Origin of the sequence: Cupriavidus basilensis (genome assembly GCF_000876015.1) — a bacterium.
In the GTDB taxonomy this organism is placed as follows: domain Bacteria; phylum Pseudomonadota; class Gammaproteobacteria; order Burkholderiales; family Burkholderiaceae; genus Cupriavidus; species Cupriavidus basilensis_B.
Genome location: NZ_BBQM01000016.1, coordinates 340,770 through 439,855 on the forward strand (window position 1 = coordinate 340,770; position 99,086 = coordinate 439,855).

General features: G+C 67.6%; 86 protein-coding genes and 5 pseudogenes (1 of these 91 only partly in view). 30 read left to right on the top strand and 61 right to left on the bottom strand.

Going from position 1 to position 99,086, the window contains the following annotated elements:
* The 4 genes in view from KF708C_RS17790 to mads1 are tightly spaced (at most 58 nt apart) and all read right to left on the bottom strand, a layout consistent with a single transcriptional unit that may run on beyond the window.
* Positions 1-349 carry the beginning of a GIY-YIG nuclease family protein gene (locus tag KF708C_RS17790; RefSeq protein ID WP_059412801.1) on the bottom strand. The gene continues 839 nt to the left of window position 1, outside the view, so 349 of the gene's 1,188 nt are visible here — the first part of the coding sequence; the start codon lies at positions 347-349; the stop codon falls past the left edge of the window.
* Complete coding sequence (locus tag KF708C_RS17795) at positions 342-2,396, bottom strand: DEAD/DEAH box helicase (RefSeq protein WP_033945628.1); 2,055 nt, start codon at positions 2,394-2,396, stop codon at positions 342-344. Before KF708C_RS17795 ends, KF708C_RS17790 begins: the two co-directional genes overlap by 8 nt.
* Entirely contained in the window at positions 2,393-5,161 is a 2,769-nt protein-coding gene (locus KF708C_RS17800; protein ID WP_033945629.1) for a class I SAM-dependent DNA methyltransferase, read from the bottom strand. The genes KF708C_RS17795 and KF708C_RS17800 overlap by 4 nt, the downstream gene beginning before the upstream one ends.
* Before the next feature lie 58 nt (positions 5,162-5,219).
* Positions 5,220-5,420, bottom strand: a complete 201-nt coding sequence (gene mads1 / locus KF708C_RS17805) for a methylation-associated defense system helix-turn-helix domain-containing protein MAD1 (RefSeq protein WP_033945631.1) — start codon at positions 5,418-5,420, stop codon at positions 5,220-5,222.
* Between the two features lie 337 nt (positions 5,421-5,757).
* On the opposite strand from mads1, the pseudogene KF708C_RS37045 reads away from it, so the two are divergent.
* Positions 5,758-5,859: pseudogene (locus KF708C_RS37045) on the top strand (type II toxin-antitoxin system ParD family antitoxin); the annotation flags it as partial.
* Positions 5,860-6,283: 424 nt separating this feature from the next.
* On the opposite strand, the gene KF708C_RS17815 reads toward KF708C_RS37045, so the two are convergent.
* The 7 genes from KF708C_RS17815 to KF708C_RS17845 all read right to left on the bottom strand — a co-directional run bounded on the left by KF708C_RS17815 (position 6,284) and on the right by KF708C_RS17845 (position 10,687).
* A complete protein-coding gene (locus tag KF708C_RS17815; protein ID WP_033945642.1) occupies positions 6,284-6,514 on the bottom strand; it encodes a type I toxin-antitoxin system ptaRNA1 family toxin in 231 nt (76 codons plus the stop codon).
* A 66-nt stretch (positions 6,515-6,580) separates the two neighbouring features.
* Entirely contained in the window at positions 6,581-8,230 is a 1,650-nt protein-coding gene (gene trbL / locus KF708C_RS17820) for a P-type conjugative transfer protein TrbL (protein ID WP_033945643.1), read from the bottom strand.
* Positions 8,227-8,502 (bottom strand): entry exclusion lipoprotein TrbK, encoded by a 276-nt coding sequence (gene trbK, locus KF708C_RS17825; RefSeq protein ID WP_033945644.1) that lies wholly within the window; start codon positions 8,500-8,502, stop codon positions 8,227-8,229. Before trbK ends, trbL begins: the two co-directional genes overlap by 4 nt.
* A 15-nt stretch (positions 8,503-8,517) precedes the next feature.
* Positions 8,518-9,303 carry a P-type conjugative transfer protein TrbJ gene (gene trbJ, locus KF708C_RS17830; RefSeq protein WP_033945646.1) on the bottom strand — a complete coding sequence of 262 codons (786 nt, stop codon included), beginning with the start codon at positions 9,301-9,303 and terminating at the stop codon, positions 8,518-8,520.
* A gap of 170 nt (positions 9,304-9,473) precedes the next feature.
* Positions 9,474-9,893 carry a type II toxin-antitoxin system VapC family toxin gene (locus KF708C_RS17835; RefSeq protein WP_033945647.1) on the bottom strand — a complete coding sequence of 140 codons (420 nt, stop codon included), beginning with the start codon at positions 9,891-9,893 and terminating at the stop codon, positions 9,474-9,476.
* Positions 9,894-10,148 (bottom strand): FitA-like ribbon-helix-helix domain-containing protein, encoded by a 255-nt coding sequence (locus tag KF708C_RS17840; protein ID WP_033945649.1) that lies wholly within the window; start codon positions 10,146-10,148, stop codon positions 9,894-9,896. It abuts the gene before it with no gap.
* Positions 10,149-10,252: 104 nt separating this feature from the next.
* Positions 10,253-10,687, bottom strand: coding sequence for a mercury resistance transcriptional regulator MerR (locus KF708C_RS17845; RefSeq protein WP_003131969.1), 435 nt, complete (start codon positions 10,685-10,687; stop codon positions 10,253-10,255).
* 71 nt (positions 10,688-10,758) lie between these two features.
* Here KF708C_RS17845 and merT point away from each other — a divergent pair, with 71 nt between their 5' ends.
* From merT to KF708C_RS17875, 7 genes and pseudogenes are all read left to right on the top strand, one after another.
* A complete protein-coding gene (gene merT, locus KF708C_RS17850) occupies positions 10,759-11,109 on the top strand; it encodes a mercuric ion transporter MerT (protein ID WP_003131974.1) in 351 nt (116 codons plus the stop codon).
* Positions 11,110-11,121: 12 nt separating this feature from the next.
* Positions 11,122-11,397, top strand: a complete 276-nt coding sequence (merP, locus tag KF708C_RS17855; RefSeq protein WP_033945651.1) for a mercury resistance system periplasmic binding protein MerP — start codon at positions 11,122-11,124, stop codon at positions 11,395-11,397.
* Positions 11,398-11,468: 71 nt separating this feature from the next.
* Positions 11,469-13,154: a mercury(II) reductase gene (merA, locus tag KF708C_RS17860; protein ID WP_003158917.1), complete on the top strand. Its 1,686-nt coding sequence runs from the start codon at positions 11,469-11,471 to the stop codon at positions 13,152-13,154.
* Positions 13,155-13,171: 17 nt separating this feature from the next.
* Complete coding sequence (gene merD / locus KF708C_RS17865; RefSeq protein ID WP_000995360.1) at positions 13,172-13,537, top strand: mercury resistance co-regulator MerD; 366 nt, start codon at positions 13,172-13,174, stop codon at positions 13,535-13,537.
* A complete protein-coding gene (merE, locus tag KF708C_RS17870; protein WP_003132004.1) occupies positions 13,534-13,770 on the top strand; it encodes a broad-spectrum mercury transporter MerE in 237 nt (78 codons plus the stop codon). Before merD ends, merE begins: the two co-directional genes overlap by 4 nt.
* Positions 13,767-14,168, top strand: a pseudogene (locus KF708C_RS37120) (EAL domain-containing protein); the annotation flags it as partial. The gene merE and the pseudogene KF708C_RS37120, both read left to right, overlap by 4 nt.
* An 18-nt stretch (positions 14,169-14,186) precedes the next feature.
* Positions 14,187-15,533, top strand: a pseudogene (locus KF708C_RS17875) (Tn3 family transposase); the annotation flags it as partial.
* Positions 15,534-15,567: 34 nt separating this feature from the next.
* Here KF708C_RS17875 and KF708C_RS34690 read toward each other — a convergent pair.
* The 3 genes and pseudogenes from KF708C_RS34690 to KF708C_RS17890 form a co-directional block, all read right to left on the bottom strand.
* Positions 15,568-16,035, bottom strand: coding sequence for an LPD7 domain-containing protein (locus KF708C_RS34690; RefSeq protein ID WP_143218699.1), 468 nt, complete (start codon positions 16,033-16,035; stop codon positions 15,568-15,570).
* Between the two features lie 31 nt (positions 16,036-16,066).
* A pseudogene (locus tag KF708C_RS34695) lies at positions 16,067-16,459 on the bottom strand (relaxase/mobilization nuclease domain-containing protein); the annotation flags it as partial.
* 400 nt (positions 16,460-16,859) lie between these two features.
* Positions 16,860-17,159: a TraK family protein gene (locus KF708C_RS17890; protein WP_017760541.1), complete on the bottom strand. Its 300-nt coding sequence runs from the start codon at positions 17,157-17,159 to the stop codon at positions 16,860-16,862.
* A 281-nt stretch (positions 17,160-17,440) separates the two neighbouring features.
* Between KF708C_RS17890 and KF708C_RS35770 the strand changes: the two genes are divergently transcribed.
* Positions 17,441-17,785: a hypothetical protein gene (locus KF708C_RS35770; protein ID WP_153573963.1), complete on the top strand. Its 345-nt coding sequence runs from the start codon at positions 17,441-17,443 to the stop codon at positions 17,783-17,785.
* A 92-nt stretch (positions 17,786-17,877) separates the two neighbouring features.
* Here KF708C_RS35770 and repC read toward each other — a convergent pair whose 3' ends face one another.
* Genes repC through KF708C_RS17905 form a run of 3 tightly spaced genes read right to left on the bottom strand, consistent with a single transcriptional unit; the run spans position 17,878 to position 19,852 of the window.
* Entirely contained in the window at positions 17,878-18,747 is an 870-nt protein-coding gene (gene repC, locus KF708C_RS17895; RefSeq protein ID WP_033945669.1) for a replication protein C, IncQ-type, read from the bottom strand.
* Positions 18,737-19,615 carry a helicase RepA family protein gene (locus tag KF708C_RS17900; protein WP_033945652.1) on the bottom strand — a complete coding sequence of 293 codons (879 nt, stop codon included), beginning with the start codon at positions 19,613-19,615 and terminating at the stop codon, positions 18,737-18,739. The genes repC and KF708C_RS17900 overlap by 11 nt, the downstream gene beginning before the upstream one ends.
* Positions 19,616-19,630: 15 nt before the next feature.
* A complete protein-coding gene (locus KF708C_RS17905; RefSeq protein ID WP_017760538.1) occupies positions 19,631-19,852 on the bottom strand; it encodes a hypothetical protein in 222 nt (73 codons plus the stop codon).
* Positions 19,853-19,942: 90 nt separating this feature from the next.
* On the opposite strand from KF708C_RS17905, the gene KF708C_RS34700 reads away from it, so the two are divergent.
* Together KF708C_RS34700 and KF708C_RS17910 are read left to right on the top strand one after the other, a co-directional pair.
* Positions 19,943-20,980 (top strand): LuxR family transcriptional regulator, encoded by a 1,038-nt coding sequence (locus tag KF708C_RS34700; protein WP_202808375.1) that lies wholly within the window; start codon positions 19,943-19,945, stop codon positions 20,978-20,980.
* A 103-nt stretch (positions 20,981-21,083) separates the two neighbouring features.
* Complete coding sequence (locus KF708C_RS17910) at positions 21,084-21,329, top strand: helix-turn-helix transcriptional regulator (RefSeq protein WP_017760536.1); 246 nt, start codon at positions 21,084-21,086, stop codon at positions 21,327-21,329.
* A gap of 89 nt (positions 21,330-21,418) precedes the next feature.
* Here the strand turns inward: KF708C_RS17910 and KF708C_RS17915 are convergent, their stop codons facing one another.
* From KF708C_RS17915 to guaB, 4 genes are all read right to left on the bottom strand, one after another.
* Positions 21,419-22,621 carry a tyrosine-type recombinase/integrase gene (locus KF708C_RS17915; RefSeq protein ID WP_033945656.1) on the bottom strand — a complete coding sequence of 401 codons (1,203 nt, stop codon included), beginning with the start codon at positions 22,619-22,621 and terminating at the stop codon, positions 21,419-21,421.
* 307 nt (positions 22,622-22,928) lie between these two features.
* Positions 22,929-24,548 carry a glutamine-hydrolyzing GMP synthase gene (gene guaA, locus KF708C_RS17920; protein WP_020203918.1) on the bottom strand — a complete coding sequence of 540 codons (1,620 nt, stop codon included), beginning with the start codon at positions 24,546-24,548 and terminating at the stop codon, positions 22,929-22,931.
* On the bottom strand, positions 24,523-25,134 hold the full coding sequence (locus KF708C_RS17925) for a hypothetical protein (protein ID WP_059412802.1): 612 nt from the start codon (positions 25,132-25,134) through the stop codon (positions 24,523-24,525). Before KF708C_RS17925 ends, guaA begins: the two co-directional genes overlap by 26 nt.
* A gap of 125 nt (positions 25,135-25,259) precedes the next feature.
* Positions 25,260-26,723: an IMP dehydrogenase gene (gene guaB / locus KF708C_RS17930; RefSeq protein ID WP_020423833.1), complete on the bottom strand. Its 1,464-nt coding sequence runs from the start codon at positions 26,721-26,723 to the stop codon at positions 25,260-25,262.
* A gap of 122 nt (positions 26,724-26,845) precedes the next feature.
* Between guaB and KF708C_RS17935 the strand changes: the two genes are divergently transcribed.
* Complete coding sequence (locus KF708C_RS17935) at positions 26,846-27,805, top strand: DMT family transporter (protein WP_020203921.1); 960 nt, start codon at positions 26,846-26,848, stop codon at positions 27,803-27,805.
* A gap of 106 nt (positions 27,806-27,911) precedes the next feature.
* Positions 27,912-28,481 carry a DUF4124 domain-containing protein gene (locus KF708C_RS17940; RefSeq protein WP_231586528.1) on the top strand — a complete coding sequence of 190 codons (570 nt, stop codon included), beginning with the start codon at positions 27,912-27,914 and terminating at the stop codon, positions 28,479-28,481.
* A 42-nt stretch (positions 28,482-28,523) separates the two neighbouring features.
* On the opposite strand, the gene KF708C_RS17945 is transcribed toward KF708C_RS17940, so the two are convergent.
* Both KF708C_RS17945 and KF708C_RS17950 read right to left on the bottom strand, forming a co-directional pair.
* Positions 28,524-28,868 (bottom strand): RnfH family protein, encoded by a 345-nt coding sequence (locus KF708C_RS17945; RefSeq protein WP_156173869.1) that lies wholly within the window; start codon positions 28,866-28,868, stop codon positions 28,524-28,526.
* Entirely contained in the window at positions 28,855-29,292 is a 438-nt protein-coding gene (locus tag KF708C_RS17950; protein WP_029043806.1) for a type II toxin-antitoxin system RatA family toxin, read from the bottom strand. The genes KF708C_RS17945 and KF708C_RS17950 overlap by 14 nt, the downstream gene beginning before the upstream one ends.
* A gap of 268 nt (positions 29,293-29,560) precedes the next feature.
* Here KF708C_RS17950 and smpB point away from each other — a divergent pair, with 268 nt between their 5' ends.
* The gene (gene smpB, locus KF708C_RS17955; RefSeq protein WP_059412805.1) at positions 29,561-30,013 is read left to right on the top strand and encodes an SsrA-binding protein SmpB; all 453 of its coding nucleotides are present in this window, start codon (positions 29,561-29,563) and stop codon (positions 30,011-30,013) included.
* Positions 30,014-30,167: 154 nt separating this feature from the next.
* Here smpB and KF708C_RS17960 read toward each other — a convergent pair whose 3' ends face one another.
* The 3 genes from KF708C_RS17960 to ppsA all read right to left on the bottom strand — a co-directional run bounded on the left by KF708C_RS17960 (position 30,168) and on the right by ppsA (position 34,148).
* On the bottom strand, positions 30,168-31,094 hold the full coding sequence (locus KF708C_RS17960; RefSeq protein ID WP_059412806.1) for an SPFH domain-containing protein: 927 nt from the start codon (positions 31,092-31,094) through the stop codon (positions 30,168-30,170).
* Between the two features lie 105 nt (positions 31,095-31,199).
* Entirely contained in the window at positions 31,200-31,622 is a 423-nt protein-coding gene (locus KF708C_RS17965; protein WP_020203928.1) for an NfeD family protein, read from the bottom strand.
* Positions 31,623-31,763: 141 nt separating this feature from the next.
* Positions 31,764-34,148: a phosphoenolpyruvate synthase gene (gene ppsA / locus KF708C_RS17970; protein WP_059412807.1), complete on the bottom strand. Its 2,385-nt coding sequence runs from the start codon at positions 34,146-34,148 to the stop codon at positions 31,764-31,766.
* Positions 34,149-34,505: 357 nt separating this feature from the next.
* Between ppsA and ppsR the strand changes: the two genes are divergently transcribed.
* Entirely contained in the window at positions 34,506-35,321 is an 816-nt protein-coding gene (gene ppsR, locus KF708C_RS17975) for a posphoenolpyruvate synthetase regulatory kinase/phosphorylase PpsR (protein ID WP_020203930.1), read from the top strand.
* A 21-nt stretch (positions 35,322-35,342) separates the two neighbouring features.
* Here the strand turns inward: ppsR and KF708C_RS17980 are convergent, their stop codons facing one another.
* The 16 genes from KF708C_RS17980 to rpsB form a co-directional block, all read right to left on the bottom strand.
* On the bottom strand, positions 35,343-36,125 hold the full coding sequence (locus KF708C_RS17980) for a TrmH family RNA methyltransferase (RefSeq protein ID WP_059412808.1): 783 nt from the start codon (positions 36,123-36,125) through the stop codon (positions 35,343-35,345).
* On the bottom strand, positions 36,122-36,823 hold the full coding sequence (gene rnhB, locus KF708C_RS17985; RefSeq protein ID WP_020203932.1) for a ribonuclease HII: 702 nt from the start codon (positions 36,821-36,823) through the stop codon (positions 36,122-36,124). Before rnhB ends, KF708C_RS17980 begins: the two co-directional genes overlap by 4 nt.
* Positions 36,823-38,034, bottom strand: a complete 1,212-nt coding sequence (gene lpxB / locus KF708C_RS17990; RefSeq protein WP_059412809.1) for a lipid-A-disaccharide synthase — start codon at positions 38,032-38,034, stop codon at positions 36,823-36,825. Before lpxB ends, rnhB begins: the two co-directional genes overlap by 1 nt.
* Positions 38,035-38,048: 14 nt before the next feature.
* On the bottom strand, positions 38,049-38,852 hold the full coding sequence (lpxA, locus tag KF708C_RS17995; protein ID WP_059412810.1) for an acyl-ACP--UDP-N-acetylglucosamine O-acyltransferase: 804 nt from the start codon (positions 38,850-38,852) through the stop codon (positions 38,049-38,051).
* A gap of 117 nt (positions 38,853-38,969) precedes the next feature.
* Positions 38,970-39,419 (bottom strand): 3-hydroxyacyl-ACP dehydratase FabZ, encoded by a 450-nt coding sequence (fabZ, locus tag KF708C_RS18000; protein WP_020203935.1) that lies wholly within the window; start codon positions 39,417-39,419, stop codon positions 38,970-38,972.
* Positions 39,416-40,519: a UDP-3-O-(3-hydroxymyristoyl)glucosamine N-acyltransferase gene (lpxD, locus tag KF708C_RS18005; RefSeq protein ID WP_020203936.1), complete on the bottom strand. Its 1,104-nt coding sequence runs from the start codon at positions 40,517-40,519 to the stop codon at positions 39,416-39,418. Before lpxD ends, fabZ begins: the two co-directional genes overlap by 4 nt.
* A gap of 40 nt (positions 40,520-40,559) precedes the next feature.
* Entirely contained in the window at positions 40,560-41,093 is a 534-nt protein-coding gene (locus tag KF708C_RS18010) for an OmpH family outer membrane protein (RefSeq protein ID WP_059412811.1), read from the bottom strand.
* 155 nt (positions 41,094-41,248) lie between these two features.
* Positions 41,249-43,582, bottom strand: coding sequence for an outer membrane protein assembly factor BamA (gene bamA, locus KF708C_RS18015; protein ID WP_231401630.1), 2,334 nt, complete (start codon positions 43,580-43,582; stop codon positions 41,249-41,251).
* A 98-nt stretch (positions 43,583-43,680) separates the two neighbouring features.
* Positions 43,681-45,072 carry an RIP metalloprotease RseP gene (rseP, locus tag KF708C_RS18020; protein ID WP_059412812.1) on the bottom strand — a complete coding sequence of 464 codons (1,392 nt, stop codon included), beginning with the start codon at positions 45,070-45,072 and terminating at the stop codon, positions 43,681-43,683.
* 153 nt (positions 45,073-45,225) lie between these two features.
* Positions 45,226-46,404 (bottom strand): 1-deoxy-D-xylulose-5-phosphate reductoisomerase, encoded by a 1,179-nt coding sequence (locus KF708C_RS18025; protein ID WP_059412813.1) that lies wholly within the window; start codon positions 46,402-46,404, stop codon positions 45,226-45,228.
* 11 nt (positions 46,405-46,415) lie between these two features.
* Positions 46,416-47,237: a phosphatidate cytidylyltransferase gene (locus KF708C_RS18030; RefSeq protein ID WP_059412814.1), complete on the bottom strand. Its 822-nt coding sequence runs from the start codon at positions 47,235-47,237 to the stop codon at positions 46,416-46,418.
* A 48-nt stretch (positions 47,238-47,285) separates the two neighbouring features.
* Positions 47,286-48,059 (bottom strand): isoprenyl transferase, encoded by a 774-nt coding sequence (locus KF708C_RS18035; RefSeq protein ID WP_020203942.1) that lies wholly within the window; start codon positions 48,057-48,059, stop codon positions 47,286-47,288.
* Between the two features lie 53 nt (positions 48,060-48,112).
* Positions 48,113-48,673 carry a ribosome recycling factor gene (gene frr / locus KF708C_RS18040; RefSeq protein ID WP_020203943.1) on the bottom strand — a complete coding sequence of 187 codons (561 nt, stop codon included), beginning with the start codon at positions 48,671-48,673 and terminating at the stop codon, positions 48,113-48,115.
* Between the two features lie 128 nt (positions 48,674-48,801).
* The gene (gene pyrH, locus KF708C_RS18045; protein ID WP_029043808.1) at positions 48,802-49,512 is read right to left on the bottom strand and encodes a UMP kinase; all 711 of its coding nucleotides are present in this window, start codon (positions 49,510-49,512) and stop codon (positions 48,802-48,804) included.
* Between the two features lie 318 nt (positions 49,513-49,830).
* Complete coding sequence (tsf, locus tag KF708C_RS18050; protein WP_059412815.1) at positions 49,831-50,709, bottom strand: translation elongation factor Ts; 879 nt, start codon at positions 50,707-50,709, stop codon at positions 49,831-49,833.
* A gap of 251 nt (positions 50,710-50,960) precedes the next feature.
* The gene (gene rpsB, locus KF708C_RS18055) at positions 50,961-51,704 is read right to left on the bottom strand and encodes a 30S ribosomal protein S2 (RefSeq protein WP_020203946.1); all 744 of its coding nucleotides are present in this window, start codon (positions 51,702-51,704) and stop codon (positions 50,961-50,963) included.
* A gap of 457 nt (positions 51,705-52,161) precedes the next feature.
* On the opposite strand from rpsB, the pseudogene map reads away from it, so the two are divergent.
* The 3 genes and pseudogenes from map to KF708C_RS18070 form a co-directional block, all read left to right on the top strand.
* Positions 52,162-52,983, top strand: a pseudogene (gene map / locus KF708C_RS18060) (type I methionyl aminopeptidase); the annotation flags it as partial.
* 133 nt (positions 52,984-53,116) lie between these two features.
* The gene (locus KF708C_RS18065; RefSeq protein WP_020203949.1) at positions 53,117-55,702 is read left to right on the top strand and encodes a [protein-PII] uridylyltransferase; all 2,586 of its coding nucleotides are present in this window, start codon (positions 53,117-53,119) and stop codon (positions 55,700-55,702) included.
* A gap of 23 nt (positions 55,703-55,725) precedes the next feature.
* Positions 55,726-57,291 carry a pseudouridine synthase gene (locus tag KF708C_RS18070; RefSeq protein ID WP_059412817.1) on the top strand — a complete coding sequence of 522 codons (1,566 nt, stop codon included), beginning with the start codon at positions 55,726-55,728 and terminating at the stop codon, positions 57,289-57,291.
* Positions 57,292-57,336: 45 nt separating this feature from the next.
* On the opposite strand, the gene KF708C_RS18075 is transcribed toward KF708C_RS18070, so the two are convergent.
* The gene (locus KF708C_RS18075) at positions 57,337-58,410 is read right to left on the bottom strand and encodes a LysR family transcriptional regulator (protein ID WP_059412818.1); all 1,074 of its coding nucleotides are present in this window, start codon (positions 58,408-58,410) and stop codon (positions 57,337-57,339) included.
* Positions 58,411-58,850: 440 nt separating this feature from the next.
* Between KF708C_RS18075 and KF708C_RS18080 the strand changes: the two genes are divergently transcribed.
* The 3 genes from KF708C_RS18080 (at position 58,851) to KF708C_RS18090 (ending at position 62,292) form a co-directional block, all read left to right on the top strand.
* Positions 58,851-59,105 (top strand): DUF485 domain-containing protein, encoded by a 255-nt coding sequence (locus KF708C_RS18080; RefSeq protein ID WP_059412819.1) that lies wholly within the window; start codon positions 58,851-58,853, stop codon positions 59,103-59,105.
* Positions 59,102-60,688 carry a sodium:solute symporter family transporter gene (locus KF708C_RS18085; RefSeq protein WP_063923029.1) on the top strand — a complete coding sequence of 529 codons (1,587 nt, stop codon included), beginning with the start codon at positions 59,102-59,104 and terminating at the stop codon, positions 60,686-60,688. The genes KF708C_RS18080 and KF708C_RS18085 overlap by 4 nt, the downstream gene beginning before the upstream one ends.
* A 146-nt stretch (positions 60,689-60,834) precedes the next feature.
* Positions 60,835-62,292: a CoA transferase gene (locus KF708C_RS18090; RefSeq protein ID WP_020204554.1), complete on the top strand. Its 1,458-nt coding sequence runs from the start codon at positions 60,835-60,837 to the stop codon at positions 62,290-62,292.
* 216 nt (positions 62,293-62,508) lie between these two features.
* Here KF708C_RS18090 and KF708C_RS18095 read toward each other — a convergent pair whose 3' ends face one another.
* Positions 62,509-63,567: a Bug family tripartite tricarboxylate transporter substrate binding protein gene (locus KF708C_RS18095; RefSeq protein ID WP_020204555.1), complete on the bottom strand. Its 1,059-nt coding sequence runs from the start codon at positions 63,565-63,567 to the stop codon at positions 62,509-62,511.
* A 128-nt stretch (positions 63,568-63,695) separates the two neighbouring features.
* Positions 63,696-64,856: a hypothetical protein gene (locus tag KF708C_RS18100; protein ID WP_059412820.1), complete on the bottom strand. Its 1,161-nt coding sequence runs from the start codon at positions 64,854-64,856 to the stop codon at positions 63,696-63,698.
* Between the two features lie 204 nt (positions 64,857-65,060).
* Between KF708C_RS18100 and KF708C_RS18105 the strand changes: the two genes are divergently transcribed.
* Complete coding sequence (locus tag KF708C_RS18105; RefSeq protein ID WP_020204557.1) at positions 65,061-66,008, top strand: LysR family transcriptional regulator; 948 nt, start codon at positions 65,061-65,063, stop codon at positions 66,006-66,008.
* Positions 66,009-66,029: 21 nt separating this feature from the next.
* Here the strand turns inward: KF708C_RS18105 and KF708C_RS18110 are convergent, their stop codons facing one another.
* From KF708C_RS18110 to smc, 5 genes are all read right to left on the bottom strand, one after another.
* The gene (locus tag KF708C_RS18110; protein WP_059412821.1) at positions 66,030-68,723 is read right to left on the bottom strand and encodes a tannase/feruloyl esterase family alpha/beta hydrolase; all 2,694 of its coding nucleotides are present in this window, start codon (positions 68,721-68,723) and stop codon (positions 66,030-66,032) included.
* A gap of 328 nt (positions 68,724-69,051) precedes the next feature.
* Positions 69,052-69,585, bottom strand: a complete 534-nt coding sequence (def, locus tag KF708C_RS18115) for a peptide deformylase (protein ID WP_020204559.1) — start codon at positions 69,583-69,585, stop codon at positions 69,052-69,054.
* Positions 69,582-72,047, bottom strand: a complete 2,466-nt coding sequence (ligA, locus tag KF708C_RS18120) for an NAD-dependent DNA ligase LigA (protein ID WP_059412822.1) — start codon at positions 72,045-72,047, stop codon at positions 69,582-69,584. Before ligA ends, def begins: the two co-directional genes overlap by 4 nt.
* Before the next feature lie 39 nt (positions 72,048-72,086).
* Positions 72,087-73,499, bottom strand: coding sequence for a cell division protein ZipA C-terminal FtsZ-binding domain-containing protein (locus tag KF708C_RS18125; RefSeq protein ID WP_059412823.1), 1,413 nt, complete (start codon positions 73,497-73,499; stop codon positions 72,087-72,089).
* Positions 73,496-77,011, bottom strand: a complete 3,516-nt coding sequence (gene smc / locus KF708C_RS18130; RefSeq protein WP_020204562.1) for a chromosome segregation protein SMC — start codon at positions 77,009-77,011, stop codon at positions 73,496-73,498. Before smc ends, KF708C_RS18125 begins: the two co-directional genes overlap by 4 nt.
* A 592-nt stretch (positions 77,012-77,603) precedes the next feature.
* Between smc and KF708C_RS18135 the strand changes: the two genes are divergently transcribed.
* The 7 genes from KF708C_RS18135 (at position 77,604) to prmB (ending at position 83,863) form a co-directional block, all read left to right on the top strand.
* Positions 77,604-78,407 (top strand): ferritin-like domain-containing protein, encoded by an 804-nt coding sequence (locus KF708C_RS18135; RefSeq protein WP_020204563.1) that lies wholly within the window; start codon positions 77,604-77,606, stop codon positions 78,405-78,407.
* A 266-nt stretch (positions 78,408-78,673) separates the two neighbouring features.
* Positions 78,674-79,891 (top strand): succinyldiaminopimelate transaminase, encoded by a 1,218-nt coding sequence (dapC, locus tag KF708C_RS18140; protein ID WP_059412824.1) that lies wholly within the window; start codon positions 78,674-78,676, stop codon positions 79,889-79,891.
* Positions 79,892-79,946: 55 nt separating this feature from the next.
* Positions 79,947-80,774 (top strand): 2,3,4,5-tetrahydropyridine-2,6-dicarboxylate N-succinyltransferase, encoded by an 828-nt coding sequence (gene dapD / locus KF708C_RS18145; protein WP_059412825.1) that lies wholly within the window; start codon positions 79,947-79,949, stop codon positions 80,772-80,774.
* An 83-nt stretch (positions 80,775-80,857) separates the two neighbouring features.
* Positions 80,858-81,232, top strand: coding sequence for a hypothetical protein (locus KF708C_RS18150; protein ID WP_020204566.1), 375 nt, complete (start codon positions 80,858-80,860; stop codon positions 81,230-81,232).
* A 25-nt stretch (positions 81,233-81,257) separates the two neighbouring features.
* Entirely contained in the window at positions 81,258-81,605 is a 348-nt protein-coding gene (locus tag KF708C_RS18155; protein ID WP_020204567.1) for an arsenate reductase, read from the top strand.
* 163 nt (positions 81,606-81,768) lie between these two features.
* Positions 81,769-82,920: a succinyl-diaminopimelate desuccinylase gene (dapE, locus tag KF708C_RS18160; RefSeq protein WP_020204568.1), complete on the top strand. Its 1,152-nt coding sequence runs from the start codon at positions 81,769-81,771 to the stop codon at positions 82,918-82,920.
* Between the two features lie 49 nt (positions 82,921-82,969).
* The gene (prmB, locus tag KF708C_RS18165) at positions 82,970-83,863 is read left to right on the top strand and encodes a 50S ribosomal protein L3 N(5)-glutamine methyltransferase (RefSeq protein ID WP_020204569.1); all 894 of its coding nucleotides are present in this window, start codon (positions 82,970-82,972) and stop codon (positions 83,861-83,863) included.
* Between the two features lie 73 nt (positions 83,864-83,936).
* Here the strand turns inward: prmB and KF708C_RS18170 are convergent, their stop codons facing one another.
* The 11 genes from KF708C_RS18170 to KF708C_RS18220 all read right to left on the bottom strand — a co-directional run bounded on the left by KF708C_RS18170 (position 83,937) and on the right by KF708C_RS18220 (position 96,692).
* The gene (locus KF708C_RS18170) at positions 83,937-85,001 is read right to left on the bottom strand and encodes a phytoene/squalene synthase family protein (RefSeq protein WP_059412826.1); all 1,065 of its coding nucleotides are present in this window, start codon (positions 84,999-85,001) and stop codon (positions 83,937-83,939) included.
* 115 nt (positions 85,002-85,116) lie between these two features.
* Positions 85,117-86,196 (bottom strand): M14 family metallopeptidase, encoded by a 1,080-nt coding sequence (locus tag KF708C_RS18175; RefSeq protein WP_020204571.1) that lies wholly within the window; start codon positions 86,194-86,196, stop codon positions 85,117-85,119.
* A gap of 98 nt (positions 86,197-86,294) precedes the next feature.
* Entirely contained in the window at positions 86,295-87,092 is a 798-nt protein-coding gene (locus tag KF708C_RS18180; RefSeq protein ID WP_059412851.1) for a hypothetical protein, read from the bottom strand.
* A 124-nt stretch (positions 87,093-87,216) separates the two neighbouring features.
* Entirely contained in the window at positions 87,217-88,029 is an 813-nt protein-coding gene (locus KF708C_RS18185; protein ID WP_059412827.1) for a M55 family metallopeptidase, read from the bottom strand.
* A gap of 12 nt (positions 88,030-88,041) precedes the next feature.
* On the bottom strand, positions 88,042-89,124 hold the full coding sequence (locus tag KF708C_RS18190; protein ID WP_059412828.1) for a DmpA family aminopeptidase: 1,083 nt from the start codon (positions 89,122-89,124) through the stop codon (positions 88,042-88,044).
* Positions 89,125-89,137: 13 nt separating this feature from the next.
* The gene (gene gsiD, locus KF708C_RS18195) at positions 89,138-90,049 is read right to left on the bottom strand and encodes a glutathione ABC transporter permease GsiD (RefSeq protein WP_059412829.1); all 912 of its coding nucleotides are present in this window, start codon (positions 90,047-90,049) and stop codon (positions 89,138-89,140) included.
* Positions 90,050-90,061: 12 nt separating this feature from the next.
* A complete protein-coding gene (gene gsiC, locus KF708C_RS18200) occupies positions 90,062-90,982 on the bottom strand; it encodes a glutathione ABC transporter permease GsiC (protein WP_059412830.1) in 921 nt (306 codons plus the stop codon).
* A gap of 187 nt (positions 90,983-91,169) precedes the next feature.
* Positions 91,170-92,729 (bottom strand): glutathione ABC transporter substrate-binding protein GsiB, encoded by a 1,560-nt coding sequence (gene gsiB, locus KF708C_RS18205; protein WP_020204577.1) that lies wholly within the window; start codon positions 92,727-92,729, stop codon positions 91,170-91,172.
* A gap of 24 nt (positions 92,730-92,753) precedes the next feature.
* The gene (locus KF708C_RS18210; protein WP_029043937.1) at positions 92,754-94,658 is read right to left on the bottom strand and encodes a dipeptide ABC transporter ATP-binding protein; all 1,905 of its coding nucleotides are present in this window, start codon (positions 94,656-94,658) and stop codon (positions 92,754-92,756) included.
* 64 nt (positions 94,659-94,722) lie between these two features.
* Positions 94,723-95,616, bottom strand: a complete 894-nt coding sequence (locus KF708C_RS18215; protein WP_059412852.1) for an isoaspartyl peptidase/L-asparaginase family protein — start codon at positions 95,614-95,616, stop codon at positions 94,723-94,725.
* A 62-nt stretch (positions 95,617-95,678) separates the two neighbouring features.
* On the bottom strand, positions 95,679-96,692 hold the full coding sequence (locus KF708C_RS18220) for a MurR/RpiR family transcriptional regulator (protein ID WP_020204580.1): 1,014 nt from the start codon (positions 96,690-96,692) through the stop codon (positions 95,679-95,681).
* A gap of 372 nt (positions 96,693-97,064) precedes the next feature.
* Between KF708C_RS18220 and KF708C_RS18225 the strand changes: the two genes are divergently transcribed.
* Positions 97,065-99,005, top strand: a complete 1,941-nt coding sequence (locus KF708C_RS18225; protein ID WP_059412831.1) for an ATP-binding cassette domain-containing protein — start codon at positions 97,065-97,067, stop codon at positions 99,003-99,005.
* The last annotated feature ends 81 nt before the right edge of the window (positions 99,006-99,086 follow it).

Here is a 99,086-nt window from a genome sequence, read left to right on the forward strand (position 1 = left end):
CCGCTACGCCCGCCAGCTCTGCAGCCAGGTCGTCGATGTCGATGGCTTCATCTGCCGAAGCGGCAACGGCAGGCGCAGCGGCAAGCAAGCCCTGATGGTCCAGCGGCTCTAGCAGGGCGCGGCAGTCCGGGAGCGCGCGCAAACGGTCCAGACGCACGGCGTAAAGGCGCTCGAATATGTCGCGGTCCTCACCGTGCTGCGGCGCACGGCCGTGCTTTTCGGTGAAGCGTTGGATTTCCTCGAAGCCCGCGATGACGCGCTCCTCACTGGCCGGCCGTCCGCCCTTCTTCTCAGGAGGTGCGAACTCGGCAAGCTCCGCAGCGAGTTCGTCAAGATCAGAGTTACTCATAGCGTCCCTCCGCCTTGAAGCGCATGAAGGCGGCCGCGCCTTCGGCCATGCGTCGCTCCCAGGCATCCTGGGAATCGAGCGCCGGAATGCGACCGCGCTCCTTCTTGAACTGAACAGCCCGAACGGCCATCTCCTTCGCCTCGTCCGGCGTCAGGCTCGTGCGCTTGGCCGAGATGGCCGCCGCGACCTGCTTCAAGCTGTCCTCGCTCATGGTCTTGGCAAGGATGGCGTAGGCTTCCCCAAAGGGGTTGATGCGGTCGATCAAGTCGATGTCCAACTCGCGCACGTCCATCGCGAAGCGGCGCACGCCGTCGATCAGCGCGGTGTTGAGCGACCCATCTCTCTCGCCTTCGGTGACCAGCCGCTTGGCCTGCTGCGTGAGGTTGAGGGCAGCAATGGCGTGCTGACGCACGGCCTCCTGATCTTCGGCGTCAAGCTCGGGATATTTGTCCTTGATGATCTTGCCCATGCGAACCTGCGTCAGTTCCTCGGGCACCAGCTCCTCATCGAACAGGCCGCGCTCGATGGTGGGCTTGTCCTGCACGAAGGCCGCAATGACTTCGTTCAGGTCTTCCTGACAGATTCGCGCCGCCTCCTTGCTCTTGGGCTCGGCGAGGCCCTTGATCTCGATCTGGTAAGCCCCTGTCTGCTCATTGACACCGACATTGCAACGGTCCGCGTCGTAGCCACCCTCGCCGTAGTTAAATCCCGGCGTCGGGCCGCTGTCGGGGTTCTTGGGCTTGAACTCGAAGCGTGGAGCAAGAACCTGCTCCATCAGCAGACTTGCCGCGATGGCCTTCAACGTATCGTTGACGGCCTCGGTGACAGCTTCCTCGGCCGCATCCGGCTCGGCGATCAGGTTGGTGAACCTCGCGCGGGTCTTGCCGGGCGCGTCGCGGGTAGCTCGGCCGATGATCTGCACGATCTCGGTCAGGCTGGCGCGGTAGCCCACGGTCAGCGCGTGTTCGCACCAAATCCAGTCGAAGCCTTCCTTCGCCATGCCCAGCGCGATGATGATGTCCACATGGTCGCGGTTGTTCTTCTGCGCCGGGTCCTTGAGCGCGGCGGACACGCGGTCACGCTTGGCGGCATCGTCATCGACAAGATCAGCGATGCGCAGCACGCGGCCATCGGGACGCTTGACGCGCTGGAAGCCGGTCGCTGGGTCGATGCCTTGCCATTCGCCCAGCGCCTCGAGGATGTGCTCTACCTCGCGCATCTTGTCCTTCGTGCTTTCACGCGAATTGACGTTGGGGATGTGGATGATGGTCTTCTCGGCGGGATCGAGGACGTTGAGGATGTCATCGACGTAAGGCCCGCTGTAGAAGAAGTAGCCGATGTCGAGTTGCTTGAGGTACTCGTAGCCGTTCAGTTGCTCGTAATACGTGTAGGTGACGGTATCGAACTTCGACTCGTCCTGAGGCGCGAGCACGGCCTCGGCGTCGCCACGGAAGTAGGAGCCGGTCATGGCGACGATGTGGGTCTTGCCACGCGCGAAGAACTGCCCGAGGTGCAAGCCGAGCTTGTTGTCCGGATTCGCTGAGACGTGGTGGAACTCATCGACCGCGATCAGACGGTCGTCGAATGCCTCCACACCGTAGGCATCGACCGCGAAGCGGAAGGTCGCGTGGGTGCAGACCAGCACCTTGTCGTCGCCTTCGAGGAACGCGCCCAGCGACTTGACCTTGCCGCCGTTGTCGTTGCCCGGCGCGTTGCACAGATTCCACTTGGGTTCGACCTGCCAGTCGGACCAGAAGCCGTACTTCGACAGCGGTTCATCGTTGAAGCTGGCCCCGATGGACTTCTCCGGCACAACGATGATGGCCTGCTTGATGCCCTGGTTCGTGAGCTTGTCGAGTGCCACGAACATCAGCGCACGGCTCTTGCCCGATGCAGGCGGCGACTTGATGAGCAGGTATTGCTCGCCCCGTTTCTCGTAGGCGCGCTCCTGCATGGGCCGCATCCCAAGCGCATTGGCCTTGGTCGATGCGCCGTTTCGGGCGTAGGTGACCGAAACGGACGGTACGGACTTGATCTTGTCGCTCATGCGTTGGCTCCCGCTTTGCGCTTCTTACCCTTGGCCGGTGCAGCCGAAGCGGTCATCTTGGTATAGAGGTCAAACAGCTTTTCCAGCCGCTCGGTATCGTTCTTGAAGCGCCGACCGATGTAGATGCGCTCCAGTACTTCGTCGTTGCGATCATGGGCGGCGCGCAGGTCAGCGGGCATGTTCTCGGGGTCGTATAGGTCAGCGATGGTCGCCGGAAAGTGATGCTCCCGCGCCAGCAAGATATCCTCGGCACAGCGCGTGAGGTCAGCCTTGTTCTTGTCCGTCAGCTGCGGTATGGGGAAGGTGTTCCAGCCGAGCGAGTTTGAGTATCGGTAGTCTTCCTTGATCTTGCCGCAAACCGTTGCGATCCACACCAAGTGAAGCCGCGACGAATAGATGGCTACGTCAGGCATCGTGAAGCCGTACATTGCAATGGCGCTGTCGCCAATCACGGTGTCATCGTTGACAAGCACCGATGGAAGATAAGGTCGGCTCTCAGAACTGTGTCGAGGGATCAACAATGCCCGACCTTCCTGATGACGCCGCTCGCCGAATGCGTGAGGTATGGATGCAAGGGCGTTGGTTTCCGGGCGGTCACTGCCTTTTCGATGTGCGCGAACATCTTGAACACGTTTTGCTATCTCTGGATTGGCGCACGCGCTGGACACGTCCGCATCCGCGATCCAAAGACAATACCGCGTCTCACCTTGAATACTGTCGTGAGAACCAAGGAACTTTCGGCAAAAGGCGGCAGCAGCCGGACGCGCTCGAACGAGTTCTCGGTACTCGTCCGCATCCAACAGCAAGCCTCCACCATCATTGGGCATTGATCCATTGGTCATGGAACTCAGAGAGGAAAGCAGGCTCCGTGACGGGGAGACTACCGTGGCGTGGTCAGGTACGAGATAGGGGCCGATGTACGCTGCCTGTTGGACGGCGTTCTCGGTGAAGACCAATTTCGGCGTAGCCGATCTCCTCCCCAACCCAACGATAGAGACGGTGACAGCGGCCTTCTTGGATGCAAGGTTGCTCCACGGGAAGGATGGCCTTGCAAACCTGATCTCTAGGTCGGTCGAAAGGATTGCAGGCCACAAGAGAGAAACCTGTCGCCCTTGATTCAGGCTGTTGGTTGTCACGAAAGCTGACGTAGCCTCTGACCTAATGATGTAGTCGTGTGCGAGGATGAACCAGCCAGAAACGTAGTCCGCCGACTTGGTGGACTTGATGCGACCAGCGAAGGCAGCAGCAAGGTCGGCTTTCTGGCTTGGTGTCTGGTCTTGGCTCCCCTTGTATGGCGGATTGCCGCAGATGTAGGTCTCGCCTCCCTCGTTCACGAAGTCGATCTCGGCTTGGTCAAGTGGCGTCTGAAAGAGGTCGTCGGTCTGCACCTTCACGCCCGTCCCTGTCGGCGGGCAAATCGCCAGCCAGTCGAGTCGCAGCGCGTTGCCGCAGGTGATCCAGTTTTCGTTGCGCAGAGGCAGGAACTCGGCCAAGGCCAGCTTCTGCCCTCGGTACAGCACGTCGCACTGGTACTCGGCGATAACCAGTGCAAGACGGGCGATCTCCGCCGGGAAGTCGCGCAGCTCGATCCCGCGAAAGTTGGTGAGCGGGATTTCCGATGCGCGATCCGGTTCACCGCGCCGCCGGTTGATCTCGGCCTCGATGGCACGCATTTCCTTGTAGGCAATAACTAGGAAATTGCCCGAACCGCAGGCCGGGTCGAAGACCCTGATCTTCGCCATGCGCTTGCGCAGGTTCAGCAACATGCGAGGGTTGTCGCCCGCCTCTTCCAGCTTGGAGCGTAAGTCATCGAGGAACAGTGGATTCAGCACCTTCAGGATGTTGGGGACGCTGGTGTAGTGCATGCCCAACTCGCCGCGCTCCTCATCCTCGGCGACGGCCTGGATCATCGACCCGAAGATGTCAGGGTTGATCTTGGTCCAGTCCAATCCGCCGACATGCAGCAAATAGGACCGGGCGATCTTGCTGAATCGCGGCACCTCGTCGCCACCAGAGAACAACTGCCCGTTGACGTATGGGAAGTCTTCGGCCCATCGGGGAATCTTGGCGGCGGCCCGGTCCTCGCGCTTGGTGTTCATGGTGCGGAACAGCGTGGCGATGACGTCGTGCGTGTTGGACGAGTCTTTGGCGCTCATCTGAGCGATGGTTTCGGTGAAACGGCCCCTGCCAACGAAGATGTCGGTGTCCTCGGCGAAGAAGCAGAAGATCAGCCGCGCCATGAGCTTGTTCATGTCGTGCCGACGCTCCGCCGTGCCCCATTCCGGGTTGTCCTTCAGCAGTTCGACATACAGACGGTTCAGGCGGCTGGTGGCCCGGATGTCGAAGGCGTTCTCACTGATCTGGCGGACAGTGCTGATGCCCGCCAGCGGCAGGAAGAAGCCGAAATGGTCGGGAAAGTCCTTGAAGGCACAGGCGACGGTCTCGCCGCTGGTCAGGTCTTCGGCCTCGAAGTCCGCCCCGTCCGTGGCGAGGATGAACTTCGCCTTGGCCTTGGCCGTAGCCGGGCTGGCCTTGAGAGCGGCCAGCGTCTGCGTCACCCCCCCGGCGTCGCAGGTCAGAATGTGGATGTTGCTGGTCTGGAGAACACCACCGAGGTCGGACTTGTTCGACGCCCCCGCGCGCAGGCGCTTGATGGTCGTCGCCTTGTTGCCAAAGGCTTCGAGGAAGGCGTAGGGGAACTCTGCGGGGTCAAAGGGCTGCTCCGCAAGGTCTGTGATGGCCTGTTCGATTTCTACGGCGTTCATGGGCGTGCAGCCCCCTCTCGGGGCGAGGCCGCCTGGTTGCTATCGTCTTTCGGGGCGCTCATGTCTTGTCCTGCGTCTTCTCGGCTATCTGCGCGGCAATCCAGCGATCCAATTCGCTGCGACGAAACCGCCAGGTGCCGCCCAGCTTGAATCCCGGTATCCCCCCCTGCTGGGCCAGCCGGTAAACGGTCTTCTTCCCTGCCTTGAGGTAGGCCGCCACTTCGTCCAGCGTGAGAATTTCGCTATCAGGTTGGTTCATGTCAGGCGGCTCGCTTGGTGTCGCGCGGCGAAGTCTTCCAAAGTTTGGCCAAGTTTACCATCCGATCTACCCAAATGAACCCCGAATCTCATGGGCAGGAGACAATAGATTCGGCCGGCACCGCGCGTTGCGGCAGGCTCGCGTCACCGGTGCGACGGCAAAGCCATGTGCTTTAGCCATCAGGGTGCAGATGGTTGACGCCAAGAAGGTGGTCAGCGTCTTTCACTCCAGGGAAAAGCAGGCCGCGTAGTAGCCTGCGACCTCTTCTGGATGGGACAGGTTGAGCAACGTCAGCGTAAGGTGTGCGATGGGCAAAGAGAAAACAGAGAAGGTGGACATGGAACACTGGCTGCATGAGCGAATCGGTCCGGCCTACGATGCGTTGAAGGCCGACCCAGGCCGCGCCGTTACTGCTGACCAGGTGCGCGCCCGGCTGGCTGACGTCGCTCAAGCTATCGAACTGGCCCGCCGCGCCGATGCGGGCCTGGAGCCCCTTACACCCTTTGACCCGGCCGAGGAATTGACCACCGCTGAAGCCGTGGCCACATTTCTGGCCGACGCCGAGGCTACGGGCGACTCGGCCTATATCGAGCGCGCACATCAAGTCGCGGCACGTGCGCGAATCAGGCACAACATCGCGTCATGAACGACGCGGGCCAGCATCGCCATTCCTAGCGGTGCTGCAGGTGGATCTCATCGCCAGAAGCAACGATGCGAGATCCACATCGCCGGAAGAGTGAAGCGGCCGTCATCGCCCGATCTGGCGATGCTCGAGCGCCGGCACACATCGCCACTTCCGACGATGGAGGCCCGGAAGCGACAAGGGCGGCCATTGGCCGCCCTTGCTGTTCCTGGCGCGTGCCTTACGCGGTGGGAAGCGACTGGCGCACGGCATCCAGCGCCTCACGGAAGTCGGTCGGTGTCGCGCGACCCGTCTCGGCTTGGTAGAACACGACCATGAAGGCATTGGCGACCGCCTCGGCCAGCGGCCCGAGCTGCCGGGCTGCGTCCTGATCGATCCAGTCCAAGGCCGCGAGTTGCGCGGCCGCATGGTGAACTGCCTGGGTTGCGTTGGTAGGATTCAGAGTTGCCATGATTCACCTCTCCATCAGGTGGGTTAGTGGAAGTGTCGGCCGGCCCCACGCCGGCCGACGCGCCTTTCATGCTGGCGTCGAGCGATTCACGAAAGCAGCGACTTCATCATCTGGATCGGCAGCCTGATTGCCGGCCTGCTCGCCGGCCAAGCTGTTGCCATCGAAAGCCAGAGGCTCGGCTGCCGCGCCAGCCCGGATCGCCGTTGCCACCTGTCCGCCGATCGTTTGGCCCATGCGCTCCTGGAAGCCCTCTGCGAGCTGCACGGCCTTGCCCTTGAGCACAGCACCTGCGCCTTTCGCCAGCTCGCCGGCGGTGCCCGCTGTCAATGCTGCGGCACGAGTCAAACCACTAGGGCCGGTGCTGCCTGGCGCGGCCTGATGGCTGCCCTGCTGCCCTTGTCCTGCCCCGCCGGCAGCGGACTTGGGTTCGCTTTTGGCCGCCTTGTCGGCACCGTTGCCACTACTGGCCGTCGAGCTGCCGCCCTTGTCGCCGGCGCTGGCCTTGTCGTCACCCTTCGCGCTGGCCGAGCTGCTGCCGAGTGACGTGCTATTGCCACCCGACGACGAACCGCCAAAGCCTGCCGCCTGCGCGAACGGTGATGCCCCTGCGCCGGCCGAATCCTGACCGCTCGATGTATTCGCGCCGCCCATGCTCGCCATCATGTCCACGCCTGCGCCGGCATCGCTCGTCGCGTTGCCCTGGGCCTTCTCAAAAGCGGCCTTAACGGCCGAAGCCCCGCCGGCGAGGTTGGCCGCGCCACTCATCACGGCAGCACCGGCCATGCTTGCAGCACCGGCCGCAACACTGGCCGCGCCCATCGCAGCACCTACAGCAGCGCCCGCGCCGAAGTTGCCGATGCCGCCGGCGTTTCCAATGCCCGTGCCAGAAATGATGCCGGCGATCAGTGGCGGCACACGATTGACCAGCATCAGCAACGCCACGCAGAAAACCAGCATCACGCCCAGCTCTTCAAAGTTCAGCGTGCCGGTGTTCATCCTGGCGTAGAAGCTGGAAAGCAGGTCGTTCCCGATGCCGACCAGGAGCACCATCGTCATGATCTGCACGGCCACGCCCAGCACCGTCTTGTAGTAGTTGATCGCCATGTCGGAAGTCCAACGAGAGCCACCGAAGCCGAGGAAGAAGATGCCGGCGTACATCAGCAACCACCCTGACACGAGCAGCAGAAGCATGTTCACGGCGACAACTGCCAGCAGGATCAGGATGCCGACGCTCAAGGCCACACCAATGAAGCTATCCACGGGCGACCAGATCGACGAGTTCGTGAATGCCTGCTTCAAGATCATGAAACCGATATCCACGATGCCCGAGGGTGTCACCGACGCCACCCCGGATGCCTGCTCACCGATCCGGGCCAGTGACTGGATGATCGAGTTGGCGAAGGCCGGGCCGTTGCGCAGTAGCCAGAGGAAGAAGCCGAAGAACAGAATGAAGCGGATGAACTCGGCGAAGAACTCGCCAATGTCAGCCTTGCGCATCGCCATGAAGCCGAACGTCCAGACGAGCGAGATCGTGCCCAGCGTCCAGAACAAGAACGTCGCGGCGTTCATCACCACTGTCTGCCAGGCCGTGGCCCGCGTGGCGAACTCCGTCACCACTTGGTCAAGCATCCCCTGGTTGGTGAGCTGAGCCGACGCAGCGGTGGAGTAAAGCGCGAGAGTGACGCCGATCAGCGCCGCCTTGTGCAGTGCTTTCATGGTTTCACCTCCTGCCCCTTCGAGCCTTTCGGATCGGCCAGCTCCAGCCAGTTCATCGGCCGCTCGGTCGGGGCGATGCCGCCGCCGGCCGGCGACCGGCGCGAGCACAACCCGGCGAAGGTTTCGCGCGTAGCCCTATCCTCGATCTTCTTGATCGCCTCGATCTGGCAATTGGTGTCATTGACCTCGGGCATGGGCGGAATGGCCGGCTTGTTGTCGCAGCCGGCCAGCATCGCCGCCGCGAGGCCGGCAAGCAGCATCGTCTTTTTCATGGTGCTGGGCCTCCGTCAGCGGGTCAGTTCGAGCCAGTTTTTCGGGGTGGCCGTGCGCTCGATCCTCGATTCCCTGGAAGTTGCCCCGGCCGCCGCCTGCTGGGCTTCCTTGTCGGCGTCGGCCTGCATCTTGGTCGCCACCGCGTTCTGCTGCGCGATCAACAGGCCGCGAATCTGCAAGAGCTGGTTGGCCTGCTGGCTGGCGAGCTGGTTGGCGTAGCCGATTGCCTGCATCTGCCCGGTTGCACCCTGCGCCGAGGACTGGAGCCGCTGCAACGTCGCGGCGTCGGCGGTCAGGTTGTCTTGCTGCTTGTCGAGGCCCTTGAACAAGGCATCGTTGGCCTTCTTCTGCGACTCGCTGGCGAGCTGCTGCACGTTCTTCATGGCCGTCCACTCAGCGGCCGAGCAGCCGGTGGCCGAGAAGCACGGCGACCCCTTGTAGTAGTTCACGTCCTGGAACTTGCCGATGTAGCTGTCCAGGCTGCCGAGCTGGTTCTTGTAGTAGTTCAGCGTGTTGGTGGCGTTCATCAACCCGTTGATGGTCGATTGCGCCTGATCCCAGATATACGCGGCCGGGGCCATCGTGTTCTGGAGCTGGTTCTGATACTGCTGGAGCTGGGTGCCGTACTGCTCAATTTGCTTGAGCGTTTGAGCCACCGACTCGATGGCCGTCATGATGTTTTGCGACAGGTTGGTGCCGTCGATGACGGGAATACCAGCCTGCACAGGCGTGATGACGATGCTGCCGGCCAGGGCGGCGGCGAGCGCGGTTTTAGCCGCTAAAAAACGAACGTGCTTCATGAGCGTAATCTCCATTCGATGAAAGAAAGGCAATGCCCTGACCAAGCTCGCGCTTGCCCATGGCAAGGTTTCATCGAAGAGCTACGCCACTAGCTGATCGGTATCGCCCTGGGCACTGAGGCCCGGACTTCTGTGATTCTGTTCTTGGCCCTTACGGGGTGTCGCTGGCCCTACACGCCCTCCCAAGGATTGATGACAGTCACACCGGCCGCTTCATAGGGCGATGTGTCGCGTGATGCCACGATAAAGCCCCGCGATGCGGCAACGGCCGCGATGTAGCCGTCTGGCGTCGGGAAGCCACGCCCGCCGTTCTTGGCCGTCACGGCCAGGTCGGCGTAGTGGCGCGCTGCATCCGTGTCGAACGGCAGCACCCGATCTTTGAACAGCTCCAGCAGTTCGTTCAGGGCGCGGTCGAGCATGTTCTTGCGCTTGCCTGCTGGCAGCGCCCGGATGCCAAACAGCAACTCGGCCAGCGTGACGCTCGACAGATACAAGGTTTCCGCCGCCTGGTCGTTCAGCCAGGCCCTTACGCCCGCGTCTGGCTCTGGCTTCATCGCCTCAGAAACGACGTTGGTATCCAGGACGATCATTCAGTCAAAGCTCAACGGTTTGGCCGGCGTCTTGTCGCGCACGCTCTCGAACACAGCGAAATCTTCATTGGTCAGCCCGATCTTGCGACCGATGGCGGCCAAGGCTTCGCCCACGCGCACGCGCTTCTCTGGCTTGACCACAGCCGCCAGAATCTCGCGCACCTCCGCTTCCGTGCTGCGGCCGTGCTGAGCCGCCCGCACGCGCAAAGCGCGATGCACGTCATCAGGCACGTTCCTTACAGTCAAGATTGCCATAATTCAAAACCTCTCATTTGCTGTCCATGACTGCAATCATAGATAAATGCAGTCACCTGCGCAAGCATCAAGGGGTCGTCTCAGAAAACGGAAAATAAAGCACGCTAAGGCATAGCCGAACCTGCCAAGCTTGCTCCACCCTGTAGTGACGCGATCAGCGGGCAGGAAACGTTCCCCCTTCGCGCATGGCAGGCGCACACCAACTCAGACAGCACGGCCTCCATGCGCGCCAGGTCAGCCATTTTCTCGCGCACGTCCTTGAGCTTGTGCTCGGCCAGACTGCTGGCTTCCTCGCAATGGGTGCCATCCTCCAGCCGCAGCAGCTCGGCGATCTCATCCAGGCTGAAGCCCAGCCGCTGGGCTGATTTCACGAAGCGCACCCGCGTTACATCCGCCTCGCCATAGCGGCGGATGCTGCCATAGGGCTTGTCAGGCTCCAGCAACAAGCCCTTGCGCTGATAGAAACGGATGGTCTCCACATTGACCCCGGCCGCCTTGGCGAAAACGCCAATGGTCAGGTTCTCCAAATTGTTTTCCATATCGCTTGACTCCGTACATGAGTACGGAAGTAAGGTTACGCTATCCAATTTCAATTCGAAAGGACAAGCGCATGTCTGAACCAAAAACCGGGCGCGGCGCGCTCTTCACTGGAGGGCTTGCCGCCATCCTCGCCTCGGCTTGCTGCCTCGGGCCGTTGGTTCTGATCGCCTTGGGGTTCAGCGGCGCTTGGATCGGCAACTTGGCGGTGTTGGAACCCTATCGCCCCATCTTTATCGGCGTGGCGCTGGTGGCGTTGTTCTTCGCCTGGCGGCGCATCTACCGGCAGGCAGCGGCCTGCAAACCGGGTGAGGTCTGCGCGATTCCCCAAGTGCGAGCTACTTACAAGCTCATTTTCTGGATCGTGGCCGCGCTGGTTCTGGTCGCGCTCGGATTTCCCTACGTCATGCCATTTTTCTACTGATCGGAGTTCACCATGAAGAAACTGTTTGCCTCCCTCGCCCTCGCCGCCGTTGTTGCCCCCGTCTGGGCCGCCACCCAGACCGTCACGCTGTCCGTACCGGGCATGACCTGCTCCGCCTGCCCGATCACTGTCAAGAAGGCGATTTCCAAGGTCGAAGGCGTCAGCAAAGTTGACGTGACTTTCGAGACACGCCAAGCGGTCGTCACCTTCGACGATGCCAAGACCAGCGTGCAGAAGCTGATCAAGGCAACCGCAGACGCGGGCTATCCGTCCAGCGTCAAGCAGTGAGTCACTGAAAACGGCACCGCAGCACAACGGACGTCATTGTCTGGCGCCACAAACGATAAAGGATCTGTTGCATGACCCATCTAAAAATCACCGGCATGACTTGCGACTCGTGCGCGGCGCACGTCAAGGAAGCGCTGGAAAAAGTGCCAGGCGTGCAGTCGGCGCTGGTGTCCTATCCGAAGGGCACAGCGCAACTCGCCATCGTGCCGGGCACATCGCCGGACGCGCTGACTGCCGCCGTGGCCGGACTGGGCTACAAGGCAACGCTAGCCGATGCGCCACTGGCGGACAACCGCGTCGGACTGCTCGACAAGGTGCGGGGATGGATGGCCGCCGCCGAAAAGCACAGTGGCAACGAGCCCCCGGTGCAGGTAGCGGTCATTGGCAGCGGTGGAGCCGCGATGGCGGCGGCGCTGAAAGCCGTCGAGCAAGGCGCGCAGGTCACGCTGATCGAGCGCGGCACCATCGGCGGCACCTGCGTCAATGTCGGCTGTGTGCCGTCCAAGATCATGATCCGCGCCGCCCACATCGCCCATCTGCGCCGGGAAAGCCCGTTCGATGGCGGTATTGCGGCAACTGTGCCTACGATTGACCGCAGTAAGCTGCTGGCCCAGCAGCAGGCCCGCGTCGACGAACTGCGGCACGCCAAGTACGAAGGCATCCTGGGCGGTAATCCGGCCATCACCGTTGTGCACGGTGAGGCGCGCTTCAAGGACGACCAGAGCCTTACCGTCCGTTTGAACGAGGGTGGCGAGCGCGTCGTGATGTTCGACCGCTGCCTGGTCGCCACGGGTGCCAGCCCGGCGGTCCCGCCGATTCCGGGCTTGAAAGAGTCACCCTACTGGACTTCCACCGAGGCCCTGGCGAGCGACACCATTCCCGAACGCCTTGCCGTAATCGGCTCGTCGGTGGTGGCGCTGGAGCTGGCGCAAGCCTTTGCCCGGCTGGGCAGCAAGGTCACGGTCCTGGCGCGCAATACCTTGTTCTTCCGTGAAGACCCGGCCATCGGCGAGGCGGTGACAGCCGCTTTCCGTGCCGAGGGCATCGAGGTGCTGGAGCACACGCAAGCCAGCCAGGTCGCCCATATGGACGGTGAATTCGTGCTGACCACCACGCACGGTGAATTGCGCGCCGACAAACTGCTGGTTGCCACCGGTCGGACACCGAACACGCGCAGCCTCGCGCTGGACGCAGCGGGGGTCACTGTCAATGCGCAAGGTGCCATCGCCATCGACCAAGGCATGCGCACGAGCAACCCGAACATCTACGCGGCCGGCGACTGCACCGACCAGCCGCAGTTCGTCTATGTGGCGGCAGCGGCCGGCACCCGTGCCGCGATCAACATGACCGGCGGCGATGCGGCGCTCGACCTGACCGCAATGCCGGCCGTGGTGTTCACCGATCCGCAAGTGGCGACCGTGGGCTACAGCGAGGCGGAAGCCCACCACGACGGGATCGAGACCGACAGCCGCACCTTGACCTTGGACAACGTGCCGCGTGCGCTCGCCAACTTCGACACACGCGGCTTCATCAAGTTGGTTATCGAGGAAGGCAGCCATCGGCTGATCGGCGTACAGGCGGTCGCGCCGGAAGCGGGTGAACTGATCCAGACGGCGGCTCTGGCCATTCGCAACCGCATGACGGTGCAGGAACTGGCCGACCAGTTGTTCCCCTACCTGACGATGGTCGAGGGGTTGAAGCTCGCGGCGCAGACCTTCAACAAGGATGTGAAGCAGCTTTCCTGCTGCGCCGGGTGAGAAAAAGGAGGTGTTCAATGAACGCCTACACGGTGTCCCGGCTGGCTCTTGATGCCGGGGTGAGCGTGCATATCGTGCGCGACTACCTGCTGCGCGGATTGCTGCGCCCGGTGGCGTGCACACCAGGCGGCTACGGCTTGTTCGATGACGCCGCCTTGCAACGGCTGTGCTTCGTGCGGGCGGCCTTCGAGGCGGGCATCGGCCTCGACGCGCTGGCGCGGCTGTGCCGGGCGCTGGATGCGGCGGACGGCGACGAAGCGGCCGCGCAGCTTGCCCTGCTGCGTCAGTTCGTCGAGCGTCGGCGCGAAGCGTTGGCCGATCTGGAAGTGCAGTTGGCCACCCTGCCGACCGAGCCGGCACAGCACGCGGAGAGTCTGCCATGAACAACCCCGAGCGCTTGCCGTCCGAGACGCACAAACCGATCACCGGCTACCTGTGGGGCGGACTGGCTGTGCTGACTTGCCCCTGCCACCTGCCCATCCTCGCTGTCGTGCTGGCCGGCACAACCGCCGGTGCTTTCCTCGGCGAGCATTGGGTCATCGCGGCGCTCGGTTTGACCGGCCTGTTCCTTCTGTCCCTGTCGCGGGCGTTGCGGGCATTCAGGGAAAGAGAATGAGCGCTTTCCGGCCGGATGGATGGACGACGCCGGAACTGGCCCAAGCGGTCGAGCGCGGGCAGCTTGAACTGCACTACCAGCCCGTCGTCGATCTGCGCAGTGGTGGGATTGTCGGCGCGGAAGCCCTGTTGCGCTGGCGTCATCCGACGCTTGGACTATTGCCACCGGGCCAGTTCCTGCCCGTGGTCGAATCGTCCGGCCTGATGCCTGAAATCGGCGCTTGGGTGCTGGGCGAAGCCTGCCGCCAGATGCGTGACTGGCGAATGCTGGCATGGCGACCGTTCCGGCTGGCCGTCAATGTTTCGGCGAGCCAAGTGGGACCGGACTTCGACGGGTGGGTAAAGGGCGTGCTGGCTGATGCCGAGTTGCCCGCCGAGTATCTCGAAATCGAGCTGACCGAATCGGTCGCGTTTGGTGACGCCATCATCACCGAGTCAGGCTTGAAGATCACGCCGCTCGACGCGGCGGTACCCGACACCGCCCAAGCGCTGATCGACCAGACGGCAATGATCCTGCCGCACGTCAAGATCACCGAACTGCTGCTGGAGGTGGACGAATGGACGGGCTTCACTCGGCATTTCGCGCATCTGAAATCGGGCGACCCGGCCAAAGACAAGAACCTGTTGCTGACCACGATCCTCGCCGACGCGATCAACCTGGGCCTGACCAAGATGGCGGAGTCTTGCCCCGGCACGACCTACGCCAAGCTGGCTTGGCTGCAAGCCTGGCACATCCGCGACGAAACCTACGGGGCGGCGCTGGCCGATCTGGTCAACGCACAGTTCCGCCATCCCTTCGCCGAGCACTGGGGCGACGGCACCACCTCATCGTCGGACGGCCAGAACTTCCGCACCGGCAGCAAGGCCGAGAGCACCGGCCACATCAACCCGAAATACGGGAGCAGCCCAGGGCGGACGTTCTACACCCACATTTCTGACCAGTACGCGCCATTTCACACCAAGGTCGTGAACGTCGGCGTGCGCGATTCGACCTACGTGCTCGACGGCCTGCTGTACCACGAGTCCGACTTGCGGATCGAGGAGCATTACACCGACACGGCGGGCTTCACCGATCACGTCTTCGCCCTGATGCACCTCCTGGGCTTCCGCTTCGCGCCGCGCATCCGCGACCTGGGCGACACCAAGCTCTACATCCCGAAGGGCGACGCCGCCTATGACGCGCTGAAACCCATGATCGGCGGCACGCTCAACATCAAGCACGTCCGCGCCCATTGGGACGAAATCCTGCGGCTGGCCACCTCGATCAAGCAGGGCACGGTGACGGCCTCCCTGATGCTCCGAAAGCTCGGCAGCTACCCACGCCAGAACGGCCTGGCCGTGGCGCTCCGCGAGCTGGGCCGCATCGAGCGCACGCTGTTCATCCTGGACTGGCTGCAAAGCGTGGAACTGCGCCGCCGCGTGCATGCCGGCCTGAACAAGGGCGAGGCGCGCAATGCGCTGGCCAGGGCAGTGTTTTTCAACCGCCTGGGTGAAATCCGCGACCGCAGTTTCGAGCAGCAGCGCTACCGGGCTAGCGGCCTCAATCTGGTAACGGCTGCCGTCGTGTTGTGGAACACGGTCTATCTGGAACGGGCTGCGCACGCGCTGCGTGGCAACGGCCATGCCGTTGATGACGCGCTGTTGCAGTACCTGTCGCCGCTCGGTTGGGAGCACATCAACCTCACCGGCGATTACCTCTGGCGCAGCAGCGCCAAGATCGGCGCGGGCAAGTTCAGGCCGCTACGACCGCTGCAACCGGCTTAGCGTGCTTTATTTTCCGTTTTCTGAGGCGACCCCATCAAGCTCCACGCCCCTTCCTGCCCTGGCGTCTCGCCCTCTTGGCTTCCATCTGCGCCCGTATCCGGGCCTCGCGCTGCTCCAACTCGGACGGTGCCGACTTCTGGACCCTGGACGGCTTCGGGGCCGAGGTGGTCGGCACTTGCGCCGGCCGTTGGGCCTCGCCCTCAATGTGCAGGTTGTCGAGCTGGCCAAGCGTGCGCAGGCCATGCCGGCGATGCGGCGGTGGTTCCGGGCCGGCTGCCGGCACGCCTGGCCGGCGCTTGACCTCGGCCTTCGTGGTCTCGGCCTGCCGCCGGCTTTCCAGGGCTGGATCGGCGAAGGTGATAGGAAGCTGCGCATCGACCGCCGCTCGGATCACGGCGGCCTTGAACGCCACGCTGCCGCTGACGGCGATGCGCTCGCCATAGCGTTCCATCGCCAGGCGCAGCGCCGCCGCCACGCCGGCGCGGTCGGCTTGGCTGGACACGGCCAGACGCTCGCCATCATCGCGCACAGCCGAGTTGCCGGCGCGAAAGATGAATCTTGTTGATGGCGATGTGGATGTGCAGGTTGTCGGTGTCGTTGTGGACGGCACTGATTCGCTGATGCTCGCCATAGCCCAGCCCGACGCAGATGCGTTCCTCAATCGCGCGCAAGGTGTCGGCGCTCGGCTGCTCGCCGGCCCGGAAGCTGACGATCAGGTGGTAGGTCTTGTCGCCCTTCGCGCGGGTGTTCGTGTGCTGGGTCGCCAGCACCTCCGTGATGGCGTCCTGGATGGAACCGGCTTCGCAGTTCGTCGCCTGCACCTGGCCCAGCCGGTGGTCTTTGCTTTGCGCGTCGGTGATGTAGTTCGCAAGACCCGCGAAGTCGCTCTTGCCAAGCGAGCGCATCGGCACGTGCTTGGCGATCATGGCCGGCCTCCGGGCTTTTTAGCCGCTAAAAAGCTCAAGGCTCGGCCCTCGGCTGAACCACTCCGGCGGTAGCCGGCTGCCTCGCAGAGCAGGATGACCCGTTGAGCGCCCCCGGCGCGAATAAGGGATAGTGAAGATAGATAACCGGCTCGCCGGTTAGCTAACTTCACACATCCTGCCCGCACCATCGCGTTGATTCTCGACAATCGACTCACCTAATCTCACGCGATAAGCACGCCATTGACGCGCAATGGCACGCCAACCGCGGGAAAACAGATAAAAGTTGCCGGTTTACGTGCGCTTGCTGCGATTCACCCGGGCGGTTGCAGCGTTTCACAAGACTGCTTACAGCGATTGAATACGGACCTTGTTGGACGTTCTTCATAGCAAGCGTGCTGGCTCAAGTCCGCTTCGCCGGACCAGCGGCCTTACCTTCTGAACTTGGCATCGTCAGGTCGGCCGGCGCATTGGTGATGTGCTGTTGGACGTATTTCAGGAACGTTTCGTAGCGAAACGGAATGCGCCCGATCTCGTGCATGTGCTCCCAGATGATCTTTAGCGCAAAGCCTGCGGCCATCGCCTCCATCACGTTCGAGCGCGCCGCCATGAACGCTGGCAAGTAGTCCTTCCGCGTCAGCCGCCCGCTTTTCTGCTCGCGCTTGAGACGAGCGGCCAGTTCCTGCTCAATCCTTGTCGTCATTTCCGTAAACCTCCGTTATCAACTGAACTACTCCGAAGGTTACGAACTGGCAGCCTACACAACATTCCAATAGTTGGCCGAATTGGTTGACATGAAGGACTCGACGCGACAGAAAATGCGGTAGACGCCATTCAGCAACGCCGAAAAAGTTTCAACGCCAAGAGGAAAAGGCCGGAAGAATCCCCGCAGCTCCGCCCCTCAAGTGTCAAAGAGTGGGATCTCATCGTCGGAAGTGGCGATGCGAGATCCAGCGCCGGCGGCCGTCATCGTCGAATGTGGCGATGGCCCTCGGTGCATCGCTGGATGTGGCGATGGTCGACCGTGGCCGGGATGTGGCCAGCCTCGCCGGAAGTGACGATGCTGCAGCTTCGACGTGCGCGCGAAAAGAAGGCCGCCCTTATGACGTGGCCGGGAATCGCATTGAACTGTTGTATGTTGTAGCGCGCTACAACATACAACATACAACATACAACGCCTGCCTATCGACACTTGAGGGGCGCTATGTTTTAGCCGCTAAAAAGATCAACCAGGAGCTGACCACCTTTCTGGCGTACAACTCAACGGCCGAAGGCCGCAGGCAATGGCTTGGCGTCGCCCTACAGGGCGGCGGCAAATGCCGCGCCTAGTGGATGATCTTGGAAGATCATGGATGGAATTTGCGGACTGACCGCAAGCCCGCGCCGTTACTGTGTTTTCCAGTTTTTGGCAGGGAACGTTGCTACGGGTGAAGGGGAACGTTGCTACGGAGATTGGGGAACGTTGCTACGGGCCTCGGCCTCCCGATTTCCCACTTTCCTTCTGCATACTCGTTCACCTTCCAGCCCACGGCATCAAGCTCGGCCAGGGCCTTGCGAGCCTTCTGCCGGCGCTTCTTCATGGCCTCGGCGTTCGCTTCGTCCGGCCAGACGTAACCGCAAAGCGTATCGAGTTCTGCGCGCCCGGCTTTGCCAGGGTCGATCCAGCCGCACAGCCGTTGATGAATCAGGCGAGCCGGGTCGGTTTGGAGCGCCCGCACCTCGGCCATCTCGATGCGGGTGTAGGGGCGCCGCCCAAGAATCGCCTCCGCAATCTGGGGATTCAGCGCAACGAATAGCCGCCCGTCTTCGTCGTCGAAGGCATAGCTCATCAGGTGAAAGGACCTTTGCCGGCTTCCTTTTGTGACTACCACCGTCACGTTCGCCATGCGGAGCAAGCACGCCTTGATCGCCCTGATGTTGTCGCCGCCATCGGTCAAGCCGATTTCGGCCAGTAGGCTTGTCATGCTCTCGCGTACGACAAGCGCATCCTGCCCAACCGCGTCGAACTTCGGCTCCAGGAATAGACGGAGTTGCCTCGGCAAATCCGCTGTTGGCTGTGGCGTCAGGATGATGCCCTTCGGCCCTCCAAGAGCCACAAGGCCTTGCAGCAATCGCATATCGTCAGCGCCAAGAGGCTCAAAGCCGACGAATCGCGCTTGTTCATTCTCGGCATAGTGATACGTCACATCGAGCTTGAACTTCTTTCGTTCGCCGCGCTTGAGACTGCGGAACAAACCGGGAACCAAACAGTGCATTGGGTCGTGCCTGGCATGGGTGAGGTCAAAAGCCATCGCCTCGCCTCCGACCATCACGTCCCTTTTCCTCATTTCTGCGGGCCTCATACAGCTCCACCGGCAACAGCACGCCGCCGGCGTGCCGCATGTACCAGCGATCAAGCGGCGTGGCGTCGTAGTTCTGCTTGCTGACGCCGAAGCGCACGAAGTAGCCACGCCGCTCATCGCCGATGGGCTGCCGGTCATGAGCGCGGTCGCTGAGGCGCTTCGCCTCGTCCTCAGTCATGCGCGCGACGTAACCGCACCACCTGGCGTTATCGATCAGCGCGGACGCACCACGTGCGGCCTGTTGCTGGTCGGTCTGCCCTTCGCGAGCACTTCCCTTGCTGACGTGATGCAGGTAGAGCACGGATGCGCCCGTGGTAGCCGCGACCTGCTCCAGCACAGCCACGAGGCGGGCCATATCGCCGTTGCTGTTCTCATCGAGGGCGTGGATGCGGCTCAGGGTATCCAGTACGATCAGCCTCGCTTCGGCGCTGTATTCGATGACGCGGCGCAACTGAACCTTTTCCATGATGTTCAGGCGCTTGCCCATGATCGGCTCAAGCGCAAGGTTCTCCGCTATGGCTTCGCGGGCTGCATGCCCGAGGTGCTGGCCGATGGCGTGAATGCGCCGTACAAGCGCGGGCGGCGGGTCTTCCCCGGCCAGATAGACCACGCGCCCGGTGTGTGCGGGGGCCAGGCCCACGAGGTCGCCGCCGGCAACGCTGCATGCAATGCTCATGGCCGCTTCCAGCGCCCAGAAGCTCTTGCCTGTGGCCCCCGGGGCGACCAGCGCGCCCACAGTGCCCGCAAGGAAGCCGGGCCATATGAAGTCAAGCACCGGCGGTTCTTGCTCGAAGGCCGCCAGTACATCAATCGCCATGACGCTGTTCCCCGCTCAGTACAGGGACTCGTCGCTCAACACCTCGGCGATCTGCGAAGTTCGGAAGTAGACCCGCCGGCCGATCTTCAAGCGGGACTTGTTGATCCGCCCCGCCCACTCGCTCGGTGCGCGCAGGCTGATCCGTAATCCATCCGGCGATCGATCCAGGACAGAGGCGAGCTGTGCCATGCTCAGCAGCGGGCCGAAGCGTTGCAGCAGCGTGTCTTCCATCGTCATTGCGTAAACCTCCGTTATCAACTGAATTGCAACGAAGGTTACGCAGCGCCAGGCTTGCTTGGAGCCTATTTGTTGTCGATAATGGTTGACATGGAAAGCGAAGAAGACGCGCAGAAACGCCTTGGCCCTTACTACATTTCCATCTGGGAAGGATGTGCGCCTGGCGTTTCTCAGGCTATCAAAGACTTTCGCGAACGCTGGAAGCCATACTCCATATCCTCAAGACGCTACCCCATCTGGCGACTGATCCACGAAGTGGTCGACCCCGCCGTGAGCGCGTACTTGGCAACTCTACCGGCACGCTATTCTGGTTACGTCCCCGGCGCGGGAACAGGAATCGGCTTCAGCGCAATTATTCGACTGGTTGGGTTTGATGCGATGGTTCGTGTTCAACGGCAGTTGCTACGCCAGTTCATCAAGACGGAAGACACGCAAACAGCCAGAGATCAACGCTTTGTTGCCTCGTTCGAATCATTAATCGACTTGGTTAGTGACTGTGGCCGAAAGCGTCCAAAGACCTCAACTGCCGTCAGGGGCGTCAGTCTCAATGCAGAACGCAAACATGGCTTTTGCGATCTCTGCGGAAATCTTTCGGAGTTTTCAGCCTTCATGGCCATAGTCGCCGAGGAGAAGGTCAATGATGTGGAGCTTGAAAACCGCAAGAAGCTTGAACTCAGCCATCAGTATTGCAACAGGCATCGCCCCAAACTTCCGAATGGCGAATGGAACCCTGTATACAGACAAGCGAAGCGGTCGCTCAGCCAGTTTGAAGTCGAAGTAGCGAGGCTCAGCCGCCAATGCGCCAGGCCGTCCTCACCACAGGCAGCGGCGTCGGGCGATCCACTGGTAGATAGCTATTACTACCGCTATTTGCTGCACAAGGGAGTGCAGCCGGCAGACAAAGCCGCGCTGCGCAATCTGGCCCGATTGATGGTGGACAATAAGCTGTCGGACACCAAGAAAAAAATGCTGGTTCTTCTACATTCCGGGTTCAATCAATCAGTGATCGCAAGCAAGTTGCAAGGCCATGGACAAAAATCCCTGACCCGCCAAGCGGTATCTAAAGCACTGACATCGATTTCCGAAATATTCGACCTGAGGAAACCCAATAGGCACTTCGTTTTTTGACGCCCATCTTGTCAACCATAATCGCCAACAATTGGACCGAATCAACCTGCTTCGCCAGGCACCATCAGGCACATGTTCGCAAGTGACTGAAAGAGGCCAGGAGATGCAAGCAACGACAAGCAAGACGCTTATCAACCGCAAGAAGCTACTGGCGATGATCCCGCTGTCTGAGCGCACGATTTTCAACATGGAGCAGCGTGGGGAATTCCCGCGCCGGATCGCACTCACCAGCCGAAACGTCGCCTGGGACTTGGCAGAGGTCGAGGAATGGATCGAGGCGCGCAAGGCATCGGGCACTCAGGCCATGCGTCCCGGCTTCACCCCGTCGGTCGCAGCAGCCACTTTTTAGCGGCTAAAACGCAGCGCCCCTCAAGTGTCAATGAAACCCGGGGCCATGCCTCGATGTTCGGGCAGGCGAGCGAACTGTCATCTTCTGGCTTACGCCTTCGGCCGCTTCAGTGTCCATTCGTCGATCATGTCCGCCCAGTCTTGCAACATCGCCGTCCGCTGCTCGCGGTACTCGGCCTTGTTGTAGACGGCCCTGACGCCTCGCTGCTCGTGCGCCAGGCACTTCTCAATCCAGTCCGTGTTGTAGCCGGCCTCATGCAGCAACGTGCTAGCTGTGCGCCGCAAGTCATGTGGCCCGAACTTGGCGAGTGACTTCCCTTCCTTCTGCGCCAGCCGATACGTCAGCGTCAGCACCTGGTTGAGCGTGGCGCTGCTCATGGGCAAGTCCGAGTCGTACCGCGACGGCAACACGTAGTCCGATCCGCCGGCAAAGGTCTTGAGGGCAATGAAGATGTCCAGCGCCTGCCGGGACAGGAAAACCAGGTGCGGATTGCGTCGCTTCATCCGCTCCTTCGGGATGGTCCAAAGCGCCTCGCTGAAGTTGATCTCGCTCCAGGTCGCGTTGGTCAGCTCGCTCTTGCGCACCATCGTCAGCAGCAACAACTTGGCGGCAGCCCGAATGGATGGCGTTGTGCCGATGCGCTCCATGTACTGGTACATCAGACCGATCTCGTCGGGCGTCAGCGCACGGTCGCGCGGCTCGAACTTGGCGATAGTCGTCGGCCGCACCAGCTCTGCCGGGTTCTCAACCTTCTGGCCGCGCTCGATGGCCCAGCGAAAGACCTGCAACACCACCTCGCGAGCATGCACTGCGGTCGCCGGTGCACCGCGCTCCACGATGGCATCGGTCAGCGCCCGCAAGTCCTCGTGGGTGATCTCCACCAGCTTCTGGTTGCTGAATTTCGGCTTCAGCTCGCGCTCGTAGACTGAACGGCGCATGTCGCGGGTGGAGTCGGCCATCTGGTAGCCGCGCAGCCACTTTTCCGCCCATGCCCCGAACGTCTCCGCATCCTTGATGCGAGCCTTGTCCCGCGCCTTCTCTTTGGCCGGCGACTTCCCAGCCGCGATCATCTTCTTGGCCTCGCCCAACCGCTCGCGGGCTTCCGCAAGGGTGATGCCGCCGACGCCATAGCGGCCGAAGGTGATGGTCTCCTGCCGGCCGTGGATCGAGTAGTTGTAGCGGAACGAGATCGCCCCGGCGGGCGTGACGGCCACATAGAGGCCGTCACGGTCGTTTTCCTTGTAGAGCTTGTCCCTCGGCTTGAGGTTGCGCAGCTTGGTATCGGTCAGCATGGTTTTCGCCCTGATTCGGCTCCAATACCATGATTCGCAGCCCATCCTATCATGGCGTAAAAACACAATAAAATCATTGTGTTACGCCATATCAATACCATGAACACCCGGAAGGTGGCTGCATGGTATTGGCGGCATCTCATGGCATTGAAGCGTTCAATGCCATTCATCATGCCATGAAAAAACGGTGCTTGGCGATGCCAAATATTGCCTGACGGTGCCGAACCAAATCATAAAAAAGCCCGCAGTGACGCGGGCTTAGGTGTGTTTTCATGCTACTCGGTGCCAGCCGATGCCAGACGCCGAATCACTCCCACTCAATCGTAGCCGGCGGCTTCCCCGAAACGTCATACACCACCCGGTTCAAGCCACGTACCTCGTTGATAATCCGGTTCGAGCAACGCCCCAGCAACGCATAAGGCAAATGCGCCCAATGCGCCGTCATGAAGTCGGTGGTCTGCACCGCGCGCAGCGCGACGACGTAGTCGTAGGTGCGGCCGTCGCCCATCACGCCGACGGACTTGACCGGCAGGAACACGGCGAAGGCCTGGCTGGTCAGGTCGTACCAGCTCTTGCCGACCTGGGCGGGTTCGCACAGGCCGGCGGCGGCGTCCTGTTCGGTGGCGATGGTGGCGCGCAGTTCTTCGATGAAGATGGCGTCGGCGCGGCGCAGCAGTTCGGCGTAGTCGCGCTTGACTTCGCCGAGGATGCGCACGCCCAGGCCCGGGCCGGGGAACGGGTGGCGGTAGACCATCTCGGGCGGCAGGCCGAGTTCGACGCCGAGTTCGCGCACTTCGTCCTTGAACAGGTCGCGCAGCGGTTCGAGCAGTTTGAGGCCGAGCGTCTCGGGCAGGCCGCCGACGTTGTGGTGGCTCTTGATGGTGGTGGCTTTCTTGGTCTTGGTGCCGCCGGATTCGACCACGTCGGGGTAGATGGTGCCTTGCGCGAGCCATTTGGCCTTGCTGAGCTTCTTGGCTTCGGCCTGGAACACTTCGACGAATTCGCGGCCGATGATCTTGCGCTTGGCTTCGGGGTCGGTGACGCCGGCGAGGTGGCCGAGGAACTGTTCGGCGGCGTCGATGTGGACGACCTTGGCGTGCAGGCGGCCGGCGAACATTTCCATGACCATCTTGCCTTCGTTGAGGCGCAGCAGGCCGTGGTCGACGAACACGCAGGTGAGCTGGTCGCCGATGGCGCGGTGGATCAGGGCGGCGGCCACGGACGAGTCGACGCCGCCGGACAGGCCGAGGATGACTTCTTCGTCGCCGACCTGTTCGCGGATCCTGGCGACGGCTTCGGCGATGTGGTCGCGCATGACCCAGTCGGGCCGGGCGGCGGCGATCTTGAGCACGAAGCGTTCGAGGATGTCGCGGCCCTTGGCGGTGTGCGTGACTTCGGGGTGGAACTGCACGGCGTAGTAGCCGCGCGCTTCGTCGGCCATGCCGGCGATCGGGCAGCTCGGCGTGGAGGCCATGAGCTTGAAGCCGGGCGGCAGCTCGGCGACCTTGTCGCCGTGGCTCATCCAGACCTTGAGCATGCCGTGGCCTTCGGGCGTGGCGAAGTCTTCCAGGTCCTTGAGCAGCGCGGTGTGGCCATGCGCGCGCACTTCGGCGTAGCCGAATTCGCGGTGGTCGCTCCATTCCACCTTGCCGCCCAGCTGCACGGCCATCGTCTGCATGCCGTAGCAGATGCCGAGCACCGGCACGCCGAGGTCCCACACGGCCTGCGGCGCGCGCAGCTGGTGGTCTTCGTAGGTGCTGGCGTGGCTGCCGGACAGGATGACGCCCTTGGGCGCATACTCGCGCACGAATTCGTCCGACACGTCGTTCGGGTGGATCTCGCAGTAGACGTGCGCTTCGCGCACGCGGCGGGCGATCAGCTGCGTTACCTGCGAGCCGAAGTCAAGGATGAGGATTTTGTCGTGCATGATGGGCGGATGGCGTGTCGTCCAGCGCGGGCTCGGGCATCACCTCGGTGCCCGGGCCATAGCCGGGCGGCGGGGTGATACCGGGCTCTTGCCGGTATTCGGGTGATTGCGGCCGGCGTGCCGCGGGCGGCGTGCCGGCATCTTTGTTCTGCGCGTCTTTCTGCAGTTCGCGCTTGTCGCGTTCGGCGCGCTCGCGCACGCGCACGCGCTTGGCGGCGGGCAGCTGCACGGCCGCGAAGAAAGCGAGGACCGCGGCCAGCACCGGCAGCCAGATCTTGCCCGCGCCCTGCACCGGCAGGTCGAGCATGAGCATCCAGGCCACGATCAGGATCGCGCTGACGAGGTTGACCTGCCCGACCGTGCGCGCCACCGCGACCGTGAGCTGGCCGTTGATGGTGGCCTGCCACAGCAGCAGCGCCAGGCCGATCAGCGCGACGCCGAGCAGTTGCCCGTAGAGCGGGGGCTGGGGCTGCGGCAGTTGCAGCGCACTGTAGAGCGTCGTGAAAGGCGACAGCAGCAGGACGGCGCCGAGCAGCAACTGCAGCAGGGCATCGAGGAACAGCACAGCTCGCAGCAATACTTTCATGAAATCTCCTCCGGTCAGGCGTGGGCCCGGCCTGGGGGCGCGGCCGGCTCGGCCCGGGGGAAACCTGTACCGGGCCGCGCGGCTGGCGGGGCGTCGCGCCCCGCGCAGCCACTGGTCGAATCGACTTAGTCGATGTAGTAGTTCGGCGCTTCCTTGGTGATCTGCACGTCGTGCACGTGCGATTCGCGCATGCCGGCGGCGGTGATCTGCACGAACTCGGAAGTCTCGTGCCAGCTGGCGATGGAGCTGCTGCCGCAGTAGCCCATCGAGGCGCGCACGCCGCCGCAAAGCTGGTGGATGATGGCCGTGACCGAGCCCTTGTAGGGCACGCGGCCTTCGATCCCTTCGGGGACCAGCTTGTCGACGTTGGCGGTGTTGTCTTCCTGGAAGTAGCGGTCGGCCGCGCCGTCCTTCATCGCGCCCACCGAGCCCATGCCGCGGTAGCTCTTGAACGAGCGGCCCTGGTACAGGAACACCTCGCCCGGCGCTTCCTCGGTGCCGGAGAACATGCCACCCATCATGACCACGTGCGCGCCGGCTGCGAGTGCCTTGGCGATGTCGCCCGAGTAGCGGATGCCGCCGTCGGCCACCAGCGGCACGCCGGTGCCCTGGAGCGCCTCGGCCACGTTGGCCACCGCGGTGATCTGCGGCACGCCCACGCCGGCGACGATGCGGGTGGTGCAGATGGAGCCGGGGCCGATGCCGACCTTGACGCCGTCGGCGCCGTGGTCGACCAGCGCGCGCGCGGCGGCGCCGGTGGCGATGTTGCCGCCGATCACCTGCACCTGCGGGTAGTTCTGCTTGACCCAGCGCACGCGGTCGAGCACGCCCTGGCTGTGGCCGTGGGCGGTGTCGACCACGATCACGTCGACGCCGGCCTTGACCAGCAGGTCGACGCGCTCGTCGTTGTCGGGGCCCACGCCCACCGCCGCGCCCACGCGCAACTGGCCGCGGTCGTCCTTGCTGGCCAGCGGGTGTTCCACGGCCTTCTGGATATCCTTGACGGTGATCAGGCCGCGCAGCTCGAAGGCCTGGTTGACCACCAGCACGCGCTCGAGGCGGTGGCGGTTCATCAGGCGCTTGGCGTCTTCCAGCGAGGCGTCCTCGCCCACCGTGACGAGCTTCTCGCGCGGGGTCATCTTGGCGCGCGCCGGTGCGTCGAGGTCTTCCTCGAAGCGCAGGTCGCGGTTGGTGATGATGCCCACCACGGACTTGCCTTCCAGCACGGGGAAGCCGGAGATGCCGTATTGATGTGACAATGCAATCACATCGCGGATCTTCATGTCCGGCGGGATGGTGATCGGGTCGCGCAGCACGCCCGACTCGTAGCGCTTGACGCGCGCCACCTCGCGGGCCTGGTCGGCCGGCTTCAGGTTCTTGTGGACGATGCCGATGCCGCCGGCCTGCGCCATTGCAATGGCCAGGCGGGCTTCCGTGACGGTATCCATTGCGGCGGATACCAGCGGAATGTTCAGTTCGATCGAACGGGTCAGGCGGGTGCGGAGGGAGACATCACGGGGCAGTACCGACGAATAGGCCGGCACGAGCAGCACGTCATCGAATGTGAGTGCTTTCTGGACAAGACGCATAGCAATTCCTCTAGGCGCAAAACCGAATTATACAGGAATGGCACGTTTCTTGATGCGCCTGCGAGTGCCCTTGTGCGAGTCTGCTATGCTCTTTGTCTTTTTTCCGGCATAGGCGGACCACGATGGGGATCGGCGTACTGTGCGGCCTGCTGGCCGGCGCGTTCTGGGGCATGGTGTTCATCGCGCCCAAGCTGCTGCCGGTCTTCTCGCCGTGGGAGCTGGCCATCGGCCGCTACCTGGCCTACGGGCTGGTGGCGTTCGCCGCCGCGCTGCCGCTGATGACGCGCATCGCGCGCAAGCTCACCCGCGCCGACTGCGTGGCGCTGCTGCGCCAGGCCTTCACCGGCAACCTGCTCTACTACGTGCTGCTGGCCTTCGGCGTGCAGCTCGCCGGGGTCGGCCCGACCTCGCTGATCATCGGCATCCTGCCCATCTCCGTGACCATCATGGGGCGGCGCGACCACGGCGCGGTGCCGCTGGCGCGGCTGATCTGGCCGCTGCTGGTGGTGGCCGCGGGCATCGCCTGCATCAACCTCGACCTGTTCGGCGGCGGCGCCGGCGCGCACGGGCCGGCCGCCGGCGAGGCCGCGCGCACGGTGTGGGAGCGCGTGGCCGGCGTGATGTGCGCGGCCGGCGCGCTGGTGTGCTGGACGCTCTATGCGGTCGACAACGCGCGCTACCTGCAGCGCAACCCCCAGTACAGCGGCAACGAGTGGTCGGCGCTGTACGGCATCTCCACCGGCGTGGTCTCGGTGGTGCTGGCCATCGCCGGCTGGCTGCTAGCCGGCGACCGCCTGGGCGACGCCGGCAGCGGGCGCGACTGGCAATGGTTCTGGATGGTCAACGCGGCGGTGGCGCTGGGCGCGTCGCTGATCGGCAACAACCTGTGGAACATCTCGAGCCGCCGCCTGCCGCTCACGCTGTCGGGCCAGATGATCGTGTTCGAGACGCTGTTCGCGCTGGCCTACGGCTTCGTGTTCGACCACCGCCTGCCGCGCCCGCTGGAGATCGCCGCCATTGTGTTGCTGATGGTCGGCGTGGCGTGGTCGGTGCGCTTGCACGCCACCGGCAAGTCTGCCTAAACTAGCGCCGCAGTCGCGGCGGTCCGGCCGCGCGGCCGCGATATTCCGATTCGCCGATTCCCGTTGCTCCCCGCAGGCTGTCACCCCGACCCGACGACCCGAGCCAATGAAACCCATGTTTGCGCGCCTGACCGCGCACCTCGCCGCGCACCCGATCGCGACCCTCACGCTCGCCGCCCTGGCCTGCCTCTGCCACCCCGCCGCCGCGCAGGCGCAATGGCAGTGGCGCGACGCCGCCGGCCGCACCGTGTTCAGCGACGTCCCGCCGCCGCCCTCGGTGCCGGTCGCCAGCGTCATCAAGGCGCCCGGTCGCTTTGCCGGCATGCTGCGGCCCGCCGACGCGGCGCCCGCCTCGGATGCCGCCGCGGCCAGGCCCGAAGCGAAGGGGGAAGCAAAGGCGGAAGCCCGCGCGGAGACCGCCACCGGCTCCGAGGATGCCTTCCAGAAGCGCCGCGCCGAAACGCTCAAGGCCGAGGCCGACCAGGCCGCCAAGGACAAGGCCGCGCAGGAGCGCGAGGCGCGCTGCGCCGGCTTGCGCGGCTACGCCGCGGCCCTGCAGCAGAACCGGCGCATCACCGTGCCGGCGCCGGACGGCTCGCCGCAGCACCTCGACGACGACCAGCGCCAGGCCGAACTGCAGCGCACCAACGCCAGCCTCGCCGAGAACTGCGTCTGAGCGGGCCGCGCGGCCGGATCGACCGCCGGTTCAGCCGCTGGGTCAGCCACCGCCGCGCAGCCATTTCTGGCCTTCGCGGGTGCCGCCGCGGCGGGTCTTGAGCACGCGCTTGCGGCGCGCCGACTTGGGGTCCGCCACCAGCGGGCGATAGACCTCGATGCGGTCGCCCTCGCGCACCACCGTGTCGGGCGTCTTGAGCTTGTTGAAGATGCCCACGCGCAGCGTGGCCGGGTCCACTTCCGGGCAGGCCCGCAGCAGCCCCGATGCGCCGATCGCGCCGACGATGGTGGTGCCCGGCGCCACCTCGGTTTCCTTCAGGAAGGCGCCTTCCGGGCGCGCGTAGCAGACCAGCACGCGCAGCGCGGGCACGGCTTCAGCGGTTGCCATAGACCACCTCGGCGCGCTTGACGAAGGCATCGACGAACGTATTGGCAATCATGCTGAACACCGGTCCGATGATCTTTTCCAGCAGGAAGCTGGAGAATTCGTAGTGCAGGTGGAACTCGATCTTGCAGGCGTCCTCGCGCAGCGGCGTGAAGCGCCAGGAACCGCTGAAGACCTTGAAGGGGCCGTCCTCGAACACCATATCGATGCGCACGGGCCGCTCCTGCGTGTTGCGGGTGTGGAAATACTGCTTGATGCCGTTGAAGTGGATGTGGATCTTGGCGTCGAGCAGGGTCTCGGTCTGCTCGAACACCTCCACGCCACCGCACCAGGGGAGGAACTTGGGATAGTCCTCGACCTGGGTGACCAGGTTGTACATCTGCTCGGCCGAGTAGCCAAGCAGCACGGATTTATGGACGTCTGCCATGTATCGGGAAATCGGGAATATCGGGAAGCGCGGCAAGGCCCGCGCAAATCCCGCCTGCGCCATGATGCACTGCGGGATCCACCGGGAGCGGCCGGTTTGCTAGAATCGCAATTTTAGCCCACGCGCGGCCCGGCGGCATCCCGGCCGCGCCCGCGAGGCGCGTGGCGGCCTCCCCGGCGCCCTGCGGCGCGGCGCGCCAGCCCGCCCCCTCCCTTCGTTATTCTGGTTTTTTGTTTTTTCCTACCGTTATTTCCTTTACCCGGACCGCATGACCATCGCAGACAACAAGAAAGCCTTTTTCGACTACTTCATCGAAGAGCGATACGAGGCGGGGATCGTGCTCGAGGGCTGGGAAGTCAAGGCGATCCGCGCCGGTCGCGTGCAGATCAAGGAAGGCTACGTGGTCGTGCGCGACGCCGAGCTGTTCCTGATCGGCGCCCACGTCAGCCCGCTGCAGAGCGCTTCCACCCACGTCAACCCGGACGCGGTGCGCACCCGCAAGCTGCTGCTCAAGGCCGAGGAAATCAAGCGGCTGATCGGCAAGGTGGAGCAACGCGGCTTTACCATCGTGCCACTGAACCTGCACTACACGCGCGGCCGCGTCAAATGCGAGATTGGCCTGGCCAAGGGCAAGAAGCAGTTCGACAAGCGCGAGACCGAGAAGGACCGCGACTGGCAGCGCGAGAAGGCGCGCATCATGAAGGGCGCGACGAAGGAGTAGGCCACTATAGGTCACTACGGGCCGCGCCTGCCGCGGCTCGCATGAGCGGCGCCGCTCTCCTGCCCTCCTGCCCTGCCTGCGCGCCCTTCCCGGCCTACTTCCCGGCGTACTTCCCGACGCCCTTGCGCGCTCCCGCGCAGCCCTCCCCGGCGCCCTAAGCCTTCTGCCCCTTCACGATCTGCAGCGCGGCGGCCACCATGCTGCTCATGTCGCCGAGGTTGCCCGGCACGATCAGCGTGTTGCCCTGCTTGGCCAGGTTGCCGAAGGCGCCCACGTATTCCTCGGCCACCTTCAGGTTGACCGCTTCCATGCCGCCATCGGTGCGGATGGCCCGCCCGATCTTCTCGATGGCCTGCGCGTTGGCTTCCGCCACCGCCAGGATCGCCGAGGCCTCGCCCTGGGCGCGGTTGATGGCGGCCTGGCGGTCGCCCTCCGACTTCTGGATGGCGGCCTCGCGCGCGCCGGTGGCCAGGTTGATCTGCTCCTGCCGCTTGCCCTCGGACGCCGCGATCAGCGCGCGCTTCTCGCGCTCGGCGGTGATCTGGGCCTGCATGGCGTGCAGGATCTCCTTGGGCGGCGTGAGGTCCTTGATCTCGTAGCGCAGCACCTTCACGCCCCAGCTCGCGGCGGCCTCGTCCAGCGCGTTGACCACGCTGTGGTTGATGTAGTCGCGCTCCTCGAAGGTCTTGTCGAGCTCCAGCTTGCCGATCACCGAGCGCAGCGTGGTCTGCGAGAGCTGGGTGATGGCCACCACGAAATTGCTCGAGCCGTAGGACGCCTTCATCGGATCGGTGACCTGGAAGTACAGCACGCCGTCGACCTGCAACTGCGTGTTGTCGCGCGTGATGCAGACCTGGCTCGGCACGTCGAGCGGGATTTCCTTGAGCACGTGCTTGTAGGCCACCCGGTCGACGAAGGGCAGCACCACGGTAAGCCCTGGCGTCAGCGTCGCGCGGTACTTGCCCAGGCGCTCCAGCACCCAGGCGTGCTGCTGCGGCACGATCTTGAAGCTCTGCGCCACCAGCACGATCACCGCGACCAGGACCAGCAGGGGCAGCAGGCTGCCGAAGAATTCGAACATGGGACCTCCAGGACGGGTTGAAAAAGGATTCCGAAAAGCCGCAAAGAAGCGCGAAAAGCCGAAAAAATCCGGAAAGCGCCTGAAAAACCGGGGAAAGCCGGGCGCCTAGCGCGGGCTGACGAACAGCGTGTTGCCGTGCACCTCGACGATGCGAAAGCGCCCCGGCGCGGCGGCGCCGCTCTGCAGCTCGACGTCCCACTCCGTGCCGCGGTAGCGCACCCGCGCGCGGCCGCCCTCGCCCCAGGCCGGCACTTCCAGCTCCTGGCCGATGTCCGGGTTGACGTTGGGATCGCGCTCCGCCGCGTCGCGCCGCGTGCGGCCATAGCGGGAACGCCGCAGCACCACGAAGCCGGCCAGCCCCACCAGCGCGGCGAGCACGGTCTGACTGGCGGGCCCGAGCCCGGCCAGCGCGCCCAGGCCGCCGGCGGCCGCGCCCAGCGCCACCATCAGCAGGTACAAGGTGCCGAGCCCCAGTTCCGCGATCACCAGCACCGCGGCCAGCGCAAACCAGATGTAGTACGGCGCCATCTCGCTCCCCCTTGCCTGCCCGCCGCCACCGCGCGGGCGGGCGGACCCAAAAATGAAAAACCCCCGCAGCGCCAGGGCGCCTGCGGGGGTTCGGAACACCTGGCGCAGGGCCGGTGTACCGCTATTGTGACGTCAAATGCCTCAGGAAGCCAGTTGCTTCCACGTATCGATCACCGAGTCGGGATTCAGCGAGATCGACTTGATGCCTTCCTTGGCCAGCCACGCGGCGAAGTCCGGGTGGTCCGAAGGGCCCTGGCCGCAGATGCCGACGTACTTGTCCAGGCGCAGCGCCGTGGAGATCGCGCGCGACAGCATGAACTTGACGGCCGGGTCGCGCTCGTCGAAGTCCTTGGCCAGCAGCTCCATGCCGGAGTCGCGGTCCAGGCCCAGCGTGAGCTGGGTCAGGTCGTTCGAGCCGATCGAGAAGCCGTCGAAGAACTGCAGGAATTCCTCGGCCAGGATGGCATTGGACGGCACTTCGCACATCATGATGATGCGCAGGCCGTTCTCGCCGCGCTTCAGGCCGTGCTTGGCCAGCAGCTCGATGACCTTCTCGGCCTGGCCGAGCGTGCGCACGAACGGCACCATGATCTCGACGTTGGTCAGGCCCATGTCGTCGCGCACGCGCTTCATGGCCTTGCATTCCATCTCGAACGCTTCGGCGAAGTCGTCGGCGATGTAGCGCGAGGCGCCGCGGAAGCCCAGCATCGGGTTTTCCTCGTCCGGCTCGTAGCGCGAGCCGCCGATCAGCTTCTTGTACTCGTTGGACTTGAAGTCCGACAGGCGCACGATCACGGGCTTCGGATAGAACGCCGCGCCGATGGTGGCGATGCCTTCGGCCAGCTTGTCCACGTAGAACGCGCGCGGGCTGGCGTGGCCGCGGGCCACGCTTTCCACGGCCTTCTTCAGGTCGGCGTCGACCTGCGGATAGTCGAGGATGGCCTTCGGGTGGACGCCGATGTTGTTGTTGATGATGAATTCGAGGCGCGCCAGGCCCACGCCCTGGTTCGGGATCTGGCAGAAGTCGAAGGCCAGTTGCGGGTTGCCGACGTTCATCATGATCTTGACGTCGATCTCCGGCATTTCGCCGCGCTGCACTTCGGTGACTTCGGTCTCGAGCAGGCCGTCGTAGATGCGGCCTTCGTCGCCCTCGGCGCACGACACCGTGACCAGCGTGCCGTCCTTGAGCAGGTCGGTGGCGTCGCCGCAGCCGACCACGGCCGGCACGCCCAGCTCGCGCGCGATGATGGCGGCGTGGCAGGTGCGGCCGCCGCGGTTGGTGACGATGGCGGCGGCGCGCTTCATCACCGGCTCCCAGTTGGGATCGGTCATGTCGGCGACCAGCACGTCGCCGGGCTGCACGCGCTCCATCTCGGCCGGGTCGTTAATCACGCGCACGCGGCCGGTGCCGATCTTCTGGCCGATCGCGCGGCCGCTGGTCAGCACGGGCGCGGTGCCCTTGAGCTTGAAGCGCTGCTCGGCCTTGCCGACGGACTGGCTCTTCACGGTCTCGGGGCGCGCCTGCAGGATGTAGATCTTGCCGTCGCGGCCGTCCTTACCCCATTCGATGTCCATCGGGCGGCCGTAGTGCTTCTCGATGATGACGGCGTACTTGGCCAGCTCGGCCACGTCGGCATCGGTGATCGAGTAGCGGTTGCGCAGCTCGATGGGCACGTCCACGGTCTTCACGCGGCCGGCTTCGCCGGGCGCGGTGAATTCCATCTTGATCAGCTTGGAGCCGATCGAGCGGCGGATGATCGGGTACTTGCCGGCCTGCAGCGTCGGCTTGAAGACGTAGAACTCGTCCGGGTTGACCGCGCCCTGCACCACCGTTTCGCCGAGGCCGTAGCTGGAGGTGATGAAGACCACTTCCTGGAAGCCGGACTCGGTGTCGATGGTGAACATCACGCCCGAGGCGCCCACGTCCGAGCGCACCATGCGCTGCACGCCGGCCGACAGCGCCACCACGTCATGGGCGAAGCCCTTGTGCACGCGGTAGGAGATGGCGCGGTCGTTGTACAGCGAGGCGAACACGTGGCGGATCTTGTCCAGCACGTCGTCGATGCCGCTGACGTTGAGGTAGGACTCCTGCTGGCCGGCGAACGAGGCGTCGGGCAGGTCTTCGGCGGTGGCCGACGAGCGCACCGCGAACGAGGCCTCGGCGCCTTCGCGCTCGGCCGCGCGCGCGTAGAACTCGCGGATTTCCTGCTCGAGGCGGGGCTGGAACGGGGCCTTGGCGACCCAGTCGCGGATCTCGGCGCCGGCCTCGGCCAGCGCCTTGACGTCGTCGACGTCGAGCGCCTTGAGGCGCTCGGAGATGCGCTGGGTCAGGTTGTTGTGGGTGAGGAAGTCGCGGAACGCGAGCGAGGTGGTCGCAAAGCCGCCGGGAACGCGCACGCCGGCCTCGGCCAGCTGGGAGATCATCTCGCCGAGCGACGAGTTCTTGCCCCCCACGGTTTCCACATCTTCCTTGCGCAACTGCTCGAACGGCAGCACGTAGGCGCCGTCAATTGCCGGGTTGTTCATAAAAGCCTCAAAAACAAAGTAAGAAACTTGTTGCTGACGCCCGGAATCTTGTTGGAGTTCTGCTACCGGACGGATCGCTTGGCTAAACAGTCCCGCGCATTCCCACGCTGGTGGGGACCGGAGTTCGACCGTGATTGCTGCAGCGCACATTGTCGACAATCCGGGGCCGGATCGTTCTCCCGACAGCGTTGGCGGAATTGCTTAGCGAAAAGATCGCCGCTATTCTACCGTGCCGCACCGCACTTTCGCGGCGCACGGTTTCAAAAAAATTGTCCATACATGTCCCAGCCCGCCGCTCCCGCCGCGCCCCTTGAGCCGCTGCAACCCCAGGTACCGCGCAACGAGGAGCGCCCCGCCGTGCGCACCGTTTTCATCGTCTCGGACGGCACCGGCATCACCGCGGAAACCTTCAGCCACTCCATCCTGGCACAGTTCGAGATGCGTTTCCGCAAGGTGCGCATGCCGTTCGTCGACACCCCGGAGAAGGCACATATCGCGGTCGGCAAGATCAACGAGGCCTTCTACGCCGAGGGCGTGCCGCCCATCGTCTTCACCACCCTGGTCAACCAGGAGTCGAACAAGGCGATCCGCCGCGCCAAGGCCATGATCCTGGACATGTTCCAGACCTTCATCGAGCCGCTGGAAAAGGAACTGGGACTGAAGTCCACGCACGCCATCGGCCGCTTCCACCAGAACGCCGACACCGAGGCCTACCAGAACCGCATCGAGGCGATCAATTTCTCGCTCGCGCACGACGACGGCCAGTCGCACAAGAACCTGGCCGAGGCCGACGTGATCCTGGTCGGCGTGTCGCGCAGCGGCAAGACCCCGACCAGCCTCTACCTGGCGATGCAGTACGGGCTCAAGGCCGCCAACTACCCGCTGATCCCCGACGACTTCGAGCGCGGCAAGCTGCCCACCGCGCTGTACCAGTTCAAGCAGAAGATCTTCGGCCTGTCGATCAACCCGCAGCGCCTGGCCGAGATCCGCAACGAGCGCCGCCCCGGCAGCAAATACGCCGCGCTGGAGAACTGCCGCTACGAGGTCAACGAAGCCGAGGGCATGATGCGCCGCGAAGGCATCAAGTGGCTGTCCTCCACCCACAAGTCGATCGAGGAGATCGCCACCACGATCCTGCAGGAGATCAAGGTGGAGCGGGACAGCAATTATTGAGGCGCGGCGCGCCGGCGCCCGTCAGCCCGCTCGCCGCTGCCGCACCGCCTCGAACAGGCAGATGGCCGTGGCCGCCGCCACGTTGAGCGACTCTAGGCCGCCGGGCTGCGGGATGCCCACGGTGCGGTCGACCCGCTCCATCCACTCGCGGCTCACGCCGCTGCCCTCGTTGCCGACCACCCACGCGACCGGCGCGCGCAGGTCAGTGTCGAACACGTCCGCCTGCGCATGCGAGGAAGTCGCCAGCAGCGGCACCACCAGGCGCGGCGCCAGCATGTCGAAGGTGCAGTGCTCGACGATGTTGAGGTGGAAATTGGCGCCCATCGCAGCGCGCAGGGTCTTGGTGGACCACGCGAAGGCGCTGCCGGTGACGAGGAACGCATGGCCGATGCCGGCCGCGGCGGCGCTGCGCAGGATCGAGCCGACGTTGCCGGCATCCTGCACGCCGTCGAGGATGATGCAGTCGGTGTCGATGCGCGACGGCAGGTGCCCGGACGGAGTCTCGATCACCAGCATCAGGTCGATGCCGTTGACCACGCCGGCGACCTGCGCGAACAGCGCGTCGGACAGCAGCACCACGCGCTCGGAGGCGATCTGCGCCAGCAGCGGCGCCACCTCGGCGTGGTCGTAGTGCCGCTCCGACACCACGCATTGCACCGGCTGGCCCAGCGCGGCCAGGTAGGCCTGCGCCAGGTGCACGCCGTCGAGCACGGACTGGCCCGCCTTGCGGCGCGCATGCGTCGAGGTGGTCAGCGCCTTCAGGTGCTTGAACAGCGCGTTCTCGCGCGAGGTGACGTGCTTCACGATGCCTGCTCCGCCGATGCGCCCCTTGCCGGCACGGGCGCCGGCGCGATGCGCCCGAGCGCGATCGCCTCGCGCACCGGCGCGAACGAGCGCCGGTGGTGCGGCGTGGCGCCGAACTCGGCCAGCGCGGCGAGGTGCTGCGGCGTGCCGTAGCCGGCGTGCGCGTCGAAGCCGTACTGCGGGTACGCGGCATGCAGCGTCAGCAGTTCGCGGTCGCGCGCCACCTTGGCCAGGATCGACGCGGCCGAGATCGCCTGCACCTTGGCATCGCCCTTGACGATGGCCTCCACCGCGAAGCGCACCTGCGGGCAGCGGTTGCCGTCGACCTGCACTAGGTCCGGCTCCAGCCCGGCGTCGGCCAGCCCGTGCACCGCGCGCTGCATGGCCAGCATGGTGGCGTGCAGGATGTTGATGGTGTCGATCTCTTCCACCGTGGCGAAGGCGATGTGCCAGCCCAGCGCGCGCTCGCGGATCTCGTCGAACAGCACCTCGCGGCGGCGCGCGGTCAGCACCTTGGAATCGGCCAGGCCCTTGATGGGCCGTGCCGGGTCGAGCACCACCGCCGCGGCATAGACCGGGCCGGCCAGCGGTCCCCTGCCCGCCTCGTCCACGCCGCACAGGCAGCGCGCGCGGGCCGCGCTGGCGGTCAGCTCGAAGCCGAGCTGGGCCTCGTCCGGGGTCGTCTTGCGGCGCGCCATTACACGCCCCTCCGCTGGCGGATCAGGTCCGCGACCACGGCCGAGGCGATCTCGGCGGTATTGCGCTTGAGCGTCTGGTGCATCTGGGTGAAATGTTCGCGCAGGAACGCGGTATTGCCTTCGTCGTTGAGCTGCAGCAGCGTCTCGCGCGCCAGCGCCTCGGGCGTGGCGTCGTCCTGCAGCAGCTCGGGCACGACGAAGCGCCCCGACAGGATGTTGGGCAGGCCCACGTAGGGCAAATAGCCCTGTCGCTTCATGATCTGCGCGGTCAGCCAGGGCACCTTGTAGGAGATCACCATCGGCTTCTTGTACAGCGCCGCCTCCAGCGTGGCGGTGCCGCTGGCCAGCAGGATCACGTCGGCCGCCTCCATCGCCAGGTGCGACTGGCCGTCGACGATGGTCAGCGGGATCTGCGGATGCTGCCGGTGCAGGTTTTCCACGGCCTCGCGCAGCGCGGGGCTGGCCGCGGGCAGCACGAAGACGAGGTTGCCGTCCATGCTGTGCATGCGCGCCATCGCGCCGAAGAAGGTCGGGCCGAGGTTGCGCACCTCGGACTGCCGGCTGCCCGGCAGCACCGCCACCACGCGGCTGCCGGCCGGCAGGCCGAGCCGGGCGCGCGCGCCCTCGCTGTCCGGCACCATCGGGATCACGTCGGCCAGCGGGTGGCCGACGTAGGTCGCGGGAATGCCGGCCCGCGTGTAGATCTCGGGCTCGAACGGGAACAGGCACAGGATGTGGTCCACCGCGCGCGCGATGGTGCGGATGCGCCCGCCGCGCCAGGCCCAGATCGAGGGGCTGACGAAGTGCACCACGGGAATGCCGGCGCGGCGCAGCGGCACTTCCAGGCCGAAGTTGAAATCGGGCGCGTCGACGCCGATGAAGCACAGCGGCGGCCTTGCCAGCAGCGACTCGCGGATGGCGCGGCGCGTGGCCAGGATCTCGCGCAGCGAGCCCAGCACCTCCACGTAGCCGTTGACCGACAGCGTGTCCATCGGCCACTGCGACTCGAACCCCTGCGCCATCATGCGCGCGCCGCCGATGCCGGCGTAGCGCACGGTGTCGGCCAGGCGCGCCTTCAGGCCGCCCATCAGCAGCGAAGCCAGCAGGTCGCCGGAATTCTCGCCGGCCACCATCGCGATGGTGCCGCGCGCATCCGCCGCGCCTGCTGCGCGCGGCGCGCCGTCCGGGGCCGGCAGGACACCGTCGACCATGGCGTGGTGCGGCTTCAGCGCACGATGCCGCGCTGGGTGGCGGCAATGAAGTCGAGGAAGCCCTGCAGCGGCGTGCTGGCGCTGCCGTCCGACTGGGCGATCAGTTGCGCGATCTCGCCGCGCGCGGCCTCGAAGCTCAGGTCCGACTTGTAGAGCACCTTGTAGGCCTGGCGCAGCGCGGCGATCTGCGCGGCGTCGAAGCCGCGGCGGCGCATGCCTTCGACATTGATGCCGTGCGGCGTGGCCTTGTTGCCGCCCTTGTCGCCGGCGGCGATCACGAACGGCGGCAGGTCCTGCACCAGCGCCGAGGCGCCGCCCAGCATGGCATGGGCGCCGATGCGCACGAACTGGTGCACGCCGCTCATGCCGCCGAGGATGGCCCAGTCGCCCACCTGCACGTGGCCGGCGATCTGCGCGTTGCTCGAGAACACCGTGTGGTTGCCCACGCGGCAGTCGTGCGCGATATGCACGTAGGCCATGATCCAGTTGTCGTCGCCGATGCTGGTCACGCCGCGGTCCTGCACCGTGCCGGTGTGGATGGTGGTGAATTCGCGGATGGTGTTGCGGTCGCCGATCTCGAGCCGGGTCGGCTCGTTGCGGTACTTCATGTCCTGCGGCATGCCGCCTACCGAGGCATACGGCCCGATGCGATTGTCCGCGCCCACCGTGGTGTGGCCTTCGATGGTGGTGTGCGCGCCCACCTGGGTGCCGCTGCCGAGACGCACGTTGGGACCAATGATCGAGAACGGCCCGACGGTCACGTCGGTGGCGAGCTCGGCCTTGGGGTCGACCAGTGCGCTGGGATGGATTTGCGTCATGCGTCCTGTCCTATGGTCTGAGTGGGAGAGATGGAACGGTCAAGGCCGGTGCCGGGACTGCCCGGCGGCGCCGGACGGCGCGCGCTGCCGGGGCGCGGGCGCCCCGGCGAGGCGCGATCACTCGGCCTGCTTGACGGTACACATCAGCTCAGCTTCGCAAGCCACCTTGTCGTCCACGGTGGCGAACGCCTTGAACTTCCAGATGCCGCGGATGTAGCGCTCCACCGACACGTTCATGTGCAACTGGTCGCCCGGCGTCACCACCTGCTTGAAGCGGGCGCCGTCGATGCCGACGAAGTAGTACAGCGCGCCTTCCTTGCGCTCCATCTCGGCGCCGAAGGTCAGCAGGCCGGCCGACTGCGCCAGCGCCTCCAGGATCATCACGCCCGGCATCACGGGATGGCCGGGGAAATGGCCCTGGAAATAGGGTTCGTTGATCGTGACGTTCTTGAGCGTCTTGATGCGCTTCTGCGGCTCGAGCTCGAGCACGCGGTCCACCAGCAGGAACGGGTAGCGATGCGGCAGCAGCTTGAGGATCTTCTGGATATCGATGTCGGCTGCGGTCATGATGATTTCTCTTCGGTATGCTGTGTAGGATTGCCGGCTTGGCCACGCAGGCGTTTCTCGAGCTGCACCACGCGCTCGCGCAACTTGGTGAGCCCGCGCACGATGGCCGCGTTGCGCTCCCAGTCGCCGTGCGGCAGGAACGGGAACACGCTGGTGAAATGGCCGCCGGGCTTGGTAATGGATTTGGTGATCGACGTGCCGCCGGACACCGTGGTGCGGTCCGCGATGTTCAGGTGGCCGGCAAAATTGGCCGAACCGCCGATCACGCAGAAACGGCCCACCTTGGTGCTGCCGGCGATGGCCGCGCAACCCGCGATCACAGTATGCGCGCCCACCCTGACGTTATGGGCGATCTGCACCTGGTTGTCGAGCTTGCAGCCGTCCTCGACCACGGTGTCGGCCATCGCGCCGCGGTCGATCGCGGTGTTGGCGCCGACCTCCACGTCGTTGCCGAGCACCGCGCGGCCGGTCTGGGGAATCTTGACGTACTCGACGCCGGCCGGGCCGATGTCGGGCGCGAAGCCGAAGCCGTCGGCGCCCAGCACCACGCCGCTGTGCAGTATGCAGCGCATACCGACCACGCACTGGTGGTAGACCGAGACGTTGGCGTAGATCAGCGTGTCGTCGCCGATCTGCGCGCCGGCACCGACGAAACCGTTGGCCAGGATGCGCACGCGCTCGCCCAGCCGCGCGCCGCTCTCGATCACCACGTTGGGGCCGATGAAGCACGACGGCGGCACCACCGCGTCGGCCGCCACGCTGGCGCGCGGGTCGATGCCGGTGCGGTGGTCGGTGTTGGCGCGGCGCTCGAAGCCCTGCGCGATGCGGGCGAAGCACACGTAGGGATTGCGCGCGACCAGCCAGTTGCGGCCGTCGGCCTGGCCTTCGGCGCGGATGCGCTCGAGGTCGGCGGCCGAGACGATCACGGCGCCGGCCCGCGAGGCCAGCGCCTGCGCCAGGTAGAGCGGGTTGGAGAGGAACGAGAGCTGGCCGGGGCCGGCCTGGTCGAGCGGCGCGAGACCGTGCACGGCCAGGTCGGGATCACCCACAACCTGCGCGCCGGTATCGGTGGCGAGCTGACCCAGTGTGGGTGTTTGCATGGCAGTACTTCCTGGAGCGGCGGTAAAACGGGCAGCCAGCTTACTTGCTGGCGGCGGCGCTGTTGAGCGCCTTCATCACATCGTCGGTAATGTCGATGCGAGGATTGACGTAGACCGCTTCCTGCACGATCAGGTCGTACTTGCGCTGCTCGGCGAGCTGGCGGATCACGCGGTTGGCGCGCTCGAGCACCTGGGCCAGTTCCTCGTTGCGGCGCTGGTTCAGGTCTTCGCGGAATTCACGCTGCTTGCGCTGGAATTCGCGGTCGAGGTCGGCCACCTCGCGCTGGCGGCGCTGGCGGTCGGCATCGGCCAGCACGGCGGTGTCCTTGTCGAGCTTGTCGGCGATGCCCTTGATCTTCTGCGCCATGTCCTGCAGGTCGCGGTCGCGCTTGGAGAATTCCTGCTCCAGCTTGACCTGGGCCTGCTTGGCGGGCACCGAGTCGCGCAGGATGCGTTCGGAGTTGACCGCCGCGATGCGGGCTTCCTGCGCCATCGCCGGGGCGGCGGCCAGCAGCGTGCCGGCGGCCAGCGCGGCCGTGGCCAGGCTCTTGATCAGTGGGAATGCTGTTTTCATGAATCGGATCCTCAATCCTCTTGGCTCTCTCTATCCTGTCTTGTCGAACTTCCGGTCTTCCGGTCTTTGCCGGCCTTCCCGGTCTTGCCGCAATCTGCTGTCCGCTGCCTGCTACCCGCTATTCGATGTCCGCCGTGCTCTGGTTCCGTCCGCCGTCAGAACGCGGTACCGATCTGGAACTGGAAGCGCTGCACCTGGTCGTCCGTGGACTTCTTCAGCGGGAAGCCCACGCTGACCTTGAGCGGACCGATCGGCGACAGCCAGGACATGCCCAGGCCGGTCGAATACTTCAGTTCGCTGAACAGCAGCGGCGCGCCTTCCTCGTACACGTTGCCGAAGTCGAAGAAGGTGAACAGGCGCAGCGTGCGGTCCACGCCCGAGCCCGGCAGCGGGAAGATGAACTCGACGTTGCCGATCATCTTGGACGCGCCGCCCACCGGGTTGCCGTTCTGGTCCTTCTTGCCCAGCGTGCTGGTCTGGTAGCCGCGCACCGAGCCGATACCGCCGGCGTAGAAGTTCTTGAACACCGGGAACGGCGTGGCGCCGTAGCCGTGGCCGTAGGCGACCTCGCCGTTGAAGGCCAGCGTGAAGGCCTTCGACAGCGGGTAGAAGTACTGCTGCTGGACGCTGGCGCGGTAGTACTGCGTATCGCCGCCCGGCACGCCCACTTCGAGGTTGGCCTGCGTGTAGGGGCCCTTGGTCGGGACCAGCGCGCTGTCGCGGCGGTCGCGTGCCCAGCCGATCGTGAACGGGAAGTTGTTGATCGGGTCGCCGCTGCTCTTGCCGACCTTCTGCAGCCACGCCGTGTACTGGCTCGGCGTGTTCTGCGAGGTGTACACCTGCGAGCGCTCGTAGCCGATGCCGAAGAACACGGTGTCGGTTTCCGAGAACGGCACGCCGAACTTGAAGCCGCCGCCCATCGACACGATCTTGTAGTCCTGGTCGCCGGTGTAGTACAGCGGGCGGGACGTGCGGTAGAACACGTCGGTCGAGCGGCTGATGCCGTCCACCGTGAAATACGGGTCGTACTGCGTCAGCGAGATGGTGCGGAAGGACTTGGCGGTGTTTACGTCCAGGCCCAGGCTGGTGCCGGAGCCGAACACGTTGTCCTGGCGCAGGCCGGCCTGCAGCACCAGCTTGTCGGTCGAGGAGAAGCCCAGGCCCAGGCTGATCTGGCCGGTCGGCTTCTCGGTCACGTTGACGTTCACGTCCACCTGGTCGGGCGCGCCGGGCACGTCCTCGGTGGTGATGTTGGTGTCGGTGAAGTAACCGGTGCGGTTGATGCGGGCCTGCGACTGCGTCAGCTTCTCGCTGTCGAACCACGAACTTTCCATCTGGCGCATCTCGCGGCGCACCACTTCGTCGCGGGTCTTGCTGTTGCCCACCACGTTGACGCGGCGCACGTAGACGCGGCGGCCCGGGTCGACCAGCAGGGTCAGCGCGACTTCGCGCTTTTCCTTGTCGATCGCCGGCTGCGGGTTGATGGTGGTGAAGGCGTAGCCGTAGGTGCCCAGCAGGTCGGTGATGGCCTTGGTGCTCTGGGTCAGCTTCTCCGACGAGAAGATCTCGCCCTTCTTGAGCTGGAGCAGCTTTTCCATCTCGGGCTGCTTGCCGAGCAGCTCGCCGGCCAGGCGCACGTCGGACACCTTGTACTGCTCGCCTTCCTTGATGTTCAGCGTCAGGAAGATGTCCTTCTTGTCCGGCGTAATCGAGACCTGGGTGGACTCGATGGCGAACTCGAGGTAGCCGCGGTTCAGGTAGTACGAGCGCAGCGCTTCCAGGTCGGCGGTGAGCTTCTGCTTGGAATAGAGGTCGTTCTTGGTGTACCAGGACAGCCAGTTCGGCGTCGACAGCTGCATTTCGTCGCGCAGCGTGCTTTCCTTGAAAGCCTTGTTGCCGACGATATTGATCTGGCGGATCTTGGCGACCGGGCCTTCGTCCACGTTGAACACCACCGACACGCGATTGCGGTCCACCGGGGTGATCGTGGTCTGCACGTCGGCCGCGTAGTAGCCGCGCGCCACGTACTGGCGCTTGAGCTCCTGCTCGGCCTTGTCGATCAGCGCCTTGTCGTAGTACCGGGCCTCGGCCACGCCGACCGCGCGCAGCGAGCGGCGCAGGGTGTCCTTGTCGAATTCCTTGATGCCGACGAACTCGAGCTGGGAAATGGCCGGGCGCTCCTCGACCTGGACCACCAGCACGCCGTCTTCGGAGCGGATCTGGACGTCCTTGAAGAAGCCGGTGTTGTAGAGCGCGCGAATCGCTTCCGCGCCCTTGTCGTCGCTGAAGGTCTCGCCGACCTTGACCGGCAGGTAGCCGAACACCGTGCCGGGCTCGACCCGCTGCAGGCCCTCGACGCGGATGTCCTTGACCACGAATGGCTCCGCGGCCCAACCGACGGGGGTCCAGGCCGCGATGATGGCACTCGCCAGCACGCTCAGCGAGATGCGCTTATGTCTGATCAATCTTGATCCCCTCTTTGATTCCATGCAGGATTGCGCTCCGATGCTTCACGGGGCCGCGCCCTGTCGGCATGCGGCGCGCGAGGTGCCGGTGACACCTGCGGACCGCCGCCGGCAACGTGCGTCTAGCCGCGCGCAAGAAACAGCCGGCTGACGTCGTTGAACAAGGCGAGCGAAGTCAGGAGCAAGACGCAGGCGATGCCGACCTTCTGCAGCACAGCCTGCCAGTGGTCTGGTACGGGCCTGCCAGTCAAAAATTCAACGCAATAATACAGCAAATGCCCCCCATCCAATACCGGAATGGGTAACAAATTCAACACACCGAGGCTGACGCTGACCAGCGCCAGGAAGCCGACGAAGGGCTGCCAGCCGAGGTGGGCGGCACGCCCGGCGTAGTCCGCCACGGTCAGCGGACCGCTCAGGTTCTGCAGCGAAGCCTGCCCCACCAGCATCTTGCCGAGCAGCTTGAGCGACAGCGCGCTGGTGCTCCAGACCTGCCCCGCCGCGCGGCTGATGGCCTCGGCCGGCTGGTAGCGCACGGTCTCCATTTCCACCGACTGGCTCAGCGCCGCGCCGAGCTTGCCGGTGGCCGCCGCGCCGGCGCTGGCGCCGTCCGGGGGCGCCACCGCGTCCAGCTTCACCGGCACGTCCAGGCGCTGGCCGCCGCGCTCGATGCCGAGCACCACCTCGGCGCCGGGCCGGGCCCGCACGCCGCGGATCAGCTCGCCGGCCTGGGTCAGCGGGCCGCCCTGCCAGGCCACCACGCGGTCGTCCTTGCGCAGGCCGGCGCGCTGCGCGGCGGAATCGGGCAGCACCTCGGTGATCGTCACCGGGCCGCCCTTGAGCGCCAGGCCCAGGATGGCCAGCGGGTCTTCCTCGGGATTGCCGCCGGTGTTGGGCAGCCGCGCCAGCCTGAGGTCGCGCTCGGCGCCGTCGGGCGCGCGCACGCGCAGCACCGCGCTGGCGTCGCCGAAGCCCTGGGCGAACACCGCCATGCGCAGGTCGTTCCAGGAGCGCACCTGCTCGGTCTCGCCATTGGCCCGCAGCGACAGCACACGGTCGCCCTCGCGCAGCCCGGCCTGGGCCGCGGCCGTGCCGGCCGGCGGCGCGGCCACCACCGGCGCCGGCTCGCGCATGCCGCCGGCGAACAGCACGAAATACAGCACGATCGCCAGCGCGAAATTGGCCAGCGGGCCGGCCGCCACGATGATGAAGCGCTTGCCTACCGGCTGGCGGTTGAACGCGCGCGGCAGGTCGGCCGGGTCGATGGCGGGGTCCTGCGCGGGATCGCGCTCGCGCTCGTCGAGCATCTTGACGTAGCCGCCCAGCGGGATCGCGGCGATGGTCCACTCGGTGCGGTCGCGGCTGCCGGAGACCCAGCGCAGCAGCGGCCGGCCGAAGCCGATCGAGAAGCGCAGCACCTTGACGCCGCACAGGCGCGCGGCCAGGTAGTGACCCATTTCATGGAAATAGATCAGGATGCACAGGGCAACGACAAAGGCGATTACGGTTTGCATGGCAGGCAGCTTGTCGTCAGGGGCGCGGGCCCCGATGGCGTGAAGGATACGCCGGGCCGCCGGCCCGGCACCCCGCTGCCCGGCGGCGGCGGGTGGCCGGTGGCGGCCGGCTTGCCGCTATTGTCGCCGATCCCGCCGGCAGCCCCGCCAAACTCAGCACGAGCCCCGGTTTTCCAGCAGCTCGCCGGCGCGGCGGCGCGCGTCCTGGTCCGCGCCCAGCACGGCTTCCAGCGTGCCGGCATTGCCGCCCGGGGCGCGCTCGAGCACGCCCGCGACCACGCGCGCGATGTCGGTGAAGCGGATCCGGCCCTGCAGGAAGGCCTCGACCGCGACCTCGTTGGCCGCGTTCAGCACCGCCGGCGCCAGCCCGCCCGCGCGCAGCGCGTCGAACGCCAGGCCCAGGCACGGGAAGCGCACGAGGTCCGGGATCTCGAAGCTGAGCGCGCCGGCGGTGGCCAGGTTCAGCGGCGACACGCCCGCGTCGATGCGCTCGGGATAGGCCATGCCGTAGGCGATCGGCGTGCGCATGTCGGGGTTGCCGAGCTGCGCCAGCACCGAGCCGTCGGCATACGACACCATCGAGTGCACGATGCTCTGCGGGTGGATCAGCACCTCGATGCGCTCGGCCGGCGCGCCGAACAGCCAGTGCGCCTCGATCACCTCCAGGCCCTTGTTCATCATGGTGGCGGAGTCCACCGAGATCTTGCGGCCCATCACCCAGTTCGGGTGGGCGCAGGCCTCGTCGGGCGTGATGTCGTGCAGCGAGTCCGGGTCGCGCGTGCGGAACGGCCCGCCCGAGGCGGTCAGCACCACCTTGGCCACGCCGGCGCGGTAGCGCGGGTCGTCGGCCGGCAGGCACTGGAAGATGGCGTTGTGCTCGCTGTCGATCGGCAGCAGCGTGGCGCCGTGCTCGCGCACGGCGTCCATGAAGATGCGCCCGGACATCACCAGCGCTTCCTTGTTGGCCAGCAGCACGCGCTTGCCCGCGCGCGCGGCGGCCAGCGACGGGCGCAGGCCGGCGGCGCCGACGATGGCGGCCATCACCGCGTCCACCGCGGCGTCGGTGGCCACCGCCTCCAGCGCGGCCTCGCCGTAGCCGACCTCGGTCTTGATGCCGTCGGCGCGCAGCAGCGCCTGCAGTGCGGCGGCGGCCTCGGCCGTGCCCATCACGGCATGCGCCGGACGGAACTCGCGGCACAGGGCCGCCAGCTTGTCCACTTGCCGGTGCGCCGTCAGCGCATGCACGGCGTAGCGCTCGGGATGGCGCTTGATGACATCAAGCGTGCTGTCCCCGATCGAGCCGGTGGCACCCAGGACGGTAATACGACGCATATCAGATCAACTCAAAGATAGATGGCCAGCAAGGCGGCCAGCGGGAAAACGGGAAGCAGCGCGTCGATGCGGTCGAGCACGCCGCCGTGGCCGGGCAGCAGCCGGCTGCTGTCCTTCATGCCGACCTGGCGCTTGAGCAGCGATTCGAACAGGTCGCCGACCACGCTGGCGATCACCAGCAGCGTGGCCAGCAGCGCCACGATGGCCAGGCCGCCGTGGTCGGCCATGCGCGAGAACCAGGTCGGGGAAAATGCGTGGGTGGCGGCCAGCGCGAGCGAGATCGCCAGCGCCAGCGCCCAGCCGCCGAGCGCGCCCTCCCAGGACTTGCCCGGGCTGATGGACGGCGCCAGCTTGCGCCGCCCGACGGCCTTGCCGACGAAATAGGCGCCGATGTCGGCCGCCCACACCAGCACCGCCACCGACAGCAGCACGCCGATGCCCAGCCCGCGCAGGACCAGGGTGGCATGGCCGAAGGCCGGCAGCATGAACAGGCCGAGCACCACGCCCAGCGCCGTGAAACCCGGCGTGGCGCGGCGCACGCCGCGCGCCAGCAGCACCACGGCCACGCCCCAGCAGGCCACGCCGATCTGCAGCAGGCGGGTGAGCGCATCGGGGCCGGACAGCGCCTGCCAGCCGGCCAGCGCCAGCAGGCAGGCCAGCGCGTAGACGTAGGGCCAGAACCCGCGCAGCCCGATCAGGCGGCCGAACTCCCAGCCCCCGAGCAGCACGATCACCGCCACCAGGCCGGCCAGCGCCGACGGCGGCGCCAGGAACAGGATCGGCAGGATCAGCAGCAACAGGCATACGGCGGTGATGACACGGGTAAGGAGCATGCGCTGCGGGAGTCCCGGTAGAGGATGAATGAGGTCCGGGCGGCGGCTTCAGGCCGTGCCCGACAACCCGGATGGCGCCACCACCTGCGCGCTGGTGCGGCCGAAGCGGCGTTCGCGCTGGCGGTACGAGGCGAAGGCCTTGTCGAGCTCGGCGGCGTCGAAATCGGGCCAGAACACTTCGGTGAAATAAAGCTCCGAGTAGGCAAGCTGCCACAGCAGGAAATTGCTGATGCGCTGCTCGCCGCCGGTACGGATGAACAGGTCCGGCTCGGGCGCGTAGGCCATCGCCAGGTGCGGCGCCAGCACGGATTCGTCGACCGCCTCGGGGTCGAGCATGGGCGAGCGCTGCAGCATCTTGCGCATGGCCTGCAGCAGGTCCCAGCGGCCGCCGTAGTTGGCGGCGATGGTCACGGTCAGGCCGGTATTGCCGGCCGTGCGCGCCTCGGCGTCGGCGATCAGCTGCTGGATGCGCGGGCTGAAGCGGGCCAGGTCGCCCACCACGCGCACGCGGATGTTGTTGGCGTGCATCTTGACCACCTCGCGGCGCAGGGCGGTCATGAACAGCCGCATCAGGAACGAGACCTCGTCGGCCGGGCGGCGCCAGTTCTCCGAGCTGAAGGCGAACAGGGTCAGGTATTGCACGCCCCGCGCCGCGCACGCCTCGACCACCGCCCGGACTGCATCCAGGCCACGGCTGTGGCCGGCAACGCGCGGCAGGTGCCGCTGGGTCGCCCAGCGGCCGTTGCCATCCATGATGATGGCAACGTGGCGGGGCACATAGGTGGCTTCGGGGACGCCGAGCGTGGAACTGATGTGATGCATGGTGGGAAACGGTACCGGACACGGCGGCGGCTGGCAAGCCGCCACCGGGCGCGTCACACCGTCATGATCTCCTTGTCCTTCTCGGCGACCATCCTGTCGATCTCGGCGACGAACTTGTCGGTCAGCTTCTGCACCTCGTCCTGGCCGCGGCGCTCGTCGTCCTCGGAGATGGCCTTGTCCTTGACCAGCTTCTTGAACTGCTCGTTGGCGTCGCGGCGCAGGTTGCGCACGGCGACCTTGGCGCCCTCGGCCTCGCCCTTGACGACCTTGGTCAGTTCCTTGCGGCGCTCCTCGGTCAGCATGGGCATCGGCACGCGGATGACGTCGCCCATCGTGGACGGGTTCAGGCCCAGGTCGGCATCGCGGATCGCCTTCTCGACCGCGCCCACCATCTTCTTTTCCCACGGCTGCACGCTGATGGTACGGGCATCGGCCAGGCCCACATTGGCCACCTGGCTGATCGGCACCGGCGATCCGTAATAATCGACCTGCACGTGGTCGAGCAGACCCGTGTGCGCGCGACCAGTGCGAATCTTGGCCAGGTCGGCCTTGAACGCTTCGATGGTCTTCTGCATCTTCTGCTCGACGCTCTTCTTGGTGTCGGCGACGCTCATCTTTACCTCCGGGAAAAACGGGTAATCATGACCCCGGATGCCGGGATCGAAAATGAATCATTCTACTCTTTGCCGCGGCCCGCGCTACCCCGCGGGGTAGCGCCCTGCCCGCGGCGCCGGGCAGCCTTTTACACGTGCACCAGCGTGCCTTCGTCCTCGCCCAGGATGACGCTCCTGAGCGCGCCGGGCTTGACGATCGAGAACACCTTGATCGGCAGCTTCTGGTCGCGGCACAGGGCGAACGCGGTGGCGTCCATCACCTGCAGGTTGCGCGAGATGGCCTCGTCGAAGGAAATCGTGGTGTAGCGCGTGGCGCTCGGGTCTTTCTTGGGGTCGGCGGTGTAGACGCCGTCCACCTTGGTCGCCTTGAGCACGATCTCGGCGCCGATCTCGGCGCCGCGCAGCGCCGCGGCGGTGTCGGTGGTGAAGAACGGGTTGCCGGTGCCCGCGGCGAAGATCACCACCTTGCCCTCCTCGAGCTGGCGGATGGCGCGCGGGCGGATATAGGGCTCGACCACCTGGTCCATGCGCAGCGCGGACTGCACGCGGCCTTCGATGTTGGCGTGGCGCATGGCGTCCTGCAGCGCCAGCGCGTTCATCATGGTGGCCAGCATGCCCATGTAGTCGGCCGTGGCGCGGTCCATGCCCGCCGCCCCGCCGGCCACGCCGCGGAAGATGTTGCCGCCGCCGATCACCACCGCGACCTGCACGCCGAGCTTCACGATCTCGGCAATGTCGTTGACCATGCCTTCGATGGTGGAGCGGTTGATGCCGAAGGCATCGTCGCCCATCAGGGCCTCGCCGGACAATTTCAGTAGGACGCGCTTATAGGCAGGCATAGGGATTCCCGGAGCTGGTCCGGCTCGTTCTGTCGAGCCGGATATTTTGGATGCAGACTTGATGCAGGCGGACGGCGCCAACCGGCGCGCCGCCGCCAGGAAAGCCGGTTTTCGGGGTAGCCTGGCTGCGGCATGGCAGGCCAGACGACTGCGGAAACAGGCTATGAAAACCAACCGTGGCGGCCGCCGCCCGCGCCAGTGCGCGCGCCGCGGCCGTCATTTGTGCCGAGGGGCACCTCGCGGTGCCCCTCGGCATTATACGGCGGCCCTTTCGTGCCCTGCCGCACCGTGGCGCGGCCGGGGCGGACCGCCCGGACTTCAGCCCTTCTGGGCGGCTGCCACCTGGGCGGCCACTTCGGCGGCGAAATCGTCCTGCTTCTTCTCGATGCCTTCGCCGACCACGTACAGGGTGAAGCCCTTGACCGCGGTGTTGGCGGCCTTGAGCATCTGCTCGACGGTCTGCTTGTCGTTCTTCACGAAGGTCTGGTTCAGCAGCGACACTTCCTTCAGGTACTTCTGCACCGAGCCGTCCACCATCTTGGCGACGATCTCGGCCGGCTTGCCCGATTCGGCGGCCTTCTGCTCGGCGATGCTGCGCTCCTTGGCGATCAGCTCGGCGGGCACGTCGGCCGACGACAGCGACACCGGCTTCATCGCCGCCACGTGCATGGCCACGTCCTTGGCGGCCACTTCGTCGCCGTCGAACTCGACCATCACGCCGATGCGGGTGCCGTGCAGGTAGGCGGCCAGCTTGCCGCCGTTGGCATAGCGGGCGAAACGGCGGATCGCCAGGTTCTCGCCGATCTTGCCGATCAGCGCGGTGCGGGTGGCTTCCACCGACACGCCGTCGATTTCCAGCGCCGACAGGGCGGCCACGTCGGCCGGGTTCTGCTTGGCGACCAGCTCGGCGACTTTGGCCGAGAAGGCCAGGAAGTCGTCGTTCTTCGACACGAAGTCGGTTTCGCAGTTCAGTTCGACCAGCGCGCCGGTGGTGCCGTCGATGAAGGACACCACCACGCCTTCGGCGGTCACGCGCGAAGCGGCCTTGCTGGCCTTGTTGCCGAGCTTGACGCGCAGCAGTTCTTCAGCCTTTTCCAGGTTGCCGTCGGCCTCGGTCAGGGCCTTCTTGCATTCCATCATCGGCGCGTCGGTCTTCGCGCGCAGTTCTGCCACCATGCTTGCGGTAATTGCCGCCATTTGTCACTCCTTGAATGGTTCGCACCGGCCTGCCCCGCTGGGTCTGGCGGGCCCCGGCCGGCGGTATGCTCAAACTTCACCCGCGACGGATCATGCCTGCGGCGGATGACAACAATTCAAAAAAAGGGGGCGTAACTTCCGCCCCCTTGTGTGCCGGAAAGCCCCGGCTGCGCGCAGAACCGGCTCCGGGCCGGTCGGCTAGCGATGATGGTCGGCTACTTTTGCGCGCGGGGTCCTTTCGGCAGCGGGCTTCAGGCTTCTTCGACTTCGACGAATTCGTCGCCGCCGCGGGCGGCTTCAACCACGTCCTGCACCGCGTTGGCGCGGCCTTCCAGGATCGCGTCGGCCACGCCGCGCACGTACAGGGCCACGGCCTTGCTCGAGTCGTCGTTGCCGGGGATCACGTAGTCGATGCCTTCGGGCGAGTGGTTGGTGTCGACCACGCCGATCACGGGGATGCCCAGCTTGTTGGCTTCGGTCACGGCGATCTTGTGGTAGCCGACGTCCACCACGAAGATGGCGTCAGGCACGCCGCCCATGTCCTTGATGCCGCCGATGGACTTCTGCAGCTTGTCCATTTCGCGCTCGAACATCAGCGCTTCCTTCTTGCTCATGGTTTCCAGCGCGCCGGCTTCCTTGGCGGCTTCCATGTCCTTGAGGCGCTTGATCGAGATCTTGACGGTCTTGAAGTTGGTCAGCATGCCGCCGAGCCAGCGGGCGTCGACGTAGGGCATGCCGGCGCGGCCGGCTTCTTCAGCGAGGATTTCGCGCGACTGGCGCTTGGTGCCCACGAACAGCACGGTGCCGCGGTTGGCTGCCAGCTGACGCACGTACTTCAGCGCGTCCTGGAACATCGGCAACGTCTTTTCGAGGTTGATGATGTGGATCTTGTTGCGATGGCCGAAGATGAACGGTGCCATCTTGGGGTTCCAGAAGCGGGTCTGGTGGCCGAAGTGGCAACCGGCTTCCAGCATTTCGCGCATGGTAACGGACATGAAAATTCTCCAAAAGGGTTAGGTCTGAAGTCCGCCCCGACATTCCTCAACAGGAACACCCCGGATGGACGGACTCGCGATTTCACGATCTCTGGCTTCCAGATGCAGCGCCGAACGCACATTCGACGTGCATTTGACAATACATCCGACAATACCCGGCGCGAGCAGAACGACTGCAAACGACGGCATTGCCACGCCCGAAGGCGGTCATGAGAAAGCCAGCCCAAGATTGTAGCAACAAAACCGGACTTCGCTCAAGGGGGCCGGTACTGTGACGGCACGGTGGCGGTGCCGGGCCGATGCGTCCGGCATGCGCCCCGCCCCCGCGCCCGCCAGGCCCGGCCGGGGCGCCCCGGCGGCCCATTTTGGCTGCGGCAGGGGCGCGATGGTGCGATAATCCCGTCTTTCAGATTCGACTTGAGGCGCAGCCAGTGGCTTCGCCGCCACTTTTGCGAGCAGCATGAGCATCCATATCAAGAACGCCGACGATATCGCCCAGATGCGGGTAGCGTGCCGGCTGGCCTCCGAGGTCCTCGACTACATCACGCCCTTCGTCAAGCCCGGCATCACCACCGGCGAGATCGACCGGCTGTGCCACGCCTACATGCGCGACGTGCAGGGCACCGTGCCGGCGCCGCTGAACTACGCCCCGCCCGGCTACCCGCCCTTCCCCGGCGCGATCTGCACCTCGGTCAACGACGTGATCTGCCACGGCATCCCGGGCGAGCGCGTGCTGAAGTCCGGCGACGCGATCAACCTGGACATCACCGTCATCACCAAGGAAGGCTACTACGGCGACACCAGCCGCATGTTCATCGTCGGCGAAGGCTCGATCCTGGCCAAGCGCCTGGCCCAGGTCACGTTCGAATGCATGTGGAAGGGCATCATGCAGGTGCGCCCCGGCGCCCACCTCGGCGACATCGGCCACGTGATCCAGGTCCACGCGGAAGGCGCCGGCTACAGCGTGGTGCGCGAATACTGCGGCCACGGCATCGGCAAGAACTTCCACGAAGACCCGCAGGTGCTGCACTACGGCCGCCCCGGCACCGGCATGGAGATCCAGCCCGGCATGATCTTCACGATCGAGCCGATGGTCAACGCCGGCAAGCGCGAGATCCGCACCATGCCCGACCACTGGACCGTCAAGACGCGCGACCGCAGCCTGTCCGCGCAGTGGGAGCACACCATCCTGGTGACGGAGACCGGCTACGACGTGCTCACCGTCTCGGCGGGCACGCAGGCGCCGCCGGCCTTCGTCACCGATTCCGTCGCAGCCTGACGCTACCCCGGGCGCCAAGTTGGCGCCCTTCTTGTTTCAGCCGCCGCTTCGCTGTTTCGCCGCTTCATCGTTTCGCCGTTTCTTCGTCGCTCCCCAGCAACCCATCGCCCTTTCGATGTCCCAAGCCCAAGTCATGGACGCCACGCCGGAACTCATCCTCGCCACCCGTGTTCGCGATCAGCTGAAAGCCGGCAAGCAGGCCGTGTTCGACGACTTCAGCGCGCACGGCCACGTCGGCCACCTGCTCACGCGCCTGCGGCGCGCGGTGGACGCCGCGCTGGTCGAGGCCTGGCGCGGGCTGGCCCTGCCGGCGCAGTGCGCGCTGGTGGCCGTGGGCGGCTACGGGCGCGGCGAGCTGTTCCCGTACTCGGACGTGGACGTGCTGCTGCTGCTGCCGGCCGAGCCCGACGACGACACCGCGCGCCGGCTGGAGAAATTCATCGGCCTGTGCTGGGACCTCGGGCTGGAGATCGGCTCGGCCGTGCGCACCGTGGACGACTGCATCCGCGAGTCGCGCCAGGACGTCACCATCCAAACCTCGCTGCTCGAGGCGCGCCTGCTGACCGGCAACCGCAAGCTGTTCGCCGAGCTGCAGACGCGCTACCAGGCCGACCTCGACCCGCGCGCGTTCTTCCAGGCCAAGCTGCTGGAAATGCGCCAGCGCCACGCCAAGTACCAGGACACGCCCTACGCGCTCGAGCCCAACAGCAAGGAAAGCCCGGGCGGCCTGCGCGACCTGCAGGTGATCCTGTGGATGACCAAGGCGGCCGGCTTCGGCGACAGCTGGAAGGAGCTGTTCGAGCGCGGCCTGCTGAGCGAGCGCGAGGCGCAGGAACTGCAGCGCAACGAGCGCCTGCTCAAGACCATCCGCGCGCGCCTGCACCTGGTGGCCGGGCGCCGCCAGGACGTGCTGGTGTTCGACCTGCAGACCGCGCTGGCCGAATCGTTCGGCTACCGCCAGAACAACAACAAGCGCGCCAGCGAGCAGCTGATGCGGCGCTACTACTGGGCCGCCAAGGCGGTCACCCAGCTCAACAGCGTGCTGCTGCTCAACATCGAGGCGATGCTGTTCCCCAGCGAATCCAAGGTGACGCGCGTCATCAACGAGCGCTTCGTGGAACGCCAGGGCATGCTGGAGATCACCAGCGACGACCTCTACGAGCGCGAGCCGCACGCCATCCTCGAAACCTTCCTGGTGTACGAGCGCACGCCCGGCGTCAAGGGCCTGTCGCCGCGCACGCTGCGCGGCCTGTACAACGCGCGCACGGTGATGGACGCGCACTGGCGCAACGACCCCGAGAACCGCCGCCTGTTCCTGGCCATCGTGCAGGAGCCGCAGGGCATCACGCACGCGCTGCGCCTGATGAACCAGACCAGCGTGCTGGGCCGCTACCTGAGCAATTTCCGCCGCATCGTCGGCCAGATGCAGCACGACCTGTTCCACGTCTACACGGTGGACCAGCACATCCTCATGGTGGTGCGCAACATGCGGCGCTTCGCCGTGGTCGAGCACACCCACGAGTTCCCGTTCTGCAGCCGGCTGATGGCCACCTTCGACCGCCCCTGGGTGCTGTGGGTGGCGGCGCTGTTCCACGACATCGCCAAGGGCCGCGGCGGCGACCACTCCAAGCTCGGCACCACCGACGCGCGCCGCTTCTGCAAGCAGCACGGCATCGCGCGCGAGGACACCGACCTGATCGCCTGGCTGGTCGAGCACCACCTGACCATGAGCCACGTGGCGCAGAAGCAGGACCTGACCGACCCGGACGTGATCCACGCCTTCGCCCGCGTGGTCGGCAGCGAGCGCTACCTGACCGCGCTCTACCTGCTGACCGTGGCCGACATCCGCGGCACCAGCCCCAAGGTGTGGAACGCGTGGAAGGGCAAGCTGCTCGAAGACCTCTACCGCATCACGCTGCGCGTGCTCGGCGGCGCCCGCGTCGACCCGCACTCGCTGTGGTCGCAGCGCAAGGAAGACACCATCGCGCAGCTGCGCCTGAAGGCCTTCGACCCCGAACTGGGCAAGCCGCTGTGGGCCCAGCTCGACGTGGCCTTCTTCCTGCGCCACGACGCGCGCGACATCGCCTGGCTCACGCGCCACCTCTACGACAAGGTCGACGGCGACGCCCCGGTGGTCAAGGCGCGCGTGTCCGCCGCCGGCGAAGGCATGCAGGTGGCGGTCTACGTCAAGGACCAGCCCGACGTGTTCACGCGCATCTGCGGCTATTTCGAACGCAAGAGCTTCTCCATCCAGGAAGCCAAGATCCACACCACCCGCCACGGCTACGCGCTCGACACTTTCCAGGTCACCGACCCCGGCATCGGCAGCGCGGCCAGCGGCAACTACCGCGACATCATCGCGCTGGTCGAGCACGAGCTGGCCGAGCGCCTGCGCCCGAACGCGCCGCTGCCGGAACCCTCGCAAGGGCGGCTGTCGCGCCAGTCGCGCAGCTTCCCGATCAAGCCGCGCGTGGACCTGCGCCCCGACGAGCGCGGCCAGTACTACCTGCTGTCGCTCTCGGCCAACGACCGCACCGGCCTGCTGTACGCGATCTCGCGCGTACTGGCCAAGCACCGCATCTCGGTGCATACCGCCCGCATCAACACGCTCGGCGAGCGGGTGGAAGACGTTTTCCTGGTCGACGGCAGCCGCCTCGCCTCGGACAACAAATTGCAGCTACAGCTTGAACAGGACCTGCTGGCGGCGCTGGCCATCTAGGCCGGACGCCCCGCATTGAAGATATGACCGATGACACTTCGCCCAAGCGCAAGACGCTGGGCATCAAGACCGCGCCCGCCGGCAACACCCGCAAGCCCACCCGGCCGGTGCGGGTGTCCGACCTGAACCGCCAGCGCGTGCGCGCCGTGGTCGACGGCATCAAGCAGGCCCAGGAGCGCGCCGGCGGCGCGCGCAGGAAACCCGAGGACGGCGCGCAGCGCCCCGCGCGCGGCCCGCGCACCGGCGACGGCCAGGACCGCCCGCGCCGCTTTGGTGGCGAAGGCGACAACCGCCAACGCAACTTTGGCCCGCGCGAGGGCGACGACCGGCCGCGCCGTTTCACGCCCGGCGAAGGCGACAACCGCCAGCGTAACTTCGGCCCGCGCGAGGGCGACGACCGGCCGCGCCGTTTCACGCCCGGCGAAGGCCAGGACCGCCCGCGCCGTTTCGGCGGCGAAGGCGACAACCGCCAGCGTAACTTCGGCCCGCGCGAGGGCGACGACCGGCCGCGCCGCTTTGGCCCGGGCGAAGGCCAGGACCGCCCGCGCCGCTTCGGCGGCGAAGGCGACAACCGCCAGCGCGGCTTCGGCCCGCGCGAGGGCGACGACCGGCCGCGCCGCTTTGCTCCGGGCGAAGGCCAGGACCGGCCGCGCCGTTTCGCCCCCGGCGAGAACAATGACCGCCCGCGCCGCCCGCACGACGGCGGCCAGCGCGACTACCGCGGCGGCCGGCCGGAACGCGCGCAGCAGACCGAGCGTCCGGTGCGCGCCGAGCGCCCCGCGCCCGCGCCGCAGGCGCCGCGCGCCGAAGACGGCGCCGACGGCCTGGTGCGGCTGTCCAAGCGCATGTCGGAACTGGGCCTGTGCTCGCGCCGCGAAGCCGACGAATGGATTCCGCGCGGCTGGGTGCTGGTCGACGGCCAGCCCGTGACCGAGCTCGGCTCGCGCGTCGGCCCGGACGCCAATATCGAGATCCACCAGGCCGCGCGCTCCGAGCAGGGCGAGCGCGTGACCGTGCTGCTGCACAAGCCGGTAGGCTATGTGTCGGGCCAGGCCGAGGACGGCTACGAGCCGGCCGCGGTGCTGTTCGCGCCCGAGAACCAGTGGGAGCAGGACCCCACCCGCAAGCGCCTCGCGCCGTGGCAGCGCAAGAGCCTGGCCCCCGCCGGCCGGCTCGACATCGACTCCACCGGCCTGCTGGTGCTGACCCAGGACGGCCGCGTGGCGCGCCACCTGATCGGCGAAGACTCCACCGTGGAGAAGGAATACCTGGTGCGCGTGCAGTGGGAATCGCCGCAGGGCCTGGTCGAGCGCAATATCTCGAACCTCTTCCCCGCCGAGCTGATCGAGAAGCTGCGCCACGGCCTGTCGCTCGACGGCGAGGCGCTCAAGCCGGCCAAGGTTAGCTGGCAGAACGAGGAGCAGCTGCGCTTCGTGCTGCGCGAAGGCAAGAAACGCCAGATCCGCCGCATGTGCGAGCAGGTCGGGCTCAAGGTGGTCGGCCTCAAGCGCGTGCGCATGGGCCGCATCGTGCTGGGCGACCTGCCGGTCGGCCAGTGGCGCTTCCTCGGCCCGTTCGAGAAGTTCTGAGCCGCGCGGCCGGAACCCGATGGCGGCGGCTGCCGGCGAGGCGGCTTATACGTATGCCGCCTGGTCCTGCGCCGCGCCGGCAACCGCATCGGCGCCACGCAGCGGGTATGCCGGCAGCAGGATGTCCGCCGGCAGACCTGCCGGCCTCGGGCCCCGGTCCTCGTCGGGCGGCAGCCCGAGGTCCGGAAAAGCGGGTTCGCCGGCCGCGCGGCACCCGGCGGAATCGGTCGCATCGGCAGCCTCGGTCGCATCGGCAGCCTCGGCGAAGCACGCCCGGAACAGCCGCATCGCGGTCGATTCATGAACGCTCTTGCGCCGGATGAACAGCGTCGGAGCCCTGGCGATCTCCGGGGCGATCTCATGCACCGCGAGCCGCTCCCTTAGCGACGATTTCTCGACCACGCTGAGGGGAAGGACCGTGATGCCGACATCGGCCCCCACGCATCCGAGTATCCCTTCCAGCGTTCCGAATTCAAGGCGCTGATAGCTCGGCCTGCCAAGCTGCGCGAGCAGTTGTTCGAGGCGCTGCCGATAGGAGCAGCCCATCCTGAACATGAGTGCCGTCAACGGGACCGACTCATCGTGAAGGTCGGATAGGCCGCGGCAGCGCCGCGACGTCACCAGCACCAGCTTCTCCTCGTAGGCCTGCTCCGCCGCCAGTAACGGGTGGTCGATCGGACCGGCGACGAAGGCGCCCTCTACTTCGTTGTCCAGCACCTTGCGGACCAGTTCGGCGGTCGGGCCGGTCCACACTTCGAGTTCCACGGCGGGACATTTCGCGTGATAGGCCGCCAGCACTTCGGGCAGGCGGACCGCCACGGTGGTTTCCATCGTGCCAATGGCCAGGCGTCCCCGCGCCTCGCCGTCGTCGCGCGCGGCCTTCGTCGCTTCCTGAAGCAACGCCACGGCGCGTGCCGCATACGGCAGGAGCCGCATGCCGGCACTGGTCAGCGCGACACCGCGGCTGTGCCGCTCGAACAGCGGCAGCCCCACCTCTTCCTCGAGACTCTTGACCCGGTTCGTGACGTTGGACTGAACCGTGTGCAGCTCCCTGGCCGCGCGCGTAATGCTCGCATGGCGCGCAACCGTGGCGAACGTGATCAGGTCGTTGACTTCCATGGTCCGGCATTCCTCAAACAGATTGCGAGGCTTCGAGCGAAGACTGTTTCGGAGATGGGAAGCAAACGGCATGCCAATTCTTTCTTCCAGGGCCGGCCGGCCCTTCGCCGTACAGGCTGCCGCGCGGATGGCCGAACGCCGCGCGACGCGCGGCTTCGCTTTTTGGTGCGCAAGTGCCCGCAGCTGCCTTGACGCGCCCCATCTTGGTTCCTGCTTGCGCACGGTTGCGTGTCATCTCTTTGGCAGATCGCTTCCATCGAATTTAACCGTTTCTCCGAACCCCGGGACCTTGCCCATGATGTCGCTCAACGTCAGGTACGGAAGGGCGGACCTGCCGGGCAACGGCATCGCGTGCCGCGAATGCCGGATTGCCTCCCGGGACCGGCGTTCCGGATCTGCGTTCCCGATCTAGCCACTGTTGTATCTATGGAGGTCTTCATATGGACAATCTTGCCGCGGCCGAGGCTGAGGAGCCCCTGGGTTTCAGCCTGTCATTGACGGCATTGCAGGTGCTCGTCTATTTCACCTTTCTCCTGACGAGTTGTTTTGCCGCGGATTCGCTGCGGGCGACCGTGCCGGGGACCGGCCTGCCCGCGTCGTTCGTCGCCGGGCTGCTGGTGATCGCCTGCGGCACCCTGCTGACGGTCGTCTACGTCCGGCGCATCGATGCGAGCGCGAGCGGAGAGAAAAAATGAAAAAGCGAATACTCGCGATATTTCTCGCCGCCGCCGCGACCCGTGCCGTGGCAGCGCAATCCGCCTCCGTGGGCACGGCCAGCATCACTTCGCTCGCCCTGTTCGTGGCAGTCATTGCCATGACCCTTGGCATCACCTGGTGGGCGGCAAGGCAGACGAAGTCGGCCAGCGATTTCTATGCCGCCGGCGGCCGCATCTCCGGGTTCCAGAACGGGCTGGCCATCACCGGCGACGCGCTCTCCGCCGGCGCCTTGCTGGGCCTGACCGGCCTGGTTTTTTCCAGCGGCTTCGACGGCCTGGTCTACGCGATCGGCTACACCACCGGCTTGCCCATCGTGGTCTTCCTGATGGCCGGCAAGCTGCGCAAGCTCGGCAAGTACACCTTCACCGATGTGGTCTGCGCCAGGCTCAGCGGCAATGCGGTACGGGTCTTCTCGGCCTGCGCCTCGCTGATCATCGTCGCCTTTTATCTCATCGCGCAGATGGTCGGCGCGGGGCAACTCGTGCAGTTGCTGTTCGGCATCGACTATACCTACGCCATCCTCCTGGTCGGCGTGCTGATGGTCATGTATGTCGTGTTCGGCGGAATGATGGCCACCACCTGGGTACAGATCGTCAAGGCCGTGCTGATGCTGAGCGTCGGCGTGATGATCTGCGTGCTCGTGATGTCCCGGTTCGGCTTCAGCATGAGCGAACTGTTGCAGAAGTCCGTCGCCGTGCATCCGGGCAAGGACGGCATCCTGATCCCGCAGGCCCTGGCGCGGGACCCCGTCTCCGGCCTCTCGCTGGGCATCGCGCTGATGCTGGGCACCGCGGGACTTCCGCATGTTCTCATGCGCTTCTTCACCGTGCCCGATGCCAGGGCGGCGCGCAGTTCGGTGTTGTGGGCCACCGTGTTCATGAACAGCTTCTACGCCATGATGTTCATCATCGGTTTCGGGGCACTGGCGCTGCTGCGCCAGCATCCTGAATATCTGGATGCGAAGGGCGCGCTGATCGGCGGGGGCAACACCGCGGCACTCCACCTGTCGCACCTGCTCGGGGGCGACATCATGTTCGGGGCGGTGTCGGCCATCGCCTTCGCCACGATTCTGGCCGTCGTCGCCGGGCTCACGCTTTCCGGCGCCTGCGCGATCAGCCACGACATCTACGGCGCGCTGTTCAGGAAGCCGGGCTCCGACTCGCCGGACGAAATCCGGATCGTGCGGGTGGCAAGCGTCGTGCTCGGCGCGCTGGCGATCCTGCTCGGCATCGCTTTCCGCAACCAGAACGTGGCCTACATGATCAGTCTCGCGTTCTCGATTGCGTGCTCTTCGACATTCCCGGTGCTGATCCTGGCCATCTACTGGAAGAAGATGACCTCGGCCGGCGCGGTCGTGGGCGGCGGTATCGGCCTGGCGTCGTCGCTGCTGCTCACCATCCTCGGGCCGTCCGTGTGGGTGAAGGTATTGGGCCACGCGCAGCCGGCCTTTCCCATCGACCCGCCGGCACTGATCACCGTACCGCTTGCCTTCGCGGCATGCGTCATCGCCTCCCTGGCGACGCAGCGTCCGGTGCGGCAACGGCTTGAAGCCGCGGCCTGAAGCGCCCGCCGCCGGCAGGCTTCCGAACCCGCCATCCTTCCTGCGCAGGAAGGATGGCCGACAGCCATCGACTGCATCGGGACCAGCCCTGCCTGGACGTGCATGACGGCTCGAACCGCAAACTGAAAAAAGAAGGAACACACAGCATGAGCAATGCAGACATCGACAGCGGAAACGGGCGCACGGGCGCCTTCGCGGAACTCATGGCCATTCGCGCCGGACAACCGCTGACACAAGGGGAGGTGACGATCACCGGAGAAGATCCGCTGTTCCAGTCCCCGTTCCGCATCGGCGCAACGTCCGCCGACGTCCTGGCGGCCCGCGCGGTGGCCGCCAACGACCTGTGGGAACTTCGGACCGGCCGGCGCCAGTCCATCGGCGTGGACGTGCGGGCCGCCGCCGCAACCTCGCTGGCCGGGGGCGACATGACGCTCAGGCGCGATGCGCAAGGCCGCTATCAGCCGATACCCTCGTCGCCGGAACTCAGGCACATGATCTCGCTCACGCAACCCTGGCGCGCCGCCGATGGCCGCTGGGTCTTGCCGCACACCAACCTGCCCCATCTGGAGCGGCGCGTGCTGGACGTGCTGGACTGCGAGAGCACCCCGGCGTCGGTCGCCGCGGGCGTGGGCCGCTGGAACTCGGACGAACTGGAGGACGCCATCGCGCGAGCGCTGGCTTGCGCCGGCAAGATCCGCACGCCGCAGGAATGGCTGGCACACCCGCACGGGGCCTACCTGGCATCGCGCCCGGTCGTGGAGATCACCAAGCTGGCGGACGGCGCCCCGCAGCCGCTGCCGGCCGGCAGCCAGCCGGCCTCGGGCATCCGGGTGCTGGACCTGACGCGCATCCTGGCCGGCCCGACGGCCGGCCTCGGCATGGCCGAGCACGGCGCCGACGTGCTGATGGTCACGGCGCCGTCGCTGCCCCAGGTGCCGGCCTTCGTGCGCGACACCAGCCACGGCAAGCGCAGTTGCTTCCTCGACTTCGACCGCGCCGACGAGGCCCGGCGGCTGCGGGAGCTGGTGCGGGAAGCCGACGTCTTCATCGACGGTTATCGGCCGCGCCGGCTCGAAGCCCACGGCTTCGGCGTCGACGAACTGGCGCGGCTGCGTCCCGGACTCGTGCACGTCAGCGTCAACTGCTACGGCTCCGGCGGCCCGTTTGCCGACCGCGCGGGCTGGGACCAGGTGGCCCAGGCAGTGACCGGCATCTGCCACACCCAGGGCATCGCCACCGGGGCCGGGCAGCCCAGGCTGACACCGGTCTTCATGTGCGACTTCCTCACCGGCTTCCTCGGCACGTTCGGCGCGATGATCGCGCTGGCGCGCCGTGCCCGGGAAGGCGGAACCTATCGGGTGCAGGTGTCGCTGTGCCAGTCCGCCATGCTGTTGCAGCGGCAGGGACTCCTGCAGCATTTCGACCATGCGCCGGGCCGCCTGTCGCGCGAGGAATTCGAAGCGCTCTCGGTATGCGACGACAGTACCTGCTGGGGCGATCTGAAGAGCCTGGGGCCGGTGATCCGCATGTCCGAAACCCCGCCCCGCTGGTTCGGCACGACGCCCCGGCTCGGCGGCGACAAGGCGCAATGGCTTGCGCGCTGATGCCCGGCGCCCGCCACGGCCCGCGGGATCGGCATAAGAAGTCGTTTCAAGAAAAGATCCTGGCGTCGTTGCGTGGCACGGCAAGTACTGCCTGTACTGCCGCGCGCACCGCTGCGCAGGCGGATCGCGATGCGATCCGAGTTCCCTGCTCCGCCCCAGCCAGGACCGCTTCATCTTGAAACGCCCCCCGGAACCGGACGGGCCGTCAGCGCATCTTCAGCCCAGCCGCGCGCCGACCAGCGCCACGGCCTGCTGCCACACCTCGCGCTGCCCGGCCAGGTAGTCCTGCGCGGCCATGCCGGTCAGCGCGACCGGCTCGGCGCCGTCCGCGTGCAGGCGCTCGTGCAGCGCGGGCGCCGCCAGCACGCGGCCGAGCCGCTCGACCAGCGCCGTGCGCTGCGGCGCCGTCCAGCTGGACGGCGCCAGCACGCCATACCAGGCCTGCTGCGCCATGCCGGCAATGCCGAACTCCCCGAACGTCGCCACCTGCGGCGCCAGCGCGCTGCGCCGCGTGCCGGTCACGGCCAGCGCGCGCAGCCGGCCCTGGCGCATCAGCGGCAGCGAGGCCTGCAGCGTGCTGACCAGCACCGGCACGTAGCCGCCCTGCAGGTCGGTCATGGCGCGGGCGCTGCCCGGATACGGGATGTGCGTCATCTGCACGCCCGCCTGGCGGCACAGCAGCTCGCCGACCAGGTGCGCGCTCGAGCCGATGCCGAGCGAGGCGTAGCCGATCTCGCCGGGGTGCCTGCGCGCGTCCTCCAGCAAGGCGGGCAGGTGCATGGCCGGCGCCGAGGCCGAGGACAGCAGCACGTGCGGCGTGCTGGCGATGATGGCCAGCGGCATCAAGGACAGTGGCTGAGCCTGCGCCAGCAGCGGCGCGATGCTGACCGAGCCCACCGTGCCGAGCAGCAGCGTGGGCCGCGCGGCGCTCGCGCGGGCCGCCTCGTGCAGCGCGATCTGCCCGGCCGCGCCGGGACGGTTCTCCACCACGGTGAGGCTGCCGTCCTGGCTGAGGGCGTCGGCCACCAGCCGCGCCACGTGGTCGGCGCCGCCGCCGGCGCCATAGCCGACCAGCAGCCGGCAGGCCGGCTCGGCGGCATGGGCGGGAGCGCGGTACAGGCCCAGCGCGGCGGCCGCCGACAGGCCGGCCAGCGCGCCAAGCTGGCGCCGCCGCGCGGCGTCGGCCGGCGGCAGCGAGGCGGGAAACGGGGAAAAGCGGGACGGGCAGGTGCGCGGCGGTGGATCGCCAGCGCCCGGGCCCCAGGAGAAAGGCATGACGGCGACGGAAAAGTGCGGCCGGCACCGGACATCGGGACGGCACGAGGCGTCATGCTAGCACCGCGCGGCCGTCCTGGCCGCCCGGGCAAACCCGGCGGCCAGAAAATCAGGTGGCCGGAGACGCGCTACAGCCGCGGCGCGCGGCAAGCCGCGCCCCCGGCATTGGCCGACTCCGCCAGCCCGAACACGGCCCTGGCCCCGCACTGCGAGCCAAGCATGCGGCTCTGGTTGTGGCCCACGCCGATCACCTCGAACGCCTGGTGATGCGCCGGCGCCGCCGGGCCGCCCGGCCTCGCGCCCAGCCAGGCTTCGTAGCGCAGGTAGCCGCGCGCGCGCGCCAGGCGCGTCGGCCCCTCGGCCTCGGCGCCGCAGGCCTTGTCGAGCACGCGCTGGTTGGGATCGTTGTCGTCCGCGCCGACCAGGTAAGTCACCTGGCGCTGCCGGTAGCGGCGGAACAGCGCGTCGCCGGTGGCGCCCTGCGCGTAGGGCACGATGTCGCGCATGCCGTAGCGATATTTGTCGTAGTCCGCGCAGACGGCGGTGTCATACGGCGCGAAGCCGCTGCCGCTCGGGCGCTCGGGCGTGAAATAGAGATACGACGACGGGTTGGCCACCACGTAGCGCAGGTCGATGCCGGACGCGCGGATGCGCTCGTCGACATTGTTGAGCACCGCGTAGCGGTGCACCAGCTGGCCGCCGCCCGAGTGCCCGGCCACCGTGACGCGCGTCACGGCGGGCAGGCGGGACTTGTCCGTGACCAGCCCGACGAGGTCGTCCAGCACCTGCAGCGAACTGACCGGGACCGGCCCGCCGACGGCATTCTCGCCGCTCATCCAGCCCTGCACGCTCCACACCGGCATATTGCCGAAGCCCTTGTCGCGGTCGGGCGTGCCGGGGAAGTTGGGCGCCAGCAGCAGCACTTCGTCGGGGTTGCGCCCGGTCTGCCTGAGCAGCGCCGCGCCGGCCACGAAATAATCGTCGCCGTTGCGCTGCAAGCCGTGCTGCACGAAGACGACCTCGCGGATGCGGCGCAGGTCGCCGTCCAGCGCATGGTTGGCGTAGACCGGGAAATCGTAGGCCCGCGCCCCGCTGCCGAGCCGCACGCGCTGCCAGTGCACGGCCGCCGCCGCGGCCCTGTCGACCGGGCCCTCGGTCTCTTCCGCGTCCGCGGCAGCGGACACCGCGGAGGCCACGGTGGCGCCGTCCGGCCCGGGCGCGGCGCAGCCGAACTGGGCAGCGGCGGCCAGCAGGCCCAATGCGCACAGCGCGCGACGCAAGCTCTTCATGTCCTGTCTCCCGATGCAGCGGCGCACGGGCGCCCGCTTTCCGACCTTTCCGACCTTTCCGCCGCTTTCCGTCCTTGCGGACCTTACTTCGCAAAAGCGCACCGGATCATGCTAAGCCGGCCGCCACCGAATGTAAAATATATGCTTTCTCGCTACGGCATATTTCATGAATATGTCCTGGCACAAGAACCACCGGACCCGGCAATGGAACTGAGACACCTCCGCTATTTCCTCACGGTGGCCGAAACCGGCCACATCACGCGCGCCGCGGAGCAGCTCGGCATCCAGCAGCCGCCGCTGTCGCAGCAGCTCAAGGCGCTGGAAACCGAGCTGGGCGTGATCCTGTTCGAGCGCCAGCCGCGCGGCGTGGCGCTGACCGCCGCCGGCCGCGCGCTGCGCGCCGACGTGCTCGACATCTTCGCGCGCCTGGAGCAGGCCCGCCAGCGCATGCAGCGCATGGCGCGCGGCGAGGAAGGCTCGCTCTCGGTCGGCTTCACCAGCTCGGCCGCCGCCCACAAGCTCACGCCCGAGGTGCTGCGCGCCTGCCGCCGCCAGCACCCCGGCATCGCGCTCAAGCTGGGCGAGAGCAACGCCGCCGAAGTCACCGAGCAGCTGGCCTCGGGCAACCTGGACGTGGCGCTGCTGCGCGCGCCGGTGGAACGGCCCGCCGGGCTGCGCTTCGATCTGCTGCTGGAAGAAGAAATGGTGATCGCGCTGCCGCTGGACCATCCGCTGCTGCGCCAGCGCGGCGCGGCGGCGCAGGGGCCGGTCTCGCTGCGCGCGCTGGCCGGCGACGATTTCATCCTGGTGCGCCGGCCCGGCGCGCCGGGCATGTACGGCGACCTGCTCAACGTGTGCGAGCAGCTCGGCTTCACGCCGCGCATCGGCGTGGAGGTCGAGCGCATGCTGAGCAACCTCAATCTGGTGGCGGCCGGCGCCGGCGTGAGCGTGGTGCCGGCCTCGATGGCCGGCCTCAACCCGCACGGCGTGGCCTACCTGCCGATGCAGGAAACCGACCGCCTGCGCGCCCCGCTCACGCTGGTCTACCGCGAGAACGACGACAATCCCGCCTGCGCCGCGCTGGTCGCGCTGACCCACCGCACCGCGGCGCGCTACCGCCGCCGCGGCAAGCCGGCCGCGGGCGCCGCCTGAAGCCCGCGGCGCGCGCCCGGCTCAGTACAGCAAGCCCAGCTCGAAACTGCCGGTGCCGGTGCCGGTGCCGGACAGCACCCCGCCGCTCACCGTGTACGCCCCGCTCACCGCGCCGGCCGCGCCGATCACGCCCAGCACCGGCTGGTTGTAGGTCAGCGTGCCGCTGGCGCTGCCGCGCGTGATGGCCAGGCCCGCGAGGTCGGCGTTGAGCTGCGTGCCGTCGCTCACGCTGACGCGGTAGGCGCCGTCCGCGGCGCCCGCGGCCAGCGGCAGCGTGGCCGGCTGCGGCGCGTAGAAGTGCATGCCGTAGGCCGTGGCCGAGCGCGTCAGCACCAGCGGCACCGGCTTGCCGTTGACCATGCCGCTGATCAGCGAGCCGCTCAGCGTGCCGCCGCCCGCGGTGGGCGAGCCGCCGACGAAGTAGTCGAAGGCATTGCGTGCGCTGTTCCAGGCGATATAGCCCTTGGTGGTCGCGGTGCAGCCCGCGTCGTAGGTGATGAAGCCGCCGGTGACGGGGTCCGCGCAGGTCTGCCACGTCGCCGCCGACGAGCGCAGCCGCGCCGAGCCGTTCACCACGCTGGCCGCGCCGCCCGCCACCGCGTACTGGATGCCGTTGACGTTGTAGATGTCGGCCACCGCCTTGTAGTCGCTGCTGACGTTCTCGAAGGCCAGCAGCGGCGCGAAGCCCGCGCCGGTGGCGTTGGCCACGCCGCCCAGCATCACGCCGCCGCCGGTCAGCGTGAACAAGGCCCCGTTCTCGCCGCTGGAGAAGGTGCAGCCGCCCTGCGCCACCAGCGTGCCGCTGCGCGCGGTGCCGCCGGCGCGCTGCAGGCTGGCGTCGATGGTCACGGTGTAGTTCAGCGTGGCCGGGTCGAGGCGCACCGTCAGTTCCTCGCCGAGCATGTTGCCGCCCTTGTAGCTGGTCGCGGCCGCAGGCAGGTTCAGGCACGACTGCGGCGGCCCGCTGCTGCCGGCGCAACTGTAGTTGATGGCGGCGTCGAGACTGCCCGAGCCCTTGTACTTGGGCCACGAGGGGTACTGGCACAGCGGCCGCGCGCGGCCATAGGTCTGCGCATTGGTGTCCATCACCGTGCGGGTGCCCGGCGCCACGCCCTGCTCCACCCAGTTCTCCAGCGCGGTCAGCGAGTTCCACGCCGGCAGGAAGCTGCCGGTGCCGTGGCCCATGCCGGGCACGGTGTAGAAGCGGATGCCCTGGTCCACCGCGGCCTGCCCCACGCGCCCGGTCACGGCCTGGAACCACGCGATGGTGGAGTTGGGGCTGATCACCTCGTCGGCCAGGCCGTGCAGCAGGATCAGCCGGCCGCCGTGGCCGAGGAAGCCGGACAGGTCCGGGTTGGTGGCGTCGGTCAGCGCCGAGACCTGCTGCACGCGCGCGGTGTAGGCGCCCGGGCTGGCGGGGTCGAAGGTGAGCGAGTCGAAGCTGGCCACGCGCGTGACGAAATACTTCACCCACTGGTCGCCGGTCAGGTAGACATTGGCGTCCGCCGTGGTGGCCGGATTGCCCGGCACCGCCCGCGTGCCGAGGTCGCGCGTGGTGAACGGCCCCGCCACCAGCGCGCCTTCGAGCAGGTTGTAGCCGCCCGCCACGGTGACGCCGTTGGCGATCGGGTAGCTCAACTGCAGCGGGTTCTCGATGGTCTTGACGGTGTCGATCTGCGCATCGGACAGGCAGGTGTCGCCGGCATCGGTGCCGCCCGGGCAGCGCAGGCCGGCCAGCACCTGCATGGCGCCCACGCGGCAGCCTTCCACGTTGCTGACCACCTGGTCGGCCGCGCCGTCGAGCCGGTCGCAGGCGGCCATCGCCGCGCTCTGCACCAGCAGCGTCTTGTTGATGTTGAGCCAGCCGGCGCCGCCGTTGAGGTAGAGCGCGCGGCCCACCGCCACGTTCGACAGGCGCGTGCCGGTGTAGTTGAGCGCCGGCTCGTTGGCGATCACGCCGTCGTAGTCGGCCGGCCAGCGCTGGATGTAGCTCAGCGCGTCGCGCCCGCCGGTGGAGGTGCCGAGGAAATACGCGCGGTCCGGCGCGCGGCCGTAGCGCTGCCTGAGCAGTGCGAGCGCGGCGTCGTGGGTCTTCTTGAGGGTGTCGCCGCCGTAGTTGGCCAGCGCCTCGTCATTGGCGGCGAAGGTGCCGTCGGTGATGCTGCCGCTCTGGTGGCCGGAATCGTCGCCCCAGGTGGCGTAGCCGCGCGCCAGCGGCGCCGGGTCGTCCGGCAGCGCGAAGCGCACGGTCTCGGTGCCGTCGATCAGCTTGCCGTCGAAGCCGCCGCCGCCGAACTGGATGGCCTTGCCGTTCCAGGCCGTGGGCAGGTTGAGCGCGAAGTTGATGCTGGGCGCGCTGGCGTCCACGGGCCGGATCTGGCCGCGCACCGCGCAGTACTCGCCCAGCGTGTTGCCGGCGGCATCGGCGGCGATCAGCGTGGCCGAGGCCACCTGCACGCCGCCATTGGACAGCGCCAGCGCGGAAGCCGGCAGCGTGGCGCTGGCCAGCGCCGTGCAGGCATCCTGCGGCGACAGCGAGGGCGAGCCGGGATCCACCGGCGTGGCGGGCGAGCCGTTGCCCGCCGTGCCGCCCGGCACGGCCGGGCCGGCGCTGGCGGCATCGTCCCCGCCGCAGCCGCCGAGCAGCAGGCTGGCCGACAGCGCGGCAGCCAATACCGGCCACGCCAATGCGCGGCCGCAACGAACGGTCTTCATCTTGTCTCCTCCTAGGCTCCCGGTTGAAATGGCCCGGGATGTGGAGCGAGACGGTAGCACCGCGCGGGGCGCAGGTAAAATATATGGAAATTGGCTTTTCCATATCCAACAGATATGGAAAAGCGGCGGGGCCTGGCTTTTCGCGGTCTCCGGGGCGAGAAACGGAGCCGACGGTTTTTCCGGCACGGCGGCATTCGCAAGCGCCCGCCCTCTCCCCGGCCCCTCTCCCCCGGCCCCTCTCCCACTTCGCGGGAGAGGGGAGCAAACCTGTGGCTGACGAAGGTTTGCGGGGAATGCAGAGCGCCCCCGCGGGCAGCGGGTTTTCCGCTCAGTCGTCGCTGTTCGGCGGCAGCTCGGGAAACAGCACTTCGGTGAAGCCGAACCGCGTGAAGTCCTTCACCCGCATCGGGTACAGGATCCCCTGCAGGTGATCGCATTCGTGCTGCACCACGCGCGCGTGGAAATCCTCGGCCACGCGCTCGATGGGCGCGCCCATCATGTCGAAGCCGGTGTATTTCAACCGCGTGAAGCGCGGCACCACGCCGCGCAGGCCTGGCACGGACAGGCAGCCTTCCCAGCCTTCTTCCTGCTCGTCGCCGAGCGGCGTCAGCACCGGGTTGATCAGCACCGTCTTGGGCACGGTCGGCGCGTCGGGATAGCGCGGGTTGCGGTCGAAGCCGAAGATCACCACCTGCAGGTCCACGCCGATCTGCGGCGCGGCGAGGCCGGCGCCGTTGGCGTGGTCCATCGTGTCGAACATGTCGTCGATCAGCGTGCGCAGCTCGGGCGTGTTGAAGCGCGTGACGGGCCGCGCCACCTGCAGCAGCCGCGGATCGCCCATCTTGAGGATGTCGCGGATCATGATTGTTCTCCGTTGGGTTCTGCTTCGTTGGCGGCGCCGGCGAGCAGCGCCAGCATCGCGGCCTCGTCGAGCACCGTGACGCCGAGCGCGAGCGCTTTCTCCAGCTTGCTGCCGGCTTCGGCGCCGGCCACCACGTAATCGGTCTTCTTCGACACCGAGCCGGCCACCTTGGCGCCGGCGGCTTCCAGCTTGTCCTTGGCCTCGTCGCGCGACAGCGTCGGCAGCGAGCCGGTCAGCACGAAGGTCTTGCCGGCCAGCGGCGATTGCGCGACCTCGTCGGGCGCGGGCAGTTCGGCCAGCAGTTCGGCGCGCAGCGCCGAGAGATCGCGCAGCTGCCCGCGCGCGCCTTCGCGCCCGAGAAATTCCTGCAGCGAGGCCAGCGCGTCGGCCGGCAGCTTGCGCTCGGCCAGCCATTCGGCGCTGGCGTCGGCGAGCTGGTCCAGGCTGTCGAGGTCCTGCGCGAGCTGCTCGGCGCGCAGCGCCGTGAGCTTGGGCACGCCCAGCGCCGCCAGCAAAACCGGCAGCGCGAGCTTGTCGGCCAGCGCCGGCAGCGGGCGGCCGCCTTCGACCGGCACCACGCCGTAGCGCAGCAGGTCGTCGATGACCGTCTCGTTGCGCGGCTCCTTGAAGAATTCGTAGATCGACTCGGCCACCACCTCGCCCACGTCCGGCAGCACGCGCAGCAGCGGCAGCGGCGCGCGCCGCACCCAGGCCAGCCGGCCCAGCCAGTCGGCCAGGGTCTTGGCGGTGGACTCGCCGACGTGGCGCGCGCCGAGCGCGAACAGGAAGCGCGCCAGCGGCCGTTCCTTGCTGGCGGCGATGCCTTCGAGGATGTTGTCGGCCCACTTGGTGGCGATCTTGCCCTGCGCCACGGTCTCGGGCACCACGTCGTCGCGCTCGTCGGCCAGGCGCTTGACGTCGAGGAAGTCGTCGCGCGTCAGGCGGTACAGGTCGGCCACGCTGGCGATGCGCTCGAACTCGACGAGGTTGTCGATGTGGCGCTCGCCCAGCCCTTCGATGTCCATCGCGCGGCGCGCGGCGAAATGCCGGATCGACTCCTTGCGCTGCGCCTTGCAGGTCAGCCCGCCGGTGCAGCGCGCCACCGCCTCGCCTTCCTCGCGCACCACGTGCGACTGGCACACCGGGCATTTGTCCGGCATGACGAAGCGGCGGTACGGCTCGGGCAGCTCCGCCGCGAGCGGATCGAATCCGGGCGGGCGCTGCTCCGCGACCACCGCCACCACTTCGGGAATCACGTCGCCGGCGCGCCGCACGATCACGGTGTCGCCGATCAGCACGCCCAGGCGCTCGATCTCGTCCTGGTTGTGCAGCGTGACGTTGGACACCATCGCGCCGCCGACGAACACCGGCGCCAGCCGCGCCACCGGCGTGATGGCGCCGGTGCGGCCGACCTGCACGTCGATGCCGAGCACGGTGGTGGTGCGCTCCTGCGCCGGGTACTTGTGCGCCACCGCCCAGCGCGGCTCGCGCGAGACGAAGCCGAGCCGGCGCTGCAGGTCGAGCCGGTTGACCTTGTAGACCACGCCGTCGATGTCGAACGGCAGGGCCTCGCGGCGCTCGCCGATCTCGCGGTGGAAGGCCACCAGCCCCTCGGCGCCCCGCACCACGCGGCGGTCCTTGTTGACCGGCAGGCCGAACGCTTCGAGCGCGTCGAGCATGCCGCTGTGCGTGGGCGGAATGTCCCAGCCCGCGGTCTCGCCCAGCCCGTAGGCGAAGAAGCGCAGCGGGCGCTGCGCGGCGATGGCCGAATCGAGCTGGCGGATCGCGCCGGCGGCGGTGTTGCGCGGGTTGACGAAGATCTTCTCGCCGGCCTCGCGCTGGCGCGCGTTGAGGCGGTCGAAATCGTCGCGGCGCATGTAGGCCTCGCCGCGCGCCTCCAGCACCGGCGGCGCGTCGCCCTTGAGCCGCATCGGGATGCTCTTGATGGTCCTGACGTTGGCGGTGACGTCCTCGCCGTTGGTGCCGTCGCCGCGCGTGGCGGCCTGCACCAGCAGGCCGTTTTCGTAGCGCAGGCTCAGCGCGAGGCCGTCGAACTTGAGCTCGGCCATGTATTCCACCGGCGCGCCGTCCTCGCCCAGGCCGAGCTCGCGGCGCACGCGCGCGTCGAAGGCTTCGGCGCCGGTGCTCTCGGTGTCGGTCTCGGTGCGGATCGACAGCATCGGCACGACGTGGCGCACCGTGGTGAAGGCCGACAGCGCCTGGCCGCCCACGCGCTGGGTGGGCGAGTCGGGCGTCAGCAGCTCGGGATGCGCGGCCTCGATGGCCTGCAGCTCGCGGTACAGCGCGTCGTAGTCCGCATCGGGAATCGACGGTTCGTCGAGCACGTAATACCGGTAATTGTGGCGATCGATTTCCGCGCGCAGCCATGCGGCGCGCGCGGCGGGGGCATCGCCGGCGGGTGCGGGGGCTTGCGCCGCCGCACCGTCTTGCTTGGGACTCATATTGTGTTTCCGGACCCGCTGCCGATCAGCGGGCAAATATCACAGGCTGAACAGGCGCAGCGCCACCGGCGAGCCGGCCGGCATGCCGCGCGCGTCGAGCTTGTCGTAGAGCGCCTGCAACTGGCCGAAGATGGCGACGAAGGAGGCCTCGCTCAGCGGCCGCATGTTGTCGTCCACCAATTGTGCGCCCATGCGCTGCGCCAGGCTGTAGCCGTATTCGCACACGGTCTTGAACGGCTTGGTGGCCTGTGCCGCGGACGGCACGTCGAGCAGCAGCGTGATCTGGCGCCCGGCCTTGGCCGTGAGATCGTCGCGCAGGAAGTTGGTGTCGCCGAACTGCAGCGTGAACAGCGCGCGCTGCACGCCGTCCGCGCCCGCCTGGTAGCGCGTGAAGCGGGTGCCGTCGCGCGACAGCACCAGGCCGTCCTGGGTGGCCACGGTCTGCACGTAGGCGGCCGACCACGGCGCGCCGTCGGAAATCACATTGACGCCGAGCTGCACGTCGCAGCCGGCGGCGAAGGCATCGAGCTCGCGGCCGTTGGCCACGGTCTCGCTCATGTCGGGCAGCTCGGCGGAGGCGTCGAGCGACTCGGCCAGCGCTTCCACCGCGTTGACGAACTCGGAGAATTCCAGCGCGTTGAGCGCGCCGCCGCGGTTGGCCAGTTGCACCGCCACCTGCAGGTCTTCGTACTGGTGGCCGGCGGTGACGGCTTCCCAGGCGTTGGCCTCGGCGCGCAGGCCTTCGAGGTGCACCTGCTTGGTCCCGGCGCGGCGCAGGCGGCCGGTCAGCGGCAGGATGCGGTCGCCGGACTGCTTGCGCTCCAGGTGCAGCGGCACGATGCAGTCGATCAGCGGATCGATCACGGCCGGCGCGGGCTGGCCTTCGGGCACCAGCGGCTCGGGCTGGAGCGGCGCGCGCGCGCTGCCGGCCTGCGCGCCGGCTTGCGCATGTGCCTCGGCATGGGCTTGCGCATGCGATTCGGCGGCGCCGGCATCTTCGGCATGCCCGGCCGATTGTTCCGCGTCCGCGGTCTCGCGCTGCGCCTCGGCAGCATGGGCGGCATCCGTGGCATCGGCCGGCTTGTGCCGGGCAGCCTTGCCGGCGGCAGGCGAGGCGGCCAGCGCGACTTCGTCCGCCAGGCTCTGGTCGGCGTCGGCGGAACCCGCCGAGGCGGCCGCCATGCCGGCGGCCACCGAGGCCGCGTCCAGCGGCGAGGCCGACAGCGTGGGCTCGCGCCGCTCGGGCTGGCGGTCGGCGGCCGGCTCGTGCAGCCTGGCGTGGACTTCGGGCGTCACCGCCGGGCTGACCACCGGCTCGCGCATCGGCGGCAGATCGTCTTCGGGCTGCAGCGCGCGCGGGCGGCGCGCCTTGCGGATCTGCCACTGGTTGTAGGCCACGACCAGCAGCAGCAGGACGATGCCTGCGACGATGAGGGCGGTCTGTAGCGTCATGCTGCCTCCGCCATCGAGATCGCTGCGTCCATGTCGACCGCGACGATGCGCGACACGCCTTGTTCCTGCATCGTCACGCCGATCAACTGGTGTGCCATTTCCATTGCGATCTTGTTGTGGGAAATGAAGACAAACTGGGTCTTGTCGGACATGCGCGCCACCATGTTGGCGTAGCGCTCCGTGTTGGCGTCGTCCAGCGGCGCGTCCACCTCGTCGAGCAGGCAGAACGGCGCCGGGTTGAGCTGGAACATGGCGAACACCAGCGCGATCGCGGTGAGCGCCTTCTCGCCGCCCGAGAGCAGGTGGATGGTGGAGTTCTTCTTGCCCGGGGGCTGCGCCATCACCTGCACGCCGGCGTCGAGGATTTCGTCGCCGGTCATGATGAGCTTGGCCTGGCCGCCGCCGAACAGCGACGGGAACAGCTCGCCGAAGTGGTGGTTGACCTGGTCGAAGGTGCCTTGCAGCATGGCCCGCGTTTCCTGGTCGATCTTGTGGATCGCGTCTTCCAGCGTGGTGATGGCGTCGACCAGGTCGGCCGACTGCGCGTCGAGGAAGGTCTTGCGCTCGCGCGCCGCGGCCAGTTCGTCGAGCGCGGCCATGTTGACGGGCCCGAGCGCGTTGATGGCGTTGTTCAGGCGCGTGACCTCGCCTTGCAGGTAGGACGGCTTGAGGTCCGGCGTGAGCTTCTCGGCCAGCACGGCCTCGTCGACCTCGGCGGTGGTCAGCTGCTCGGTGAACTGCTCCTGGTTCAGGCGCGCGGCCTGTTCCTTGAGCTGGTACTCGGTGATGCGGTCGCGCAGCGGCTGCAGGCTGCGCTCGGCGGCCAGGCGCTGGTCGTCGAACTGGCGCAGTTGCGCCGACAGCGCGTCGAGCTCGGTGCGCGCGGCCTGGAGCTTCTCCTCCTTCTCGGCGCGGCGCTCCAGCGCTTCCTGCAGGCCGGTGTGGGCGGTCTGCTCGTTGATGGTCTCGAGTTCGGCGCGCGCGTCCTCGAGCGACTGCTCGAGCCGCTCGGACTGGTCGGCGGCGGTCTGGATGTTGCGGCGCAGCTCCTCGATGCGGCTGGCCAGGTTGCGCTCGGCGAACAGCGCTTCCTGCGCGGCGCGCTCGAAATCGCGCAGCTGGTGGCGCGCCGACGACAGCTTGCTGTCGAGCGCCTCGAAGGCCATCTGGTGGTCTTCGTGGGTGGCCTGCATCTCGGCCAGCGCGGCGTCGTGCTGCTCGAAGCTGGCTTCGGATTCGGCGCGGATGGCGCGCTGCTCCTCGATCTGCGCGCGGATTTCTTCCAGTTCCTCGCGGATCTGGCCGCTGCGCGCGGCGTAGCGCTCCATCGCCTGCGACAGCTTGAGCACGTCCATCTGCAGCGCGTGCACGCGGCGCGTGGCCTGCTCGCTGCGGCTGCGCGCGTCGATCAGCAGCGCGCTGGCGTGCGTGTAGGCCGCGTCGGCGCGCACCGACTGGCTCCTGGCCTCGTCGGACAGCAGCATCTGCGCGCGCGCCTGCTTCTGCAGGTTCTCGATCTCCTGCTCGCGCGCCAGCATGCCGGCCTGCTCGGAATCGGCGGCGTACAACTGCACCGCGTTGCGCCCCACCAGGTGCCCTTCGGCCACCACGAAGCTGGCGCCCTCGGGCAGCGTGGCGCGCGCGGCCATCGCCTGGGCCATGTCGGTGGCGGTGTAGATGTCGGCCAGCCAGTCCTGCATCACGGCGCGGATGCCGGGCTCGGTGATCTGCACCAGCGCCATCAGCGGGCGCAGGCCGGCCGGGGTGTCCTGCGGGCGCGCGGCCGGCGGCGGCGAATAGAAGGCCAGCTTGGCGGGCGGCGCGTCGGACAGGAAGGACTGGATCCAGTCCAGGTTGGAGACTTCGAGCGCGGCGAGCTTCTCGCGCAGCACGGATTCCAGCGCGTTTTCCCAGCCCGGCTCGATATGGAGCTTCTTCCACAGGCGCGGCAGCTCGGCCAGGCCGTGCTTTTCCAGCCACGGCTGCACCTTGCCTTCGGTCTGCACGCTTTCCTGCAACTGCTTGAGCGCGGACAGGCGCGCTTCCAGCGCGGCGATGGCGGCGGCCTCGCCCTGCACGCGCTCCTGCGCGGCGCGGCGCTCGCCGTCCAGGCGCGGCACGCTTTCCTCGGCGTCGGCCAGGATCGCCTGCGTTTCTTCCTGCACGGCTTCCTGCTCGGCCAGCTCGGCACGCAGTTCTTCAAGACGGATTTCGTCGGGGCGGTCGAGACCCTTTTCCTCGCCGGACAGGCGCTCGCGGCGCTGCTCGAGCTGCTGCAGCATCTGGTCGGCGCTGCGCTGCTGCGCGGCTTCGAGCTTGAGCGCCTGCTCGGCCTGCATGATGCTGGCGCGCTGCTCGTTGGACAGCGCCTGGGCGTCGCGCCACTGGGCTTCCAGCGTGGGCAGCTCGTCGGTCTTGTGCGCCACGGCTTCCTGCGCCTCCACCGTGCGGCCCTCGGCCACGGCGAGCTCTTCCTCGGCCCGCGCGAGGTCGTCGGTGGCCTGCTCGGACTTGCCCTGCCACTGCTCGCGCTGCGCGGTGAGCGCGGCGATCTGCGCCTGCACGCGGTTGCGCGACTCGACCACGTAGCGGATCTCGGCCTCGAGCTTGCTGACTTCGCCGTTGGCCTCGTACAACGCGCCCTGCGCGCTGTGCATATTGTCGGATGCCGCGTAATGCGCGGCGCGCATGGTTTCGAGCTCGGCCTCGACGTGGCGCAACTGCGCGGTCTGCGCCTCGAGGTCGATCTGGGCCTGCTCGATGGCGCGCTGGTGGCGTTCCTGCTCGGCCTGCGCCTCGCGCTTGCGCAGCAGCCACAGCAGGTGCTGCTTTTCCTCGCCGTCGGCCTGCAGGGTCTTGAAGCGCTGGGCCACCTCGGCCTGGCCTTCGAGCTTCTCGAGGTTGGCGCCGAGCTCGCGCAGGATGTCCTCGACGCGGGTCAGGTTCTCGCGGGTGTCGGACAGGCGGTTCTCGGTCTCGCGGCGGCGTTCCTTGTACTTGGACACGCCGGCGGCTTCCTCGAGGAAGATGCGCATGTCATCGGGCTTGGCCTCGATGATGCGCGAGATCATGCCCTGCCCGATGATGGCGTAGGCGCGCGGGCCCAGGCCGGTGCCCAGGAAGATGTCCTGGATGTCGCGCCGGCGCACCGCCTGGTTGTTGATGTAGTACGAGGAGGTGCCGTCGCGCGTGAGCACGCGCTTGACGGCGATCTCGGCGTACTGGCTCCATTGCCCGGCGGCGCGGCCGTCGGGATTGTCGAACACCAGCTCCACGCTGGCGCGCCCGGCCTGCTTGCGGGCGGTCGAGCCGTTGAAGATGACGTCCTGCATGGACTCGCCGCGCAGCTCGGAAGCGCGTGACTCGCCCAGCACCCAGCGCACCGCATCGATGATGTTCGATTTGCCGCAGCCGTTGGGACCGACGATGCCGACCAGCTGGCCGGGCACTTGAAAATTGGTGGGATCGACGAAGGACTTGAAGCCCGCCAGTTTGATCGAGGACAGTCGCACGGTTGGTCGTGGGGTATCTAGGGTATTGCAGCGTTCAGGGAGGCCGGGCCAGCGCAGAGGCGGGCGGCGCGGGCCGCATTGGGGCGCGCGCCGGGCTCTTGTGCCCGATAGTTGGCGCTAATCATACCATCGCCCCTTCCGCGCCCGGGCGCTTTCAGGGACCTTTCAGCGACCTTTCGGCGCCGCGGAAGAGGCCGTTTCCCCGGCGGCTTTGCACCCCTTCCGATTCACTTTGTGCGGTCCGCGCCCTACACTCAGAGCAGACATCGCGCGCCCGGCGCGGGCCGCCCGTGCGTGGCGGCAACGCACGGCGCGGAACCGGCGGGAAACTTCCGAGGGTTAGTGCTAGTCTCTCCCTTGTCAGCGTGATCCCTGATGCCCATTGCAGTCAGCCCACTAGTCAGCCCCCGTTGCAGTCAGCCCCATTGCAGTCAACCCCTGTCCGGCGGGCAGGTGACGCAGACGGCGTCTCCGGCCCAACGCGGAGCCCTGCTCCGCGCTTCTCCTGGGAGTGTTCAGCATGACCGCCTCTATTCCGGCGAACTCAGACGAAAGCGTGACCGGCCCCGCCGCCGGCGATGCAAGAAAACGGATGCCCTGGTCCATCGGCGAGATCGACTTCGCCGCCATCGACGTGGCGCGCGTGCGCCCGGACCGCGAACTGTTCTACCTGCTGGTGTCCGCCTCCTTTGTCGAGAGCGGCTCCGACACCTACGCCGGCAACCTCGCCACCTACTACGCCGCCAACCCGGAAGCCTCCGGCTGGCTGGCCGAGCACTGGGAAGCCGAGGAGCTGCAGCACGGCCTGGCGCTGCGGCGCTATGTCGAGCACGTGTGGCCCGAATTCGACTGGGAGCGCGGCTACGCGCGCTTCTTCGAGGAATACCGCCACACCTGCTCGGTCGACAACTTCGAGCCCTCCGAAGCGCTGGAGATGGCCGCGCGCTGCGTGGTCGAGACCGGCACCGCGGCGCTCTACCGCTCGCTCGAGCAGGCCAGCGACGAGCCCGTGCTGCGCGACCTGACGCGCCGCATCGCCAACGACGAGGTGCGCCACTACAAGCATTTCTACCGCTACTTCAACACCTTCAACGGCGTCGAGCGGCTCGGCCGCTGGCGCGTGCTGGGCGCGCTGGTGCGCCGCCTGCTGGAAATCAAGAACGAGGACGCGGAGATCGCGCTGCGCAACGTGCTGCGCATCGAGCGCGGCACCGAGGACATTCCGCAGAAGGACGTGCGCCGGCTCAATTCCCGCGTCAGCGCGGTGATCCGTCGCAACCTGCCGATCGAGATGACGGTGAAGATGCTGCTGCGCCCGCTGGACCTGCACGCCGGTGTCGAGCGCGCCATCCGCAAGCCGCTGGTGGCGCTGGTGTCGCGGGCCGTGCTGCACTGAACGCGGCCCGGCGCCCGCCCTAATGGAAACAGGGACAGATGCGGCGGGCAGGTTACGCATGAACGCGGAAAAGACCGCCGGCATGGCGGCCGGTCGATGATGGCAAAGGAAAAACGGCAGGGAAAATGCGGGAGGGAACGGGCCGCGGCCACTTGGGCGGGCCGGCCGGAAAAGCCCGCCAGGCCCGCGCCCCGCGCGCGGGAACGCCCGCCAATCCTCTATAATGTCCGGCTTTGAGCCTTGGCCCTGGCGGCCCGAACCTGACCGTGAACCCCCGACTCGACCTGCTCCAGCCCTACCCGTTCGAGAAACTGCGCGTGCTGGTGGCCAACGTGAAGCCGAACGCCGCGTTGCCCGCGATCAGTTTCGGTATCGGCGAACCCAAGCATCCCACGCCCGCGTTCATCAAGCAGGCGCTGGCGGACGCGCTCGGCGGGCTGGCGAATTATCCCACGACGGCCGGTTCCGACGCCCTGCGGCAGTGCATCGCCGCGTGGCTCCAGCGCCGCTACGGCCTGCCCGCGGTCAACCCGGCCACCGAGGTGCTGCCCGTGACCGGCTCGCGCGAGGCGCTGTTCGCGTTCGCCCAGACCGTGGTCGACGCCAGCCGCCCCGGCGCGCTGGTGCTGTGCCCGAACCCGTTCTACCAGATCTACGAAGGCGCGGCGCTGCTGGCCGGCGCCACCCCGGTGTTCGCCAACAGCGACCCGGCGCGCAACTTCGCCCCGGCCTTCGACCGCATTCCGGCCGAGACCTGGGCCCGCGTGCAACTGGTCTACGTGTGCTCGCCCGGCAACCCGACCGGCGCGGTGCTGTCGCTCGACGACTGGCGCGAACTGTTCGCGCTGTCGGACCGCCACGGTTTCGTGATCGCCTCCGACGAGTGCTATTCGGAAATCTATTTCAAGGAAGGCGAGCCGCCGCTGGGCGCGCTCGAAGCCGCGCGCGAGCTGGGCCGCGCCGAAGGCGCGCATCCGTTCGAGCGGCTGGTGATGTTCTCCAGCCTGTCCAAGCGCTCCAACGTGCCGGGCCTGCGCTCGGGCTTCGTGGCCGGCGACGCCGCCCTGCTGAAGAAATTCCTGCTATACCGTACCTATCACGGCGGCGCCATGAACCCGGCGGTGCAGGCCGCCAGCGTGGCGGCCTGGAACGACGAGGCCCACGTGCGCGACAACCGCGCCGCCTACGTGCGCAAGTTCGCCGAGGTCACGCCGATGCTGGCCGAGGTGCTGGACGTGGCCCTGCCCGACGCCGGCTTCTACCTGTGGGCCGACGTCTCGCGCACCGGCCTGAGCGACACCGAGTTCGCCACCCGCCTGCTGGCCGAGCAGAACGTCACCGTGCTGCCCGGCAGCTACCTGGCGCGCGAGGCCGGCGGCGTCAATCCCGGCGCCAACCGCGTGCGCATGGCGCTGGTGGCCACGCCCGAGGAATGCCTGGAAGGCGCGCGCCGCATCGTCGCCTTCTGCCGCTCGCTCGGCTGAACGCCGCGCCCCCGGATTTCACCGTAGACAACGATCAACCACTGAAAACACGCATATGACGCAAGCACTGCAAGCCCTGATCGACCAGGCATGGGAAGACCGCGCCAGCCTCTCGCCCAAGTCGGCTCCCAACGACATCCGCGAAGCCGTGGCCAACGTGATCGGCCAGCTCGACGCCGGCGCGCTGCGCGTGGCCGAGAAGCAAGGCCGCGACTGGGTCGTCAACCAGTGGATCAAGAAGGCCGTGCTGCTGTCGTTCCGCCTGGAAGACAACGCGCCGATGAGCGCCGGCGGCTTCGCCCAGTTCTACGACAAGGTGCCGACCAAGTTCGCCGGCTGGAGCGCCGACGACTTTGCCAAGGGTGGCTTCCGCGTGGTGCCCCCGGCCGTGGCCCGCCGCGGCTCGTTCATCGCCAGGAACGCGGTGCTGATGCCCTCCTACGTCAACATCGGCGCCTACGTCGACGAAGGCACGATGGTCGACACCTGGGCCACCGTCGGCTCGTGCGCGCAGATCGGCAAGAACGTCCACCTGTCCGGCGGCGTCGGCATCGGCGGCGTGCTCGAGCCGCTGCAGGCCAACCCGGTCATCATCGAGGACAACTGCTTCATCGGCGCGCGCTCGGAAGTGGTCGAGGGCGTCATCATCGAGGAGAATTCGGTGATCTCGATGGGCGTGTATCTCGGCCAGTCGACCAAGATCTACGACCGCGAAACCGGCGAGGTCCACTACGGCCGCGTGCCGGCGGGCTCGGTGGTGGTGGCCGGCAACCTGCCCTCCAAGGACGGCAAGTACAGCCTGTACTGCGCCGTGATCGTCAAGAAGGTGGACGCGCAGACCCGCGCCAAGACCAGCCTGAACGACCTGCTGCGCGGCGACTGATCGCGCCTTGCCCGGGGCGGCGGCGGGAAAATTCCCGCCGCCGCCCCGCCGTCAGACCGATGCCCTCCCTCCGCAAGCGACTCATGGCCCTGGATCCCGCCACCGTCAGCACCGTGCTGTCCCTTCTGCCGACCATTCTCGAGCAGGCCAACAAGACCATCGAGAAGATCAAGAAAGGCCGGCGCAAGGACGGCGCGCCGGAGAACGCCGGACCCGAATCCATCGAAGCGCGCGACGGTTCCGCCGCCGCCCGCATCGCCGAGCTCGAAGCCGCCGCCGTGCAGCAGGCCGAAGCGGTCAAGCTGCTGGCCGAGCAGCACGCCATCACCATCGAGGCGCTGCGCAAGGAAGCCGCGCGGCTGGACCGCCGCCTGCGCCTGATGACCAGCGTGGCGATGGCCGGCGTGGCGCTGGGCCTGGGCGCGCTGGTCGTCGCCCTGAACCTGCTGTTCCGCTAAGCGCCGACAAGGCGCACCGCACACCATGACCGTCCTGCTCTACGGCATTCCCAACTGCGACACCGTCAAGAAGGCCCGCACCTGGCTCGACGCCAACGGCGTGGCCTACACCTTCCACGACTTCAAGAAGCAAGGCGTGGACGAAACGCTGCTGCGCGGCTGGCTCAAGCATGTGCCGCTGGCCACGCTGCTCAACCGCAAGGGCACCACGTACCGCGCGCTGTCGGACGCCGACAAGGCCCGCGCCGAGAGCGAAGCGGGCGCGATCGCGCTGATGCAGCAGAGCCCGTCGCTGATCAAGCGGCCGGTGCTCGACCGCGGCGGGAAGATTTCCGTCGGTTTTTCGGCGGATGGTTACGCCGGGTTGTTCTGACGTTCTTGCGGGGCTGGCGGCAGGTTGCGTGCCGGCGGCTCCCGGGGTGCGCCCGCCGGCACCACCCAACGCAAGAACATCGGCCACCGCCCCCGGAAAGCGTAAACTCCCCGCCCAACCCCCTGTACTGCAGCGCCGGCCCCGAGGCCGCGCACACGCCACCATGAATCCGACCCTCGCCCTCACCGAAGACCTGATCCGCCGCCGCTCCGTCACGCCCGCCGACGAAGGCTGCCAGGCCGTGCTCGAAACCCGCCTCAAGGCCATCGGCTTCGAATGCGAGTGGATCGTCAGCGGCCCCGACGACTTCCGCGTCACCAACCTGTGGGCCGTCAGGCGCGGCACGCAGGGCAAGGACGGCAAGCTGCTGGCCTTCGCCGGCCACACCGACGTGGTGCCCACCGGCCCGCTCGAGCAATGGGGCTCCGACCCGTTCCAGCCCAGCCACCGCGACGGCAAGCTGTACGGCCGCGGCGCGGCCGACATGAAGACCTCGATCGCCGGCTTCGTGGTGGCGTCGGAAGAGTTCGTGCGGCAGCACCCGGACCACGCCGGCTCGATCGCCTTCCTCATCACCAGCGACGAGGAAGGCCCCGCGCACGACGGCACCGTCAAGGTGGTCGAGGCGCTCAAGGCGCGCGGCGAGCGCCTGGACTACTGCGTGATCGGCGAGCCGACCTCGGTCGACACGCTCGGCGACATGGTCAAGAACGGCCGCCGCGGCTCGCTCTCGGGCAAGCTCACCGTCAAGGGCGTGCAGGGCCACATCGCCTACCCGCACCTGGCGAAGAACCCGATCCACCTGGCCGCGCCCGCGCTGGCCGAACTGGTGGGCGAACGCTGGGACGAAGGCAACGAATACTTCCCCGCCACCAGCTGGCAGATGTCGAACATCCACGGCGGCACCGGCGCCACCAACGTGATCCCGGGCCACGTCACGGTCGACTTCAACTTCCGCTTCTCCACCGCCAGCACGCCCGAGGGCCTGAAGGCGCGCGTGCATGCCATCCTCGACCGCCACGGCCTCGACTACGAGCTGGCCTGGACCCTCGGCGGCGAACCGTTCCTGACCGCGCGCGGCGAGCTGTCCGAAGCGCTGGCCGGCGCCATCGAGGCCGAGACCGGCGTCAGGACCGAGCTCTCCACCACCGGCGGCACCTCCGACGGCCGCTTCATCGCCAGGATCTGCCCGCAGGTCATCGAGTTCGGCCCACCCAACGCCAGCATCCACAAGATCGACGAGCACGTCGAAGTGCGCTTCGTCGAGCCGCTCAAGAATGTCTACCGCGGCGTGCTGGAACGATTGATCGCCTGATCGGCTGAACGCCCGATCGACTGAACGCAGAAACACTAGGACCACCGCAATGGCAACGCCCTCCCCCCTGCAAACCGTGCGCGACCTGCTGCGCCTGGCCGTCTCGCGCTTCACCAGGGCCAGGCTGTCGTTCGGCCACGGCAGCGCCAACGCCTACGACGAAGCCGCCTACCTGGTCCTGCACACGCTCGACCTGCCGCTCGACACGCTCGACCCGTTCCTCGACGCCCGCCTGCTGCCCGAGGAAATCGAGGCCGTGCTCAACGTCATCGAGCGCCGCGTCAGCGAGCGCGTGCCCGCCGCCTACCTCACCAACGAAGCCTTCATGCACGGCCTGCGCTTCTACGTGGACTCGCGCGTGATCGTGCCGCGCAGCTTCCTCGGCGAGCTGCTGCAGGAAGGGCTGGAACCGTGGGTCGGCGACATCGCCGAGATCGGCCCGGTGCTCGAGCTGTGCACCGGCTCGGGCTGCCTGCCCATCGTCGCCGCCCACGTCTGGCCGCAGGCGCGCATCGACGCGGTCGACATCTCGCCCGACGCGCTCGAAGTCGCGCGCCGCAACGTGGCCGACTACAAGATGGCCGACCGCATCAGCCTGTACCAGGGCGATCTCTACGCCCCGCTGCCGGCCGGCGCGAAATACGACGTGATCCTCACCAACCCGCCCTACGTCAACGAGACCTCGATGCAGGCGCTGCCCGCCGAATACCTGGCCGAGCCGCGCATCGCGCTGGCCGGCGGCGACGACGGCATGGACGTGGTGCGGCGGATCATCGCCGGCGCCAAGGCGCGCCTCAACCCGGGCGGCGTGCTGGTGGTGGAGATCGGCAACGAGCACGCCAACGTGGAAGCGGCGTTCCCGGAACTGGAACTGATCTGGCTGCCGGTCAGCGCCGGCGAGGAACAGGTGTTCCTGGTGACCTACGAAGGACTGCCGGGCTGACGGACCACGCGGGCGCCGGCGCGCGAGGAAGACGCGCGGCCGGCAGCCCGAGTGAAGCGGCGGCGCCCGGCCGTCAGCCGGCGCGCGCGGGCGCCATCCTGGCCTCGATGCGCGCCAGCAGCCCCTCGACCCAGCGCCGCACCAGCCGGTCCGACGCCACCGCCGGCAGCGAATACGCCATCACCCGGTACACCGCCTTGCGCCGCACCTTGGAGATCCTGGCCGGGTCCGGCCACGCCGGGTTGTCCACCAGCAGCAGCAAGGTCTCCAGCCCGATGACGATGGGCCAGATGCAGGCCAGCCGCAGCCGCACGGCCGAGCCGGGAATGGCCAGCGTGTAGTCGAGCGCCGCGCGGAAATGCCCGAGCGCGTGATGCACCAGCTCGAACAGCAGCGGCCGCGCGCGCGCCGCGCTGGCCGGCGCCAGCAGGTCCTGCGGCGCCAGGCCGTGGCGCGCCAGCAGCGCCGCCGGCAGGTAGCAGCGGCCGATGCGCAGGTCCTTGCCGCAGTCGCGCAGCACGTTGGTCATCTGCAGCGCCTTGCCGAAGCGCACGCCCAGCGCCAGCATGGTGTCGGGGCCGGCCTTGAGCACGCCCGGCATGTGCGCATAGGTCATGGTGGTCCAGAACTCGCCCACGCAGCCCGCCACCAGGTAGGTGTAGCGGTCCAGCTCGTCCAGCGTGCGCAGCGCGACGAGGCGGCCGGAGGCTTCGTCGGGAAACGTGCGCAGGTCGAATTCCATGCCGCTGGCCAGCGTCGAGACGATGCCGCGCACGGCCTCGCGGTCAGACTCGCTCAACTGCGGCAGGATCGCCAGCGCGGGGCCGAGCGATTCGAGCAGGACCTTTTCGTCGGACTGCTGTTGCTGCGCGCCGACCTCCTGCGCCATGCGGCGCATCAGCGCCGCGTCGCCGGCGGCGCCGTTGACCTGGTCGCGGAACGACAGCAGCAGGGCCAGCCGCTGCGCCGGCGGGATCAGCGAGGTGTCGGCGATGGTGTCGGCCGCGCGCGCGAGCAGATAGGCCAGCCCGATCGGATCGCGCATGCCCGCGGGGAGGATGCGCAGCGTGAGATAGAAAGAGCGCGATACGCCCTTGAGCAGCGGACCGAGCAGGAAGGCCCGGGTTGGATTCGGCATGAGCGGGAAAGCCGGCGGCACCGGCGAATTTGGCTGTGCCGGATTGTATACGGCAAGCGCCGGATGCAGCGCCGCCGCGCGGCGGTTTCCTTGCCTGCCCGCCGGCCGCTGCCAGCTACCAGCCGGCCAGCGCCCTGCCCGCGGCCTCGCGCACCTGCTCGACCACGCCTTCGCGCCAGTCATCGGCGTCGCCATAGAACGCGCGCCACATCGCCTGGTGGATCAGCTCGCGCTGGCCTTCGTCGGCCTCGGGATGCAGGTGCAGCCAGTGGTCGCCGCGCAGCGCCTCGAGCACCTCGGTCACGGGCAAGGTGCCGAACTCCAGCGCGATGCCGCTGTAGTCCACCGCGGGCAGCGTCTGCGGCACCGCCTGCCAGGCCATGCCCGTGAGGTTGGCCGAGGCCGACGAGCCGTCGTGGATGGAGGTGACGTGGCTGCCCCAGATGGCGCGCGCGCGGGCGACCGGCGCGGCCGCGTCCGGGCCCATGTAGATGGGCTCGCCGTAGCCGCGCGGGCCCAGGCCGGTATGGATGTCCAGCCAGCGCAGCGCCTCGCGCCCGGCGCCGTAGCGGGCCAGGATGCGGCGCAGCGTGTAGTTGCTCCAGGTGGCCTTGCCGCCGCCGAAGAACAAGCCGTCCGGCGCGTGGTACTGGCCCGCGCTGACGGCCGCCTGGTACCACGGCAGGCCTTTCGCCATCACCGACCGCATCAGCGCCGCCTGGTCGGCCTCCGAGGGCGGCCACTGCGCGGGCAGCAGCAGCGGCGCGATCTGCGCGTAGGGCGCGTTCTCGGGCAGGGGCCGGGTGAAATCCATGAAATTGCGGTTGAGGTCGACGTTGTCCTCGTTGACGCGCCGCAGATGCGAAAAGCCGTAGGGATTGACCGCGTGCACCAGCATCAGCGCCACGCCGGCCCCGGCGCACGCCGCGCGCAGGTCCGCGTCGCCGAGCAGCGCGACCTGCGCGCCGGAGCCGCAGAAGCCCTCCACGCCGTGCACGCCCGACGTCACCAGTAGCACGCGCCGGGCCTCGGCGGCGCCGGCCCAGGCCACGTCGATGGCCAGCTCCTCGCCGGCGCTGCCGCGCATGGTCGGGTGCGGGAAACCGGCCAGCGTGGCGCCGGCGGCGCGCGCCGCGTCGAGAAATTTCCGCCGGGCTTCGGCGTAGCTGCGGGAAAAGCCGGTATGCACGGACATGACAGCGTATTTCGCGCCTGGCGAGCAGTGGAGGTGCCGGTATTAGACGCCAACCGGGCGGCTATTGCCATCGGGCCTTCCCGGAGGCCCGACGCGGCTCAGCCCCGGCCCGCGCCCGCCTTGTCCGCGCCGGCCTCGCGCAGCAGCGGCGAGCGGAACGCATGCGGATGCATCTCGATGCCCGCCGCGGCAAGCTGCGCGGCGGACAGCACCAGGTGGCGCGCGAGCCAGTCGTGGAGGCTGCGCAGGAAGCGCTGCTGCTCCAGCCGGCTGGATTCGCGGATGGCGCGTTCGAGCTTGACGTGGGCGGTGTAGACGTCGAGCAGATTGAGGCTCTTGAGCTTGGCCGGCGTGGTGGCGCTGCGCTCGATGGCGAGGATGCGCCGCACCTGCGCCTCGGGCAGGTCGCCGCTGCGCAGGTAGTCCTGGTAGACCTCCTCCAGCGCCGGGAAGCGCACCGTGGGCTGCACGCGCGGCACGCCGGCCACCTTCTCCATGCGCAGCACCAGGTAGCGGATGGCGTCGGCGCGGCGCCGGGCGGCGTCGGCGGAGGCATCGCGGCGGACGCCGGCGCGGCGCGCGCGGAGCGGGGCCGGGGCGGTCAGCTCGAATTCCTCGGCCGACGGCGGCGTGGCCGCGGGCACGGCGGCGGCGGGGCCGGCGTCGCGCTCGGTGTAGTCGGGCACCAGGTCGAGCCCGGCCGGCTCGGCCAGCACGGCGCGCGCGCAGGCCTCGCCGAACGGGTGCTCGTGGCCGTGCGCGTCGCGCAGGATGTAGGCCTGCCCGTTGCCGAAGCCGTGATGGCGCGCGCGCCCCACGTGCTGGTGGCAGCGCGTGGCGGGGTCGACGAAATCCTTGCGTACTGGGGTCCAGCTTTCGCCGTTGACTGCGGTCATGAATCTGCGCGTGATGGCCGCCGCGCGCGGCACGATGAGTGAATGCAGGACAGCCTGGCCGCGGCATCCTTGCCGCGGCCAGGCCGCTATTGTCCTCCAATCGCGGCCGCGCCGGCCGGCGCGCCTACCTGAGCATGAACGACATCGCCGACAGGCAGTTGAGCATGCGCACCGCCGCCTGCACCGAGGCGGCGTCGAACACCAGCGTGACGCCGTCCACGCGCTCGAGCGCGGGCCACTGGCAGAACAGGTCGGCATAGGCGGGGCTGTGCGCCTGCAGGCGGCACCGCACCGGGCCGGGAATGCGCAGCGGCTGTCCGCCGGCCTCGCGCACGGCCTGCCCGGCGGCGGCGGCGATGGCCTCGCGCGCGGCCGCCGGCGACAGCGTGGTGCCGCTGCCGTGGCCGCCGGCTTGCTTGGTCCGCACGTAGCGCACCCACGGCATGAGCGGCCGCGTCTCTTCGACGAACACGTCGTCGCCGCTGGCCATCAGCACCGGCACGCCGAACTCGCCGGCCAGCGCGCCATACAAGCCGGCCTCGCCCATCTCCTGCCCGCCCAGCCAGACGCGGGCGAAGGCGCTGCTGTTGATGGTGTGGGCCAGGATGCCGCGGCTCTGCGCGCGGCCGTGGTAGCCGACCATGAACACGCCGTCGCAGCCTTCCACGCCGGCCATCATGCCGAGATAGCGCGGCTTGCCCAGCACCAGGCGCGCGCGCGGGTCGAGCTGGTCGGGCAGCAGGTTGCGAAAGCCGCCGTGCGAGTCGTTGACCAGCACTTCGGTGGCGCCGCCGGCGAAGGCGCCCTGCACCGCGGCGTTGGCCTCGGCGGTCATCCAGGCGCGCGCGCGCTCGTATTCGCCGTTGCCGGCGCGGGCCTGCTCGGCGTGGAAGACGCCGGCGACGCCTTCGATGTCGGTGGAAATCAGGATCTTCATCGCGCTCCGGGATCAGTCGGCGGGCGCCGCGTGGCGCGCCAGCCATTGTGGCAGTTCGGGCATCAGCTCGCGCAGCGCGATGCGGCGGTGGCCGTCGCGGCCGCTCACGCTTTCGGCCCGCCACAGCGCGTTGAGGATGGCCTGCTCGACGCTGTCGGCGGCGGCCTGGAACAGCGCGTCGAGCCGGCTCTCGTGCAGCATGGCCAGCGCCGGCATGGGCGCGTCGGCCTGCTGCGGCACGGTGCAGGCGGTGGAGAACGCCAGCGCGATGTCGCCCGAGCCGTGGCCGAACACCGAGCCGGTGCGGGCCAGCCCGGCGCCGGCGCGCAGCGACAGGCGGCGCAGCTGGCGCGCGTCGAGCGGGGCGTCGGTGGCGACGATCATGATGATCGAGCCCTTCTCCGGCCCGGCCTGCGCTTCGGCGTGCGCCCGCGCCTGCAGGCGCGCGGCCAGCCTGCCGCCCAGGCGCGCGCCGGCCACGGTGAGGTTGGGCAGCACGCCGAAGTTGGATTGCACCAGCGCGCCCACGTGGTATGCGCCCGCCCGGCGCGAGGCCGAGCCGATGCCGCCCTTGAGCCCGAACGAGGACATGCCGCGCCCCGCCCCCACCGCGCCCTGCGCGAAATCCGCGGCCGCCGCCGCGCAGGCCTGCGCGTAGTGCGCCTCCCGCACCGGCATGGCCTGGATGTCGTTGAGATAGCCGTCGTTGCACTCGAACACCAGCGGGTTGACGGTCGGCCAGGCGCGGCCGATCTCCGGGTTGGCGGCGATGGCCTGGCGGATCTGCGCCTGCGCCAGCGCGCCCACGGCGAAGGTGTTGGTGAGCGCGATCGGCGTCTCCAGCACGCCGAGCTCTTCCACCTGCACCAGCCCCACGCTCTTGCCGAAGCCGTTGAGCACGGTGGCGGCGGCCGGCACCTTGTCGGCGAACAGGTTGCCGGCGTGCGGCAGCACCACCGTCACGCCGGTCTGGCACGCGCCGCGCGCCAGCGTGCAGTGGCCCACGGTCACGCCGGGCACGTCGGCGATGGTGCCGCGCGCGCCGGCCGGCAGCGCGCCGATGTGGGTCAGCTCGTGGATCGGTTCCTGGCGCATGTGCGGCTCGCGCTCAGCGGCGGTCGATCTTCGGGTCGAGCGCGTCGCGCAGGCCGTCGCCGAGCAGGTTGAAGGCGAGCACCGTGAGGAAGATCGCCAGGCTGGGGAAGATCGCCACGTGCGGCGCCGTGACCATGTCGGCGCGCGCCTCGTTGAGCATGGCGCCCCACTCGGGCGTGGGCGGCTGCGCGCCCAGGCCGAGGAACGAGAGGCTGGCGGCGGTGATGATCGAGGTGCCGATGCGCATCGAGAAATACACCACGATGGACGAGATCGTGCCCGGCAGGATGTGCCGCATCAGGATGGTCCAGTCGGACGCGCCGATGCTGCGCGCGGCCTCCACGTAGGTCAGGCGCTTGAGCATCAGCGTGTTGCCGCGCACCAGGCGCGCGAACGCGGGGATGCTGAAGATGGCCACGGCGAAGATCACGTTGGTCATGCCGTTGCCGAGGATGGCGACGATGCCGATCGCCAGCAGGATGCCGGGAAACGCGAACAGCACGTCCGAGATGCGGCTGACGATGCGGTCCCACCAGCCTTCGTAGTAGCCGGCCAGCAGGCCCAGCACGGTGCCGACGATGGCGCCGATGATGACGGAGAAGAAGCCCGCCGCCAGCGAGATGCGGGTGCCGGCCAGGATGCGGCTGAAGATGTCGCGCCCGAGCGAGTCCACGCCGAACCAGTGCGCGGCCGAGGGGCCGGCGTTGAGCGCGTCGTAGTCGAAGAAGTTCTCGGGGTCGTAGGGCACCAGGTACGGCGCGAAGACCGCCACCGCCACCAGCAGCAGCACGAACACGCCGGCGCCCAGCGCCAGGTGCTGCTTGCGGAATTTGCGCCAGAACTCGGTCCAGGGCGTGCGCACCGCTTCCGGCGCGGCGGCGGGCGCGGCGGCGTTGCCGCCGGCGGACGTGGAAAGCTGGGTCATGCCGGCCTCTCCTTACTTGTAGCGGATGGCGGGGTTGATGACGGTGTACAGCACGTCGACCACCAGGTTGATCAGGATGAACTCGAGCGAGAACAGCAGCACCTCGGCCTGGATGACCGGGTAGTCGCGCATCTCCACGGCGTCCACCAGCAGGCGGCCGAGGCCGGGCCAGTTGAAGACCTTCTCGACCACGATCGAGCCGCCCAGCAGGAAGCCGAACTGCAGGCCCATCATGGTGACCACGGGAATCATGGCGTTGCGCAGGCAGTGCTTGGCCACCACCAGCAGCTCGCCCACGCCCTTGGCGCGCGCGGTGCGCACGAAATCTTCCTGCAGCACCTCGACGAAGGACGCGCGCGTGAAGCGGGCCATCACGGCGGCCACCGCGGCGCCCAGCGTGAGCGAGGGCAGGATGTAGTGCTTCCAGGAATCGGCGCCGATCGACGGCAGCCAGCCCAGCTGCACCGAGAACACTTCCATCAGCAGCATGCCCAGGGCGAAGGCCGGGAACGAGATGCCGGACACCGCCAGCGTCATGCCGAGGCGGTCGGGCCAGCGGTTGCGCCACACCGCGGAGGTCACGCCGATCGCCATGCCGAAGACCACCGCCCACACCATCGAGGCCAGCGTCAGGTACAGCGTGGGCATGAAGCGGTCGCCGATCTCCTCGCCGACCGGGCGCTTGGTGCGCAGCGAGTTGCCGAATTCCCAGCGCAGCGCGTTCGAGAAGAACTGCGCGAACTGCTCGGGCAGCGGCTTGTCCAGGCCGAGGTCGCGGCGCACCAGCTCCACCGTGGCCTGGTCGGCCTCGGGGCCGGCCGCGAGCCGGGCGGGATCGCCGGGCAGCAGGTGGACGAACATGAAGACCAGCACCGCCACGATCAGCAGTGTGGGAATCACGCCCAGGAATCGTTTGAGAAAATAATTCAGCATGATGCACCGGAAAGAAAAAGACCGCGGGCCGCCCGCCCTGCCCCCGCATCCGCGGGCGGGCGGTCATGCACGGCTTGCTGCGCCGTACTGCCTGCGGGTACTGCCTGGTACTGCTTGGTACTGCTTGGTACTGCTTGGTACCGCCTGCCGCCGGGCCGGGCCGCCTGCGCCCGGCAGCCCGCAGCCCTTATTGCTTGATGTCGATCTCGTCGAAGTTGAACGAGCCGTCGGGCATCACGTAGGCGCCGCTCAGGCGCTTGGCGCGCGCGAACAGCACCTTCTCCGTCACCAGGAAGGCCCACGGCGCGTCCTTCCAGATCTGCTGCTGCGCGTCCTTGTACAGGCGGGCCTTCTCGGCGCGGTCGGTGGTGCGCAGCGCGTTGGCGATGTCGGCGTCGACCTGGTCGTTCTTGTAGTACGCGGTGTTGAGCAGCTTGGGCGGCATCGACTCGGAGGCCAGCAGCGGGCGCAGCGCCCAGTCCGACTCGCCGGTCGAGGACGACCAGCCCACGTAGTACATGCGCACGCCGGCGTCTTCGGGCTTCTGCACGCTCTCGACCTTCTCCACGCGCTGGCCGGCTTCGAGCGCCTGCACCTGCGCCTTGATGCCGACCTGCTGCAGCTGCTGCTGCACGAACTGGATCACCTTCTGCGCGGTGGTGTGGTTGTAGGCCGACCACAGCGTGGTCTCGAAGCCGTTCGGGTAGCCGGCTTCCTTGAGCAGCGCGCGCGCCTTGGCCGGGTCGTACGGCCACGGGCCCAGCTTCTCGGCATAGTCCACGCCCGCGGGCACCACGCCGTCGGAAGGCGTGGCGTAGCCGGCGAAGGCCACCTTGGCCAGCGCGTCCTTGTTGATGGCGTAGTTGATGGCCTGGCGCACCTTGGGGTCGTTGAACGGCTTGACCGTGGTGTTCAGGCTCAGGTAGCGCTGGATGATCGACGGCGCGTCGATCAGGTCCACCTTGGGATTGCCCTTGAGCACGGCGGCCTGCTCGAACGGGATGCTGAAGGCGAAGTCCGCTTCGCCGGTCTGCATGATGGCCGCGCGCGTGTTGTTGTCCACCACCGGCTTCCAGGTGATGGTGTCGATCTTCGGGTAGCCGGTCTTCCAGAAGCCGGCGAACTTCTTGCCCTTGAGGTGATCGGGCTGCTTCCACTCGACGAACTCGAACGGGCCGGTGCCGACCGGGTGGAACGCGATGTCCTTGCCGTACTTCTGCAGCGCGGCCGGCGAGATCATCACCGCCGACGGATGGGCCAGCACGTTGATGAACGGCGAGAACGGCTCTTTCAGCGTGACCTTGACGGTGCTGGCGTCCACCACGTCGGTCCTGGCCACGCGGTTGAACAGCGTGTAGCGCTTGAGCTTGTTGGCCGGGTTGGTGACGCGGTCGAAGTTGGCCTTGACGGCGGCGGCGTCGAAGGTGGTGCCGTCGTGGAACTTCACGCCCTTCTTGAGCTTGATGGTGTAGGTCAGGCCGTCCTTGCTGGCTTCATAGCTTTCGGCCAGCACGTTGACCAGCTTCATGTCCTTGTCGAAGCCGAACAGGCCCTGGTAGAAGGACTTGCTGGCGGCCTGCGACAGCGTGTCGTTCGCGTCGTACGGGTCGAGCGTGGTGAAGGTGGAATACACCGCCATCACGGCATCCTTGGCGGCGAAGGCGGGGCCGGCGCCGAGCGCGGCCAGGGCCAGGCCGCCGGCGATCAGCTTCGAGGGGGCCAAGCGGAACATCATCCGGGTCATCATCGATTCTCCTTGGAAAGGCGTCGGTTAGTAGGCACCGCCGATGGCGTGCCGGGCTACGAAATGCTGCGAGGCGGCGCTGCCGCCGACGGCCACCAGCGGCTGCACCAGCGGCTCGTCGCCGAGCAGCCGGATGGGGCTAGGGATCTCGTCGTTGAGCGGCTCGCGCTTGAGGTGGCGGCGCGCCGGATCGGCGATCGGCACCGCCGACATCAGCTTCCTGGTGTACGGGTGCTGCGGGTTCTCGAAGATCGCGCGGCGCGGGCCGATCTCCACGATCTGGCCCAGGTACATCACCGCCACGCGGTGGCTCACGCGCTCCACCACCGCCATGTCGTGCGAGATGAACAGGAAGGCGATGCCCATCTCGCGCTGCAGGTCCAGCATCAGGTTGACGATCTGCGCCTGGATGGACACGTCGAGCGCGGACACCGACTCGTCGGCCACCACCACCTTGGGGTTGAGCGCGAGCGCGCGCGCGATGCAGATGCGCTGGCGCTGGCCGCCCGAGAATTCATGCGGGTAGCGCGAGGCGTGCGCCGCGCTCAGGCCCACCTTTTCCAGCAGCCAGGCCACGCGCTGCTCGGCCTCCTTGCCGCTGGCCACCTTGTGCACCAGCAGCGGCTCCATGATGGAGTAGCCCACCGGCACGCGCGGGTCGAGCGAGGCGAACGGGTCCTGGAAGATGAACTGGATATTGCGGCGCAGGGTCTGCAGCGCGCCGCCCTTCATCTGGCTGATGTCCTGGCCGTTGAATTCGATGGTGCCGCTCTGGCTGTCGACCAGGCGCAGCAGCGAGCGGCCGGTGGTGGACTTGCCGCAGCCGGACTCGCCCACCAGCGCCAGCGTCTCGCCGGGATGGAGGTCGAAGCTCACGCGCTCGACCGCGTGCACGCGGCGCGCCACGCGGCCCAGCAGGCCGCCCGGCACGTCGAAGCGAGTCACCAGGTCGCGCACGCGCAGGATCGGCGCGGCGCCGGCCGGCACGGTGTCCTGCGGCGCCTCGGGCGCGGCCGGCGCGGACTGGTCGAGCTGCAGCAGCGGGAACTTGGCGGGCCAGTCGGTGCCCTGCATGGCGCCGAGCTTGGGCACGGCCGACAGCAGCGCGCGCGTGTACGGATGCGCGGGCGCGGCGAAGACCTGCTCGGCGGTGCCCTCCTCCACGCGTTCGCCGCGGTACATCACCAGCACGCGGTCGGCCACCTCGGCCACCACGCCCATGTCGTGGGTGATGAAGACCACGCCCATGTCCATCTCGGCCTGCAGGTTGCGGATCAGCTGCAGGATCTCGGCCTGGATGGTCACGTCGAGCGCGGTGGTCGGCTCGTCGGCGATCAGCAGCGCCGGCTTGCACGACAGCGCCATCGCGATCATCACGCGCTGGCGCATGCCGCCCGAGAGCTGGTGCGGGAAGCGGTCCAGCACGCGGCGCGCCTCGGGAATGCGCACGATCTCCAGCATGCGCAGCGCTTCGGCGCGCGCCTCGGCGCGGCCCTTGCCCTGGTGCAGGCGGATCGACTCGGCGATCTGCTCGCCCACCGGGAACACCGGGTTGAGCGAGGTCATCGGCTCCTGGAAGATCATGGCCACGTCGCTGCCGCGCACGCCGCGCATGGTGGCGTTGTCGGCGCGGGCGAGATCGATCACCTCGCCGCCGCGCCGGCGCAGCGCCATGCTGCCGCCGGCGATCTTGCCGCCGCCGTGCTCGACCAGCCGCATCAGCGCCAGCGACGTCACCGACTTGCCCGAGCCCGACTCGCCCACCACGGCCAGCGTCTCGCCGCGGTCGACGTGGAAGCTCAGGCCGCGCACGGCCTCCACGGTGCGCTCCGAGGTGGAAAAGCGCACGGTGAGATCGTTGACGGAAACCACCCGCTGCGGTGGCAGGACGATGCCCGCTTGGGCCGACCGGGAAGAGGATGCTGCAGCCACTTGGACCCCTTGATGCCTGTTGATGCTGTTGATGCCGGGATGGATCGATGCCGCGCCTGCCGGCTCAACCGTAGATCCACACGTTGACCGCCTCGCCCACCCGGGCGAAACCGCGGTACATGCCTTCGGTGTTGAACGGCAGCGCGACGTTGCCGGCGCGGTCCACCGCGATCAGGCCGCCGCGGCCGTCGATGGCCGGCAGCTTCTCCATCACCACGCGGCGCGCGGCCTCGCCGAGCGGCAGGCCCGCGTAGCGCATCTGCGCGGCCACGTCGTAGGCCGCCACCGCGCGGATGAACATCTCGCCGGTGCCGGTGGCCGACACCGCGGCCACGTCGTCGGCATAACAGCCGGCGCCGATGATGGGCGTGTCGCCGACGCGGCCGACCTGCTTGTTGGTGACGCCGCCGGTGGAGGTGGCCGCGGCCAGGCGCCCCTGCGCGTCGCAGGCCACCGCGCCCACGGTGCCGAACTTGCTGTCGGGGTCGATGGGCTCGGCCGCGCGGCTGGCGGCGTCGTGGTCGAGCGCCGTGCCGGCGGTGCCGCGCGCGCGCTCCCATTGCTCGCGGCGCGCCTCGGTGAAGTAGTAGGCGGGCTCCACCAGTTCCAGGCCCCGCGCGCGCGCGAAAGCCTCGGCGCCGTCGCTGGCGAACAGCACGTGCTCGCTCTGCTCCATCACCGCGCGCGCGGCCAGCACCGGATTGCGCAGGCACTTGACGCAGGCCACCGCGCCGGCGGCGCGGGTGGCGCCGTCCATGATGGCGGCGTCGAGCTCGTAGGTGCCGGCGCGGGTCAGCACGGCGCCGCGGCCGGCATTGAACAGCGGGCAGTTCTCGAGCAGGCGCACGGCTTCGGTGACGGCGTCGAGCGCGCTGCCGCCGTCGGCCAGCACGCGCTGGCCGGCTTGCAGCACGCCGCTCAGCGCGGCGGTGTATTCCGCCTCCCGGGCGGGGCTCATGGCGGCACGGGTGATGGTGCCGGCGCCGCCGTGGATGGCGATCACAGGGGTAAGGTTGGGGTTCACGATGCGTCGGGAGTGGGTTTCTTGCGGCGCGCGGGCGCGCCCTTGGCGCGGCCTTCGGCTGCTTCGTCGTGGCGCTCGCGCGCGTCGCGGCCCTGGCCGGGCGGCGCGCCGTGCAGCCACGGCAGCAGGAATTCGGTCATCTCGGCGGCGGCCTTGACGGCGTGCGCGGCGCGGTGCGCCACGGCGCCGCACAGGCCTTCGATGAAAGCCAGCACGGCAGTGTCCGAGTTGGCGGAAAGCTGGCGGCCGGTGTGCGCGTACAGCGCGATGTCGGCCAGCGCCGCCAGCGGCGAGGTCGGCCCGTCGGTCAGCGCCACGATGCGCGCGCCGTGCGCGCGCGCGCGCCGCGCGATGGTCACGGTGTCGTACACGTAGCGCGGAAAGCCGATCACGATCAGCAGGTCGCTGGGCTGCAGCTTGAACAGCGCGCGCGCCGCGGTCGACGCGCCGCCCGCGCCCGACACCGAGATCACGGTGCGGCACGACAGGTCCAGCCCGTGCTGCAGCAGCCCGGCCAGGAAACCGCTCGCGCCGAAGCCCACCACGAACACGCGCTCGGCCGACAGGATGGCTTCCACCGCGCGCTCGCAGGATTCGGCATCGAGCCCGCGGCGCGTGGCCTCGAGGTTGCGCACGTCCTCGTCGAGCGAGGCGGCGATGACCGCCGCCACCGTGGCCGGGCGCTCCAGTTCGGTGCGCAGCTTCTCGACCGGCGCCAGCGTGGCCTCGAAACCGCGCACCAGTTCGGTGCGGAACTGCGGATAGCCCTCGAAGCCGAGCGCGTGCGCGAAGCGGTTGGCGGTGGCCACCGAGACCTCCACCGCCGCCGCCAGTTCGTCGATGCGCATGGTGGCGGCGCGGAACGGGTTGCCCAGCACGTATTCGGCCATGCGCTGGTGCGCGGGCGTCAGCGTGGGCAGGGCGCGGGCGATGCGCTCGGTGATCGAGCCGTTGCCGTTCTTGCCGGAGGATCCGTTGGTGCCGGAATTGCCGGAGTTGCCGAGGGACATGGGTGCGGTTCTGGTTGACGGGATGCGCCGCCGCGAAGCCATGCACGAAAAAAAAGCATGCAGGCGGTGCGCATCTATGTAAATTAATTTACACGCAAAACGCGTACCATGAAAATAGAGTTTTACGCGGGCAAGGGTTTATACCTAGGCTGCCGTCTCCTTGCCATCCCTTTGCCGTCCCTGCGCGGCCACCGCCGGAACCCGCGCGCGGCGGCCAACCGAACCTCGCCGCCATCCTCCGCCATACGCCGCCGCGCGCCGCCATTTGACGGGCAGCATCATGCGAAGCGGCTACAATGCCGGGTTGACCCGTGCCATGCCGGGCCGGCCATCGCTCATCTCCGGCGGCTTTATCTCCAGCTTTCCCCTCCCGTGATCCGAATCGACCAGCTAGTCCTCCAGCGCGGCACCAAGGTGCTGTTCGACCACACCAGCGTGACGCTGAACCCCGGCGAGCGCGTCGGCCTCGTCGGCGCCAACGGCAGCGGCAAGTCGACCCTGTTCGCCATGCTGCGCGGCGAGCTGCATCCGGACGGCGGCGACGTCGCCATCCCGCCGCAGTGGCGCATCGCCCACGTGGCGCAGGAAACCCCGGCGGTCGCGCGCAGCGCGGTGGAATACACCATCGACGGCGACACCCGCCTGCGCGAGATCGAGGCGCGCATCGCCGCGGCCCAGGCCAGCGGCGACGGCACCGCCGAGGCCGACGCCCACGCCGCCTTCGCCGACGCCGACGGCTACACCGCGCCGGCGCGCGCCGAGGCGCTGCTGCTGGGGCTGGGCTTCACGCTGGCGCAGGTGTCGCAGCCGGTGGCGTCGTTCTCGGGCGGCTGGCGCATGCGGCTGAACCTGGCGCAGGCGCTGATGTGCCCGTCCGACCTGCTGCTGCTCGACGAACCGACCAACCACCTGGACCTCGACGCCATCGTCTGGCTGGAAGACTGGCTGGCGCGCTATCCCGGCACGCTGGTGATGATTTCGCACGACCGCGAATTCCTCGACGCGATCTGCAACGTCACCGTGCACATCGAAAACCAGCAACTGCGCCGCTACGGCGGCAACTACACCCAGTTCGAGACGCTGCGCCTGCAGCAGATGGCGCTGCAGCAGTCGGCCTACTCGCGCCAGCAGAAAGAGATCGCCCACCTCGAATCGTTCATCACGCGCTTCAAGGCCAAGGCCACCAAGGCGCGCCAGGCGCAGAGCCGGGTCAAGGCGCTGGAAAAGATGGAACGGCTGGCGCCGGTGCACATCGCCGCCGGCTTCGCCTTCGAGTTCCGCGAGCCGGACTCGGCGCCCAACCCGATGATGGTGCTCGAAGGCGTGGACTGCGGTTATCCGCCGCCCGCGCCCGGCGCGCCGCCCGTGACCATCCTGCACAACCTGTCGCTGTCGATCCAGACCGGCCAGCGCATCGGCCTGCTCGGCGCCAACGGCCAGGGCAAGTCCACGCTGGTGAAGACGCTGGCGGCCACGCAAGAACCGCTGGCCGGCAAGCTGCGCCAGGGCAAGGGCCTGCAGATCGGCTACTTCGCCCAGCACCAGCTGGAGACGCTGCGCGACCAGGACTCCCCGCTGCAGCACCTGGCGCGCCTGGCGCCCGACACGCGCGAGCAGGAACTGCGCGACTTCCTCGGCAGCTTCAACTTCCGCGGCGACATGGCCACCGCGCCGATCGAGCCGTTCTCCGGCGGCGAGAAGGCGCGCCTGGCGCTGTCGCTGATCGTCTGGCAGAAGCCCAACCTGCTGCTGCTCGACGAACCGACCAACCACCTCGACCTCGACACCCGCGAAGCGCTGACGATGGCGCTGGCGCAGTTCGAAGGCACCCTGATCGTGGTCTCCCACGACCGCCACCTGCTGCGCGCCACCACCGACCAGTTCATGCTGGTCGGCGACGGCACCATGAAGCCGTTCGACGGCGACCTCGACGACTACCGCGACTGGCTGCTGCAACAGGCGGCGGCCAAGCGCAACGCCGCCAGCGCCGCGCAGGCCCCCGCCGCGGGCGACGGCGCCGCCGCGGTCAACCGCCGCGACCAGCGCCGCGCCGAAGCCGACGAACGCCAGCGCCTGACGCAGTTGCGCAAGCCGCTGACCAAGGAACTGGAAAAGGTGGAAAAGCGCATGGCCGTGCTGCAGCAGGCCAAGAGCGAGATCGATGCGTTCATGGCCGACGAGAGCAGTTATGCGGAGGGTAACAAGGGGAAGTTGATGGAGATGCTCAAGCGGCAGGGGGAAGTGGGGGGGGAACTTGATACGCTGGAGGAGCGTTGGCTGGAGTTGCAGGAGCAGATTGAGGGGATTGTTTGATTTTTTGGAAGGTTATTTCAATTTTAATGGCTTAATGTTAATGGCTTAATGTCAATGGCCACTTCTTAACGTCAACGGCTG

Coding starts and splice junctions, on each gene's coding strand:
- KF708C_RS17795 (WP_033945628.1), bottom strand. CDS start 2,396: ATGAGCGACAAGATCAAGTCCGTACCGTCCGTTTCGGTCACCTACGCC.
- KF708C_RS17800 (WP_033945629.1), bottom strand. CDS start 5,161: ATGAACGCCGTAGAAATCGAACAGGCCATCACAGACCTTGCGGAGCAG.
- mads1 (WP_033945631.1), bottom strand. CDS start 5,420: ATGAACCAACCTGATAGCGAAATTCTCACGCTGGACGAAGTGGCGGCC.
- KF708C_RS17815 (WP_033945642.1), bottom strand. CDS start 6,514: ATGGCAACTCTGAATCCTACCAACGCAACCCAGGCAGTTCACCATGCG.
- trbL (WP_033945643.1), bottom strand. CDS start 8,230: ATGAAAGCACTGCACAAGGCGGCGCTGATCGGCGTCACTCTCGCGCTT.
- trbK (WP_033945644.1), bottom strand. CDS start 8,502: ATGAAAAAGACGATGCTGCTTGCCGGCCTCGCGGCGGCGATGCTGGCC.
- trbJ (WP_033945646.1), bottom strand. CDS start 9,303: ATGAAGCACGTTCGTTTTTTAGCGGCTAAAACCGCGCTCGCCGCCGCC.
- KF708C_RS17835 (WP_033945647.1), bottom strand. CDS start 9,893: ATGATCGTCCTGGATACCAACGTCGTTTCTGAGGCGATGAAGCCAGAG.
- KF708C_RS17840 (WP_033945649.1), bottom strand. CDS start 10,148: ATGGCAATCTTGACTGTAAGGAACGTGCCTGATGACGTGCATCGCGCT.
- KF708C_RS17845 (WP_003131969.1), bottom strand. CDS start 10,687: ATGGAAAACAATTTGGAGAACCTGACCATTGGCGTTTTCGCCAAGGCG.
- merT (WP_003131974.1), top strand. CDS start 10,759: ATGTCTGAACCAAAAACCGGGCGCGGCGCGCTCTTCACTGGAGGGCTT.
- merP (WP_033945651.1), top strand. CDS start 11,122: ATGAAGAAACTGTTTGCCTCCCTCGCCCTCGCCGCCGTTGTTGCCCCC.
- merA (WP_003158917.1), top strand. CDS start 11,469: ATGACCCATCTAAAAATCACCGGCATGACTTGCGACTCGTGCGCGGCG.
- merD (WP_000995360.1), top strand. CDS start 13,172: ATGAACGCCTACACGGTGTCCCGGCTGGCTCTTGATGCCGGGGTGAGC.
- merE (WP_003132004.1), top strand. CDS start 13,534: ATGAACAACCCCGAGCGCTTGCCGTCCGAGACGCACAAACCGATCACC.
- KF708C_RS17890 (WP_017760541.1), bottom strand. CDS start 17,159: ATGACGACAAGGATTGAGCAGGAACTGGCCGCTCGTCTCAAGCGCGAG.
- KF708C_RS35770 (WP_153573963.1), top strand. CDS start 17,441: ATGGCCCTCGGTGCATCGCTGGATGTGGCGATGGTCGACCGTGGCCGG.
- repC (WP_033945669.1), bottom strand. CDS start 18,747: ATGGCTTTTGACCTCACCCATGCCAGGCACGACCCAATGCACTGTTTG.
- KF708C_RS17900 (WP_033945652.1), bottom strand. CDS start 19,615: ATGGCGATTGATGTACTGGCGGCCTTCGAGCAAGAACCGCCGGTGCTT.
- KF708C_RS17905 (WP_017760538.1), bottom strand. CDS start 19,852: ATGACGATGGAAGACACGCTGCTGCAACGCTTCGGCCCGCTGCTGAGC.
- KF708C_RS34700 (WP_202808375.1), top strand. CDS start 19,943: ATGGAAAGCGAAGAAGACGCGCAGAAACGCCTTGGCCCTTACTACATT.
- KF708C_RS17910 (WP_017760536.1), top strand. CDS start 21,084: ATGCAAGCAACGACAAGCAAGACGCTTATCAACCGCAAGAAGCTACTG.
- KF708C_RS17915 (WP_033945656.1), bottom strand. CDS start 22,621: ATGCTGACCGATACCAAGCTGCGCAACCTCAAGCCGAGGGACAAGCTC.
- guaA (WP_020203918.1), bottom strand. CDS start 24,548: ATGCACGACAAAATCCTCATCCTTGACTTCGGCTCGCAGGTAACGCAG.
- KF708C_RS17925 (WP_059412802.1), bottom strand. CDS start 25,134: ATGAAAGTATTGCTGCGAGCTGTGCTGTTCCTCGATGCCCTGCTGCAG.
- guaB (WP_020423833.1), bottom strand. CDS start 26,723: ATGCGTCTTGTCCAGAAAGCACTCACATTCGATGACGTGCTGCTCGTG.
- KF708C_RS17935 (WP_020203921.1), top strand. CDS start 26,846: ATGGGGATCGGCGTACTGTGCGGCCTGCTGGCCGGCGCGTTCTGGGGC.
- KF708C_RS17940 (WP_231586528.1), top strand. CDS start 27,912: ATGAAACCCATGTTTGCGCGCCTGACCGCGCACCTCGCCGCGCACCCG.
- KF708C_RS17945 (WP_156173869.1), bottom strand. CDS start 28,868: ATGGCAACCGCTGAAGCCGTGCCCGCGCTGCGCGTGCTGGTCTGCTAC.
- KF708C_RS17950 (WP_029043806.1), bottom strand. CDS start 29,292: ATGGCAGACGTCCATAAATCCGTGCTGCTTGGCTACTCGGCCGAGCAG.
- smpB (WP_059412805.1), top strand. CDS start 29,561: ATGACCATCGCAGACAACAAGAAAGCCTTTTTCGACTACTTCATCGAA.
- KF708C_RS17960 (WP_059412806.1), bottom strand. CDS start 31,094: ATGTTCGAATTCTTCGGCAGCCTGCTGCCCCTGCTGGTCCTGGTCGCG.
- KF708C_RS17965 (WP_020203928.1), bottom strand. CDS start 31,622: ATGGCGCCGTACTACATCTGGTTTGCGCTGGCCGCGGTGCTGGTGATC.
- ppsA (WP_059412807.1), bottom strand. CDS start 34,148: ATGAACAACCCGGCAATTGACGGCGCCTACGTGCTGCCGTTCGAGCAG.
- rnhB (WP_020203932.1), bottom strand. CDS start 36,823: ATGGCGCGCCGCAAGACGACCCCGGACGAGGCCCAGCTCGGCTTCGAG.
- lpxB (WP_059412809.1), bottom strand. CDS start 38,034: ATGGTCGACGGTGTCCTGCCGGCCCCGGACGGCGCGCCGCGCGCAGCA.
- lpxA (WP_059412810.1), bottom strand. CDS start 38,852: ATGACGCAAATCCATCCCAGCGCACTGGTCGACCCCAAGGCCGAGCTC.
- fabZ (WP_020203935.1), bottom strand. CDS start 39,419: ATGACCGCAGCCGACATCGATATCCAGAAGATCCTCAAGCTGCTGCCG.
- lpxD (WP_020203936.1), bottom strand. CDS start 40,519: ATGCAAACACCCACACTGGGTCAGCTCGCCACCGATACCGGCGCGCAG.
- KF708C_RS18010 (WP_059412811.1), bottom strand. CDS start 41,093: ATGAAAACAGCATTCCCACTGATCAAGAGCCTGGCCACGGCCGCGCTG.
- bamA (WP_231401630.1), bottom strand. CDS start 43,582: ATGGAATCAAAGAGGGGATCAAGATTGATCAGACATAAGCGCATCTCG.
- rseP (WP_059412812.1), bottom strand. CDS start 45,072: ATGCAAACCGTAATCGCCTTTGTCGTTGCCCTGTGCATCCTGATCTAT.
- KF708C_RS18025 (WP_059412813.1), bottom strand. CDS start 46,404: ATGCGTCGTATTACCGTCCTGGGTGCCACCGGCTCGATCGGGGACAGC.
- KF708C_RS18030 (WP_059412814.1), bottom strand. CDS start 47,237: ATGCTCCTTACCCGTGTCATCACCGCCGTATGCCTGTTGCTGCTGATC.
- KF708C_RS18035 (WP_020203942.1), bottom strand. CDS start 48,059: ATGCATCACATCAGTTCCACGCTCGGCGTCCCCGAAGCCACCTATGTG.
- frr (WP_020203943.1), bottom strand. CDS start 48,673: ATGAGCGTCGCCGACACCAAGAAGAGCGTCGAGCAGAAGATGCAGAAG.
- pyrH (WP_029043808.1), bottom strand. CDS start 49,512: ATGCCTGCCTATAAGCGCGTCCTACTGAAATTGTCCGGCGAGGCCCTG.
- tsf (WP_059412815.1), bottom strand. CDS start 50,709: ATGGCGGCAATTACCGCAAGCATGGTGGCAGAACTGCGCGCGAAGACC.
- rpsB (WP_020203946.1), bottom strand. CDS start 51,704: ATGTCCGTTACCATGCGCGAAATGCTGGAAGCCGGTTGCCACTTCGGC.
- KF708C_RS18065 (WP_020203949.1), top strand. CDS start 53,117: ATGGACGCCACGCCGGAACTCATCCTCGCCACCCGTGTTCGCGATCAG.
- KF708C_RS18070 (WP_059412817.1), top strand. CDS start 55,726: ATGACCGATGACACTTCGCCCAAGCGCAAGACGCTGGGCATCAAGACC.
- KF708C_RS18075 (WP_059412818.1), bottom strand. CDS start 58,410: ATGGAAGTCAACGACCTGATCACGTTCGCCACGGTTGCGCGCCATGCG.
- KF708C_RS18080 (WP_059412819.1), top strand. CDS start 58,851: ATGGACAATCTTGCCGCGGCCGAGGCTGAGGAGCCCCTGGGTTTCAGC.
- KF708C_RS18085 (WP_063923029.1), top strand. CDS start 59,102: ATGAAAAAGCGAATACTCGCGATATTTCTCGCCGCCGCCGCGACCCGT.
- KF708C_RS18090 (WP_020204554.1), top strand. CDS start 60,835: ATGAGCAATGCAGACATCGACAGCGGAAACGGGCGCACGGGCGCCTTC.
- KF708C_RS18095 (WP_020204555.1), bottom strand. CDS start 63,567: ATGCCTTTCTCCTGGGGCCCGGGCGCTGGCGATCCACCGCCGCGCACC.
- KF708C_RS18100 (WP_059412820.1), bottom strand. CDS start 64,856: ATGAAGAGCTTGCGTCGCGCGCTGTGCGCATTGGGCCTGCTGGCCGCC.
- KF708C_RS18105 (WP_020204557.1), top strand. CDS start 65,061: ATGGAACTGAGACACCTCCGCTATTTCCTCACGGTGGCCGAAACCGGC.
- KF708C_RS18110 (WP_059412821.1), bottom strand. CDS start 68,723: ATGAAGACCGTTCGTTGCGGCCGCGCATTGGCGTGGCCGGTATTGGCT.
- def (WP_020204559.1), bottom strand. CDS start 69,585: ATGATCCGCGACATCCTCAAGATGGGCGATCCGCGGCTGCTGCAGGTG.
- ligA (WP_059412822.1), bottom strand. CDS start 72,047: ATGAGTCCCAAGCAAGACGGTGCGGCGGCGCAAGCCCCCGCACCCGCC.
- KF708C_RS18125 (WP_059412823.1), bottom strand. CDS start 73,499: ATGACGCTACAGACCGCCCTCATCGTCGCAGGCATCGTCCTGCTGCTG.
- KF708C_RS18135 (WP_020204563.1), top strand. CDS start 77,604: ATGCCCTGGTCCATCGGCGAGATCGACTTCGCCGCCATCGACGTGGCG.
- dapD (WP_059412825.1), top strand. CDS start 79,947: ATGACGCAAGCACTGCAAGCCCTGATCGACCAGGCATGGGAAGACCGC.
- KF708C_RS18150 (WP_020204566.1), top strand. CDS start 80,858: ATGGCCCTGGATCCCGCCACCGTCAGCACCGTGCTGTCCCTTCTGCCG.
- KF708C_RS18155 (WP_020204567.1), top strand. CDS start 81,258: ATGACCGTCCTGCTCTACGGCATTCCCAACTGCGACACCGTCAAGAAG.
- dapE (WP_020204568.1), top strand. CDS start 81,769: ATGAATCCGACCCTCGCCCTCACCGAAGACCTGATCCGCCGCCGCTCC.
- prmB (WP_020204569.1), top strand. CDS start 82,970: ATGGCAACGCCCTCCCCCCTGCAAACCGTGCGCGACCTGCTGCGCCTG.
- KF708C_RS18170 (WP_059412826.1), bottom strand. CDS start 85,001: ATGCCGAATCCAACCCGGGCCTTCCTGCTCGGTCCGCTGCTCAAGGGC.
- KF708C_RS18175 (WP_020204571.1), bottom strand. CDS start 86,196: ATGTCCGTGCATACCGGCTTTTCCCGCAGCTACGCCGAAGCCCGGCGG.
- KF708C_RS18180 (WP_059412851.1), bottom strand. CDS start 87,092: ATGACCGCAGTCAACGGCGAAAGCTGGACCCCAGTACGCAAGGATTTC.
- KF708C_RS18185 (WP_059412827.1), bottom strand. CDS start 88,029: ATGAAGATCCTGATTTCCACCGACATCGAAGGCGTCGCCGGCGTCTTC.
- KF708C_RS18190 (WP_059412828.1), bottom strand. CDS start 89,124: ATGCGCCAGGAACCGATCCACGAGCTGACCCACATCGGCGCGCTGCCG.
- gsiD (WP_059412829.1), bottom strand. CDS start 90,049: ATGACCCAGCTTTCCACGTCCGCCGGCGGCAACGCCGCCGCGCCCGCC.
- gsiC (WP_059412830.1), bottom strand. CDS start 90,982: ATGCTGAATTATTTTCTCAAACGATTCCTGGGCGTGATTCCCACACTG.
- gsiB (WP_020204577.1), bottom strand. CDS start 92,729: ATGATGACCCGGATGATGTTCCGCTTGGCCCCCTCGAAGCTGATCGCC.
- KF708C_RS18215 (WP_059412852.1), bottom strand. CDS start 95,616: ATGAGCCCCGCCCGGGAGGCGGAATACACCGCCGCGCTGAGCGGCGTG.
- KF708C_RS18220 (WP_020204580.1), bottom strand. CDS start 96,692: ATGTCCCTCGGCAACTCCGGCAATTCCGGCACCAACGGATCCTCCGGC.